General features: G+C 49.0%; 99 protein-coding genes and 1 riboswitch (1 of these 100 cut by a window edge). Of the genes, 6 read left to right on the plus strand and 93 right to left on the minus strand.

Going from position 1 to position 115,343, the window contains the following annotated elements; all coding sequences use genetic code 11:
• Together PaeBR_RS21975 and PaeBR_RS21980 are read right to left on the minus strand one after the other, a co-directional pair.
• Positions 1-803: the 5' portion of an ABC transporter permease gene (locus PaeBR_RS21975; protein WP_410512568.1), read on the minus strand. It extends 367 nt beyond the left edge of the window; the window shows 803 of its 1,170 coding nt (coding positions 1-803); its start codon is at positions 801-803; its stop codon lies off the left edge, out of view.
• Between the two features lie 19 nt (positions 804-822).
• Positions 823-1,758 carry an ABC transporter ATP-binding protein gene (locus PaeBR_RS21980; RefSeq protein ID WP_410512569.1) on the minus strand — a complete coding sequence of 312 codons (936 nt, stop codon included), beginning with the start codon at positions 1,756-1,758 and terminating at the stop codon, positions 823-825.
• Between the two features lie 132 nt (positions 1,759-1,890).
• On the opposite strand from PaeBR_RS21980, the gene PaeBR_RS21985 reads away from it, so the two are divergent.
• A complete protein-coding gene (locus PaeBR_RS21985) occupies positions 1,891-3,075 on the plus strand; it encodes a sensor histidine kinase (protein WP_410512570.1) in 1,185 nt (394 codons plus the stop codon).
• 39 nt (positions 3,076-3,114) lie between these two features.
• Positions 3,115-3,765, plus strand: coding sequence for a response regulator (locus PaeBR_RS21990; RefSeq protein ID WP_410512571.1), 651 nt, complete (start codon positions 3,115-3,117; stop codon positions 3,763-3,765).
• Between the two features lie 9 nt (positions 3,766-3,774).
• Here PaeBR_RS21990 and PaeBR_RS21995 read toward each other — a convergent pair whose 3' ends face one another.
• From PaeBR_RS21995 to ftsE, 5 genes are all read right to left on the minus strand, one after another.
• The gene (locus PaeBR_RS21995) at positions 3,775-5,088 is read right to left on the minus strand and encodes a PDZ domain-containing protein (protein WP_410515270.1); all 1,314 of its coding nucleotides are present in this window, start codon (positions 5,086-5,088) and stop codon (positions 3,775-3,777) included.
• Between the two features lie 357 nt (positions 5,089-5,445).
• The gene (locus PaeBR_RS22000; RefSeq protein WP_410512572.1) at positions 5,446-6,915 is read right to left on the minus strand and encodes a S41 family peptidase; all 1,470 of its coding nucleotides are present in this window, start codon (positions 6,913-6,915) and stop codon (positions 5,446-5,448) included.
• A 119-nt stretch (positions 6,916-7,034) separates the two neighbouring features.
• A complete protein-coding gene (locus PaeBR_RS22005) occupies positions 7,035-8,309 on the minus strand; it encodes a murein hydrolase activator EnvC family protein (protein WP_410512573.1) in 1,275 nt (424 codons plus the stop codon).
• 49 nt (positions 8,310-8,358) lie between these two features.
• Entirely contained in the window at positions 8,359-9,273 is a 915-nt protein-coding gene (gene ftsX / locus PaeBR_RS22010; protein WP_410512574.1) for a permease-like cell division protein FtsX, read from the minus strand.
• Positions 9,263-9,949, minus strand: a complete 687-nt coding sequence (gene ftsE, locus PaeBR_RS22015; protein ID WP_410512575.1) for a cell division ATP-binding protein FtsE — start codon at positions 9,947-9,949, stop codon at positions 9,263-9,265. The genes ftsX and ftsE overlap by 11 nt, the downstream gene beginning before the upstream one ends.
• 322 nt (positions 9,950-10,271) lie before the next feature.
• Here ftsE and PaeBR_RS22020 point away from each other — a divergent pair, with 322 nt between their 5' ends.
• Positions 10,272-11,699, plus strand: coding sequence for a VanW family protein (locus PaeBR_RS22020; RefSeq protein ID WP_410512576.1), 1,428 nt, complete (start codon positions 10,272-10,274; stop codon positions 11,697-11,699).
• Positions 11,700-11,850: 151 nt separating this feature from the next.
• On the plus strand, positions 11,851-12,249 hold the full coding sequence (locus PaeBR_RS22025; protein ID WP_410512577.1) for a hypothetical protein: 399 nt from the start codon (positions 11,851-11,853) through the stop codon (positions 12,247-12,249).
• A gap of 52 nt (positions 12,250-12,301) precedes the next feature.
• Here PaeBR_RS22025 and gspM read toward each other — a convergent pair whose 3' ends face one another.
• The 7 genes from gspM to PaeBR_RS22060 form a co-directional block, all read right to left on the minus strand.
• Positions 12,302-12,910: a type II secretion system protein GspM gene (gene gspM, locus PaeBR_RS22030; protein WP_410512578.1), complete on the minus strand. Its 609-nt coding sequence runs from the start codon at positions 12,908-12,910 to the stop codon at positions 12,302-12,304.
• A complete protein-coding gene (gene pilM, locus PaeBR_RS22035) occupies positions 12,894-14,534 on the minus strand; it encodes a pilus assembly protein PilM (protein WP_410512579.1) in 1,641 nt (546 codons plus the stop codon). Before pilM ends, gspM begins: the two co-directional genes overlap by 17 nt.
• A gap of 15 nt (positions 14,535-14,549) precedes the next feature.
• The gene (locus PaeBR_RS22040) at positions 14,550-15,299 is read right to left on the minus strand and encodes a prepilin peptidase (RefSeq protein ID WP_410512580.1); all 750 of its coding nucleotides are present in this window, start codon (positions 15,297-15,299) and stop codon (positions 14,550-14,552) included.
• A gap of 89 nt (positions 15,300-15,388) precedes the next feature.
• Positions 15,389-15,871, minus strand: coding sequence for a type II secretion system protein (locus PaeBR_RS22045; RefSeq protein WP_410512581.1), 483 nt, complete (start codon positions 15,869-15,871; stop codon positions 15,389-15,391).
• Between the two features lie 245 nt (positions 15,872-16,116).
• Positions 16,117-17,322: a type II secretion system F family protein gene (locus tag PaeBR_RS22050; RefSeq protein WP_410512582.1), complete on the minus strand. Its 1,206-nt coding sequence runs from the start codon at positions 17,320-17,322 to the stop codon at positions 16,117-16,119.
• On the minus strand, positions 17,322-18,371 hold the full coding sequence (locus tag PaeBR_RS22055) for a type IV pilus twitching motility protein PilT (RefSeq protein WP_410512583.1): 1,050 nt from the start codon (positions 18,369-18,371) through the stop codon (positions 17,322-17,324). Before PaeBR_RS22055 ends, PaeBR_RS22050 begins: the two co-directional genes overlap by 1 nt.
• A 45-nt stretch (positions 18,372-18,416) precedes the next feature.
• Positions 18,417-20,081: a GspE/PulE family protein gene (locus PaeBR_RS22060; RefSeq protein WP_410515271.1), complete on the minus strand. Its 1,665-nt coding sequence runs from the start codon at positions 20,079-20,081 to the stop codon at positions 18,417-18,419.
• 371 nt (positions 20,082-20,452) lie between these two features.
• On the opposite strand from PaeBR_RS22060, the gene PaeBR_RS22065 reads away from it, so the two are divergent.
• The gene (locus tag PaeBR_RS22065) at positions 20,453-25,129 is read left to right on the plus strand and encodes a DUF5057 domain-containing protein (RefSeq protein ID WP_410512584.1); all 4,677 of its coding nucleotides are present in this window, start codon (positions 20,453-20,455) and stop codon (positions 25,127-25,129) included.
• A 64-nt stretch (positions 25,130-25,193) separates the two neighbouring features.
• On the opposite strand, the gene PaeBR_RS22070 is transcribed toward PaeBR_RS22065, so the two are convergent.
• From PaeBR_RS22070 to PaeBR_RS22080, 3 genes are read right to left on the minus strand one after another with little or no spacing between them, the layout of a single operon-like run.
• Positions 25,194-26,945 (minus strand): hypothetical protein, encoded by a 1,752-nt coding sequence (locus tag PaeBR_RS22070; RefSeq protein ID WP_410512585.1) that lies wholly within the window; start codon positions 26,943-26,945, stop codon positions 25,194-25,196.
• Positions 26,946-26,959: 14 nt separating this feature from the next.
• Positions 26,960-27,508 (minus strand): prepilin-type N-terminal cleavage/methylation domain-containing protein, encoded by a 549-nt coding sequence (locus tag PaeBR_RS22075; protein ID WP_410512586.1) that lies wholly within the window; start codon positions 27,506-27,508, stop codon positions 26,960-26,962.
• Positions 27,492-28,064, minus strand: coding sequence for a prepilin-type N-terminal cleavage/methylation domain-containing protein (locus PaeBR_RS22080; RefSeq protein ID WP_410512587.1), 573 nt, complete (start codon positions 28,062-28,064; stop codon positions 27,492-27,494). Before PaeBR_RS22080 ends, PaeBR_RS22075 begins: the two co-directional genes overlap by 17 nt.
• A 153-nt stretch (positions 28,065-28,217) precedes the next feature.
• On the opposite strand from PaeBR_RS22080, the gene PaeBR_RS22085 reads away from it, so the two are divergent.
• Positions 28,218-29,012 (plus strand): alpha/beta hydrolase, encoded by a 795-nt coding sequence (locus PaeBR_RS22085; protein WP_410512588.1) that lies wholly within the window; start codon positions 28,218-28,220, stop codon positions 29,010-29,012.
• A gap of 88 nt (positions 29,013-29,100) precedes the next feature.
• On the opposite strand, the gene argH is transcribed toward PaeBR_RS22085, so the two are convergent.
• From argH to PaeBR_RS22465, 76 genes are all read right to left on the minus strand, one after another.
• Positions 29,101-30,516 carry an argininosuccinate lyase gene (argH, locus tag PaeBR_RS22090; protein WP_410512589.1) on the minus strand — a complete coding sequence of 472 codons (1,416 nt, stop codon included), beginning with the start codon at positions 30,514-30,516 and terminating at the stop codon, positions 29,101-29,103.
• Positions 30,517-30,879: 363 nt separating this feature from the next.
• Positions 30,880-32,115: an argininosuccinate synthase gene (locus PaeBR_RS22095; RefSeq protein ID WP_410512590.1), complete on the minus strand. Its 1,236-nt coding sequence runs from the start codon at positions 32,113-32,115 to the stop codon at positions 30,880-30,882.
• Between the two features lie 703 nt (positions 32,116-32,818).
• Positions 32,819-33,787, minus strand: a complete 969-nt coding sequence (gene argF, locus PaeBR_RS22100; RefSeq protein ID WP_410512591.1) for an ornithine carbamoyltransferase — start codon at positions 33,785-33,787, stop codon at positions 32,819-32,821.
• Positions 33,784-35,079, minus strand: a complete 1,296-nt coding sequence (locus tag PaeBR_RS22105; RefSeq protein WP_410512592.1) for an aspartate aminotransferase family protein — start codon at positions 35,077-35,079, stop codon at positions 33,784-33,786. The genes argF and PaeBR_RS22105 overlap by 4 nt, the downstream gene beginning before the upstream one ends.
• Positions 35,080-35,121: 42 nt before the next feature.
• A complete protein-coding gene (gene argB, locus PaeBR_RS22110; protein ID WP_410512593.1) occupies positions 35,122-35,961 on the minus strand; it encodes an acetylglutamate kinase in 840 nt (279 codons plus the stop codon).
• A 39-nt stretch (positions 35,962-36,000) separates the two neighbouring features.
• A complete protein-coding gene (gene argJ, locus PaeBR_RS22115; protein ID WP_410512594.1) occupies positions 36,001-37,227 on the minus strand; it encodes a bifunctional ornithine acetyltransferase/N-acetylglutamate synthase in 1,227 nt (408 codons plus the stop codon).
• A 21-nt stretch (positions 37,228-37,248) separates the two neighbouring features.
• Positions 37,249-38,298 carry an N-acetyl-gamma-glutamyl-phosphate reductase gene (gene argC, locus PaeBR_RS22120; RefSeq protein ID WP_410512595.1) on the minus strand — a complete coding sequence of 350 codons (1,050 nt, stop codon included), beginning with the start codon at positions 38,296-38,298 and terminating at the stop codon, positions 37,249-37,251.
• A gap of 161 nt (positions 38,299-38,459) precedes the next feature.
• The gene (locus tag PaeBR_RS22125) at positions 38,460-39,164 is read right to left on the minus strand and encodes a hypothetical protein (protein WP_410512596.1); all 705 of its coding nucleotides are present in this window, start codon (positions 39,162-39,164) and stop codon (positions 38,460-38,462) included.
• The gene (locus tag PaeBR_RS22130; RefSeq protein ID WP_410512597.1) at positions 39,154-40,353 is read right to left on the minus strand and encodes an AAA family ATPase; all 1,200 of its coding nucleotides are present in this window, start codon (positions 40,351-40,353) and stop codon (positions 39,154-39,156) included. Before PaeBR_RS22130 ends, PaeBR_RS22125 begins: the two co-directional genes overlap by 11 nt.
• Positions 40,354-40,481: 128 nt before the next feature.
• Complete coding sequence (locus PaeBR_RS22135; protein WP_410512598.1) at positions 40,482-41,366, minus strand: YitT family protein; 885 nt, start codon at positions 41,364-41,366, stop codon at positions 40,482-40,484.
• Positions 41,367-41,440: 74 nt separating this feature from the next.
• A protein-coding gene (gene prfB, locus PaeBR_RS22140) for a peptide chain release factor 2 (RefSeq protein ID WP_410515272.1) occupies positions 41,441-42,554 on the minus strand; the annotation gives its coding sequence in 2 pieces (ribosomal slippage) (positions 41,441-42,481 and positions 42,483-42,554; 1,113 coding nt in all).
• A 330-nt stretch (positions 42,555-42,884) separates the two neighbouring features.
• Positions 42,885-45,392 (minus strand): preprotein translocase subunit SecA, encoded by a 2,508-nt coding sequence (gene secA / locus PaeBR_RS22145; RefSeq protein ID WP_410512599.1) that lies wholly within the window; start codon positions 45,390-45,392, stop codon positions 42,885-42,887.
• Between the two features lie 250 nt (positions 45,393-45,642).
• The gene (hpf, locus tag PaeBR_RS22150; RefSeq protein WP_410512600.1) at positions 45,643-46,194 is read right to left on the minus strand and encodes a ribosome hibernation-promoting factor, HPF/YfiA family; all 552 of its coding nucleotides are present in this window, start codon (positions 46,192-46,194) and stop codon (positions 45,643-45,645) included.
• Positions 46,195-46,405: 211 nt separating this feature from the next.
• On the minus strand, positions 46,406-47,353 hold the full coding sequence (locus PaeBR_RS22155; protein WP_410515273.1) for an Rpn family recombination-promoting nuclease/putative transposase: 948 nt from the start codon (positions 47,351-47,353) through the stop codon (positions 46,406-46,408).
• A 143-nt stretch (positions 47,354-47,496) separates the two neighbouring features.
• Positions 47,497-47,694 carry a cold shock domain-containing protein gene (locus PaeBR_RS22160; protein WP_036652637.1) on the minus strand — a complete coding sequence of 66 codons (198 nt, stop codon included), beginning with the start codon at positions 47,692-47,694 and terminating at the stop codon, positions 47,497-47,499.
• 230 nt (positions 47,695-47,924) lie between these two features.
• A complete protein-coding gene (locus PaeBR_RS22165; protein ID WP_410512601.1) occupies positions 47,925-48,260 on the minus strand; it encodes a flagellar protein FliT in 336 nt (111 codons plus the stop codon).
• Positions 48,253-48,642: a flagellar export chaperone FliS gene (gene fliS, locus PaeBR_RS22170; RefSeq protein ID WP_410512602.1), complete on the minus strand. Its 390-nt coding sequence runs from the start codon at positions 48,640-48,642 to the stop codon at positions 48,253-48,255. Before fliS ends, PaeBR_RS22165 begins: the two co-directional genes overlap by 8 nt.
• A gap of 24 nt (positions 48,643-48,666) precedes the next feature.
• Complete coding sequence (fliD, locus tag PaeBR_RS22175) at positions 48,667-50,196, minus strand: flagellar filament capping protein FliD (RefSeq protein ID WP_410512603.1); 1,530 nt, start codon at positions 50,194-50,196, stop codon at positions 48,667-48,669.
• Positions 50,197-50,214: 18 nt separating this feature from the next.
• Entirely contained in the window at positions 50,215-50,604 is a 390-nt protein-coding gene (locus PaeBR_RS22180; protein ID WP_410512604.1) for a flagellar protein FlaG, read from the minus strand.
• 20 nt (positions 50,605-50,624) lie between these two features.
• Positions 50,625-50,960, minus strand: a complete 336-nt coding sequence (locus PaeBR_RS22185) for a hypothetical protein (RefSeq protein WP_410512605.1) — start codon at positions 50,958-50,960, stop codon at positions 50,625-50,627.
• 532 nt (positions 50,961-51,492) lie between these two features.
• Positions 51,493-52,719 (minus strand): flagellin, encoded by a 1,227-nt coding sequence (locus PaeBR_RS22190; RefSeq protein WP_410512606.1) that lies wholly within the window; start codon positions 52,717-52,719, stop codon positions 51,493-51,495.
• A 144-nt stretch (positions 52,720-52,863) separates the two neighbouring features.
• Entirely contained in the window at positions 52,864-53,097 is a 234-nt protein-coding gene (csrA, locus tag PaeBR_RS22195) for a carbon storage regulator CsrA (protein ID WP_410512607.1), read from the minus strand.
• 1 nt (position 53,098) lies between these two features.
• Complete coding sequence (gene fliW, locus PaeBR_RS22200; RefSeq protein WP_410512608.1) at positions 53,099-53,545, minus strand: flagellar assembly protein FliW; 447 nt, start codon at positions 53,543-53,545, stop codon at positions 53,099-53,101.
• Between the two features lie 87 nt (positions 53,546-53,632).
• Complete coding sequence (locus tag PaeBR_RS22205; RefSeq protein ID WP_410512609.1) at positions 53,633-54,196, minus strand: DUF6470 family protein; 564 nt, start codon at positions 54,194-54,196, stop codon at positions 53,633-53,635.
• Positions 54,197-54,211: 15 nt separating this feature from the next.
• Positions 54,212-55,132, minus strand: a complete 921-nt coding sequence (gene flgL, locus PaeBR_RS22210; protein WP_410512610.1) for a flagellar hook-associated protein FlgL — start codon at positions 55,130-55,132, stop codon at positions 54,212-54,214.
• Positions 55,133-55,156: 24 nt separating this feature from the next.
• Positions 55,157-56,767, minus strand: coding sequence for a flagellar hook-associated protein FlgK (flgK, locus tag PaeBR_RS22215; RefSeq protein ID WP_410512611.1), 1,611 nt, complete (start codon positions 56,765-56,767; stop codon positions 55,157-55,159).
• Between the two features lie 59 nt (positions 56,768-56,826).
• Positions 56,827-57,327 carry a flagellar protein FlgN gene (locus PaeBR_RS22220; RefSeq protein WP_410512612.1) on the minus strand — a complete coding sequence of 167 codons (501 nt, stop codon included), beginning with the start codon at positions 57,325-57,327 and terminating at the stop codon, positions 56,827-56,829.
• A gap of 12 nt (positions 57,328-57,339) precedes the next feature.
• A complete protein-coding gene (gene flgM, locus PaeBR_RS22225) occupies positions 57,340-57,627 on the minus strand; it encodes a flagellar biosynthesis anti-sigma factor FlgM (RefSeq protein WP_410512613.1) in 288 nt (95 codons plus the stop codon).
• A gap of 105 nt (positions 57,628-57,732) precedes the next feature.
• The gene (locus PaeBR_RS22230; protein ID WP_410512614.1) at positions 57,733-58,140 is read right to left on the minus strand and encodes a TIGR03826 family flagellar region protein; all 408 of its coding nucleotides are present in this window, start codon (positions 58,138-58,140) and stop codon (positions 57,733-57,735) included.
• Positions 58,141-58,245: 105 nt separating this feature from the next.
• The gene (locus tag PaeBR_RS22235; protein ID WP_410512615.1) at positions 58,246-58,830 is read right to left on the minus strand and encodes a ComF family protein; all 585 of its coding nucleotides are present in this window, start codon (positions 58,828-58,830) and stop codon (positions 58,246-58,248) included.
• Positions 58,831-59,087: 257 nt separating this feature from the next.
• Positions 59,088-61,190 (minus strand): helicase-related protein, encoded by a 2,103-nt coding sequence (locus PaeBR_RS22240; protein ID WP_410512616.1) that lies wholly within the window; start codon positions 61,188-61,190, stop codon positions 59,088-59,090.
• 700 nt (positions 61,191-61,890) lie between these two features.
• On the minus strand, positions 61,891-62,349 hold the full coding sequence (locus PaeBR_RS22245; protein ID WP_410512617.1) for a hypothetical protein: 459 nt from the start codon (positions 62,347-62,349) through the stop codon (positions 61,891-61,893).
• A gap of 183 nt (positions 62,350-62,532) precedes the next feature.
• On the minus strand, positions 62,533-63,255 hold the full coding sequence (locus tag PaeBR_RS22250) for a response regulator (protein ID WP_410512618.1): 723 nt from the start codon (positions 63,253-63,255) through the stop codon (positions 62,533-62,535).
• 4 nt (positions 63,256-63,259) lie between these two features.
• Complete coding sequence (locus tag PaeBR_RS22255) at positions 63,260-64,420, minus strand: sensor histidine kinase (protein WP_410515274.1); 1,161 nt, start codon at positions 64,418-64,420, stop codon at positions 63,260-63,262.
• Positions 64,421-64,478: 58 nt separating this feature from the next.
• Positions 64,479-67,181 (minus strand): stalk domain-containing protein, encoded by a 2,703-nt coding sequence (locus PaeBR_RS22260; protein WP_410512619.1) that lies wholly within the window; start codon positions 67,179-67,181, stop codon positions 64,479-64,481.
• 729 nt (positions 67,182-67,910) lie between these two features.
• Positions 67,911-71,939 (minus strand): Ig-like domain-containing protein, encoded by a 4,029-nt coding sequence (locus tag PaeBR_RS22265; protein WP_410512620.1) that lies wholly within the window; start codon positions 71,937-71,939, stop codon positions 67,911-67,913.
• Positions 71,940-72,092: 153 nt separating this feature from the next.
• Positions 72,093-73,295, minus strand: coding sequence for a methionine adenosyltransferase (gene metK / locus PaeBR_RS22270; RefSeq protein ID WP_410512621.1), 1,203 nt, complete (start codon positions 73,293-73,295; stop codon positions 72,093-72,095).
• A 156-nt stretch (positions 73,296-73,451) separates the two neighbouring features.
• Positions 73,452-73,727 carry a small, acid-soluble spore protein, alpha/beta type gene (locus PaeBR_RS22275; RefSeq protein WP_410512622.1) on the minus strand — a complete coding sequence of 92 codons (276 nt, stop codon included), beginning with the start codon at positions 73,725-73,727 and terminating at the stop codon, positions 73,452-73,454.
• Positions 73,728-73,876: 149 nt separating this feature from the next.
• Positions 73,877-74,398, minus strand: a complete 522-nt coding sequence (locus tag PaeBR_RS22280) for a hypothetical protein (RefSeq protein WP_410512623.1) — start codon at positions 74,396-74,398, stop codon at positions 73,877-73,879.
• 119 nt (positions 74,399-74,517) lie between these two features.
• Complete coding sequence (locus PaeBR_RS22285; RefSeq protein WP_410512624.1) at positions 74,518-77,268, minus strand: S-layer homology domain-containing protein; 2,751 nt, start codon at positions 77,266-77,268, stop codon at positions 74,518-74,520.
• Positions 77,269-77,746: 478 nt separating this feature from the next.
• Positions 77,747-78,088, minus strand: a complete 342-nt coding sequence (locus PaeBR_RS22290; RefSeq protein ID WP_410512625.1) for a hypothetical protein — start codon at positions 78,086-78,088, stop codon at positions 77,747-77,749.
• A gap of 153 nt (positions 78,089-78,241) precedes the next feature.
• Positions 78,242-82,165, minus strand: coding sequence for an S-layer homology domain-containing protein (locus tag PaeBR_RS22295; protein WP_410512626.1), 3,924 nt, complete (start codon positions 82,163-82,165; stop codon positions 78,242-78,244).
• A gap of 158 nt (positions 82,166-82,323) precedes the next feature.
• Entirely contained in the window at positions 82,324-83,451 is a 1,128-nt protein-coding gene (locus PaeBR_RS22300; protein WP_410512627.1) for a glycosyltransferase family 4 protein, read from the minus strand.
• Positions 83,452-83,566: 115 nt separating this feature from the next.
• Positions 83,567-84,313, minus strand: coding sequence for a WecB/TagA/CpsF family glycosyltransferase (locus PaeBR_RS22305; protein ID WP_410515275.1), 747 nt, complete (start codon positions 84,311-84,313; stop codon positions 83,567-83,569).
• Between the two features lie 15 nt (positions 84,314-84,328).
• Positions 84,329-85,450 carry a polysaccharide pyruvyl transferase CsaB gene (gene csaB, locus PaeBR_RS22310; RefSeq protein ID WP_410515276.1) on the minus strand — a complete coding sequence of 374 codons (1,122 nt, stop codon included), beginning with the start codon at positions 85,448-85,450 and terminating at the stop codon, positions 84,329-84,331.
• Positions 85,426-87,498 carry a DUF5693 family protein gene (locus tag PaeBR_RS22315; RefSeq protein ID WP_410512628.1) on the minus strand — a complete coding sequence of 691 codons (2,073 nt, stop codon included), beginning with the start codon at positions 87,496-87,498 and terminating at the stop codon, positions 85,426-85,428. Before PaeBR_RS22315 ends, csaB begins: the two co-directional genes overlap by 25 nt.
• Positions 87,499-87,633: 135 nt before the next feature.
• Positions 87,634-89,352, minus strand: coding sequence for a phospho-sugar mutase (locus tag PaeBR_RS22320; protein ID WP_410512629.1), 1,719 nt, complete (start codon positions 89,350-89,352; stop codon positions 87,634-87,636).
• A gap of 38 nt (positions 89,353-89,390) precedes the next feature.
• Positions 89,391-89,813, minus strand: a complete 423-nt coding sequence (fabZ, locus tag PaeBR_RS22325) for a 3-hydroxyacyl-ACP dehydratase FabZ (protein WP_410512630.1) — start codon at positions 89,811-89,813, stop codon at positions 89,391-89,393.
• A 271-nt stretch (positions 89,814-90,084) separates the two neighbouring features.
• Entirely contained in the window at positions 90,085-90,237 is a 153-nt protein-coding gene (locus PaeBR_RS22330) for a DNA-directed RNA polymerase subunit beta (RefSeq protein WP_410515277.1), read from the minus strand.
• Positions 90,238-90,317: 80 nt separating this feature from the next.
• Positions 90,318-91,139 (minus strand): flagellar hook-basal body protein, encoded by an 822-nt coding sequence (locus tag PaeBR_RS22335; protein WP_410512631.1) that lies wholly within the window; start codon positions 91,137-91,139, stop codon positions 90,318-90,320.
• Positions 91,140-91,165: 26 nt separating this feature from the next.
• Complete coding sequence (locus tag PaeBR_RS22340) at positions 91,166-92,041, minus strand: flagellar hook-basal body protein (RefSeq protein ID WP_410512632.1); 876 nt, start codon at positions 92,039-92,041, stop codon at positions 91,166-91,168.
• Between the two features lie 45 nt (positions 92,042-92,086).
• Positions 92,087-93,085, minus strand: coding sequence for a rod shape-determining protein (locus PaeBR_RS22345; RefSeq protein ID WP_410512633.1), 999 nt, complete (start codon positions 93,083-93,085; stop codon positions 92,087-92,089).
• Between the two features lie 129 nt (positions 93,086-93,214).
• Positions 93,215-93,502 carry a sporulation transcriptional regulator SpoIIID gene (gene spoIIID, locus PaeBR_RS22350; protein ID WP_410512634.1) on the minus strand — a complete coding sequence of 96 codons (288 nt, stop codon included), beginning with the start codon at positions 93,500-93,502 and terminating at the stop codon, positions 93,215-93,217.
• A gap of 199 nt (positions 93,503-93,701) precedes the next feature.
• Positions 93,702-94,448 (minus strand): peptidoglycan DD-metalloendopeptidase family protein, encoded by a 747-nt coding sequence (locus tag PaeBR_RS22355; RefSeq protein ID WP_410512635.1) that lies wholly within the window; start codon positions 94,446-94,448, stop codon positions 93,702-93,704.
• Positions 94,449-94,508: 60 nt separating this feature from the next.
• The gene (gene spoIID, locus PaeBR_RS22360) at positions 94,509-95,684 is read right to left on the minus strand and encodes a stage II sporulation protein D (protein ID WP_410512636.1); all 1,176 of its coding nucleotides are present in this window, start codon (positions 95,682-95,684) and stop codon (positions 94,509-94,511) included.
• Positions 95,685-96,310: 626 nt separating this feature from the next.
• Complete coding sequence (gene murA / locus PaeBR_RS22365; RefSeq protein WP_410512637.1) at positions 96,311-97,687, minus strand: UDP-N-acetylglucosamine 1-carboxyvinyltransferase; 1,377 nt, start codon at positions 97,685-97,687, stop codon at positions 96,311-96,313.
• Positions 97,688-97,881: 194 nt separating this feature from the next.
• The gene (locus PaeBR_RS22370; RefSeq protein ID WP_410512638.1) at positions 97,882-98,139 is read right to left on the minus strand and encodes a DUF1146 family protein; all 258 of its coding nucleotides are present in this window, start codon (positions 98,137-98,139) and stop codon (positions 97,882-97,884) included.
• Between the two features lie 258 nt (positions 98,140-98,397).
• Positions 98,398-98,814, minus strand: coding sequence for a F0F1 ATP synthase subunit epsilon (locus PaeBR_RS22375; RefSeq protein WP_410512639.1), 417 nt, complete (start codon positions 98,812-98,814; stop codon positions 98,398-98,400).
• A 104-nt stretch (positions 98,815-98,918) separates the two neighbouring features.
• On the minus strand, positions 98,919-100,319 hold the full coding sequence (gene atpD, locus PaeBR_RS22380; RefSeq protein ID WP_410512640.1) for a F0F1 ATP synthase subunit beta: 1,401 nt from the start codon (positions 100,317-100,319) through the stop codon (positions 98,919-98,921).
• A gap of 164 nt (positions 100,320-100,483) precedes the next feature.
• Entirely contained in the window at positions 100,484-101,353 is an 870-nt protein-coding gene (atpG, locus tag PaeBR_RS22385) for an ATP synthase F1 subunit gamma (protein WP_410512641.1), read from the minus strand.
• Between the two features lie 140 nt (positions 101,354-101,493).
• Positions 101,494-103,005 (minus strand): F0F1 ATP synthase subunit alpha, encoded by a 1,512-nt coding sequence (gene atpA, locus PaeBR_RS22390; RefSeq protein ID WP_410512642.1) that lies wholly within the window; start codon positions 103,003-103,005, stop codon positions 101,494-101,496.
• 11 nt (positions 103,006-103,016) lie between these two features.
• Positions 103,017-103,568, minus strand: coding sequence for a F0F1 ATP synthase subunit delta (locus PaeBR_RS22395; protein ID WP_410512643.1), 552 nt, complete (start codon positions 103,566-103,568; stop codon positions 103,017-103,019).
• Positions 103,565-104,053 (minus strand): F0F1 ATP synthase subunit B, encoded by a 489-nt coding sequence (gene atpF / locus PaeBR_RS22400; RefSeq protein ID WP_410512644.1) that lies wholly within the window; start codon positions 104,051-104,053, stop codon positions 103,565-103,567. The genes PaeBR_RS22395 and atpF overlap by 4 nt, the downstream gene beginning before the upstream one ends.
• 98 nt (positions 104,054-104,151) lie before the next feature.
• Positions 104,152-104,364, minus strand: coding sequence for a F0F1 ATP synthase subunit C (gene atpE, locus PaeBR_RS22405; protein WP_307585331.1), 213 nt, complete (start codon positions 104,362-104,364; stop codon positions 104,152-104,154).
• Between the two features lie 104 nt (positions 104,365-104,468).
• Positions 104,469-105,233, minus strand: coding sequence for a F0F1 ATP synthase subunit A (atpB, locus tag PaeBR_RS22410; RefSeq protein ID WP_410512645.1), 765 nt, complete (start codon positions 105,231-105,233; stop codon positions 104,469-104,471).
• Between the two features lie 32 nt (positions 105,234-105,265).
• Entirely contained in the window at positions 105,266-105,643 is a 378-nt protein-coding gene (locus PaeBR_RS22415) for an ATP synthase subunit I (RefSeq protein ID WP_410512646.1), read from the minus strand.
• The gene (locus tag PaeBR_RS22420; RefSeq protein WP_410512647.1) at positions 105,636-105,869 is read right to left on the minus strand and encodes an AtpZ/AtpI family protein; all 234 of its coding nucleotides are present in this window, start codon (positions 105,867-105,869) and stop codon (positions 105,636-105,638) included. The genes PaeBR_RS22415 and PaeBR_RS22420 overlap by 8 nt, the downstream gene beginning before the upstream one ends.
• Positions 105,870-106,038: 169 nt before the next feature.
• The gene (wecB, locus tag PaeBR_RS22425; protein WP_410512648.1) at positions 106,039-107,208 is read right to left on the minus strand and encodes a non-hydrolyzing UDP-N-acetylglucosamine 2-epimerase; all 1,170 of its coding nucleotides are present in this window, start codon (positions 107,206-107,208) and stop codon (positions 106,039-106,041) included.
• Between the two features lie 39 nt (positions 107,209-107,247).
• Positions 107,248-107,877 (minus strand): uracil phosphoribosyltransferase, encoded by a 630-nt coding sequence (gene upp, locus PaeBR_RS22430; RefSeq protein WP_410512649.1) that lies wholly within the window; start codon positions 107,875-107,877, stop codon positions 107,248-107,250.
• Between the two features lie 387 nt (positions 107,878-108,264).
• Positions 108,265-109,515, minus strand: a complete 1,251-nt coding sequence (gene glyA, locus PaeBR_RS22435) for a serine hydroxymethyltransferase (RefSeq protein WP_410515278.1) — start codon at positions 109,513-109,515, stop codon at positions 108,265-108,267.
• 43 nt (positions 109,516-109,558) lie between these two features.
• Positions 109,559-110,188, minus strand: coding sequence for a TIGR01440 family protein (locus PaeBR_RS22440; RefSeq protein ID WP_410515279.1), 630 nt, complete (start codon positions 110,186-110,188; stop codon positions 109,559-109,561).
• Between the two features lie 130 nt (positions 110,189-110,318).
• A riboswitch (ZMP/ZTP riboswitch) is annotated at positions 110,319-110,401 on the minus strand.
• A 118-nt stretch (positions 110,402-110,519) separates the two neighbouring features.
• Positions 110,520-111,104 (minus strand): low molecular weight protein arginine phosphatase, encoded by a 585-nt coding sequence (locus PaeBR_RS22445; RefSeq protein WP_410512650.1) that lies wholly within the window; start codon positions 111,102-111,104, stop codon positions 110,520-110,522.
• A gap of 44 nt (positions 111,105-111,148) precedes the next feature.
• Positions 111,149-111,718 (minus strand): manganese efflux pump MntP family protein, encoded by a 570-nt coding sequence (locus tag PaeBR_RS22450; protein WP_410515280.1) that lies wholly within the window; start codon positions 111,716-111,718, stop codon positions 111,149-111,151.
• Between the two features lie 174 nt (positions 111,719-111,892).
• Positions 111,893-113,065, minus strand: a complete 1,173-nt coding sequence (locus PaeBR_RS22455) for an L-threonylcarbamoyladenylate synthase (RefSeq protein WP_410515281.1) — start codon at positions 113,063-113,065, stop codon at positions 111,893-111,895.
• Between the two features lie 184 nt (positions 113,066-113,249).
• The gene (spoIIR, locus tag PaeBR_RS22460; protein ID WP_410512651.1) at positions 113,250-113,990 is read right to left on the minus strand and encodes a stage II sporulation protein R; all 741 of its coding nucleotides are present in this window, start codon (positions 113,988-113,990) and stop codon (positions 113,250-113,252) included.
• Positions 113,991-114,067: 77 nt separating this feature from the next.
• Positions 114,068-115,198, minus strand: a complete 1,131-nt coding sequence (locus tag PaeBR_RS22465) for an FtsW/RodA/SpoVE family cell cycle protein (RefSeq protein WP_410512652.1) — start codon at positions 115,196-115,198, stop codon at positions 114,068-114,070.
• Positions 115,199-115,343 lie beyond the last annotated feature (145 nt).

Genomic DNA, 115,343 nt, shown 5'->3' on the forward strand with positions numbered 1-115,343 from the left:
CCGTACAACCAGTCCGTCAACAATACAACCATGGAGCTTTGCAGAATAGTCACCAGCCCAATGCCAAGAATTTTACCAATAAACAGCTGAGAGCCTTTCACCGGCATGGAATTGATCCGGAACAGGGTATGATTGTCTTTTTCATTAAAAAGAGAAGTGCATACGGTCATCCCGGAATAGAGCATAAACATCAGCAGCATGGAGGCTGCATAAAATTGGGAAGCAGAATAGGTACTGCCTTCCTCATTCAGCTTTCCTAATGTAACGGAAGGTTGATTGTCCACTACTGGAGCGGAGACCGCCATTACCTCGGGTCCAAGGGTTAGAGCTGCGGCTTGCTTATAGTTAATATCGCTTAAAAATTGATCAAATACCGTTCCCGCCACCAGATTTTCTGTGCTGTCCTTACCCAGGATAAATTCCAGCTGCGCTTCTCCGCCGCCCAGTACGTTATTATCAAAACCGGGAGGAACGATGACCGCATAACCGTATTTACCGGTACGAAGTCCGCTTTCGGCTGCTTGCCGCCCTTCGGCTGCCAGAGGAATGATGATATCCTTCAGTTCCGGGGTATTTAGAAAGCCTACTATTATTTTGGAGCTCTCCGATCCGCTGCCGGAAAGATTCACAACCCCCACACGGACTGGCTCAATTCTGGAGATCTCTTCCAAGCCAACTACGCCGGACAGCGCGGAGCCCAGCAGAAAGATCAGTACCATCGGCAGCAGAAACATATTAAGCAGCATGGAGCGGGAACGTAACAGACGTCTCAGCTCATAAATCATTATTGTCCATATGTTCATGTCTCTTTGTCTTCCTCCTTTAGTCGCGCAAGGTCCGGCCGGTCAGGCTTAGAAACAGAGTCTCCAGATCAGGCTCCTCAATGTGCAGGGAACCAATGACACCCTCATGCTTGGCGAAAATAAACAAAATATCCTGCAGCTCGGCTTGTGAAGAGGGCAGATACAGCTCCACCAAGTCCCCGTTCACTTCCACACGGCTGATCCGCGGATGAAGACCCAGCTCACGAGTCAACCCGGGACTGATATTAGACGCTTTTATGACGATTTTTTCTTCATGGGCGACCCGCTCGCGCAGCTCTTTCTCCGTGCCGCAGGCAATAATATGACCCTTATCCATAATTGCAACCCGGTCACAAATGGCTGCTACCTCTTCCATATAGTGACTGGTGTAGATTACCGTTGAGCCGAGCTTATTGAGCGCCTTGACCGATTCCAGAATATGATTGCGCGACTGTGGATCGATGCCGACGGTCGGTTCATCCATAATAATGAGCTTCGGCCGGTGCATAATGGCACATGCGATATTCAGCCTTCTTTTCATCCCTCCGGAAAAGGTAGCGGGTTTCTCCCTGGCGCGGTCACCGAGACCGGTAAACTCCAGAGCCTCCCCAACCCGCTCCTTCAGCAGCTTGCCGCGCAGACCGTATAATCTTCCGAAAAAGGTTACATTCTCCTCCGCAGTCATCGTGTCATAGAGCGCCAGTTCCTGGGGAACAAGGCCAATTCTCTTTTTAACCTCCAGCGGGTTTGCAGATACTGAAATTCCGTCGATGACAATGTCTCCCCCATCTATTTTGAGCAAACCGCAAATCATGCTGATGGTAGTACTCTTTCCCGCACCGTTTGGACCGAGCAAACCAAATATTTCTCCCTTTCGAATGCTGACATTTACATGATCCACCGTTAATTTGCCGTCATACCTTTTCACTACATCGCTCAATACCGCAAGTGTCATTCTGCCCTCACTCCTGTCTCCTGATCTATTAGAACTAATTGTAACTCAACTCTCCTTCCGGCGAAGGTACACAAGGTCATCTTCCAGAGGTGACGAAAGTCATCTCCTGCTGCCCCGGGGAAATATGCTAAGATGAAAATAAATGAAAAGGATGACGCGGCAGTGTCCCGAGAACTCAAATGGTTACGGTATGGACTTATCCTTGTGCCTTCATTCATTACAATGTACATCCAGGAATATGCCGATTATGGAACGTTCACCCTGCACTTTCTGATGTTATTGCTGCTGGTGACGCTGGGCTTCAGGCTTTCAGGATCATCTATGACGCTTTTGAGCTGTCTTGAGATGCTCTTCACAGCCTGGCTATGTTTCCAGTATGGCAGCTTAATGGTGTTCACCGCGATTTCTGCACTGCTGTTTTACTCCCGGCTGCTGCCGCGGTACATACCGGCTCTTTTTACCTGTATTCATCTGATCGTGTTAAATATGGCATTTATGGTGGCCGAACCTCTCACGCGGATTTACGTCAACCTTACCTTCCTGATGGCATTGCTTCTTTCATCACAGCTAAACCGGGCAGCCCGCGGCCGTGAAGAAACGCTACTCCTGTACGATGAACTGCGCAAGAGACACTTCGAATTGGACGAGACCCGGCAACGGCTGCTGCAACATGCCGCCCAGGTGGAGAATGCAGCCCAATCGGAAGAAAGGGTACGCATATCCCGACAGCTGCATGATGATATCGGACACCGGCTGATCCGCGTGAAAATGATGATGGAGGCCGCTATTCACACCCTTCCTACCTCACCCGGCACCGGAATGGCGATGATAGAACAGATCCGTGATCAGGTGTCGGCCAGTATGGACGACATGCGTGCGGCGGTAAAGCGCATAAACCATGCTCCGCAATTGGAGGGCGCCTATGCATTGGATCGGCTGCTTGAGGAGACCGGCCGGGATACCGGTACCGTCACCTCTTACCTTGTGGAAGGTGTGCCCTTTCAGCTCTATCCCAGCCTGCAGGTTGTCCTGTACAAAAATGCCCGTGAAGCCCTTACAAATGCTTTGCGGCATGGGGAAGCAACCGAGGTCTGGATTAAAGTTGTCTATAGCGAAGCCGAGATTACGATGGAGGTTAGCAATAACGGAGCGATTCCCAAAGAACTACCGGGCAAGCTGCAAAGCGGGGGCGGTATGGGGCTGAAGGGCATGACGGAAAGGACCCGGCTGGTTAGCGGGGCCCTTGAACTGCGGCTGGAGCCGCATTTTACAGTAATAACAAGACTGCCTGTGATCAGGCAGAGCGAGATCAGGTGAGCTGTTGAACCCGCGCAGAGAGGAGATGGCTGTCCGTTTATGATTAAGGTAGTACTGGTAGATGATGATTCTTTCATCCGTGAAAGTTTAAGGGTATTAATCGGCTTGGACCCTTTAATTACGGTTACGGGTGCCGCTTGTAATGGTATCGAGGCTTTAGATTTACTAAAAAGCGGTGTCGAAGCAGATGTTGTGCTCATGGACATCCGCATGCCCGTTTGCGGCGGTGTCGAGGGAACCCGATTCATTAAAGAGGCCTTTCCGCATGTATTTGTACTTATGCTGACGACTTTTGACGACGACGAATACATCATAGAAGCGCTGCGGAACGGAGCCAGCGGCTATCTGCTCAAGAATATTCCGCCGGACCGTATTATACAAGGCATCAAAACCATATATGAAGGCAATATGCTTATTCACCCCGATATTGCCCGGAAGCTGGCTACGTTTCTGCAGCCACCCCTCCGGCCTGAAGCGGAGCAGCCCCCGTCGCTGGAATCTTACGGTCTGACGAAGGCTGAGCAGGCCGTAATAGCATCCATAGCCAGCGGGCATTCCAATAAGGAAATTGCGGGAGAGCTTTTCCTGAGTGAAGGCACCGTCAAAAATTATATCACCGATATATTGAGCAAGCTCGGTCTGCGTGACCGTACGCAGCTTGCGATATTTTATTTGAAGCACCAGCGGTGACGGAAACCCTCATGATCCTTCTGCATTGGTATTGCGTGCCGGGAATGCGGATGCGGAAGCCTCTTGTGACTGGCGCTGCTTGCTTCGGGCGCCGGTCTTCATACCAACGATTCCATAGATACTGGCCGGGCAGGCCTGTATAGTCAGATCTTCATCCGTCTCCGGCGCCAGAATGATGCCCAGCTGATGGTGGTCTCCGTCATAAATGGCCCGCTGCATATACTTGCTCTCTCCCTCGGCGTTCTGCACCTCCAGCTTGCAGAACGCCGGGTTCATGCGCAGCGCCTCATGCAGCTGCGCCTTGCGGGTCAACAGGGTTCCGTTGACCTTCAGCAGCACCTCTCCGGGCAGGATGCCCAGCTCCTGCGCGGGACTTCCGGGCAGCACGGCCAGTACCTTCAGGCCGTGCTGCGGATGCACGAAGAAGGGGCTGCTGGTGCGCTCCTCCAGAGCGCTGTACCATGCCAGCCCTTCGTGCAGGGTTACCGCTGCGAGCGCGGCTAGCAGCGTCAGCGGGCTCCACCACGCCGCGAGCAGGCTTAGGGCCAGCAGGACGATGCTGTAGAGCAGCAATCGTCCGGAGGTGCGGGCCGCCTTGCGCCGCGGCAGCATGCTCTGCGTCATCTCGCCAAAGCCGATGATGACGGGCAAGGATACCAGGCCAAGGCCGCCGCCCAGCAGCGGGTGCCATGGCAGGTCTCCGATTCCCGCCCCCGCGGGAATCAGCAGGAAAAGCGGCAGCGGCCAGAACGCCTGCAGCTGGTAACCGCCTACAACCTTTCCGCGCTTCCCTTCCAGGAACAGCGGGGAAGCCAGCTTGGCACCCTGCAAGCGCACCAGCAGCGCCTCAGCAAGATGAAGCAGAGCAGCGAGTGCCAGCAGTGCCGGCATATCCAACTCCCTCACGGCCCTGATAACTTCTCCTGCGCCCCCACTCTCCCATGCTCCAGGAACAAATGAAATCATAAATTGAATGATTCCAAGCAAGCCAATAGAGTATGCGAAGCATAAATAGCGCACCCGTACCAGCAGAAGTAAAAGACTCACTATCCATAGGATAACTACTGCTGTACCCGACAGAGACACTCCCAGTAATATTGCTGCAAGCGATACCAGAAGTCCCATGACAAGACCAGTCCATATTGTACGCCACGTTTCCTTGCCCCAGCTGTGCAGCTTTACATGCACCAGCTTGCGTTCGAGCGCCACTTGCCATCGGTAATACAGTGCGATAAATAGAAGCGATATATAATAATACGGCTGTGTCAGCAGGTGTAAGACGGCATTGCCCAGGCTTCCGAGCAGTTCTGGAATCACATTCAAGGCTTTGGTCACGCTCCCTCTATTTGTTAGTGCTTGATGATTGAACATTTATAAAGCTATAGACCAGCTATCTCGCCGTCCGTTTAAGTGTATTGGGTACAACTAAATTCATCTAGTTTACTTGGACGGATTGTTTAATTGTACTTTGTGCAGGTATATATTCAGTTTAGGGCTGTAATCCTTGTTCAGCTGCTTTTTAGTTGTACCCAGTGCAATTAAAGTCCAGCACAAGCGGTTTTGGCGCCAAATAAGTGTACAAAGTGCAAGTATGTCCACACCCATTCAGCAAAGGAAGAGTACGGCATTACTGTTCCTAGAAAAAAAGAAGGCTGACCTGCAGCCTTCTTTTAAGCTTCTCTATTTTTTCGACGCTACCGCCTTAATTTCCTTCCGGACTTCTTCAATTCCCTTGTTCCGCTGATTGTCATTGGCAGAGTCCTGGATGACCTTGATCAGCGCCAATTCCAACGCTTCCGCCGTCTTGGCATTAATAACGCCTGTAGCCTGCAGTTTGGATGCGGCCTGGAATTTCTTCACCGCATTTTTCGTGCCGGTATCGAAATATCCATCCTTCCGGCCGGGTTTATAGCCCAAACCGTCCAGCATAATCTGCGCGCTCTTCACGTCAGTACTGTTCATGTTGTATTGCAAGGTCACGCTTTTATTAATCGGCGCTACTGAAAAATACTCCGGCTGAGCCACGGCGATATCCGGTTTAATCCCTTTACCGTGAATCCATGTTCCGTTCGGCGTCAACCATTTCGCAATGGTGATCTTCAGCAGGCTTCCATCGCCAAGCTGCTTTTCAAAGCTCGTCTGCACCGTTCCCTTACCGAACGAATTCTGGCCGATCAGCTTGGCTCCGGCAGATTGCTGCAAAGCGCCCGCCAGAATTTCCGAGGCGCTGGCACTGCCCTTGTTCATGAGGACAACTACCGGATAAGCCTTGCTCGATCCTTTGGAGGTGCTGACTTCGCGCTGCTTGTCTTTATCCTCTACCTGTACGATAGCCTTGCCTGCCGGCACAAATTGCTCCGCCATTTCAATTACAACTGGAAGCACACCGCCCGGATCATTACGGACATCAATGACAAGCCCTTTTAACCCCTGCTTCTCCAGCTTGCCCAGCTCTTCCTTAAAGCGGTCTCCTGTATTCAAGGAAAACTGGGTCACTTCAATAACGCCTACCCCATCCTTCTCCATGGTTGCGTAGACTGTCTCCAGCTTCACATCATCCCGGGTGATAACAAGCTCTATCGGTTCTGTGGAGCCGGAACGCTGGATTTTCAACGTTGCCTTGCTGCCTTTGGGACCCCGGATTTTGGCAACAGCTGCGTTCAGCTCCAAGCCATCCAGTGATTCTCCATTCACCGATAGAATAATATCCTTCGGCTGGACACCGGCCTTCTCAGCCGGCGATCCCTTGATTGGCGATACTACAACAACCTTGCCGTTATCGGAGGAAACCTCAGCTCCAATTCCTGTGAATGAGCCTTCAATACTCTCCTCAAACTGCTTCGCCGTCTCTTTACCCATATAGTTGGAATAAGGATCACCCAGTGCTTCCATCATGCCGTTAACTGCACCGTCTATAAGCTTTTCCCTGTCTACAGTCTGATAGTAATTGCTTTCAATCAGATCCAGCGCAGTTCCAAGCTTCTGGGATTCCTTCTGCTGAAGTCCACTGTTTGTTATGGCGGATATCAGGCCTTCACCTGCTGCCTGTCCAGAAAAAAGGCTGAAATTACCAGTAAATCCCAGCGTTAGCAAACTACCGCATAGCAGGGCGGCGATAACCATAAACGCCGCTGTGCTTTTTTTAAACATGGTGTCCTCACCTTCCCTTCTTGTCCATCTAGTAAAGCACAACCCAAATCCATCCGGTCAGGAAGGGTATCTCTTCCAGTATATGCCGTAGGCTCCATTAATATTTATAAGACCTCAAATTACAGGTAAGGCATTGGGTCTACTGTTTTACCGTCTATCCGGACTTCAAAATGAAGGTGAGGACCTGTGGAGCGGCCCGTTGAACCTGCCTCGGCAATAACGTCGCCCTTTTCTACCTTATCTCCAACCTTAACCTTAATTCCGCCTTCGCGAATATGCCCGTAAAGTGTCCACATACCGCCGCCATGATCGATAATGACACAATTGCCGTACCCGCCATACCATTCGGCGACGAGTACGGTACCGGAATCAGCCGCATGGATGCTTGTCCCCTGGGGAACCGCAAAGTCAACACCGGTGTGTACCTTGCCCTTTTCCCCCGTAACAGGATGAGTCCGTGGACCGAAAGGGGACGAAATTCTCGCCGATCCTACGGGAAGCAGCATAGGTCCATCCCCTCCTGTATAAGAGCTGGCTACGCTGGAAGAGGAAGATGAGGACTTTCGGGCAGCCGCTCTGCGTGCTGCCTCCGCTTTGGCCGCTGCAGCTTTGCGGGCGGCTTCCTCGGCCTCCAGCTTATCCTTTTGCTGTACCAGCGAAGAACGGTCGCTTGCCAGCTGAACCAGCTTGGCGTCCTGCTCCTCGCTGAGTTCATCTGTCTCATATATTTCCTTATCATAAAAAGCAATCAGTTCCTGCTTTTCGCTTTCCTTCTCTTTCAGCAGACTGCGCTGCGACTCCAGATCCGTATACAGCTGTTTTGCCTGAGCATATTGGCCTTCCAGCTCCTGCTTCTTGCCGATAACCGTCAGTTTGTCCTGTTTATGCTGAACCAGCAGATCCTGATCCTGATCAACGATACTCTTCAGCGAGTCGGCACGATTCAGAAAATCCGTAAAGCTTGTCGAAGATAACAACACGTCAAGGTAAGATACCCCGCCATCCGTATACATCAACCGGACCCGTGATTCCAGCAGCTTCTCCCGTGAAGCTACACGCTGCTCCGCAGACTCGAGCTCGGCGGCAGTCACCTTCAAAGATTCTTCCGTGGAGGCTATTTTGCCGGATATCTTCGTCATTTCACCCTTCACAAGCGTAATCTGACCCAGCACATACTGCAGATTAAGCGTGGTCTTATTCTTGTAGTGTTGGGCTTCCTGATTACGTGAATCAGCTTTCTCCTGCTGTGCCTTGGCCGCTTGCACTTCTTTCTGCAGCTGTTTGAGCTGCTTGTCGATTTCAGCGACACTGGTCTTCTTGGCATATCCGTCCGAGGGCTGGTATATAGTGACAGCCAGCAACATTACAGCTAATCCGGCAGCAATCTTTTTCAACTCGCGCTCCCCATCCTTTACTCTATAAATGAATGAATGATTTCTCTTGCTATACCTTCAAGAACTTCCTAATGGAAACCGTGCTTCCCCATACGCCGATCAATACACCCAGGCCCACCAGCAATCCGCACAGGAACAACCATATATCACCAAAAGATATCAGTTGAAGTCCCAGCATAGGATCTCCCTGCACCGACGCCACCAGACTGCTGTATCCAACATACAAAGCCCCGACAGTGACCAGCGAGCCGATCAGGCCGATCAGCGCCCCTTCTATAAAGAACGGCCAGCGAATAAAATAATTGGTCGCCCCCACCAGCTTCATGATACCGATCTCCTTGCGACGGGCGAGAATCGTTACCCGAATCGTATTGGAAATCAGGAACATGGACATCAGTGCCAAACCCGCTACAAAAATAAAACCGATGTTGCGCACCGCACGGGTGATTTTGAACAAGGTCTCAATTGAACCCTTGCCATACTTCACCTTGTAGATCGGTTTCTCGGCATGTGTCTCGTTGAGCGCCAGAATCTTCTCTGCCACAAACGGAACCGTGGTCGGCTGGACGACCTCTACCCGGAGTGTATCCGGTAGCGGGTTATTGTCTTTATCAAACCCATCTAATAGCTCAGCGGCGTCCTCGCCCAGACTGTCGCGGAACTCCTTCAGACCTTGATCCTTGGAGATAAAATCAATTTTGCTGACCTCCGGCATATTGCCGATTTCATTCTGCAAGGTCTCACGCAGCTTCTGTTCAGTATTCAGAGTCAAATGCACATTAATCTGCACCTGGCTGTCCGCTTTGTCCGCTACTGCATTCACATTCAGAACGAGCAGTATAAATACACCTAGCACGAAAAGAGAGACGACAATGGACGTGATGGAAGCCACCGACATCCAGCCGTTGCGGAATACGTTCTTGAAGCCTTCCCGCACATGTCGCAAGAAGGTTTTAAAATTCATATCCGTATTCCCCTCTCGCCTGGTCTCTGACAATATTTCCGTTCTCTATAGCAAGCACGCGTTTACGCATTTTGTTCACAATGTCCTTGTTATGTGTGGCCATTACAATCGTTGTGCCGCGAAAATTAATCTCATCCAGCAGCTGCATAATCCCCCACGAAGTCTCCGGGTCCAGGTTGCCGGTAGGCTCGTCCGCAATAATAACGGAAGGGTTGTTCACAATAGCGCGGGCTATGGCTATCCTCTGCTGTTCTCCGCCGGAGAGCTGGGAAGGCTCCCGGTTAGCCTTGCTCCGCAGACCGACGAGATCGAGAACCTCGTTCACACGCTTCTTGATGACTTTCTTCGGCGCTTCAATAACCTCCATCGCAAAAGCGACGTTCTCAAAGGCCGTCAATCTCGGCAAAAGACGAAAATCCTGGAACACGACCCCGATATTACGGCGGACGTAAGGGATTTTGCGCGGCTTCAGCTTGCCTATATTAAAGCCTCCTACAGAAATCTGGCCCTTCGTCGGCAATTCTTCTCTATAGATTAATTTCATGAAAGTAGATTTACCCGCCCCGGACGGACCAACGATGTATACGAATTCGTTACGGTCTATTTTTACCGAGACGCCCTGCAATGCATGGGTTCCGTTAGGATAGGTCTTCCACACATCCTGCATTTCAATCATGTTCTCACTTCCTAGGTTATGACATTTTCCGCTTGGGCTTTCGACAACGTACAGCGCAAGCTTCCATAAACTGCAATATTACCGCAACGTATCTATTGTAACAAATCTGTAACTGCTTGAGTACCCGAAAGTTTTGCCTGGTTCTGACATATACATCAAAATAGAGCTCCATAAGCAAGTTTGACTGCCCTAACCCCACAATAGCCGGACCTTTCAGCCTCTTACTAGCCGGGAGCAGCGAAAGTCCTGGTGGCAATGGATTTATCCGCATACCTTTTTATCGGCAACAAATAGAAAATCAGAACCCCGGAGGAGATTTTTGATGAAAAAAATCCACATTGCCCTCATCGCAGCCACGGCCTTGCTCCTGGTAATTTCGCTCGTGTTGGGGGCTCTTCATCTATATATCGGGCAGAGGACGCTGCCCAAAGGTACCACTCTGGCCGGCTGGGAGGTCGGGGGAATGGACAGGGATGGGGTTCGTTCAGAGCTTGCGGAGCAGGTTAAGGCGCTGCATTCACTGCCTCTAGTCCTGACGACAGAGGGGAACACAGAGCTTAAGTTAACGCTGAAGGAAGCAGGCATAACCTATGACGCGGAGCCGTTTCTGCAAGGATTGCAGGAACTTACAGAAGGTGGACTCCTGGAACGTGTTAAGGCCCGCAGAAATTTCCCGCAAGACTGGAGCCTGAGTGTCCACCTGGACATCAAGGATCTGCAACTCAGCCTCAGTCCGGCCTGGGAAAAGGAAACCTTCGGCGTTCCTGTCGATGCCACCCGGCGAATAACAGAGGATGACCGCGTATTGTATACGCCGGAGACATCCTCCCGAAAGGTCGACTGGACGGCTCTGGAGAAGTCACTTCAGGCCATTGTTCCTAAGGATTTCAAGCAGCTGAAGCTGCTGCAGGATAAGGGGATCACTGCCAAGGTGCCGCTGACGGTACTGAAGCCTGCAGTGACGGTAAAGGCCTTGAAGGAAGAAGGAATTGAACGCAAAATCGCGGAATTCAGCACCTCTTTGGGAGCAAGCGGTCCCGGAAGGATCTATAACGTGGACGCTGCTGCTAAAGCCGTTAACGGAACGGTTCTGCCGCCCGGGGGCATCTTTGATTATGGTAAAGCCATAGAAAAAGCGAAGAAGCTGTACGGCTTCCGGGAAGCCCCCGTTATTGTGAACGGAAAGCTTCAGCCAGGTACAGGTGGAGGGATTTGCCAGGTATCCAGCACTCTATACAACGCAGCGCTCCATTCAGGACTGGAGATTGTGGAGCGGCGCAACCATTCCCTCCCTGTCAGCTATTTGCCGAAAGGCCAAGATGCTACGTTCGCTGAAGGTTATATCAACTTCCGGTTTCGCAACAATACCGGCAAATATCTCGTTGTTAAAGCAGCCGTACAGAACCGGAACCTAACCGTGAAAATGTTCGGTACTTTGCCGCGTGACGTAAGTTACGTCATAGAATCAGAGATCGTACAGACCCTATCCCCTGCAGATAAAATTGTGAATGACTCCTCTCTTCCTCCCGGCAGCTTGCGGGTTATTGAGAGCGGCAAAACCGGGTATGTAGTAGAGACCTATATTACCCGTCTTGTTGACGGTAAGCCCATAGAGAAGAAAAAACTGTCGCGTGATGTCTATCGGGCACAGAAGCGCCTGGTAGCTGTTAACAATGCCGGTACGGGCAAAACAACAACCCCGGAGGAAACGCAAAGACCTCTTCTGGAGGATGGTGTAAGCAGCGAATAAGTTCGGAACAGAAAGAAACGGCCAAATCCCGGGGGATTGGCCGTTTTCTTTGTGGAGCTTTTTTTACCTATGGTTTACCTTAAAAATCAATGAAATTTACGATTCAAGGGTAAAGTAGAACCTTAACCTATTCTGAAAGGATGAACATCAAATGACAACAGACTTTGTAAATGAACTAGCCGGGATTGTCCGCAGCGCCCCTGTTGTTTTTGCCTCCCGCAATTGCCGCGAAACACTGCGTGTAATGTTCCAGCATCCGGAATCGAAATGCATCGTCGTGTGCAATGCGGAGAACGAGCCGCTTGGACTTCTGATGAGTGAACGTTTCTTTTTAAAAGCCACCGGCCGCCATGGTGTGGACATGTTCTACAGAGAGCCTGTCGTGAATTTTATGAACCCCAAGCCTTTAATGGCTGACATCGCAACTCCCCTGGAATTTCTCCGGACCGAAGCCGCGACCCGCCCCGATCCTCTCAAGAACGATTGTCTCATTGTGACCCGAAACGGCAAATTTGCCGGTGTGGTTTATACCTCGGATTTGCTCCGTTAATCCCTCTAACCTCTAAAAGTAAATTCCCTCGACATACCGCTTCCCCGGAGCGCTATTCCTTGGCAGCTTCAGCTTCTTTTAATACTTCATAATAAGCTGTAAAAGTAACGTTGGCCGTTAGAATACTGCCAGGGGTTTTTTCGGATCGCTGCTCGTAGGGAAGCTGGAAGCTGAAAGAGTCAATCTGAATCAGGCGGGGAAGAGCGTTCAGCTCCTGCAGCCAATCGTGAATTTGCTGGTAATTCCCCTCCACGACGCCGGTCATTTTGATTTCTTTGACTGTCGGATACTGAGGCTCCTCGGTCCCGTTAATGGCTCCAATCCCGTTTGTATCACTGAGTGTAAACCCTACATCCTTCAGCTTCGCCTTGGTTTTGATTCCAATGGACTGGAAATCGCGAATGAGCTGCTCGCTGCTGTCACCCCTCGGCAGAGCGGCAAGAGCAGCGGCCTGCTCCGAATCCATATCGCTGTTTTGTAGTTCATTCATTTTGTTTTGAATCAATGCATTTTGCTCTTCAAGCTGTGCAATCTCATTCTTTTGTGCTGCAATTTCATGATTGGTAGGCTGAACGCCTAACATGAAAAAGGCAAATAGAATGAGAAACAGCGCCAGTACACCAAGTACAATAGACGAGCGGTACTTATTGATCTGTTCCAACGCTAACCGCCCCCTCTACTGTTCCCGACGTTCCATCCCCCTGCCCCTGTACCAGCTCTTCTGGAGCAATCAGGCTTACCTTGTAAACTGCCGTGTACCTCGTAAGGGATGCTGCAACCGCAGCCGATAAAGACGAAGTGCCAGCAATCGGGCTATCGGTCAACTTTTCTATGGAAGCTTCCACTGCAAAGGACATCCCCCGCAGTTGCTCCAGATATTCAGCGGCTTGATCCATACGCTGTACATTAACCGTCAGTGCCACGGCTTGCTGGTGAATATAATTTATATCTCTAAGCACGGAGCTCTGCGGCAATTTTGCTGTCAGCTCATCAAGGATGGCGGCAGCGTCCGGGCGGTTGCCGATAACCTCGGTTATGACCTCCGTCCGGTCTACCTCGGCTCCTCCGGCACTATTGATCTTGCCGAGTTCCAGCTGCAGCACGGCACTTTGGTCCCGCAGGCCTTCAAGCCTTTCTCCCTGATTCGATATCTGGCCCTTATTGGATGCAAAATATATGCCCGTACCAATCGTCCCCAAAAGCCAGACTCCGACAAGAACGGTCGCCACATACGGAAACAGCAAGGCTTCACGGTCTTCACGGGGCAGCAGATTAATATGGCGTTTAGTGCTGCCGAGCGCTGCTCCTGCCGCGACCCGGTAATTGTTGAGCTCCGGGTTCTTGGCAGCACCCTCGCCAAGCTGGTCCAGGCTGATTGGGGTAATCTCTATCTCCGCCAGCGATTGCCGAAGCTCCTCATGAAGCTGCCGCCGAAGCCCTGTAGAACCGGTAATCAGTACACTGCTGATTCTGGTGGTTCCATCATGCAAGCTGTATTGGTAGAAATTCAACATCCGTGAAATCTCCGCCGTAATTTCTACCATTTGTTCCGGCGACAAGCGCTCCCCTACCTCTTCTACAGTAGCTGCCGCTTCCGTAGCATATTCGGTATTAAGCGGAAAGGCACCGAATGCCGGCTTCTCCTGATGCAGATCATGCAAGCTAATCGTACGGATAAACACGGGATTCCCGCTGCGGAACATGTAGATATCCATCATGGACTGTTCCAGATGGATCAGCATGGTCTCGGCAAAGCTTTTCCCGAGCCCCAGTGCAATACTTCGCGCCAGTGCAGTAGCCGATATTTCAACGCTGCCAATCTGCAAGCCTGCCTTTTCCAGGATACCAATATAATCCTGAATCGGCTTGCGCGGTGCGGCGAATACAAGCAAATGGCTCTCATTCTCGTCCGTTCCTGTGATCACATAATCGTATACCGGATTATCGAACGGCAGATGCAGACCCGTCTCAACCTCGAGCTTCACAAGCTGTTCCAAGTGCTTGTCATTTGTACTGGGAATACTCATTTTGCGGATAATAATCTGTGCCGGAGGTATGGTTAATGAGACCTTTCTACCGCGTAAACCTTGCTTTTTCACCCAAGGCTTGATTATTTCCAGCATCGCTTCGCCATCCGCAACCTGATTTTCAACGATCATGCCTGGCAGCAGGGGGAGAGTCCTTTTTTTGCGGACCTCCCATGACTTATTTTTCTTTAAGCTGATATAGCGAATTCCGGATTCCTCAATGGAAAGACCGACCGCCTTGTGACCCATTCCAAGCATGCTATGGATATCCTCCTAACCGATGAGCGAGAGATACGTGCTGATAATAAATGAACCATAACCGTAGGCGATTAGCGTGCCGGCCGCAAGCCAGGGGCCAAACGGAATCGGCTGTTTTCGTTTTACTACACCAAACAAGATGAACAAACCACCAACGACGCTCCCCAGTAGGCAAGCAAGCAGAAAAGCCAAAATAACATTCGGAAAGCCAATAACCCCACCCAGCAGTGCGAACAGCTTGGCATCCCCCATTCCCATTCCACCCAGCAGAGCAAACGGCAATATGAGGCAGCCACCCAGCACCGCTCCCAACAAGTTATGCCCTAGCGGCCCTTTTGCAAATAGCGGAACCAGGACAACGAACAACGGCAGGAAGAACAACAGGACCTTGTTAGGGATCAGCATATACTTCAAATCGGCCACCGTCACGATAACGGATAGACTAACGAGTAAAAAACCGAGCAGTCCTTTTCCTGTAAAGCCAAATTGCAGGTACACCCACAGGAATAGCAGCCCTGTTGCCGCTTCTCCAAGCGGATACAATGACGACACACTGGTCCCGCAGTATGGGCACTTGCCTCTGGACAGAAGATAGCTGAACACCGGGAATAAATCGCGATGTTTGAGCTGTGTATTACAGTTAGGGCAATGTGACGGTGGATGCAGCAGCGATTCCTTCGCAGGCACCCGTAGCCCCACTACGTTATAAAAAGAGCCCAGAATCAGTCCGAGCAGGGTGATATAGGTTGCGATAAATATCGTCATGGCGGTTAGGTTCGCTTTCTGGAATTTTAAAAAAGGAATCGGAATGGTCCGATTCCTTTGGGAGTTAAAATCATTATTGAATATAAAATTTATCTAGTTGTAGATGGTTTGCCACTCATTACTTCATCAGCAGTAAATGGTGTAGGATCTGTAGTTGCAGTAGTAGTTATTGTTACTTGATTTAATGAACCGTCTGTGTTAAATGTTACGCTACCTCCATCAATTTCATCTTTAGTACTAGGCAAATAAAGAGGATCTTCCAGATAGCCTTTACCTTGTAGAGAACTAGCAGTTGCCTTGGGTCCTATTGTTATTGTTAAACCTGTAGTTGAAGTTGATGTAAATTTGCCCTCTAATTCAGACGTTACATATAACCGAGCAGCATCATAGACTTGTCTAGCAGTAGCCACATCCGCATCTTTTCTGGATTTGCTGATTATATTTGTAATCATAGGCACCGCAATCACCGAAATAATCCCTAAAATAACAATAACAGCCAGCAACTCAATGAGCGTAAAGCCCTTCTGATTTTCTTCTTTGCTTAATCTTTTCTTTAATGCTTGTGCCAACATATCAAATCCCCCTAAAAAGTTTAGTATTAGAATCATCCCTTACAGCGCCGAAACTAGTTCAATCAGCCCCATAAGCCAAGAGTGTGGTTCCGATAGAAGCGGTATCCTACCTTAATGTCATTCCCTGTTGTCTTACCTGAATAGAAATAGCTCGTCCTATCATCCAGCACTTGCGAAAGCCTGAATCGCTCCCGCTCCGCCTTCTCGGCGTCACCCCTCTCAATATATACAAGGAACCACAAGGTTTACATATTCCCATAAAGACTAAACATTGGCAGCATAATGGAGGCGACAATCACACCCACCACACCCGCCAGAAAAGCAATGAGCAGCGGCTCCAGCAGCGACTTTAGGCGGTCAACAGTGTTCTCTACGTCCATTTCGTAGAAATCGGCTACTTTGGAGAGCATGGTGTCCAGCGCTCCGGTTTCTTCACCGATGGCAATCATCTGGGTGACGAGAGGCGGGAATACCCATGCCTTTTTTAAAGGCTCCGAAAGTGGATTGCCCTGCCTGAGAGAATCACCTGCACTGCGTATATAGCGCCCGATCACCTTATTTCCGGCTACTTCCTCCACAATCGTTAAGGATTGCAGAATAGGTACCGAACTGGCATAAAGGGAAGAAAAGGTGCGTGTAAACTGGGCTATGGAGCCTTTTTGGTTCAGCTTCCCGAACACCGGGATTTTCAGCTTGGCGTAATCAAGGGCATAAGCCCCCTTCTCCGTCCGTTTGATAATCTGATAAGCAATCATCAGCGCCAGAATAGCCAGCAGCCAGAAGTACCACTGGCCTTGGATGCTTTTGCTAAGTGCCAGTACCATCTTCGTTATGGCCGGAAGCTCCGCATTCATCGATTCGAACATCGACACAAACTGGGGTACAATCGCCCACAGCAGATACACAACTGCACCAACAGCCATAACTCCGACTGTAATGGGATAAGTTAATGCTGATTTGATTTTCTCGGTAGTACTGTGCTGCTTCTCAAAAAATATCGCCAGCCGGTCCAGCGTACCTTCCATATCACCGGATTCCTCACCGGCACGAATCATGCTGACGAACAGCGGCGGAAAAATCTTTTTGTGATCCTGAACAGCCTGAGAAAATGCTATTCCCCGCAGCAGGTTGGAGTTTACATCCTGCAGCGCTTTACGCAAGGGCTTGCTCTCTGTCTGTTCTGCCAAAATACGAGTTGCATCGACAATGGACACCCCGGCACGGATCAGCGTGGCAAACTGTCGGCAATAAATGATGAAATGGATTGTTTTGACCGGGTTGCCGATATAAATATCCATCGATAGAATGGACGTCTTTCGCTCTGCCAATGAAAAAACGGTAAGGCCCCGCTTCCGCAGTTCATCCATAGCCGTGGGCTTATTGGTTGCGGTCAGCGTTCCTTTAATCGCCTTGCCGGCAGATGTTCTGACCTGATATTCAAAAAGAGGCATCAGCTAGTCACCTCCGCCAAGTACGCTTTAGCCGCTTCCGGTTGGATAAGCCCCAGCGACAAATATTCACGGATGGTCATCTCCAGCGTATGCATACCGAGCGAGCGCCCCGTTTGCATTACATTCTTAATCTGATGGGTCTTTTCTGTGCGGATAAGATTGGCGACTGCAGGTGTATTCACCAGAATTTCCGTTGCGCATAACCGCCCCCGGCCTCCTGCTCTTGGAAACAGCCGCTGACTTACAACTGCCAATAACACGGAAGCCAGCTGCGAGCGAATCTGCCCCTGCTGATGTCCCGGAAAAGTGTCGATAATCCGGTCAATCGTCTGCGGCGCATCCGTCGTATGCAAGGTAGCCATAACGAGATGTCCGGTCTCAGCAGCGGTAACTGCAGCGGTGATGGTCTCCAGGTCGCGCATCTCTCCGACAAGAATAACGTCCGGATCTTGGCGCAACGCCGCCCTCAGTCCGTTGGCGAAGCTGGCCGTATCACTGCCGACTTCACGCTGATCAATCAGGCAGGTGCCGTGGCTGTGCAGAAATTCGATTGGGTCTTCCAGCGTTACAATATGCTTGCGTTCTGTTTTGTTAATATAATTGATCATTGCTGCCAGCGTAGAGGATTTGCCGCTGCCCGTTGGTCCCGTCACCAAAATCAGCCCTTGCGGCTTCTTCGAAAGCGAGGATAACACCGGCGGAAGCGACAGCTGCTCCAGACTTGGAATTTCGGCCGGAATCGCCCGGGCGGCAATGCTTATTCCGCCCCGCTGACGGTAGACATTCACACGAAATCGTACGCCGTTATCGATTGGATAAGAGAAATCCATCTCTCCCGCGTTATGGAAGGCTTCACTGCGTTCACTGCCCAGCAGAACTTGAGCCATCTGTATCGCTTCATCCGGGGTGACCGGGCCACCTTCCAGCGTACTCAGACTGCCGTCGATACGTATAACCGGAGGAGAGCCGACGGATATGTGCAGATCGGAAGCTTTGGAGGAATAAGTCATGTGCAGCAGCTGTGTAATATCTCTTATGGGTGATGGCATTGTCTGCTTCCCTCCTGAAAAGTTGTGCTCAGAATATAACCTAATTTAATGCGAGACTGTCTCCCGCATAACCTCCTGCAGGGTCGTTACCCCCTGACTGACCTTCAGAAATCCATCGTCCATCAGTTGAACAAACCCACTCCTCTTCGCAGCAGTCCTGAGTTCTTCAACCGAAGCCGAATTCGTAATTAACTGGCGCAAATGATCATCAATGGTCAGTACTTCATGAATGGCAACCCGACCACGGTAGCCCGTAGTGTTGCAACTGCCGCAACCACGGCCACGATGCAGCATATCTGCCGGAAGGCCGTTAGTGCGGAGCATAATCGACTCCTGCTCGGAGGGCTTATACGTTTCTTTGCAATCGGAGCATATTTTACGGACCAGGCGCTGGGCCACAATCCCGATCAGTGATGAGGCAATAAGATAAGGCTCCACACCCATATCCCGCAGCCGCGAGATGGTGCTTATCGCATCATTCGTATGCAGCGTGGACAATACAAGATGACCCGTTAAAGAGGCGCGGACCGCAATTTCCGCCGTTTCTGTATCCCGTATCTCCCCCACCATCACGATGTTCGGATCCTGACGCAGAATCGACCGGAGTCCAGCCGCAAAGGTCAGCCCGATCGCCGGGTTAACATGAACCTGATTGACGCCTTCCAGCTGATACTCCACCGGATCTTCAACCGTGATAATATTGGCGCTCTCCACATTAAGCTGATTAAGCGCAGAGTATAATGTTGTGGTCTTCCCGCTTCCCGTTGGTCCTGTGATGAGCAGGATTCCGTACGGGCGGGCGATCATTTCCTTAAAAGCCTCTGCGTTGCTATCACTAAAGCCCAGAGAATCTACAGATTTCACCCCGGTGCTTAAATCAAGCAGACGCAAAACGATTTTCTCACCGTGCATGGTCGGCAGCGAGGATACACGGATATCGATCATTTTGTAATCCAGCTGCATCTTAATCCGCCCGTCCTGCGGCAGTCGCCGTTCAGCAATGTTCAAGCGGGCCATAATCTTCAGCCGGGCTGTGATAAAACCCTGCATCTGCTTGGGAATCATCCGCTCCGTCCGTAATGAACCATCGATCCGGTAGCGGATGGAGAGGTTATTTTCACCCGGATCCACATGAATATCAGACGCCCGCAGCGCTACCGCCTGCTGGATCATCTGGTTCACCAGACGCACAATAGGAGAATCCTCGTCCGTTATCTCCGTCTCTTCTATTTCTTCTTGCGTCGGCAATTCCACCATCATCTGGCTCATGGAATCACGCATGCCATAGTGACGGGCTATTGCCCGCTGCAGCTCATCCCTTGTGGATATAGCGGGTTCAATCTTGAAGCCCGTACTCATCCGCAAATCTTCTATCGCAAAATAATCAAGAGGGTCCGCCATCGCTACCATCAGCTTGCCGCCCTCTTTCAGGAACGGAAGCACCTGATAACGCTTGGCCATACTCTCGGGAATAATCTGAGTGATAGCCGGGTCAATCTGATATTTAAACAGGCTAACGTGCGGAATACCCAGTTGAAATTCCAGCACTTCAATTAACTGCTGCTCTGTAATATAGCCTTGTGAGATAAGCAGATCCCCGAGCTTGCGCTTCGTTTTGCGTTGTTCTCCAAGAGCTTCAAGCAGTTGCTCCTGCGAAATGATGCCATTCTCTACCAGCAGGTCTCCCAGTCTCTTCTTCACAATAGCCAAATCACTCAACTCCATGCTGTGTAGGTTATAATTTCATATCGGCTGCATTAATTGATATTTTTAGGAAAAAACAAAGAAAATCCAACTTCATTTTTGCTGAAAATTGTCCGATAAACCTATTATGTATCCTATGTATTTTTCATGTGTGACGGATTTGATAATCTTCCAAAATTCCGGGTCCATAGTCCCGTATTTTTGGGTATTTTTACATATAAAATCATTGCCTATCATTGGTCTATGTCCTAGAATGATATATAGCATAGAATGGATAATTTTACAACGACATGTCGCTCCATAACTGTCGGAGCAAATCATAAATTGAACTTGCGTGGCGAAAATTGTCATTACATTACCATCGGGGAGAGATTGCAATGAAGCTTGTCCGCAATAAAGCACTGTACCTTTTTTCAGGCCTCACGCTGCTCATTCTGTTGCTTATTATACCGATTAGACACTTTATCTTGAACGTAGAGGCCACCGGGGAGACATACAAGATCCGGATGCTGGAGATTACGGACAGTGGAACTACTGAATTAGGCACGCTGAGTCCCACCAGATCTCATATAACCGTTGACACCATGAGCATGAAGAGCTTCGTCGCGCTGCGCGATGATCTGGATGGCAAGTACGATGCTGTCTACATCGGCAGCGGAACCTACAGCACTAGCGGTGTACAGGGCAGAACCCACAACACCAAATCCGTAATGAACGATATCACGGAGCTGAAGGCCGATGAAATCACCGATTATTTTATTAATAAGGGCCTGTACGTTTTTATCCATGAAGGTCCGTTTGTGAACCAGACAGCAGCCCAGCGCGGCATTCTGTATAACACCTTTAATACCTACCGGTCCGCCACTCCTAGATCCAATGTTGTTTTCCTTGACAGCACCAAGCTGGGCACGATGATCACGGACCTCAATAACGGGGATTCCACCTACCTCTCAGGCTTGCAGCGGCGGCCGCGTCTGGAGATTACCAATGAAAACGCGATTATCGACTACACAGATAACCCTGATCATATGTATCAGGCCGGCAATGTGCTTAACTTCAACTTCAATATTTCCAACGTGACCAGTCTTGAGAACCGTCCGATTCTGGCCAAGCTGTACATGGGGGTCGACAAAGCCGTCAAAATGACCGATGAACAGCTCGTTGCTACCACCACGCTTACACAGGGTGTTAGCGGTGAAATCTCCTATAGACTGCCAAAGACGTATTCAGGCCTGCTCTATTGGAAGCTTGAGATCGTGGATCAACTGAATCCATACGAATTAAAAGACTTTGATACAGGTACCATCCGTTTTCGAGGGAAGAAGACTGTAGTGAATATTTTGCAGGTCATGCCTAACTCAAGTAACGCAAGCAGTTTGCTTAGCAGTGCAAACATGAATCAAAGCTTCCTGAACACAGACGACTATGAACTCAAGATCACCCCCAAATCCATGGATGAGTTCAATGCTCACGTTGCTGCTAATGTGAACAGCACACCGCGTTACGGCTTAAACGGCACTTATGATATGATCATTTTCGGATTCCGGGATGTCTATAACGATAATGCTCCGATTAGTGATACGGCTGCCGATGCGGTAACGAATTTCATTCAAACCACCAAGCAGAGCGTCATGTTCACACACGATACGGTGTACAGAAACTCAAATAGAGACTCAAATACCTGGGTGACCCGTTTTAAGACGATTACCGGCCAGATTGAACCGGAGACAAATTTGGGGTTAAATGCCCCGAATAAATCCACCCGGGTGAAGCCTGTGAATGACGGGCTTTTATCGCAGTATCCTTTTGACTTAAGTAAGCTTTATCCCACAGATGGGACCAATAACCTTGCACTCAATAAAGTTGCCATAACGCATGATCAGTACTTTACGCTGGATTTAACCGATCCGGAGGTCATTCCCTGGTTTAACATTGAAAGTGAGTCGAGCAGCAATGACAGACGGGATGTTGACGACAGCTGGAACCATTACTACACCTATTCCAAAGGGAACGTCACCTACTCCGGCTCTGGGCACTTTTTCTCTGCGGAATCAAATGTTCAATTTCCGGTCTGGGAACAGCGATTGTTCGTAAATACGATGTACCGTGCTTTTACGGGTGCGAACCATGCTCCGGATATTACCGTTCACGCTCCTCTGGATAACAGCGTAAAGCCTTCTTACCAGGATACTCTTGAGGTTAGCTATACTCTTGATGACTGGGATTTCAAAGATAAGAACCTGTTAACAAGCATTAAGTTCAAGCAAGGCAATAACTACCTGCAGAATTTCAAAATGGATGAAACGACCGTCGTTTCGGGACAAACAGTTACGAAGACCTTCAATAACCCGCTTCCCGCCGGCGGAAGCTTTCAGATTGAGATTACAGCCAAGGATAGGCAAGGAGCCGTTTCTACCAGTACTATCCATGTAAATGTAGAAAGGGTAACGTCCAATCTTACAATTAACCGTACACTTTCATCTGACACAGTGGAACGGGGAACACCAGTAGCGATAAATTATACAATTTCACCGAATGTGATTCCGTATGACGTAGTTCCTCCCGGAGAGCAGGGAATGGAGTCTCTTGTCATCTCCAATCTTCAGTATACGGAGACTTTCCCGCCAAAGCTTGAGATCTCCGAGCCACTGCCCTCAGGAACTGTTAAGAGCGGAACGCTCGATACGGGCTACACTTTAACGAGAAATCTTAGCAATATAACTTACCAGTTGTCCGAGACAAATGGCGTTAAGACCTATGTGCCGGATGCGAATCAATCTGTTAGATTCAGCCTGGAGGTTATCCCGCAGGAGAAAAATGTATATATATTGGACAATTCCCGGCTGGTTTTTGAAGATATTCACTCGGTGACCGCGCCCTCCCCGGCTATTGATCCCGCAGCGCCATTCGGGATAGCCGGTGGTTATAACGTATTTATTCTCGACAATGCAGTCCAGAGCGCCAATGTCGAGGGAACTATGGCCGTAGGCGGAAATCTGACATTTAGCGGCAATCACCTGTATAAAGATAATAGCAGCGATACCAACGATAACAATAGCAACAATGACAATGACAATGACAATGACAATGACAATGACAATGACAATGACAATGACAATGACAATGACAATGACAATGACAATGACAATGACAATGACAATGACAATGACAATGACAATGACAATGACAATGACAATGACAATGACAATGACAATGACAACTATACAGAAGATGTAGTGGTTGTCGGCGGAAATTTAACCCTTTCTGCCGGATCTATTAACGGAAATGCTGTTGTAGGCGGTACAGCTAATGTTATTGAAAAGGGCAACGGGAATGGCAACGGAAATAGCAAAAAGGGCATTCAGGGTACCGTTAAAAAGGGAACCCCTATTAATTTTACTGCAGCCAAGCAGTACTTGCTCAACCAATCCGATGCATTAGCCGCAATGCCTGCTAACGGCAATACCACTGGAGATTCAAGGATTACGTTTACAGGTACTGATAGGACACTTAATGTATTCAGGGTTACGGGAAGACAAATCAATAATGCCAATTCTATTCAAGTGAATGCTCCTACGTCATCAACGGTAATCATCAATATTACGGGAACCGACAATGTAGAAATATCTAACGGAACTTCATTATCCGGCCTGGCCCGCTCTAATGTCCTCTTTAACTTTAATCAGGTAAGAAATCTTACTATGTCTGGCTCCAAGGGCTCTGTTCTGGCTCCAAGAGCGGCTATCCATCTCTCGAACAATTCTGTATTCGGAAACTTGGTTGGCGCTTCCCTGGACAGCTCCAGTGCCTTCAAATGGGTGCCTTTTGAAGGCACTGTGCGGCCTGCTGCGACAGAACAAACGACTTCTGTACCTGCACAGCGCACGCGAGTGGTTATGAAATTTTCGGATGTTCTGTTCCGTGCCGTTGTTAAAGTAACCAGCGTGAGTCTTGTCGAAACCACCACGATCCGTGTAGGAGGTACGCAGACGCTCATTCCAACTATCACTCCGGATGAGGCGGACGAGAAATCGCTTATCTGGACATCGGACCATCCAGATATCGTCACAGTGGATGATAACGGAACCATAGTCGGTATAACAGAAGGTGTAGCAGTCATTTCTGCAACGACTACAGACGGCAGCAATAAAACAGCTAGGGCAACCATTAATGTAGTTTCACCTACCTTGACCATACTTGGTCCGAATGATGCTATTGTCGGTAACAATGTTTCATTGGAAGCTTTATATCTAACTGCGGGAGAATCCATCACCGGTTATTCGTGGTCAATCAAGTCCGGCAGTAATTCGGCTGACGCCACAATCACGAAAGACGCAGAACCGGCTATAGGCAGCAAGGCGACCCTGACAGCCAATCAATCCGGCACAGTGACGATTATTGCAAAGGTGTTAACGGACCAGAGTCCTAATGGAGCCTTCACCCGTGAGCATACGATTACCATCAACAATCCACCACGTATGATCGTCATCAACGGCCCGGCTTCTATTGATGAAGGCAGAACAGAACAGTACATCGTGAGAGTTATCAGCCCATCCAATGCTGATGCTGCCAGCTTCACCTGGACGATTAGGGACAGCGATACAGCTTTTGTAACCAAAACTCAGGGAACTGACAGCACCGTCATCTCACTGCTCGGCAAAAAGCCGACTGAACTCGGGCAACCCATCATCCTGACCGTAACGACCAGCGGACCTAACGGAGACATTATAGCTACAAAGGAAATCACTGTGGGACTGCAATTGCTGTCTCTTTCCCTTTCAGGAGTTGACCCTCTTAAAGTAGGGAACAGCCATGACTTAATCAGTGGAAGAAACCTGACAGCTACATCTGTAACCGGATTTGGAATCTCCTTGGATAAGTTAAACGGAAAGCTTACATGGAGCAGCGACAATCCAGGCATAGCCTCCATCTCTTCCGGTGGAGTAATAACCGGTAAAAGCAAAGGAAAAACCAAGATAACTGTATCCTATATAGATAACCCTGCCATTAAAGCATCAATTAATGTGACTGTCGATAATGGCGACCGCTATTAGCCAAAAAGAATAATACAGAAATCCCCCGAACCGCAGCCGGTTCGGGGGATTCTTTTACCTAATACTATTCCAGCTCCAAATCTCCTACCCGGATGTTGATCGCTTTAACACGTGGTAGGCCAGCGTTCTGGGCGGAGAAAACGGTGTTGTCATACTCTGCTTTAAACCGAACCAGGTTGGGATTCTCGGTAACATTAATCTGACCTGTCCCGGCTAACGCCTCCCCCCTCACGGCATAGATGGTCAAATTCTCTTTGGCAAAAAATCCACCTCTCAGTGAAAAGATAGAGCCGACACCGTACAGCTCGGCACTCGAATCCGTATAGAAAAAAGCGGCAATGGGTGTAACCGATCCCTTAAAAGCTGTAAGGCGGTTGAACAAAATCGGACCTTGGGAGAGCAATACAAGCTGTCTGCCGCCAAGCCCGGTAATATCGGCATCCTCGACGGTTGTTGAGTAGTTCGAGCTGTCCGAGTCCTCCTCCAACACATACACGGTGCTGTCAAACTCAGCCACGCCCCTGATTGTCACTTTTCCGGTAACCAGCATATTGGCTTTGATCTTGGCGGGAATATTCGAATTGAAGCTTTCAATGTTCAGGTCTCCGTCGACTATAAACCAGTGTTTCCCTGAAGAGTCTTCTTTGCTCTCATATATGATTTTGGATACATCCTGATCATTCAGCGTTAGATTCCCATCATAGATTACGGACTCCCGAAGGGATCCCAGACTGTCCAGCAGACCCAGATAGTTTGTCTTGTCTACCTCATACTTGGCCTTCCCCGCTTCCGTATTGTCCGTAAGCACTGGCCTGATCAGGTTACTTTCAGTCAGCTCCTTAAAATCCTTATTCTTCAGGTAAGCGGCCAATCCACCGTTGTCCAGAGCAGCACGTATCAACTGACGGTCAGGCCGGGCGTTTGAATCCTCCATCGCTTCTACAACTTTATCAATAAAGGATTCCTTGACGTTGACCTGCACGAATTTGCGCTGGCTGCGGATCTTCACCTGATTTTGCGGGATAGTTCCGGTCACACCCTCAGCTTGCCCGGCGGTTAGAGGCTTACGGTCATCCGTATAATAGTAAACTACATTATTCAGTGACTGAACATGAGCCTCACCGTTCAGAACGGCGTAGGATTGTGAAGTATACGTATTAGGAACCCCTCCATACATATACTTAACCTGTTTATCAAATATCAGCTGCCCGCCCGCATAGATATTACCGTTAATCTCAGGAGAGCCATTAATCGTAAGATCGCCTTCTGACCCTAGCGTATAATTAAGAAAGTCAGGAAAGGTATCTACATAGATTACTTGCTTCAGATTCCTCTGGACTCCGTTCAAATCCGCTTGGGAAGTCAGTGTTATTTGGTATTGATTGGGCTTAGCCGGGTCTGGAATCTCCCATTCCGCATCCATAATTCTGCTGCTTCCGCCCTCAAGAGTTGTTGTCGTCATTAACCCGCTCTTTTTATCATTCAAAGTATCCAAAAAAACCTGTATGCTATCCTCCAGCTGATCTTTGCTCATATCTGCGCTTCGGTCGACCAGACCGTTCAGGTTTGCCGTAATATAAGCGACCCCTTCGTCCAATGTTTTCTCCGCCAGATGCAAGCTTTGCACATCATTCTCACGGGTTTCCGTCCGCTGGGCGCCGCCAACGGCTGCACTCAGTACACTGAGTCCGAGGATGGTCAGGAGCAGAATTACGAACATGACCAATATTAGGGACGAGCCCTGTTCGGCCCGCAGACGCTGCAGGCTAGCTTGCCAGATTTGGGTATGCATAGACCGCTGAGACTGTTGTGACATCCCGTAAAGACCCCCTAAAACCCAAATTTACTGTCTAAAACCATTTCATACGGCTTGCCGTCATAAATCTGTGTAAGCACCAGATGAATATCAATCAGCCCGGTCTGGCAGGGTTCATTGATCCGGCACAGTCTGCCGTCGGGTAGGCTCGAAACCAGGGTAGAACCCGTTAGCTCTGAATTCACAGCCGTAACACGCTGAGTTGAGGCATCACTCAGGATAAGCTGAGTCTTACCGTCTTGACCCTGATCGGGGTCTGCCGCTTCCTCTACGAGCTGTATCCATTTCTCTTCACTGCTGCCCTTGGTCAACTTGATTCCGTTGCCGGTGTTCTCCACCTTTTCGGGACCAAAGGTATACATCTCTGTGATAATGGAGGACATCAGGATATCCGCTTCATCCCGGAGAGAGTTCTCTATAGTGATTTTATGATAGCTGCGGAATCCGAACATGGTCACCATGGTGATGATCCCGACAATCATGGAGAACAATGTCATGGCCGCGATCATTTCAACCAAAGAGAATCCCTGCTCTGATTTCAGGCGGTTAGCGAATTTTCTCATCCGTAATATATCCCTCCACCACTGTAGTGTACATTCGGGCGTCGGGCCCTCTCGGGCCTGTTACCTCAACTTTAACCGGGCGCAGAAAAGGAGCCATCTCCTGCTTCATTGCTCCCGTCCCATCGCCGAGAGTGGTATCTGTCCCACTGAGCATTTTATCGTACAGATCCTTTTGAAAAGTTACATTAACCTCGTACTGGATTCCGTTCACCTCAGGATTTAACACAACCGCCAGCGCTTCCGCATTGCTCGAATCCGCCCCATCCCCGAAATAACTGATATAGCTGCAGCTTAGCTCAGGTCTGCATTCGGATGCCGATATTGTCGTATCATTGTCGAATAGGGCCTTCATCTTCTCAAAATCCTGCTTCTCCATATAAAAAAGCGCATTCCGCGCCAGATTGACCATGATCGTCTTATTCTGGTTCGTCTTCGAGTACGACAGCGCATTGGTGAAATAGGACGTAAGCACCAGCGAGACAATCGACAAAATAACGACAGCCGCAAGGACTTCGACTAAGGTAAACCCCTGTTCCTGCTTCCGGCCCGGGTGCATTCTGCTTCCGCCTCTCTATTAATCTACCATTCCATTATATTCCGTGATTACTAACACCAGCAATGCTCCGCGACATAATAATCTGGAGATTCATACAATTTATATCGGTTTTAGGCTGTGCTATCATTTGGGCGGAGAGGGGGATTATTGAAAATGGCTTTGATAGAATGTCGTTTTTACTCAGAAGTACTTGGACTCAGTACCTCCATGACGGTTATTTTGCCGCAAAAGACTACCACACAAATCGGAATGAGCAATGTATCGCGGGGTGAGCTTCATCCTACATTGTACTTACTGCATGGCTTGTCTGACGATGATTCCATCTGGCTTCGCAGAACTTCCATTGAACGGTATGTGGCTGAAATGGGAATTGCAGTCGTGATGCCTCAGGTACATCGCAGCTTTTATACGGATATGGCTTCAGGAGGCAAGTATTGGACCTTTATCAGTGAGGAGCTGCCTGCGCTTGCGCGTTCATTCTTCCCGCTGTCGCCTAAACGTGAGGATAACTTTGTAGCCGGGTTGTCGATGGGCGGTTACGGAGCGTTCAAGTTGGGTCTGCGTAAGCCGGATACGTTCGCCGCGGCAGCAAGTTTATCGGGAGCACTGGATATGGCCCACCATTTCATGAACTGGGATGACTCTACAGCGAGAACCAGAGAGTATGAGCTGATCTTTGGTACAGGGGATATCGCCGGTACAGATGATGATCTATTGTGGCTGCTGCAGCAGCATGATGCTTCGGAAGGCCCCAAAACGGCACTGTATCAATGCTGCGGCACGGAGGATTTCCTGTATAAGGATAACCTCGTATTCCGCGATGCCTGCCGCCAGACCTCGTTATCCCTCACCTATGAGGAAGGTCCCGGCGAACATGAGTGGGGCTATTGGGACACCAAAATCCGCGATGTTCTGGCTTGGCTGCCTTTGAAAGGCAGTAATTTATAAAAAGGTTTTAGCAAAAAAAACGACTGTCTCCCACCGCTCTCTCTCGAAGAGCCTTCGGGCTGACAGCCGTTTTTATTGTTTTTACACCTTAAATCGCTGCGTTGCTATGCTTCACTACCCACTCGTTTGCTTCGAGCAAGGCCTGCTCAGCGCGCTCTATGGCAGCCTTCACTTGGACAGTAGCCGTACCGCCGTAGACGTTGCGTGCGTTAACCACTGCTTCCGGCTGCAGCACGGCATAGATATTCTCGTCAAAGAGAGGCGAGAACTGCTTAAATTCCTCCAGCTTCAAATCCAGCAGGAACTTGCCTTCATTGATGCAGTAGAGCACCGTTTTGCCGATAACTTCGTGCGCTTGGCGGAAGGGAAGTCCTTTGCCAACCAGGAAGTCTGCGATGTCTGTCGCATTGGAGAAATCCGTGTTGACGGCTTCGCGCATCCGACTCTTGTTCACCTTCATGGTGGCGATCATCGGCGCGAACAGCTGAAGAGCTCCTGTCAGCGTAGTTACGGTATCGAACATGCCTTCCTTGTCTTCCTGCATATCCTTGTTGTACGCCAGCGGCAGCGACTTCAAAACGGTCAGCAGACCGATCAGGTTGCCATAGACACGGCCTGTTTTGCCCCGAACCAGCTCCGGTACATCAGGGTTCTTCTTCTGCGGCATAATGCTGCTGCCCGTGCAGAAGGCATCATCCAGTTCGACAAAGCTGAATTCAGTGCTGCTCCACAGCACCAATTCTTCGCTGAGACGGGACAGATGCGTCATTACAAGAGCGGCATTTGCCAGGAACTCCACGATAAAGTCACGGTCACTTACCGCATCCAGGCTGTTCTCATATACGCTGTCGAAGCCAAGCTGTTCGGCCACAAAATGACGATCAATCGGAAAAGTAGTTCCCGCAAGCGCTCCGGCTCCCAGCGGCAACACGTTGATACGCTTGTAGCTGTCCTTCAGGCGCTCCGCATCACGGCGGAACATGGACACATAGGCCAGCAGGTGATGTGCGAACAGAATCGGCTGAGCCCGCTGCAAATGCGTGTAGCCGGGGATGATCGTTTCGACGTTATCTTTTGCCTGCTCGATCAGTGCTTCCTGCAGCGCATGCAGCAGACCTGTCAGTTCAACCACATGATGACGCAGATATAGGTGCATGTCGGTAGCGACCTGATCGTTGCGGCTCCGTCCCGTATGCAGCTTGCCGCCGACAGGACCGATCTCCTCAATAAGATGCTTCTCGATGTTCATATGAATATCCTCGTCAGATACGGAGAAAACAACCTCTCCCGCACGGACCTTTTCAAGGACCTTGTTTAGTCCACTCTTGATTGTCTCTACATCCTCTTGCGGTAAAATCCCGCATTTGCCCAGCATCGTAACATGCGCCAGACTGCCCTGTACATCCTCTTCCGCCAGAGCTTTATCAAATCCGATAGAAGCCGTGTACTCCTCCACCAGCTTGTTGGTTCCTTTGGTAAAACGTCCGCCCCATAGCTTGCTCACCTGCTGCTCCTCCTTCTTGGACGCCAGAGGGCCGCTCCTGTCCTGGCGGGAGGAACGGCCTTCGTGGTATCCGATTTGAAATTTTGTTAAGGTACCAAATGAACGGATGACTTGTTTATAGGGATATCCGTAACTGCGGTGAATGTTTGGACTTCCGATCGCTGTTAACCTCTGATTTCTTGAATTGAACCGCTGCTCGGTTGAAATCTGAGGTTAAAGGCGAACGCTGCCGCTTCTCCAGTTCCAAAATTCCCCTTCGTTACTTCCATCCTTCTTCCATGGTTATAGTTCATTTAGTATGAGCCAAAACTTCCTCGATGTTTTAGCTTTTATCAGATCCTATTTCAGTGGCTCAGACCACACTTATTTCGCAGACTCCGCCACACCCGCAGATACCTTAAGACGCAGTGCATTCAAACGGATAAAGCCTGTCGCATCCCCTTGGTCGTACGCTTGCGTTGGATCAGCTTCCATTGTCGCGATATCCGGGTTGTAAAGACTGACCGGACTCTTCACGCCAGCGCCGATGATATTGCCTTTGTATAGCTTGAGACGCACGGTACCTGTTACGTTTTGCTGGCTCTCCGTTACAAGTGCCTGCATCGCCAGACGCTCAGGAGCGAACCAGAAGCCATTGTAGACCAATGTACTATAACGGGTAATCAGGCTGTCGCGCAGGTTCATCACTTCGCGGTCCATCGTAATGGATTCCATTTTGCGATGAGCGGTGAACAGGATCGTACCACCCGGAGTTTCATATACGCCGCGGCTCTTCATGCCGACGAAGCGGTTCTCAACCATATCGACGCGTCCAATACCGTGCTTGCCGCCCAGCTCGTTTAGTTTCTCCATGACCTGCAGTGGGGACAAGGACTCGCCGTTCAGCGCAACGCAATCTCCCTTCAGGAATTCCAGCTCCAAATATTCCGCTTGATCCGGAGCATCCTCAGGGGAATTGCTCAGCAGGAACATTTCTTTGTTCTCCGGTGCACTCGGATCGAACCAAGGGTCTTCCAACACGCCGCTCTCATAGCTGATGTGCAGCAGGTTGCGGTCCATGGAATACGGCTTCGCCGCCGAAGCCTGAACCGGAATACCATTTGCTTCCGCATAGGCGATCATTTCCGCGCGGCCCGGGAACTGGCTGCGGAACTCCTCCAGCCGCCAAGGTGCGATAACCTTGATACCGGGTGCCAACGCCGCTGCACCAAGCTCAAAGCGCACCTGGTCGTTGCCTTTTCCTGTTGCGCCATGCGCAATAGCCGTTGCACCTTCTGCAATGGCGATATCGACCATCCGCTTCGCAATCAGCGGACGCGCGATACTTGTGCCAAGCAGGTATTGGCCTTCATAAAGTGCACCCGATTGGAACATCGGGTAGATAAAGTCATTTGCGAACTCGTCGCGAAGGTCATCGATATATACCTTCGATGCGCCGGTAGCGAGTGCTTTTTCCTCCAGTCCATCCAGCTCTTCCTTCTGGCCGATATCGGCGGTGAAGGCAATAATCTCCGCATCATAGGTTTCTTTCAGCCATTTCAGAATGACCGAGGTATCCAGCCCGCCGGAATAGGCGAGCACAATTTTTTCTTTAGCCATGAAGAAGCAACTTCCTTTCATTGGACGAGTTCTTTTGTTTATTAGCAGCTTTATTTCAACTTTATTTGTGATAAATTAACTTAGGGCTGAAATGTTGCACATCGTGCAGCAATCTGACCTCAATTGCTAGCTCAGGAGCTGAAATGTTGCATATCGTGCAGCAATCGGGCCTCACTTGCTACCTTAGAAGCCGAGATGTTGCATACCGTGCAGGCCTGTTGATTAACCAACAATTGGTATCTTGTTGTCGATACAATAACATTACCCATTCCGCTTTCAAGAGCTGTAACAGAAGCAGACGAGCAAAAGCGGCAAAGGACATGTGAATATAACGACTTTGACGGTCTGTAGTGTGCTTACGTTACACACTTAATTGCATTCTGTGCAACTATATGGGAGAAAACGGAGTACATCTTACTTACAATTGCATTTCGTGCAACTAAAATAGAGAAAATATCCGTTTTCCCGCCATTCTCCGCTAAATAGTTGCAGCATGTACAACTAAGTTGCTTCATGTTGACTTACGGCGAGTAATAATTGCACCAAGTGCAACTATAGGCGGATGAGGTCCGCCAGAATCTGGTCTGCCGGAATCAGGTAACCGTAGGCGGCCTTTTGTATCCATTTTTTGTATAATCAACAGACCTGCATATCGTGCAGCAATCAGCCCTCACTTCCCTGCCTCAAGTGCTGAGCCACACTCTTATCCCATCAAAGCAGCCATCAGCGCCTTCTGCGCATGCAGCCGGTTCTCGGCTTGATCAAAAATAACCGAATTCGGGCCGTCGAGAACGCCCGTGCTGACCTCTTCCTCCCGGTGGGCAGGCAGACAGTGCAGGAACAGGTAATCACTCTTCGCGCCTTTTACAAGCTCCTCGTTCACCTGATAATCCTTAAACGCCGCTTCACGCGCCAACTGCTCCGCTTCGAAGCCCATGCTCGCCCACACATCTGTGTAGATCACATCGGCATCCTTTACGGCATCCTGCGGACTGCGGGTAATTACGATCTCAGCCCCGGTCCCCTCGGCAATCTGGCGGGCTTCGGCTACAACAGCAGCATCCGGCTCGTAGCCTTCCGGCCCCGCAACAGACACATGCACACCCAGCTTGGCGCCGCCAATCATCAGTGAATGGGCCATATTGTTGCCATCGCCGATGTACGCAAGCTTCAGGCCTTTCAGCTGCCCCTTGTGCTCATACACCGTCTGATAATCCGCCAGCACCTGACACGGATGCGCCAGATCGCTGAGGCCGTTGATTACGGGAATGGAAGCATACCGCGCCAGGTCCTCCACTTTGTCATGCCCGAAGGTGCGGATCATGATACCGTCGAGATAACGGGACATGACCTGCGCCGTATCTCCCACCGTTTCGCCGCGTCCCAGCTGAATATCATTTTTGCTCAGGAAGAGCGCATGCCCGCCGAGCTGGTACATTCCGACTTCGAACGAAACGCGTGTGCGCGTGGAGGACTTTTCAAAAATAAGACCGATCGTCTTGCCCTTCAGCGGCTGGTACACCTCGCCGTTCTTTTGCTTACGCTTCAGCTCTATCGCAAGCTCAATCAGATACGTGATTTCTTCTGCGCTGTAATCATTCAGCTCCAGTAAATCGCGGCCCTTCAGCTTTTGTGCGATTTCCTGTGTATCACCCTGCACACCCTGACTCATGAACTGGCTTCCCCGCTTTCTTTTTTAGCATAAGTATGAATGAGTTCCGAAAGGATGTCCACCGCCTGGTCGACCTCCTCCTTGCTTACATAAAGGTTCGGCAGCAGACGAATGACATTCGGTCCGGCCGTTACGAACAGCAGCCCCTGCTTTTGTCCAGCCAGCACAATATCGCCTACCGGACCCTGACATTCAATTCCGATCAGCAGCCCCTTGCCACGAATATCTACGACAAAAGGAGTATCCGCCAGCTTCTCTTTCAGCAGGCCTGTCAAATATTCGCCCATTTTAGCCGCACGCTCCGGCAGCTCATCTTCAAGCATCGTCTCGATCGTCGCTGCCATCACGGCTGTCGCAAGCGGAGTCCCCCCGAAGGTGGAAGCATGACTGCCTGCTGTGAACGCTTCACGAAGATAACCCTTCGCCAGCATCACGCCTGCCGGGAAGCCGCTGGCAACACCTTTTGCCAGTGTGAAAATATCCGGCTCCACATCGTAGTGCTGGTGCGCAAACAGCTTGCCCGTACGGCCCATGCCAGTCTGCACTTCGTCGACAATCAGAAGCAGGCCGTGTTTCTTGCATAGCTGGCTTACAGCATTCAGGAACTCCGGCTGTACTTCGAGCACTCCGCCTTCCGCCAGCACCATTTCCAGCATAATGGCTGCTGTATTCTCACCGATGGCCTCTTCCAGCGCAGGAAGATCATGCAACGGCACGGTTTTGAAGCCTGCCGGGAGCGGCAGGAAGCCTTCCTTGACCTTTTGCTGTCCGGTAGCCGTCAGTGTTGCCAGTGTACGTCCATGGAAGGATTGTTCAAAGGTGATGACTTCGTAGCGACCTGTCCCCTTCACCTTCTGGTGAAAACGGCGGGCCAGCTTAATAGCAGCCTCATTCGCCTCTGCCCCGCTGTTGCAGAAAAACACCTGATCCGCACAGCTGTTGGCTGTAAGCAAGGAAGCCACTGTATCCTGTCCGGGAATGTGGAACAGATTCGAAACATGCCACAGCGTATCAATCTGCTCCTTCAGCTTGGCGCCGACTTTTTCCGGAGCGTGGCCCAGACTGGTGACTGCCAGTCCGCAAGTGAAATCAAGGTATTTGTTGCCCTTGTCATCCCATACCCAGCTGCCTTTGCCTTTGACCAAACTGATATCAAATCTGGCGTAAGACGGGAATACCGCACTCAGCTTATCCACTGTCGAAGTTGCGTCCGGATTACCCGATTCTGCAGACTCAGCCTGCTGTTGTATTTTATCTAAGGAATCCTTCTCGCCTTGCGTAAGCTTGCTCATTCCAAGTCACTCTCCCACCCTGCTCCGGTAGCCCGGCAGCATTTAATTTGTACGTATGATACGTGTACCGAGCTCTTCACCCTGTAGCACCCGGCTGAGCACCCTCGGCTCTTTGCCGTCAACAATTACGACCTCCGACACACTGCCCTGAATACAATCCATAGCGGCACGGACCTTTGGAATCATACCCCCGTAGATCTCTCCGCTCTCCATCAAATCCTCTATCGCCTGCACCGTCACGGACGGAAGCACAACCTTTTGGCCGTCTATCGTGCGCATAATTCCCGGAACATCCGTCACTACAATCATTTTGGATGACTGTACATGGGAGGCAACCGCACCAGCCGCCGTATCTGCATTAATATTATAGCGCTGACCCCCGGCATCTACACCAATGGGCGCAATGACCGGGATGTAACCCATGGTGAGGATACCCGTCACAATCTCCGCTTTCACCCCGGTCACTTCTCCAACAAGGCCTACCTCGGCGTTATTCGCCACAGGGCAGGCTTGGATCAGGTTGCCGTCAACACCCGACAGGCCAAGCGCCTGACCGCCGCTGCCCTGGATACGCCGCACAATAGCTTTGTTAATGCTTCCGGCGAGCGTCATCTCCACCACATCCAGCACTTCCTCCGTCGTCACCCGCAGGCCGTTCACAAAACTGCTCTCAATGCCCAGCTTGGCCAAATTTTCCGAGATCGCCGGACCCCCGCCATGTACAATAACAGGCTGAGTGCCCCCCTGCTGCAGCTCTCTAAGATCCTCAAAAAATGAATTCGGGAGCGCCGCCAGTGTACTGCCGCCACACTTCATGACGAACAAGCCTTTGAAGCCTTCTTTTTCTTGTTCTATGAGATTATGCCCTGCATTCTGTGTCATGTTATCGGTCCTTCCCGCTTAGCTTAAATGAGTCTGGAATCAGGTACGGTATGCCGCATTGATACGCACATAATCGTAGGTGAGGTCACAGCCCCAAGCCGTAGCCGTTCCGCTTCCATCCTGCAGGTCCACAGTAATCAGCACCGTGTCCCCTTGCAAATAGGCCAAAGCCTTCTCCTCATCAAAAGCAACCGGCTTCGACTGTGCCAGCACCCTGATCTCGCCAAGCGCAATATCCACCCGTTCCGGCGATACCGGAACACCCGCGCGACCAACCGCAGCAATAATCCGTCCCCAGTTCGCATCCGCTCCGAATACGGCCGATTTCACCAGACTGGAGCCGACCACCGTCTTCGCAATTGCGCGTGCGGCATGTTCATCCACCGCCCCGCTTACCTTTACCTCGATCAAATGCGCCGCACCTTCTCCATCACGGGCAATGGATTTCGCCAAACTCTGGCACACATGCGTGAATGCCGCAGCAAAAGCATCCCAATCCGGATGAAGCCTATTCAGCTTCTCGTTGCCGGCAAATCCGCTAGCCATCGTTATCAGCATATCATTAGTGCTCGTATCGCCATCCACTGTAATCATATTAAAAGTTACGTCCGTCGCTTCTCTCAGCAGACTATGAAGGTCTTCCTGATCAATAACAGCATCAGTGGTCATAAAACCCAGCATTGTCGCCATATTGGGATGAATCATCCCCGATCCCTTTGCGGCTCCGGCAACCGTAACTTCTACTCCGCCTACCAGAACCTTTACGCAGCATTCTTTTTTAACCAGATCCGTGGTCAAAATCGCTTGGCAGAACTCCTCCGCCCCTGCCGCTCCGTCATCCAGCTTTTCCGGCAATCCGGCAATACCTGTCCGAACACAGTCCATCTTCAGCAGTTCACCGATAACACCGGTGGAAGCCACCCCAACATTATCCTCTTCGATGCCCAGATGCCGGGCGGTAACGGACCGCATTTCATAAGCATCCGCTTCCCCCTGCTCACCGGTACACGCATTGGCGTTGCCGCTGTTCACCACTACCGCTTGCAGGACGCCGTTCGCAAGGCTTTCACGGGTTACTTTAAGCGGTGCAGCCTGAAATACATTTGTTGTATACACCGCTGCTGCTGTAGCGGGAACATCGCAAATAATGACCGCGAGGTCGTTGCGCTCGGTTTTTTTCAAGCCGCAGTGCAGTCCTCCTGATTTAAAGCCTTTCGGTGTAGTAACGCTTCCGCCTTCTACGACGGTGTATAAATTCTCGTTCATTATATGTTTTACCGCTGAATCCTATGGATACACAGGCGTGTAGCCAAGGCCAAGGGTTTCCTCCCATCCCATCATCAAATTGAGGTTCTGTATCGCCTGCCCTGCCGCACCCTTCACGATATTATCAATGACGGACACGATGGTTACCCGCCCTGTTCGGGCATCCGTCGCAAATCCGATATCACAGTAGTTGGAGCCGCTGACTTCCTTGGTAGCCGGAGTAATGCCAACATTCCGTATACGGACATAAGATCTTCCTGCATAATACTTACGATATAAGTCCACAAAATCCTGCTCGGTATATTTATCATTCATTCCTGCATACATAGTTGTCATGATGCCCCGTGTCATCGGCACAAGATGTGTGGTGAAGGTTATGGTTACCTTTTCCCCGACGATATCCGTTAGCGTCTGCTCAATTTCCGGGATATGCTGATGTTTATTGATTTTGTAAGCTTTGAAATTTTCATTGATTTCAGCATAGTGAACCATTAGACTGGTTCCTCGTCCTGCTCCGGACACTCCTGATTTGGCATCCACTATGATACTCTCAGGCTTGATCCAGCCCGCCTCAACCGCCGGAATAAGTCCCAGCAGCGTCGCAGTAGGATAGCAGCCCGGATTAGAAATAAAATCAGCTCCAGCCGCACGCTCCCCGTACACCTCGCATAATCCGTATACCGCCTGCTGCAAATAGACATCGTCCGGAGCCGGATGTTTATACCATTGCTCATACTCTGAGCCATCCCGGAGACGGAAGTCCCCTGACAGATCTACGACCTTCAGCCCGGCATCAAGCAGATGCGGCACCAGCTTGGCACTCACTCCAGACGGCGTAGCCGTAAAGACGACATCCGCCCGGCCCGCGATTTCTGCCGCATCTACTCCATCCAGGTTCCGTTCAATGATCCCGGTCAAATGCGGAAAGCCATTCTCTATCGGCTCACCCCTACTTGACGAGGAAATAACCGAAGTAATCTCCACTTCAGGATGACTCTGCAGCAGCCGAATCAGTTCCACGCCCCCGTACCCCGTTGATCCTACTATCGCCGCCCTCAGCTTGCCTTCCATTGTCATCCCCTCTTCCTGTCCTCTATATATTATGTCTTCACCAGACTGCAATACGCTCTTATGCAAATATGTGTATTATTATACGACTCAATTTATATAAATACAACAGAATATAGTGGAAAAAGAACCTCTTACGTCTCAGAGGTTCTCTTGTTCTCCGTTTAAATGAGTAGTTCTCTTGCCTTATTTAAGAAAGGAGGAAAACTGATCGAAGATTGTCTTTCCATTGTATCTATATTAATTTCATTGATAATTTCCACAAATGTTTCCCGGCTGCTTTTGAGTCCTATTGAATTTAAAACTGACTCCAGTTTATTTTTTGGGAAGTTGCTGTTTAAGTCATGCCTATCTCCCCAAAGGAGCTCTGGACGGGCTGGAAGCTCCACCGATTGACCAAACGCTTTGAAAAAAGCTACCGGGTCCGTTAGTAACCATGATTCGAGCATTCTCAGGGGTATGATCGGTATGCCATGAATATGCAAATTCGTAAAAGCAGATAGTGCTTCTCTATAAGCTTCGCGCGACGCAACTTGCGCCTGATGTTCATTATTTCGAGTCCCGGTTTCTTTATCTGTGTCTCCATAATAAGCTACAATGTCGTAGTCCAAATGATTCATATTTGCGTATAAAATAAGCTTTTGTATGATCTTAGCGTGACCTTCGAATCTAAAGTCCCCCTTTTTCTTTAAGGTTTTGACTCTGGTAATGTCACTCTTATGCGGCGGATGAATAAAATCCAAAGTTATTAGTGGATTAATCTTCTCAAGCAAATGTACAATGCACCCTTTGGGCCAATTGCCAAACAAATCAACTACACCAACGTCAGTAGGTCCTTCTCCGTAAATTAGAACCTTCTTAATCGACATTGTTTGATCCGTCTGGCCGCAAGGTTTTATTCAAAGCTTCCTCAATTTCTGTCTGGTCAAAATTAAGCCATACTTCTCCAGGATTCATATACTCCAGCTGCCTGGACAACTCAGGACTTCGGAACATCTGTTGTGATCGAACAATCCCATTAGCCTTTCTCCATAGGAAAAGGATGCTATCAGGATCAAAATAATTTAACATAACCGGACTATGCGTAGTAACTACGATTTGTTTTTGAAATTCTTCTCCAATTTCAGTTAAATAGTTAACTAGCTCCGCTGCCAAATTAGGATTAATTCCATCCTCAATTTCGTCCAGCAGCAGTACTTTATGCTCTTTATCAAGAGCGGCCAAAGAAACAATAGCAATAATTCTCAGGAGACCATCACTTACATAATTAGAATTTACTGAATACGAATCTGCTGAATCAAATTTTTCATTAATATTCAAGTGAACATAACCGTATTGTTTTTTTTGTGTAAAAATTTTATCCAAATAGGGATAGTAATCTTTCAGCTTCATGTTAATGAGCTCTTTTTTCTCCAAGGATAAATTATGCAGGAATGACCCCAGTCTTTCACCGCCGATCCCTATATCGTTCGTATCATAGCGGCTCGTTTTACGCATAAAATCCGGGGAGAGTAATTCAAAGGACTTGATTCCCATAATAAATGTCTTCAAGGCAGTTAAGTGAGGGAATCGATCCAAATCATTCAGTGGATCAATTAACGAGAGCATGGAACCGGAGAGTTGAATTTCAGGAAACTTTTCATATATACCTTTTTCAAAATTTAACCATTCAAAATTTTTGCTATCCCTGTTTAAAATAGTTTTGTTGTCAGGGAGTGACGTTATCTTCTCCCTTGTACAGGTTAGCTCATCCTTTTTTGATACTAGTGTAAATTCCCAATTTAAAGTATAATCCCCAATTTGAAAACTAGCTGTAAAGTTCATATTCCGTTTGGATGCGTGATACAATTTCGATCTTAATTCTGATGCCTTCCAATTATGCTTCACGAGGTACTCATTGACTTTACCTATACCGAAATAAGAAAGTAAGTCTATCGCTTGTAAAACTGTGCTTTTACCTACGGAGTTTGTACCAATCAGTACTGTCAACCTATTTGGAAAATTAATCCTGAAGTTCTGTAATGATTTGAAGTTATCAATATAGAGACTGGTTAACATGGAAGCCCCCCTTTCCAGTAATTGTATGTACATAAAATTATATATTAGTATACTACTAGATATTATACCTCAATGGAGTTATGTTTAGACAAAAAAAAGAGAAGCCCCCGCCCCTTTAGAACCGGGAATTACGCTTCTCTTTTAAATCCTTCACCCAGCACCTCATGAGCATCCGTAATGATAACAAAAGCGCCTGGGTCTACAGAGCGGACGAGTGCCTTGAGCCTTGTAATCTCATTCTGCCCAACAACAGCCATCAGCACCGTTCGATTATCGCCGGTATAGCCCCCTTGAGCATTGAGCTTCGTCAGCCCGCGGTCCAAGTCATGCAAAATGGCCTGAGAGATCTCTTCAATTCTATCCGAAATAATATATGCAACCTTCGTGCTGCTGAAGCCTACCTCCAGCGAATTAATTACCCGGCCCGTGACGAACAATCCAATAAGGGCATAGAGAGCCTGCTCCATACCGAGTACAAAGGCGGCCAACGTAATCACCGTACCATCCAGCAGAACTACGGACATGGAAAAGCTCAGTCCAGTTACCTTTTGAATAACCTGGGCCAAAATAGTCAGCCCTCCCGTTGATCCCCGCCCCCGAAACACCAGCCCGAGCCCCAAACCTACGCCGATTCCACCATATATGGAGGCCAGTAAGGGATTCGTTGTCGGTACGGGTCCGTCTTTGGTGATAAAAATAAACAGCGGCAGCACAAAGCTGCCCAGCAGAGAGCGGACTCCATACTGCCTGCCCAGAACCAGCACTCCCAGAACAAACAACGGAATGTTAAGCGCCCATTGGGTAAAAGCAGGCTCGGCGCCCAGCCACGACTGTGCCAGCACGGATAATCCCGACACTCCCCCAGAGGCAATCCGGTTCGGCAGCATAAAAAGGTTAAAAGCAAGTGCAGTAATGAGGGAGCCGATCACAATAAGTGTAATATCGACTGCATGGCGCACAGGTCCGTTAAGCGGAATCAGCGGGGGCTTATTGCGTGAGTTCATTTTTTGCATGAAGAAGCTCCTTAGGGTGTAAAAGAGTTTTAAAAATCCCGCGTATCCAAGGATACGCAGGAAATATACGAGAATTATTCAGCCTCAGTCTTAATTTGACTCCGTAAATATCCATCGATAAAAGCATCCAGATCGCCGTCCATTACCGCTCCTGTATTGCCTGTTTCCACGGAAGTCCGGTGATCCTTAACCATGCTGTACGGATGAAACACGTAGGAACGGATCTGACTGCCCCAGGCAATATCCGATTGCTCGCCGCGAATCTCATCCAATTGCTGCTGCTGCTCTTGCAGTTTACGCTCATAGAGCTTGGAACGCAGCATGGTCATCGCCTGCTCCCGGTTTTTGATCTGGGAGCGTTCGTTCTGGCAGGTAACCACAACACCGGATGGCAAATGGGTAATACGTACGGCCGAGTCGGTCGTATTAATATGCTGACCGCCGGCTCCAGTGGCCCGGTACGTATCAATTTTCAAATCCTCTGTGCGGATTTCGATTTCAATGTCATCCTGTATTTCCGGTACAACATCACAGGATACGAATGAAGTATGGCGCCGTCCCGAGGAATCAAACGGAGAGATACGCACTAACCGGTGCACGCCTTTTTCGGCTTTCAAGTATCCATAGGCATTGAAGCCTTTAATGAGAAGCGTCACACTCTTGATCCCGGCCTCGTCGCCCGGGAGATAATCAAGAACCTCGACCTTGAAGCCGCGCTTCTCTGCCCAACGGGTATACATGCGCAGCAGCATTTGGCCCCAGTCCTGGGACTCCGTCCCGCCGGCTCCAGGATGCAGCTCAAGAATCGCATTCAGCTTATCATAAGGCTGATTGAGCAGCAGCTGCAGCTCGAATTCATCCACTTTATTCGTCAAAGTGCGGATCGATGCACCGGTTTCTGCCGCCAGCTCCTCATCGCCTTCCTCATCAGCGAGCTCGGTCATCATACTGGCATCGTCATATTCCAGCTGGAGCTTCTCATATTGATCCACAGAGGATTTCACAGCATTCATTTCGGCAATTACGCCCTGCGCCTTGTCACTATCATCCCAAAAACCGGGTGCAGCCATCTTCTCTTCGTAGTTGGCAATCATCTCAAGCTTCAGGTCTAAGTCAAAGTGACCCCCTAAGGTTGGTTAGTTTCTTGCCTATTTCACGCAGGTCCTGTTTCACACTAGGATCGATCATATGGTTCACTTCACCTTTCAAAATAAAGTTTGCATGCTGCACGCTAATTGGAATATTGGAGAAACGGTGATATATGCCGCTCCGCTGACAGATTGTTCTTCCGATCGCTGTTATCCCCAGATTCCTTTAATTATACCGCTCTGCGGTTGGAATCCGGGGATAAAGGCGAACGCTGACGCTTCTCCAGAACAATTCCGTCTGCTCCGCTACAATATCACTGGAAGGCCAAATATCCAAAAAAGCGGCCGGGCCGCAAACGTGGGAATCCCCGGGCCCAGCCGCTCCTGATTTTCATTGATGCTGCACTGTCTATCTAATAGCCTTGTTCCGTTATGCGTTCTGTCCGTGGCAATTCTTATACTTCTTGCCGCTGCCGCAAGGGCAAGGATCATTACGGCCGACCGTCGACTGGACATGTACCGGACGCTTCTCAGCAGGCTCGGCGTTCGTAGAGATTTTATCCTCTTCCACAACGGATTGGCGCTCCTGGTTCGTCTCGATGTGCGCCTTCATGATATAAGTCGCAACTTCCTCCTGAATGCTCGCCGTCATCTCGTTAAACATTTGGAAGCCCTCAAATTGATACTCGCGCAGCGGGTCCGTACCACCGTAGGCGCGAAGATGAATTCCTTGGCGAAGCTGGTCCATCGCATCGATATGATCCATCCACTTGCTATCTACGGAACGAAGTACGATAACCTTTTCGAATTCACGCACCAGTTCGGAGCCAAGACGCTCTTCACGGGCAGCATACTTATCCAGTACACGGGCAAAGATGAATTCGACGATTCCATCGACCTCCTTACCCCATAGATCGTCACGAGTCAGTGAACCTTCATCCAGCAGCTTGCTATTCACATAGTCCGCTACTTCCTGCAGTTCCCAGTTCTCAGGAATATCATCGCTGCAATGGGCTGTAATAATACGGTCAATTACAGGTTTGATCATTTCAAGGACGGTATCTTTGATGTTATCAGACTCCAGAATTTCACGGCGCTGTTTATAAATGATCTCACGCTGCTGGTTCATAACGTCATCATACTGCAATACAACCTTACGAATATCAAAGTTGTTGCCTTCCACCCGCTTCTGGGCAGATTCGACAGCACGGGTAATCATCCGGCTCTCAATCGGCTGATCTTCCTCAAAGCCAAGCCGATCCATCATATTCAGCACATTGTCTGCACCAAAACGTTTCATGAGCTCGTCACCCAGAGAAAGATAAAACTGAGTGGAACCCGGGTCACCCTGGCGTCCCGCACGTCCCCGCAGCTGGTTATCAATACGCCGTGATTCGTGGCGTTCTGTACCAATGATATGCAGACCTCCGAGATCAGCTACACCCTCACCCAGGATAATGTCCGTTCCTCGTCCAGCCATATTGGTTGCAATCGTGACCGTACCCGGTTGTCCTGCGTGCGAAATAATTTCAGCTTCAGCCTGGTGATGCTTGGCATTCAGAACCTGGTGTCTGACACCTTTACGCTTCAGCATTTCAGATACGCGCTCGGAATTCTCAATTGACACAGTACCTACCAGTACCGGCTGGTTCTTTTTGTGGCGCTCAACGATTTCCTCTACAACAGCATTGAACTTGCCCGTCTCGCTCTTATAGACTACATCCGGCGCATCTGCACGCTGATTGACCTTATTGGTAGGCACTTGAAGGACTTCAAGTCCATAAATCTTCTTGAATTCCTCTTCTTCCGTCTTCGCTGTACCGGTCATGCCACCCAGCTTGCGATACATCCGGAAGTAGTTCTGGAAGGTAATTGTGGCGAGCGTCATGCTCTGATTCTGTACCTCAATCTCTTCCTTCGCTTCAATGGCCTGATGCAATCCATCACTGTAACGACGACCGGCCATCAAACGGCCTGTAAATTCGTCAACGATAATAACCTCATCTTCTGTAACCACGTAGTCTACGTCACGGCGCATAATAACATTGGCTTTAAGAGCCTGAACAATATGATGATTCAAGGTTACATGACTTTGGTCATACAGATTCTCGATCCCAAAGGCCCGTTCGGCTTTAGCTACACCTTTTTCAGTTAGAGCTACGGATTTCACCTTGATATCCACCGTGTAGTCTTCTTCAGCTGTCAGCCTCTTCACGAAACGGTCGGCAGCATAGTATAGCTCTGTTGATTTCTCAGCTTGTCCGGAAATAATAAGCGGCGTCCGCGCTTCATCAATAAGAATGGAGTCGACTTCATCAATAATACAGAAATAAAGCGGGCGCTGTACCATTTGCTCCTTGTAGAGCACCATGTTGTCACGCAAATAATCAAAGCCAAACTCATTGTTCGTGCCGTACGTAATATCGCAGGCATAAGCGTCCTGTTTATCAGCATGGTCCATGCCTGACAGGTTAACCCCGACAGTCATGCCCAGAAAGTTATAGATTTGTCCCATTTGGGCACTGTCGCGTTGAGCCAGATAATCGTTGACTGTAACCACATGTACGCCTTTGCCGAGGAGTGCATTCAAGTAAACCGGCAGCGTACCCACCAGTGTCTTGCCCTCACCGGTCTTCATCTCGGAGATTCTGCCTTCATGCAGAGCCATACCACCGACCAATTGCACATCAAAATGGCGCATGCCAAGTGTCCGTACAGATGCTTCACGTACGGTAGCAAATGCTTCAGGAAGAAGTTCCTCCAGAGTCTCGCCCTTTTCAATCCGGGCACGGAATTCATCAGTCTTGGCTTTCAGTTCTTCGTCCGAAAGCGCCTTGAATGTGGGCTCCAATCCATTAATTACATCGACCGTCTTCATCAGTCGTTTGACATCACGTTCATTGATATCGCCAAATATTTTTTTAACAAGTCCTAGCATGGTTAACCCCTTTCATGCAACACAGATGGTGGAATCGAGCCCATCCTTACAAAATTGAAAGGGCCGCATGTAACAATCGATTCCGCTGCTTCATAAATTGTAACAGTTTGTAAGAGAAGCCGCAATACAAGCAGCTACAACCCACTTTTCTAACAACAATATATAATATACGCACAAGAGCCCTATTCGCTTCACAGCGAATAGGGGCTCATTAGATTAGTTTTCATTTGGGATAAGCTATAAGGCCTGGTTAGTCCTGTTCAATCAATCCATATTTGCCATCATTGCGTTTGTAAACAACACTCACTTCAGAAGTATCAATATTGGAGAATACAAAGAAATTATGTCCCACCATGTTCATCTGCAAGATCGCTTCTTCCACATCCATCGGCTTGAGCGTGAACCTCTTGTTCCGCACGACCTCCAATTCGTCAATGTCCTGTTCCTCAACAGCAACAGCGCCGCCGGCTCCTTCCACGAATAGTGTCTTCAGGCTTCCTTCCTGACGGAACTTACGATTGAGTTTGGTTTTGTGTTTACGAATTTGACGTTCCAGCTTGTCCACTACGGCGTCGGTGGATGCATACATGTCATCGCTGCGATCTTCCGCACGAAGGGTTACACCAGAGAGCGGAATGGTCACTTCCACCGTGTGAAGGCCTCGAACAACGCTAAGCGTCACATATCCTTCAGAGGTAGGGGGTGCATCGAAATACTTTTCAAGTCTGTTGAGCTTCTTATCAACATAGTCTTTCAAAGCCTCGGTCACTTCAATTTGTTGACCTCGAATGCTGAATTGCATGGGCACTCCTCCTTTGCCCCTTCATTATACCAAATTGTCAGCGCTAAGTAAAAAGCATTTCGTTACACATTTACATCTCAATCACAAACAAGGCCAGCTTGTATGAAAATGCTTTCACACTTTGATAAACATCAAAAAGAAACGGCTGCTATCTTTTTACAAAGGCGGCACCGTTTCTTGTAACAGTATAAGGATAATCTTATTCCAATGGTTAAGTATTTCCCATTCTCTTTGACTGCAGTTTCTTAATCTCTTCCAGCGGAATTTCAGTCGCTTCGGCAACAGCCTCCGTTGAAAACCCATAGATCAGCAATTTACGGATAACTTCGGCTTGTCCCTCTTCCTTGCCTTCTTCCTTACCCTCTTCATAGCCCCAACGTTTCCAAGCTGGCATTAATTCCATCATTGCTTCACCTTCCTCCGGGTATTGTTCCAGCAGTTCCTTCAGTATCTCCTCATCCTGCTCAGGATCGGGCTTGAAGTACAAATCTGCCACCGACATAATAAGCGCAAGCCGCGCAGTGTCCAGACGTGTTCTTAATTGCATAAACATCCGCAGGAACTCTCCCCGCACTTCTCTTGCTTCACGTTTAGTATAACCCATTTTCGCCAGCAACGCAGCAGCGACCGGATTATTTGAATCAATAAATTTCCGCCAATTCTGCTTTCGCAACTCTACCTTCAGGAACTGAAAACGCAAGATATCGTGTTCCGGAATTTCCATATGCAAGGTGTCCGGCTCATCTCTGATCTCGTCAGCAGTAAATATCGCAATGGGTATAATGAGCTTGTGCTCCTTCCGGTAACGTTCAAATAGACGACTGAAGTAGATGAACATCCGCTCGTGAAAATGGGTATCTCTATAAGACTGAGGCTCCAGGTGAATCAGAATAAAGCTGTCCAGTTCCTTGTATCGAATCTCCAGGAGCAAATCCAGTTCACGCGCTTCTTCGCCAACAATATCCACCAGCAGCTCCTGCATCAGAAACCGGGTATTGCTGTAATCCAACAAAGAATCCAGTTCAGGGAAAAACAGCTCAATAAATCCCTTAAAGAATGTCTCCAACAATTTCTTAAATGCTTCATTATGCGGAATAGACGATTCCTTCTCCCCATTCGTATCTTTTTTATTTGTAATTATATTCCTTTCGGAATGTATTTGTCTATATAAATAGGAACATTAGTTCCTTTTTTTATTGAGTTGCATTAAAAAAAGACCCTGGAATAGTTCCCAGAGTCTTGTGCTATTCGTCTCAACTTGCTAACCATCTACCGTATATGTAGGTCGGCTTAGCCGGATGATTATAACTTGATTACGTTAGCTGCTTGCGGTCCGCGTGCGCCTTCAACGATGTCGAACTCAACAGATTGACCTTCATCCAAAGTTTTGAAACCGTCTGTTTGGATTGCGGAGAAGTGTACGAATACATCGCCACCTTCTGAAGTCTCGATAAAGCCATAACCTTTTTCTGCGTTAAACCATTTCACTTTACCTTCCATTGTTCAAACATTCCCTTCGTCATCAAATGAATGTGAGTCTTGCTCACAATTCTGACTATAACACCGCTGCTTCTTCATTGTCAATTGGAATAGCAAATGTTTTCTTTCAAGTATTTACCATGCATACATTAATCAATTTTACAAGCTTTTTACAGTGTTACAAAACAAGAATAGGGGCAGACGAGTATTTATACCCGCCTGCCCCTATTCTTGAAACACTATATTAAAAATTATTTTTTACGGTCCATTAAAATGCTGTCAGGTGTATAGCCAGACTCGTACGCACTGCGCTGTGCCTTGGCTTGATTGCGTTTCTGCAGCCAATCCTGAGCTTCCAGGCGAAGGGCATTCATTCGAGCGAGAATGGCTGAATCGTGTTCCAGGATTCGACGGATTTCTTGTTTCTGACCCTCTGTCGGACGACAAATTGTGACTGCCTCGCCAATCGAGTCGACAAGCCCCTGCCTGGTTTCGACATAGGCCTCAAGCTCTTCGTAAGGGGCCTCTTGGAGCCGGGGCATCAAATCAACCGTAAGCTGCTCAAGCTCCCCGATAAGATTATCCATGCTGAAGGTCTTGCCCAGTGGTCATTTTGGCGGCCTGAGCAAAGGTTTGACGAAGCTCTAGTAGGTATCCCATGGCTTCTTCAGCCGGTTCTTTTGATTTCTTAATATTGGATACGATGAACAGGTGGTTAATGTATTCGTAGAGAGCAGCAAGAGACTGAGAGACTTCGTAAGTGTTGTCTAGTGTGGTAATAAGCTCATTAACGATCGTCTGTGCTTTACCAAGATTCGTACTGACCTTCTCAAAATCCGCAGCATCCATACCTTCCAGTGCCACCTTGACAAAACGGATAGCTCCGTCATATAACATAAGCAGCAATTGGGCAGGACTTGATGTCTTAACCGAAGACTGCCTGTATTTATCATAAGGAGATGTAATCATACCACTTCACCTTTCATGGAGAGATTAGGACAAGGAACTTGTTAAATTGCTGGACTGGCTATTGTATTTATTAATTGCCGTTTCCATGGCGGTGAACTGTTTGTAATAGTTGGATTCCATGTCATTCAATCTATTCTGGAACACGCTGATGCGGGTGTTATAATCGGTTAACCTTTTCCCGATTATACTTTCCGATTTATAGGTGCTGTTAAGATCCGTTGAATATTTGGAGGTTCCCGCTTTGGTTGAAATTTTATCAAGAGCCGTATTTATGCCGTCCGACAATCGGTCAAACACGCCATCGGTGCTGGTCGATCCTTGGAGAATTGTTGTAACATTTTGCGGATTATTCTGTAAGGCAGCCTTTAGTTTCACTTCATCAATATAAAGCTTACCATTTTCGAAATATTTGCCTGTTGTTATCCCAATCGAACTCAGATCGCCCAGTTGATTTGTAATAATTGACCGCATGGAGGAAATTGTCGATTTCAGGATTTCATCATTTTTCAACATGCCGCTCTTGGCTTTTATTTCCCACTGTTCAATGTCGTTATCCTTCATCTCTTTCTTCTGTTCATCGGTCAGCGGGGTAAAATCACGGTACTTTTCCTCGGTAATTTTGCTATTCAACGTATTAAGCAAGTCATTATAGTCCTGAATAAAGTTTTTAATTGTTTCCAACGCCTTGGCAGGATCCGACTGGGTGTTAATCGTAACAGGGGTTCCACTGCTTGGGTCAGGGAGTGCAGGCGGAGTAACGGGAGCCGTTGTTGTAGATAGCAAGTTGATTTGCACACCATTAATTGAAAAATTGTTGCTGCTAAAAGTAAGCTTGTTCGCAGGAGCAGTCCCGTTAATATATACCTCTGAAGATTGGTATGGAGTAAAATCAGTAGCACCAGCCGATCCGAACAAAGTCAACAAACTGTTATCCGCACCTAAGGTTACTGTCCCACCAGAACTGAAAATGTTAGACGAAATTGTCAGCTTTCCAGTAAGTTCATCGAATTTTGCTGTAACCTTCGCGGCACTCGTCATGTTAATTTTCGATACTACTTCGGCAATGCTAATATTTTCAGAAAATTTTATTTCAGTTCCATTTAACGTTAGTTTGTATTCTCCTGCTGTAGGAGTACCTCCATTAAGCGCCTGCAATTCCGTTAGTTTCGAGTTGGAAGTAAGCCTGTTCCCACTCCCGTCTACCATGCCCATGCCTTTTGTTGCATGGGAAGCCGGTTTCGCAAGCTGAGTAACGCTAATAGTCATTGGAATACCATTAGCGGTGGATGTAGCTTCCGCGGTTAAGGCCGTAGTATTTCCACTCACAACCGCTTTCTGAGTATTCAATTGAGCAGATGTGTTATATTTCAACAGTTTATTATTCCTGAAATCAACAAGCTTACTATTCATTTCCCGGTAGTTGTCACGCTGCCACTGCAACGTTTGCTTTTGTTGATTTAATTTATCGAGCGGTATTCGCTTGGCAGTCATCATTTCTTTTACAATGCTATCCACATCAATACCGGAAGCCAACCCGCTTACTCGCAATGTCATGACTTCATCCTCCTCCTATTACACTCTCTCATCAATGATTATCCCGGCTATTTCCATCATGTTCGCTACAAGATCAAGTGTTTTTTCATGGGGTATTTCCCGAATCAATTCACCAGTCTCTTTATTAAGTACTTTTACCATAATTGTGTTCGTCTCCTTATGAACACTAACCTCAAAAGATGTTGTTGGTCCTTCCAATGCTTTTAAAGTCCGGTCAAGTGCTTTAACGACTTGTTCCTCTCCTAAAGAAATTCCGATGCCTTGTCTCTCCATCCGCTTCAACTCATTATTGCTGTGAAGTTTTACAATCTCCGAACTGTCAGTACCTGCCTCTTTGGATACAGGTATCGGTACGCTATCGAATAGCTTGCTATTGTAACTACTTGTACCTGCAAAACGGATATCCATCCCGGGACCCCCGATAACTATTAATGTATAATATATCTATCGGTTAATTTACTTTTCACATTAATACAATAAGAGAAATATTCCATGTACTTGACCAAAAAAAGAAAGACTTTGAGAAATCCAGAGTCCTTCTTTTTTTTGGAAACTAATAAGTTGATAAATATTAACGAAGCAATACGCTGAAGGGTGCTGTGAGTTTCATTCAAAGCGCCTTCTGCGGATTGAACCATGGAAATACCATCTTGTGCGTTCCGGGAAGCTTGATCCAGTTCTCGGATTTGACCACGTATCTTTCCAGAAATTGCCAACCCTGCAGCATCGTCGCCTGCAGGGTTTATGCGAAGACCGGAAGACATTCTCGATGGACTTGCTTTGTGCTGCAGTGTTGCTAAGACAACTGACGAAAAACTACGACGCAAATCCTAATTTTTCCTAGTCGGAAACTCATATGCCGCAAGAAATCTGCTGAGGATGTTACTGAACCATTTGTGAATCCAAAAATGGAATGGAAACAACGTGTCGAGAAACGAGACTGGGAACACGTTAGCGGATAAATTTTCCGTTATTTCATCTATACTTTTCAGTCACTAGACACGTGCGCATCTTTCTTGGCCATGTCAATCAATTTGCGGACACTTACCTCATCCTTCTCTACCGTAACCTTACCAACCTTAAATTCATCCTCATTGTTACACTCAACACACTTTAAGGTAGAGGGCGTATCAAATCCGCTATCGACCGTCATGCTGTTACAGCGACCACAAAATACAATCCCGAATTTCATATGATTTTCACTCCTTCCGTCCCTTAGTATGACCATTATCAAAGGTCCTTTAATGCAAATAAAGAGACCCTAGGATACTAGGGCCTCTCGTTGATCGGTAAAGATTAACGGAGCAATTGCAGTACGCCTTGCGGCTGTTGGTTCGCTTGAGCCAGCATCGCTTGAGCGGCTTGGGACAGGATGGAGTTTTTGGTTTGCTCCATCATTTCCTTTGCCATGTCTACGTCGCGAACACGAGATTCTGCGGCAGTCAGGTTCTCGGAGGAAGTGTTCAAGTTGTTTATGGTGTGATCCAAACGGTTTTGGTAAGCACCAAGTTTGGAACGTTCAGCGGAAACTTTCTGAATAGCAGTATCTATAACTTTAATAGCTACATTTGCTTGGGATTGAGTCGAAACTTGCAAACCTTTAATACCAAGTGCGGAAGTTCCCATATCGTTGATGTCAAGTTGTAACGTTTGATCTGTATTAGCACCAATGGCGAAAGTGGCTCTACCATCTGTTTGCACATTCGCAGCTGCTGTTGTTTCAGTAAAGGAAGAAAGTGCATTAGTAGCTGCCGTTTTAATATTTCCACTTGCATCTTTAACAGTATAAGTCAAGCCGTTTATTGCCCCAGTATAACCTGCTGTTGCTGCTGTCCCTGTTACAGTTCCTGCCGTAACAGCAGCTGTGAAATTAGCATCATCTAAATCTGCAATAGTTAGAGCACCAGCAGTTATATTTGTAGATACTGTTGAACCATCTTTTACATAAGACATAGTAATAACATCAGTTGCCGTGATTCCTAAGCTATTACTATTACTATCTTGTAAGGAAACAAGAGTAGTAAGTGCCGTAACTGCAGCACCGCCGGATTTTAAAGCGCTGTTACTGTTGATGTTCGCTACAGCAGTATTTACAGCACCATCCATAGAACCATTTATTAAAGTCTTTGAGTTGAACTGAGTTGTATCGCGAATCCGATCAACTTCTGTAGTTAATTGGTTCATTTCATCTTGGATATTTGTACGGTCTTGTGCAGTATTCGTGTCATTCGAAGATTGGACAGAAAGTTCACGCATACGTTGGAGAATACTATGGGTTTCATTCAATGCACCCTCGGCGGTCTGAATCAAAGAAATGCCGTCTTGGGCATTACGGGAAGCTTGGTCCAAACCGCGGATCTGGCCACGCATTTTCTCGGAAATCGCGAGACCTGCAGCATCGTCGCCTGCACGGTTAATGCGGAGACCGGAAGACAGCTTCTCGATGGACTTGCTTTGTGCTGCAGTGTTGCTAGACAACTGACGATAAGTGTTTAATGCTGCAATGTTGTGATTAATTCTCATTATAAAATTCCTCCCTGAAATAGGTTATCCACATCCATGTGGTAAACGCTGCCGTTAAGGTCGGCCGCCCCTCCGGACAGCGTCTAACATATATATCGTCTAGCTCGCTAATTTGTTTATAGCTTTTTATGTTTTTCACAAAATTTATTTTTGTGAACGCAAACGGTCCATTAAAGCATTAAGATTGTCAGGAGCAGTAGCCGCGGATTCCTTGTTGGCTTCTTTGATAGACAAATATACTTCCTCCCTGAAAATATCGACATGCTTCGGCGCAGAAATCCCAACCTTAACCGTATCCCCGTCCACACTTAGAATGGTAATTTCAATATTATCCTGTATGATAATGGATTCGCCTTTTTTACGTGAAAGTACGAGCATGTCATTCACCGCCCTTCTTAAATTCCCCTTTGGGAGCATTCCACAAATGATGCCTCGTTCCGTATGCAGATTTATGCAATACTGTCTGTTTACCAGTATGTTTACCCGGATTCAGTACAATTGGTGCTAGCAGATTTAAAGTCGATTGCTCGAGTTCTTCTCTGATGGTCACCATAGAAAGAACTATAACGTCGTCTTCGATCTCCAACTCTTCCTTATCACTATCCGGTAGTTCAAATTCATAGGATGGGTAGAAGACAAAAGGATCACTGAGAAGAAATGACAAACTATGGTTTTTTAAAGATTGGAGATAAGAAAACGGTCCCTCCTCCACCCTGATCACGGCAAACTCTGTCTCTTCTTCAAAACCCGGGATTCCTCTAGAAAAACGGTAAACCTGCTCTTCACTAATATCCAGCGTTCCCCATGTTAAAGTTTCTATAATCATCTCCACGAACACTCCTTCATCATTTTATTCTACGAAAAAAGCTATAGATGTTCGGTCATAAGCAACCTGATCTATAGCTTGTGATATTTACAATTGGATATCGATCCCAGGTGGTATGAAGGTCAGGGACGGACGCTGCCGCAAATAAATATCTACGCTCGCCTGAGTAAAGCTAATCTCCGGTTTATGAGCCTCGACCTGTATGTTCACTTCACCCTTACGATACTCCATTTGCACTGGAACGACTCTAACATCTATGTGCACATTATCAATAGAAGCCGGCGCTCTGGTCTCAGGATAAGAGATTGGCTGCCAATCCTCTCCGTATACCTCGGCGATACTGTTCCCCGGCTTGAAAAAGTTCGCCATACGTTCGCCTTGTTCCATCCGCTTGGCAATGCCTTGCAACCAAAGCTGCTCGATACCGGAATAGATGCGTTGACTCATTTCACTATAGGGTCCTCCAGTGTATGCGGCACGGGCTTGGGATTGATCAATTGTCATTTCCGGAGCGGATTGGTATATACTCCATTCCCCTTGGGTTGTTGTAATTTGCATATCGGCCTTAGGTTGGATTATCGACAAACTACCCGACGTTGTATCCAGACCAATTAAGGCAGGCATCTGGCGTATTTGTACAATCGGCTGCATCAGGGGCTCCTCCCTTTATCTTATAAAATCAACGAGGGATGTTTGAATGATTTTGGAACCCACGGAAAGGGATGCATTATAGATATTTTCCTGAATTTTCGAATTCATCAACAACTTGGCATAATCACCGTCCTCCGTCTTTGACTGAAGGTCAGTAAGGTTAACTTCCAAATCACTCAAACGTTTCTGCATCAGTTCAATACGATTGGTTTTTGCACCAATGTTAGCCTGCACTGCCAGCATTTTATTGGTTCTCGTATCTAAGTTAGTCAGCTCAGCAGATACTCCAGAAGTGTCTCCAGATGCTAATGCGCCAGAGATCCTATCCATAACCTTGAAGATGTTATCTGCGTCAGTTCCTCCGAAAACTTCATTTCCCGTAATATTAATAGGAAGCTGGACGCTGTCTCCGACAGCATAATTCACAAGCCCGCCATCTGTTGTGACCAGAGCAGCACCCGAGGTATCAAGAGTCCCATCCGCTCCTGTAGCAAAATCAAAGGGCTTAACATCATACTGCTGTCCGTTAAAAATATATTTCCCCTTAAATTGGCTATTGCTAATATCGATCAATTGTTCTTTGAGTTGCTTGACCTCAGCATTAATGCTGTCGAGCGCTGTTTGAGGATTGGTTCCATTCGCTCCTTGAACAGTCAATTCTCGCAATCTCTGAACAACATCCCCAGCCTGCGTCATTACCGTATCATTAAAATCCAGCCAGGAAATCGCATCATCCACATTTTTCTGATATTGCTCATTTGAAGACAGCTCTGCTCGATAACGTAGAGAGTAAGTAATACCGACCGGATCATCGGATGGCTTATTAAGCTTGCGCCCTGTTGCCAACTGCAGTTGAGTTTCGTTCATAGTACGCGCATTGCGGTTCAAGTTAAGCAGCAGCTGTGAGTTCATCATATTTGAAGTGACTCTTAACATTTCTTATTCCTCCTTCCCTCTCTTTTATCTGCCTACGGTGCCGGTTGAATTAATCAATTTGTCGAGCAGTTCGTCATAAGTCGTCATAAAACGTGCCGCAGCGCTGTATGCTTTCTGGAACACCAGCATATTGGACATCTCTTCGTCCAGGGATACCCCACTGACGGATTGACGACGCGCATCCACCTGTTCCACCAAATAATTGGAGTTGTTCGTTTGGCGTGTGGCTTCCTGTGATTGAACGCCAAGCTGTCCTACCAAGGATTTATAGAAGGTGCTGGCCGTTGCTGTAATACCCGTTGTTGGGGATTTAAAAGAACCTGACTGCTGATTGGCAAGCAGGAGCGCTAACGTATTATTTCCTTTGACTACAGATTCAGCGGCACCCGTTCCAGTAGTTCTAAGAGAGGTAGCGAGCAGATTGGTATCCGCTGCAATCTCGGTATTAAAAGTAATATTGCCTGCCGTGATTGCCGCTCCATCGCCTGTAATTGTAAACAGGGGCTTGCCGGGATTAAGCGTGCCGTCCATTGTATAGCCCAGTTGATGGAGACCATTGAGACCTTGTACTACTGTCTTCACATCGGAATTCAACGTGGCCCCTTGGGGAAACGCTGTTCCCGCTGTTATGGTAGAAATTGTCCCATCCGCATTGGTTACGGCGGCATTATTGGTTAGCTTTGTTCCTTCAGGGGGTATGGAGCCTTTGGGAAGAGTAACTTCTATATCTCCCGTAGCAATGGTATTGGCTATGTTGTCCAGTTGAGACTTGTAGTCAGCCACATATTTCTTGCTTGAGGCAATCATGCCGTACACCTCACCGGACTTCAAATCTCCGGATGTACCGTCGCCATAAGCGGAGGCCAGGAAGGCACTATCCACGGTAGCGGAGACCTCAAAACCTTGTACAAGCGGTTGGCCACCGAGCGACACATTATAGCCGCTACCCGTCTCCATTACAGAGACATTAACAATCTTGGAAAGCTTGTCTACTATGAGATCGCGCTGATCGCGCAGGTCGTTCGCTTTATCGCCCAAGCTCTCTATTTGAAAAATGGATCTATTCAGGTCCGCCATGGCAGACAGGTATGTCTGTATCTCCGTACCTTTAACAGAAATATTAGAGGCTAAATCCGAATCAAGATTATCAAGCTGTCTACTCATGTAGTTCAAAGCGTCCGTCATGGATTGTGTGGTTTGCACTACAATCTTCCGGGCGGTGCTATCTTCCGGATTCTTACTCAAATCGGACCAGGATTTCCAAAAGTTACTAAGCACGGTGCTGATTCCTGTATCTGAAGGTTCGTTAAAAATGGCCTCCAGCTTGTCCAGCGTATCCGACTGAATTGTCCAGTTGCCCAGTGCAGAGTTCTCATCGCGGAACTGCTCATCCAAAAATGTCTCCCGGATGCGCTCGATAGAGCCAAACTCTACACCCGTACCCAGCTGACCGGGTACCGTAGACTTGGTAAGTCCATACGCTTCGATGGGGCGGGAAGCAGCCATCTTGACGGTCTGCCGGCTGTATCCCTCTGTGTTGGCATTGGCGATATTGTGTCCGGTTGTATTAAGGGCAGCTGTCTGGGTGAACAGACTACGTCTCGCCGTTTCTATTGAGTGAAAAGTGGATGTCATACTCCTTGTTCCCCCTTAAAAGCTTTGCATCAAGCAAAACCTGTCTTCTAAGCGCATTTCTATCCCCGGGCGTCAAACAGTCCCGGCCGGCTCATGCTGCCGCCCTTGTCGGACGGATGGTGATAGGTTATATCCTGATTTGGTCTTCCCACCAATAAATCGAGGGAATAATCTATAAAGGTAAGCGACTGCTCAATCAGCTTCTGGTTAAGCTCGTTGGCGTCCTTCAGGCTCTGCAAAGTGCCTGAAAGCTTACGCTGAATTTGCAGCAGTCGAGATTTGTCTTCAGGGTCAAATACAAGTCTGGACAGCTCTGTCAGGTTCAGGTTGAGGTTGGAGCGAATGCCAACACCCTGCAGAAAGGCATAAGCCGCCTGCGCACGCTGTTCCTCGAGCTGTCCAGTCAGCTTCATGAGCTTGGACTCGCGGTTAAGGATATCGATCAGTCCTTCAACCTTATTGTCCATAATAGCCTGCTTCTTGGAAACGGCCAGTTCAAGCATCTGATGATGCACTTCATCCAGCCGCTCCAAAAGTTCAATCAATGTAGTCAATGCCATGGATGGTTTCACCTAATTCTCGGAGGATTGCTTGAAATAAGGGGCGAGTTTCTCTGCGAGCTTGGCTGCGTCAACTTGATAAGTACCGGAGGAAACCTGCTGCTTCAAGCTTTCAATCTTGAGCGAACGTTCAGCATCAATTTTGCCGCTGTTCTGGGCCTGAAGGAGCTTCATGGCTTCTGTAGAGATCGAAACCTCATCCTTGCGCGTACTTTTCTTCATTTGTTCCTGCCTTTGCGATTCCGCATTGCGTTGATACGGATTGATCGCGTTAATTCGTCCGGTCTCGTTAATTTTCATAACTTCCACCTTCCTTGTAATATAAAAAAGCCGATAATCATTACTAAGTTTATCGGCGTGTGTTGAAACATTCTTTATAGCTGCAAACGTTTTTTGCAGATTTTATCAGTCCCTTGACTTATCTATGGCCTTATATGCGCCCCTTTGATCTTTTTTGGACTCCTTTTCGAGAGCGCTTTCCTTGGTTACACTTGTCAAATCTTTTCTCAAACGGGTTCGGCAGCTGTCGCACATATGCCCTTCTCTAATCAGCATCCCGCACACCTCGCATGGATACATCATATTAGGTGCGTTTGCAATGGAGATCCGCCCTTCTCTAATAAAACGGGTGATTTCCTTTATGGATATTTCCGTAGCATCTGACAGCTCCTGAATGGTGATGCCTCTGTTCTCACGGAGATACTTGACGCAAGTTTCATATTGTTGCTCCAGTTCCCTAACGCAGACCTGGCAAATCCCCATGAGATTCTTAAGATACAACCGGCCGCATCTTGGACAATTGTCTAGATTCATTTTAAGCAGCCGCCCCTTCCCTTACATATTGTACCGCAATTGGATTCCTTATTCTTCTAGATTACATGATTAGAGGTTTTTCGTCTATGGTGCTGCGGGTTCTGGTTAAGAACGTGCCCACGTAAGGCTATATATCTCTGCACTATAACCACAGGCTTCGGTCATATTTCTCACCGCTTCAGCACATGCCCGAATAGTACTGCCGGTGGTATAGATGTCGTCCACAATGATAACGCGTACGGGGCGCGTGTGGTGTGAGCCTTGCAACCATTTAAAATAACTTTCCTGAACTGACGTATTGGGTGCAAAAGCATGCTTCATATCGGTCAAGCGTTCCGCACGGCTTTTAAAGCTTTGTTTGCCGGTATGATGTGTCCGGATCAGCAGGGGCAATACCGGAATTACCCTCCGCCGGGATAACTCATCCGCAAGACGCTCCGCCTGATTGAACCCTCGTTCAACCAAACGCGATTCACTGACCGGAACAGGTACGAGGATATCTGCTTGCCATGGAACTATAGATATAGAACGGCGGAAGAGTAAAGCTGGAAAATGGCCCCTTGGCCTTTTTTGAAATGCGGGTTTCCTTTCTTCAATCAGGATTTGATACGCCCTCTCCAGCATTACTCCGAGTAATGGTGCATACCGCTCGTTTCCCCGATATTTATACTGGCCGAGCCATTGGCGCATTACGCTGTTATAAGCTACCGCACTTCTGTTACATTGGATCGGGGAGGGCTCGCTGCTGCGAGTGCAGTCAGGACAACCGACATGCCTTCCGCATGTTTGACATCTGGGAGAGCTGATCCAGGGAATCAACGCCGCACAATGTACACAAAGGCTTGGAAAAAGCGCCGACGGCCGCCCCCGTTGTCCGCAGGCAAGGCACTGGGATAAGGAGGGGGACAGCAGAGAAAGAAAATGATTCAGCCTCACCGGGGAATTCATCAGGACTGCTCCTTTCTTAGGTAACCTTTGCGCTGGGCGATGCGGTTCATGGTGCGGATTTGAGAGATGGCACCGCGTTGCGAGCGGCTCCACTGCGATGAGGCAAAAATGACGATACCTGCGGGGTCCTCTTTGGAGCGCCCGGCACGGCCTGCCATTTGAACTAAAGAGGCTTCATCAAAAAGATTGCTGTCTGCGTCCATAATAAAAACATCGCTTCGAGGGACCGTAACCCCCCGCTCCAGTATGGTTGTTGTCACCAACATGGAGATTTCACGGCTGCGAAAAGCGTTCACTTTCTTACCTCTCGCGGGATCCTGTGAGGAGGTGCCTGCGATGACAACCCCGGGAAAATTGCGGCGAAGAAGGGGCAGCAGCTTTTCAATATGGGCAATCCGCGATACAAACATAAAGATTTGCGCATTCCTCGCCAGCGATTTGCGCAGCGCCTGGATTAGCGGCTTTGGTAATCCGCCACGCTTCAAGCAGACACTTATCGAGGCCATAGTCAGATGCTTCGGCTGCGGCAAGGGATGACCGTGGAATCGTACAGGGACTCGGGCGTGGGCTAGTGTGCCTTTTCTTACCTGCCGCTGCAACTCCTGCGGCGGTGTGGCGGAGAGGTAGATGAAGGTGCCGTCTTTTTTGCAGGCTTGCCCGGCAGCATGGGCCAACATGGGGTCATTATGATAGGGGAAGGCATCCAGCTCATCGATAATCACGAGGTCGAAGCCTTGATGAAAACGCAGCAGCTGGTGGGTTGTCGCCAGGATCAGCCGGCCGCTGGTCCAGCGGTCCGGGCTGCCGCCGTAGAGCACGGCGATGGTCTCCGCCGGGAAGGCTTTTGCGAGCCTAGGCGCAAGCTCAAGTACGACATCGCGGCGCGGTGTCGCTACGAGTGCGCGGCCTCCGGCGAATAGCACGGCCTCAAGGAGCGGGAAGATCATTTCGGTCTTCCCCGCTCCCGTCACCGCCCAGAGCAGGAACCGCTCCGGGCAAGGGTCGGCGGAGCGCTGGCGCGGCTCCGCCATGAAGCCCAGCGCAGCGCCGGCGGCCTCCGCCTGCGCCGCGCCAAGCCCCCACCGGCGTGCCGCCGCGGTGGGGTCAAGATCGGCCGTGCTGCGCAGCACGGCCGCGGGAAGCGCTGCGCTGCGCAGCAGCAGCGCACAAGAGCGGCTGCGCCCGAGTGCGAGGCAGGCCTCGCAATAGGCGCAGCCCGCAAGCCCGCACGCGGCGCAGGCCGTGCGGGCAGTGGCGGCGCTGCCGCAGCGCAGGCAGCGCGGGAGCGCGCGGCGGCGGGCAGCGCCGCGCCAAGGCAAGCGCCAGTGCGGCAGCAGCGCTGCCACGGCGCGAGCCAGGCCGCCAGCACCGGAACGCTGCTGGCGGGGCCCCCGATGCGCAGCCGCAGGACGCATCGGCCCCACGCTAAGGGCGGCTTCCAGCCTCAGCCGCCCCCTTAAATGCGCCAGCTGAGCCGCGCTGCGCCAATGTTCCGCCAGCTCCGGGCAGCGCTCGCTCAGGAGCGCCATAAGCTCCGGCTCCAGCAAGGAGCGTCCCGACATCAGCTCAGCCAATCCGTCCGCTGCTTGTTCCAGCGTAACCCCACGGCCCGCTAGAATATGCATTCTATCCACTCTTTCCGCTCTACCTTCCCTATCCACTCTTTCCGCTTCTTTCGCTCTTTCCAGTTTATCCGATCTACTCGATCCATCCTCTCTACCTCCCCTTTCCGCTCTCTCCTCTCCTTCCGTCCACCCATTTCTCTCGTTCATTCCCCCCATAGCCCCCATCCCCGCCTGCCCGCGTCTAGCCTCCCTCTCCTCACTCCACTCCTTTTCAAGAATACCACTAACATATTCGCCCCAAGCGTCTGTCCCCCATTGCTGCATTTCATTCCGGTATGTAAAACCATCCCGCAGCTTAACAGCCCATCCAAGCGGAATAGCTCTGGATAAGATAAACATCTTACAATTTCTTAAATGTTCGTCACTCGCCACTACCGCATTCTTCTTATTCCACCATTCCACATCCACCCGCAAATCCAACGACAGCCGCACACCCCAAACTCCCTTATCCAAAACCGCATACACAGCTACCTTCACCAACACCACTCCTTCCTCTAATCAAACTAAAAGGCCTGCTTCAGGCACAAACCCAGAAATTAAAATTCAGTTGCCTTTGAGAGATATCTACCTCTCGTTCCGCATTCCCACCCAAATACCTTATCCCACTGGTTCTGGCAGACCAGATTCAGGGCCCTCATCCACCTTTAGTTGCACTTGGTGCAATTATTACTCTCAACAAGCAAACAAATAGCATTTTAATTGCACTTGCTGCAACTATTTAACGGAGAATGGCGGGGAAACGGGTATTTTCTCTGTTTTAGTTGCACGAAATGCAATTAGAAGTGAGATGTGCTCCGTTTTCTCCCATATAGTTGCACAGAATGCAATTAAGTGCGTAACGTAAGCACACTACAGATCGTCAAAGCCGTTATATACACATGTCCTTTGCCGCTTTTGCTCGTCTGCTTCTGTTACAGTTCTTGAAAGCGGAATGGATAATGTTATTGTACCGACACAAGATACCAATTGTTGGTTAATCAACAGGCCTGCACTTCTACATCTCATCTCACCCCACACCTTCCTCCACAGAGCCTTCCAATGCTACTTTTGCAGCTGTTCATACTACGGTAACCACTCTCCCTTCTCAGATATCCCCCATCCCGCCACAACGCAAAAAAGCACACTCCTCCATGTTCAGAGAGTGTGCTTCACCCGTTACTAGCATATGGTTTTACCTTTAGCCACGCTTTGATCCGTATCCCCTACTTCCCAGAGCCAGCATAAATGGCAGCGGGACCAGCACCCCAGGCAATCGCAAATCAACAACTATTTCTTGCTCCATCCATGGGTTACCGTACCGCTGTTCACTGCTCCGTTCAACAAAATATCCAATATCCGTCTCCACATCAAGAGAGCATCCGTCCTGCTTCATTTTGGAAACCAGCAGCAGTGTGCTGTCCGTGGAGCTATCATCCGCGCATGTCACACGCAACCGCTTTCCGGTGAGGAAGGCATGCAAAGTCAGCGCACGAATGTACCACTCTATTACTGATTCCTGATTGCGGGTAATAAGAACATAATGAATCCACTTCCCGGTTCGCGGTGTCTTCCGCGTCTTCTCCAGAATATGCAGTACATGGACAATGGCCACCGCAGAAGCATACACGGCTGCAATCCATATCAGCTGGGCTACCATGAAGATACACCTCCTCTGTATACCGACAATATATGCCGGTGACAAAAGGTCGGTGACTGCCCAGTCCTTACTTACAAAAAAACTGCTTCTCAGGCACAGTTATACTTCTGCTAAAATCCGCGCTGAACCATTTTCTGATCGACACCATCCGTTAATCAGTATATGTAAAAAAAAGTTCTTGTCTTACAACGTTACCCAGCCATACTTGATCGAGTTAATTACAGCCTGCGTTCGGTCATCCACTTCCATTTTTTGCAGAATGCTGCTGACGTGGTTTTTGACTGTTTTTTCACTAATGAACAGGTATTCCCCAATCATCTTGTTGCTCTTGCCTTCGGCCATCAGCCGCAGCACTTCCGCTTCACGGCGGGTTAGTGGATTATTGTCGCCTGCTACAAATTTCACGCCTGCTTCCTTCACTGCGGTCTCGGCCATCGCACCGGTCTCGTTCAGGTAGGTCATGCGACGCAGCTGGTTAATCAGCTTGCCTGTCACCTTCGGATGAATAAAAGCATGCCCTTCACAGACGGAACGGATCGCGTTAATAAGCGACTCGGCTTCCATATCCTTCAGCAAATAACCGTTGGCACCTTTGCGGAGCGTCTCGAAAACATAACTTTCATCGTCATGAATCGATAAAATAATTACCTTAATATCCGGGAACATTTCCCGCAGCTTCTGCGTAGCTTCTACGCCGTTCTGGGTGGGCATATTGATATCCATAAGGACAATGTCCGGTTTATTCCCGTTACAGAACTCCAGAACCTGAATCCCATCGCCGCATTCTCCGATGACCTCAATATCGTCCTCCATATTCAAAATGCGTTTGAGCCCTTCGCGAAACAGCTGATGATCGTCCGCCAAAAGCACTTTAATGGACATCTTGCCAGAGTTTTGGTTCTCCATTACATTACTCCTTTCCTTTATCCACGTTTGTTGGAATGTGGATTACAACTGATGTGCCTTGATTCTCGGCCGATTCAATTTCCATTCTTCCTTCCAGCAGCTCCACGCGCTCGCGCATCCCTACCAGACCGAAGCTCTCCCGGCTGCTTTGCTCTTTTTTGATTTGCTGTACATTGAAGCCCAAACCATTATCTCTGACAACAATTTTAATCAACTGTGCTTGGAATGTAATCTCTACTAACACGTAACTGGGGTAAGCATGCTTCGCTGCATTCGTCAGCGCTTCCTGAACCAGACGGTATACTGCTGCTTCCATCGCTGAAGTGAGCCGATGCTCCTTGCCTCTTGTCTCAAAAGAGGTCCGGATCTTCGTCTTTTCCTCATAATCATGCACGTACTTGCGCAGTGTCGGAATCAGTCCCAAATCGTCGAGTGCCATCGGACGCAAATTAAAAATAACCTTACGCATTTCTTCCAGGCTGAAACGAACCTGTCCTTTCAAATCTACTATTTCGTCCTGCACCAGTCCAAATTCCTGCTTTAGCAGCATTCTTTCCACAATTTCCGTCCTAAGGACTAGATTTGCGAGCATTTGAGCGGGCCCATCGTGAATTTCCCGGGCGATTCTCTTCCGTTCCTCTTCTTGGGCCAGTATAATCTTTAGTCCAATCATCTGCCTGTTTTTCGCCGATTCGACAATACGTGTCACCTGTCCCAGCTCTCCGGACAAATACTCCAGGACTACGCTCATTTGCGATCCTATAGATTCAGCACGCTCCACCGAGTGCTCCACACTGCGAACACGCAATTGCAGTTCATCACGCCGGGTTCTGAGGTAAGTTTCCCTCTCTCTGGTCATCATAAGCTCCAGCTGAAGCTCGGTCGCTTTCTCGTAAGCAATACGGATATCCATCTCCGAATAGCGGACAAAATCACGGCTGACTTCCGTCAGCCGGATCCGGGAGCGATGATATTGCAGCTCCAGCTTGTCCACCCTTTGCAAGGTGTGTTCCGTTTCATCCATTACCCGCTGCAATTCTCTGGTAAGTGCCACAAGCTCGTCACGAGCAACCTGCAATATTTCAAAAATCTGATATTTGCTGTCCACCATCACTTCGATGGTGTTCTTAATGACGCGGTCAATCGCATCGGCCTGAAATTCCACGGACGGTTGCCCCATTTCTATCGAATCATAATTAAAGGCTTGCCTTTATATTACCATATCATGATTCGATCGTTACGGTCTTCGTTTCCTGTGCCCATTTTACGCTGAGACCCAGCTGCTCCGAGACCAGTCTAAGGGGTACTAAAGTCCTGCCATTCAGGGATAAAGGGGCTACTTCGGCGCTTTGACGTTTTCCGTTCAAGAGGAATTCTTTGTTTCCTAACGTCAGATCCAGCACCTTGGAACCACGTAGCACCATTATTCTCTTGGCTGCTGCATCCCAACCCGCACTTCCGCCGAAGGCGTCAAGCACATAGCGGATCGGTACGTACGTGCTGCCGTTTTTTATAAGAGGCGTGACATCAATGGCCTTTTTAGTGCCGTTCACCGTCATTGATTTTTGTCCCATAGTCATCGTAACCGTTGCGTCAGGGAGTCCTGCGTCACTGGACAAGGAAGGCATGGTAAAGGACAGGTTGTCAAAAGCTACCGTACCCGTCTTGGCCCGTTCATCCTGTCCTTCTTCCACATTCACTACATAAAGACGTTTCAGTGAAGCCGGGAATTTAATGCCGGAGCCCGTCAAATCAATGTTTATCTTCCTCCAGCCATTCCAGTCGATGATTTTCGCCAAATCTACATATACAGTCGCGCCGCTGTTGTCCACCAGCTCCGCACGCAGCCAGTTCAGACTCATGTCGCCCATCAAATCAACCGACATGGAGGTGGCTGCTGCCGGGATGGTTTTCCCCGTGGTCCCGTTTAGCTGGGCATAGGCATACATTTTTCCGCTGCCCGCCGTCATATCATAACTCAGGCTAAGCACCTTGGAACCAGCGCGGTCGCCGCTGCCTTCGGTTACAGCCGCAGTGCCCTTGACTGCAGGGACGTTGGTCGTAAAGGCAATCGGATAGGTTACATTCTCGAAATTCTCCCATATGCTGGCTGTCGCTGTGGATAGAACCACTGCGGTGCTGAACCCGTCATAGCGGGCAATAGCATATCCTGTTGTCGCCCCTGGATTTACAGAGTCTACGGTCAGCTTGCCGTCGTTCACACTACCCTTAAAGCCGATAAATTCCCATTTCAGGGCGGAATTCAGCACAGCTATCGTGGCTCCGCTCCTTGTAAGGGCTGTTACCGGAACAGAAACCGAGCTTCCGGCTGTCAGCGAAGCTGTTGCGGTGCCCACGGTCAGGCTGCTCAGATTATCGCCGCCAAGCACAGTAACTTTGGTGGAAGCACTCGCGGAGCCGCTGACAGCCTTCAGAGTTACCGTACCGGGCTTCACTGCAGTTGCTTGCCCAGCGCTTACCGTTACGCTGCCCCCGCTCGACGTCCAGGCCGGATTGCCGGAAGCTACATCTATCGGATTATAGTAAGTATCATAGCCTTTTAATGAATAGGCAGCCTGCTGCCCGATCAGAAGCACCGAGCTGCCGCTGATTTTGATTCCTTTCACTTCACCCTGGGGAGCTGTCGTATACACACCCAATCCATTCACGATACTGCGCTGCTCGGTTCCATACTCGGTATTAAAAGTAAGGCTGGTGGAGGTTTCGGCGAGCGGCCGGTCTACCATTGTAGTGGAACCCCCGCCATCGAGGTTGAGGCCTTTCCAGACACCGATACGGGTCATGAAAGACTGCAGCTCCGACAACGACAAGCCTGCGCTGTTGTCATTCTTCTCCCCTGCTATCACATAGACGTAACGACCGTCCTGCGAATAACCGAGAGCCGTCCGGGCGCGATAGCCGCCAATGCTGCTTACAGAGCGTGAGAACGCCGCTGCTTTGCCGTTATCGACCAGGATGGTATGCCCCCCGATCATCATTTGTAGACTGGCAGGATCTAATGTCTGCTGCGTTGTTTGTGAAATCAGGGAGTAGGTGCTGTCCACTGTCTGTCCAACTGCCGTATGGGCAATAACATATTTTGAAGCCAGACCGTGCGCCCGAAGAATATACGCTCCCTGCGGAACCGCCATCGGCAGCGCCGCATTTTCTGAAATCTGCGTAATTACGCCGTTCTCAACAAGCACCTCCGTAGGTGTGGTCGAGCTGTTTTTGGGACGCTCCAGCGCCGTCCAAGCATCCGTATAAATATACAGAGCGTTGGCATGGCTGTATGTAGAGCTGCCGTCTTCAGGAGTGTATGCGCTCTTGTTCATCCCGGAAAGAGGGAACTGGGCACTGTCCTCCGCCGTTACCATACCCTCAAAGGAAAACTCGTCAATCACCGGCTTTCTGTCCTTCGTCACGGCAAACGCATACATCCCGTCCAGCTGCGATGGCGTTGATACCATTACTCCGGACGAGATCTGGCCGCCCATTGGCGCCCCTTCCGCGGAGGTGTTGAAAAAATCACCATTCACTGCCGCCACCGCTCCGGTCTCTTTAGCCATGCCGCCCGTACTCTGGCGGGTAGTCAGTTTACCGTCTTTGCCTGTCATCACATCGAGGGAAACATAAGGATTGTTTAAATCAACACGGATAACATCCGCCAGCCCGGTGACATTCTTGCCAGAGCGTGCAGCGGTATACTTATATTTCATCATTATTGCGCCGGAAGTAATCACTTCTTCGCCAAGTTTGGTCACATTAAAAGCAGATTCTGCCGCCTGAGCAACCGATGCGGAGCCATGTCCTAATTGCAATATTCCTTCACTGCCGATCACCGGCATAATCCATAGCACACCCGCAAGCGAAGCAGCAACCCACTTCATGGTGCTCGATGATTTTTTCGTGGAAATCTTATTCATTTAAGCGTAACTCTCCCATCTCTTAACTTTCTCTGCAGGTCTATTCAGAGTCTGGAAATTTAGAGTCTATTTTCCCAGTACACTTTTAATAGACTGAATTATAGAGGAAAAGTTGCGAATTGGTAGATTAATAGCTGAACTGTGAGCAGATAGACCTGGCGGCTGGCTATTCCCGGAACTACGATGAATGTTTGGACTTCCGATCGCTGTTATTCCTGGATTCCCTGATTGAACCGCTCCCCGCGGTAGGAATCCAGGAATAGCGTATGCTTTCGAAGCGAGCTTTCCTACGGAAAGCTTTCGGGCGAACGCTCCGCTTCTCCAGTTCCAAAATTCCTCTCCGTTCCTCCTATAACCGGCTGGTAGACAATAGTGAAAAGCTCAGCTATTCACTAGAGGGAGAGGGCAAAAAGAAAACCCGGACTCATATAATAGAGTCCGGGTTAGTTTTTTTTAGCAAAAGAGATCAAAGACTAAACGCTAACACCCAAAACCAAACTGCGTTCAACGATTCTCGTGTACTTAATTGTATTTCATACAATTATTACAGGCTTATTTGCTGCATGACTGACTATAGCTGCACTCTGTACAATTAAAAACCAGGAAAAGGGTCTTTAATGGCCCATCTTCTGTGAATAGCTGCACGGAATGCAATTATTGAGCGCTTGGCCGGAAATATGGAGTTTTAGTTGTACGTTGTGCAACTACCTAATATTTACTCCGACGTGCTTACAAGTAATCCGCCTTGTTCAGCATCCGCTGCAGCATTACAGCGGCTTGACCCCGGCTGGCGTTGCCTTGCGGCTGAAATACGCCGGGGGAGACGCCGAGGATAATGCCGGACTGAATGGCTTTGGCGACGAACTCGTCGCTTTGGATTTTGGACTTGTCCTTGTAGGATGACAGAACCGATACCGTTGTACCCTTTAGCGTAATGGGATGATCGGTGTACTCCATGGCGCGAATCATCATGATAGCCATCTGCTCACGTGTAATAAAAGCATTCGGACGGAAGGTTGCATCGGGATAGCCGGTAATAATGCCGGCTTTGGTTGCTGCACCGATATAGTCGCCCGTTTGCGTGGAAGGCTGCACATCGCGGAAGCGCTGAGCCATTTCACGGCTGCCCTGCAGTCCTAATCCCCGGCTAAGGATGACTGCGAACTCGGCACGGGTTATTTTTTGCTCGGGCTTGAAGTTTTTGCCGTAGCTGCTGTCGATGATATTCTTGGTCGCAAGCTCCGAGACGGCAGCATGGCTCCAGTGTTTCCCCATATCGTTGAACGAGCGCAGCGACAGATAAGCCCCCATCACTTGATTGCCTTCCGTCTTGGCACGAAGGACTGTATAGCTCCCTACTTTGCTGAAGGTTGTAGGAAGGTAAGCTGCATCGCCGTAAGTTGTCTCCAACCTGGCTAACGAGACCTGCGGCTCATTCAGCATCGCTGTTGTCCGCACGCTGTATTCTCCAGCCACGCTTATATCCAAGGGATTGGAGTAATTCTCGTTAGCTACCGCCATCAGCCGATAGTCCAAAAGACTTGTGATATTTTGCAGCCCGCTATTCTGCAGTTTCTGCTCTAATGTACTATACGTGCCTGATGGAACCTTTTCCAACCGAAGGACAATGGAGATGCTGCTGCTGTTCGCATTTAAGCTGCGTACAAGGCCGGACATATCTATTTTGTCCAAGGAAATATTGTACATATGCTCGCCGTAGCGGATGGCAAACTCCGCATTTTTATTGCGGTTCACTGCCTCCAGCAGCGGGGTCAACGGCACGCTTACATAAGCGGCCCGTTCGGTCACAGGTACTTCAAAAGCAAGGGAAGCACTCCCCAGCTTGGATAAATACTCGTAGCTTTCCTTCAAGCGTTCTGCGGTAAGGCTGTATCTTTTAATTGATTGATTGTACTTGGAAACATCGTCTGCAGCTTTGGCGGAGTCGCTTTTCAACAGTGGATAGGCTTCTCCGAACTCATTACTGGTGAGAGTAGTCAGGTAGGAAGGCCCGCTTCCGGCAGTCGTTCCACTCAAATTTTGCACACTGAGCGTAGTGAATGAAGCTAACGCAGTACCGCTTAGATCTTTAATTGACCCCGTTCCGGCCATATAGGACAAATCGATGACTTGTCCGCTTTTCACCAATGAGGTCAGTGTGAGTGTGAGAGTGTTCCCTGATACATAAGCAGACTGCACTCCCAGATTACTTCCATCCGCTCTAACCGCGAACTGGCTCCCGGACAACCCTGAGGCGGCAACCATGCTTTTATTAAAAGTTACACTCAGCTTATCACCTGAAATGGTCGCCCAGCTAATCTCGGGTACTGCACCTGCCCCCGACACCGACACATTCTGCAGATTAATAAACCCCGCGCGGTTACCATTGAAGTCGCTAAGACCTGCCGTTCCCGGTACATACGAAACAGTAGCAGTCTGACCCACTGTTAGGGCCGTCTGCAATGTTAGAGTCGCCTGGTTCCCGCTTACCGCAACGTCTGTAACATACACCGGTGTACTCCCCGTAAGTACCGAATACTGGCTGATCATGGGTAAGCTGGTCGCTAAGAGACCTTCGTTGTAGGTAAGAACAATTTTATTACCGCTGCCGGAAGCACTCTGGAGCAGAGGAGCCGTTGTATCGTTGCTGTTACGGACAAAAAAATTGGAGAAAGCCGCTATATTCTGCCCGAGCAGATCCTGCAACGGATAGGAGCCTCCATAGTAAGATACCCGTACAACTCCCCCATTAGAAGGCGCATTGCTCAAGGTCAAATACACAATGCTTCCGCTTGAACTCACCGAACTGATGCCAAGTGAAGAACCGTCAGAAGTTACAGAGAACTGGCCATAGGCATAAGGGGATACCGTTTTGAGCGAATCATTGAAATTCAAGGTCAGCGATTGACCGGATACTACGCCGTCTTTCGGCACTGGCAACGCCGATTCAATGTTGTTGGTTACCAGCTGCAGTCCAAAGGTAGAAGCCGTATTTCCGGCTGTATCCTTAATGGTCCGTATGCCTCCGGAATACCCGATCTTTACCACCTGGCCTACAGCAACGCCTGTACTAAGAGTTACATAGACACTGTCTCCCGATATATAAGCGTTATCTATCCTGCGGTACTCATCGTTAACCGTAACAGGGAAGCTTGTTGACAGCAGGGCTATGGAAGAGTCCAGAGCTTCATTATACTTGAGCCGTATGGTCTTGTTGTTATCCAGGACTGCAGTTGCCAGCAGGGGAGCTGTCCGGTCCAGGGCGATGGTTGTGAAGCTCCAAAAGTTTTTGCCGCTTAGGCCGCCATATACAGAGAGGGAATCAGCAGCATCTGTGAATACACCACTCGCAATATCAAAGTAATAAGTAGCGGCATTATCGAGCACCGTGGAGGCTCCTAAATTAATAATAAAATCTCTGGCTGTAGACCCAGGTGTCACTGTAATGGGTACCTTGCCTGCATTATTTTTATATAAAGCTATCCCATCCACTATCGTACTGTTATAGGTTACATCCCGATTGAATGTAATTCCGAAGGTTCTATTGATTGCTACGGAATCACTCCTGTCAACTGGGGATAGCAATACAGGGGCAAGTGGCTGTAAGGAGGACGCTGTTGTATAGTTCCATGTATATGGAGCTGACTCCGGAAACAAATGACCATCCTGATCGTAAAAAGCGCCTTGCGGTATAGTAACGGTATATCCAATACTGCTAAGGAGCGGAGTTGCGCTTGTAGCATGGGCTACGGTTATCGTCCGGCTTCCACCGCCCGTCACCGCTGTGGAGGTCACGTTGACTTTTCTGGCTCTGGCATCACCAGTACCCCCCGGGGATACAGTAATCTCACCACCTGCAGGCCACATGGGCCGATCAAAAGCAAGCTGCAAGGTTCCCGTTGGAGATATGTTTACTGCTGAATTTGCAGGAGTGACCGTCACCGGAATGGACGCTGTCCCTTTCGTGCTGAAGCTCCATGTGGTTCCGCTGGAAATTCCGGCGAAGGTCGTAAAGTCCGTATCTCTAAAAGCATACGAATCCATCAGCACATAATAACTTGCGCCTGCCGACAGAGTCACCCCCGTTAAGTCAAGCCTAACCGTAGTAGTGGCTGGATCGCTTAAATCCACCTGTACTCTTGAATCCGTACTCACCTTAAACTCCCGGACAACCGAATTGTTCGCTGAAGAAATCAGCTGAATAGAACCGCTGCCTTTGCTCAAATTCTTATTTAACTTAAAGCTCAGCTCGCCAAGCAAACTAGCATCCACTCTTGCATTATTAAGAGGCACGAAGCTCCCCGCCGTAATGGCCGGATTAACCTCCGGTGCCGTGGTGAACGACCAACTTGCAGCAAGGGAACTGGTTCCTGAGCTATCCTTAAAAGCCCCCGCAGGTATATTCACGGTATAGATCTTATTGGGGTCGAACTTGAGACTCGCAGCCCATTTAATATCATAGACCGTGGAACTGCCTATAAGCCCAGAGTCGAGAGGGATAGATACAAAAATAACACCCGTACCTTGCTCAGTTATTGTTATATTTCCGTTTTGCGGAATTACCGTCCGGTCAAAATTCAATCTAAGAGAAGATGATGTGCTTACGTTCACTGCTCCCGATGAAGGCGAGGTGGTCATACCAAAATCAGCCGCTGCATATACCACCGGAGTACCCATATCTATAAAAGGAATTCCATTTCCCAATAGCAGGCTTCCGGCAAGAAAGAGCGCCGTCCATGTTGATTTTTTTCTTTTCATGCGGTAAAAGACTCCTCTCAAGCTCGTCAGTATGTATAGAATATATTTCGGCTCAAGAGCTTCCAAAGTTTAGCATATAAAAAAGACCCGTGAGGCCGATCACTTCACTCGAGTGATCAGCCTCACAGGTCACCTTATAATAATTGCGTGTAACTACAATTGCGCTTGTGATTTCAGCAAATCTGCCTTATCGACACGCTCCCAAGGAAGGTCAATGTCTGTACGTCCAAAATGGCCATAAGCAGCAGTATGCTTATAAATCGGTTTACGCAGATCGAGCATGGAAATAATTCCTGCCGGACGCAGGTCGAAGTTTTTGCTGATTAGCTCTACCAGCTTCTCTTCACTCACCTTGCCTGTCCCATAAGTGTCCACGTTGATCGATACTGGATTCGCTACACCGATAGCGTAAGCCAGTTGAATTTCACATTTATCAGCAAGACCTGCAGCCACAAGATTCTTGGCTACATAACGCGCAGCATAAGCTGCGGAACGGTCTACTTTTGTAGGATCTTTACCGGAGAAGGCTCCCCCGCCATGACGAGCATATCCACCGTATGTATCTACAATAATTTTGCGGCCGGTCAGACCTGCATCGCCTTGAGGCCCGCCAATAACGAATCGTCCTGTTGGATTAATAAAGTATTTGGTTTCACCATCCAGCAATTCAGCAGGCACAACGGGCAAAATAACATGCTCTTTAATGTCAGCCTGAATTTGCTCCAAGGTAATCTCTTCCGCATGCTGCGTGGATACTACAATCGTATCTACCCGAACAGGCTTCTCATCCTGATATTCAATGGTTACTTGTGTCTTGCCGTCCGGACGCAAATAGTCCAAAGTGCCATCCTTGCGGACTTCAGCCAGTCGGCGGGCAATTCGGTGGGACAAAGCAATCGGCAGCGGCATCAGTTCAGGAGTTTCATTGGTGGCAAAACCGAACATAAGCCCCTGGTCACCTGCTCCGATATTCGCGGTTTCTTCCGCTACTTGTGCAGGATCCCGACCTTCCAGAGCTGCGTTTACTCCTTGTGCGATATCCGCAGATTGCTCATTCAGCGATGTCAGCACTGCACACGTATTATAATCAAAGCCATATTTAGCCCTTGTATACCCGATTTCCTTAATCGTATTTCGTACAATCGCAGGAATATCAACATACTCGGACTTGGTGCTGATCTCCCCTATAACCAGAACTAGACCCGTAGCTACGGCTACCTCACAGGCCACACGCGCATTTGGATCATTGGCCAGAAATGCATCCAGCACTGCATCCGAAATCTGATCACAGATTTTATCCGGATGTCCTTCCGTAACGGACTCTGAAGTAAACAGATGGCGTCCTTTAATCGACATGAATTCAACCTCCCATATAAATAGTTAAAAAAAAATGAACCTTCTCCATATGGAAAAGGTTGTTGGTTTTCCTCAAAAGTCATATTAACGCATTTGAGATAGGGTGTCAATTGAAGTCTGCACGTTCTGTTACAGCCCGTAGACTGTTCTATATTTTTATCGGAAAAGCGATTGTTCGGCTTGCTTCACAAGTCTTTTGGTAATTTCCCCGCCTACCGAACCATTTTCACGGGAAGTGAGTTGTCCCAAATAAGGGGTGCGAGAGCTACCCTGAGCGGAGCCGCCCAATGACCCTAATTCAGAAGCAAACTCTGTGTCTGCTCCTCCACCATAACTAGCCCCATACAACCCGAATTCAGAAGCAATTTCATATTGCATTTGTTTCAGCATTGCCCGGCTTTCCGGTACGATCTTGCGATTAGTACGTGCCATGTGCTGCACCTCCTGATTAGTTAAGATTACAAGAGTATTGTGTGCGCAACATGCAATATTCAATCGCATTAATGTTTGGAAACGGAGGAAATGAAATCATTACGTATGATCCATAAATAAAAAGGGCATCCTTTATTATAGAAAATTAATTATTGCAGTGTATAACCGCCGCGAACCATAACAACGAGTCCGGAGGTCAGTCCATTCTGTACGGCAATTCCCCGGCCATCACGCGGATAAGACAGCAAATGATTTGTGGGAACAGCTTGTCCATTGGATAAATCCTTACCGTCTGTCAGATCTGCCACACCATTACTATCTGTCGAGTAAATAATGGCCTTGCCAGTGCGAACGATAAATTCTGCACCTGCGGAAGCGATTAGTGTTTGACCTGGTTTAACATCGACAATTACGACTGCGTCCGAATCAGAGGAACCTGTTCCTGGGGTCTGAGGTGCAGGAGCAGCAGTTGCGGATGGTGTAGTGACAGACCCGCCCAATGCTTTCTGAATTTGCTGGTCTACATAGCTTTTTGTAACCACTGGATCATCAGCTGTTCCTGGCTGAGTACCTACGCTGGCACCGTCGGCCGTAACATTTAGAATTGATCCTGCCCAGATACCGATCGACAAGAGAAGGGATACTGCAGTGATTTTATATATGGGTTTCATTTTTTTCCTCCTTATATCCTTAAATTCACTCCGTTCAAAGCTGAATATAGAAAAGACTCTGCGAAGCTTAAGCTTCGCAGAGTCTTTCGCAAAAATTGAATCTACTTCGTGTGAGTAAATTATTTAGCTGTTACAGTCACAGCAGTTTTGAGTGTGTTGTTTTGAGCATCTTTACCTACAGTAGTAGCAGCAGTTGTTACTGTTACACCGGAGATAAATGCAGAACTGCTGTAAGTGAAGGTGGCAGTAATATCACCATCAGCTACTTTGATATCAGAACCGTCTAACGATCCATTATTGTCTAGATCGATATAAGTTACAGTTCCATTATATTTCACCAGACCCTTAAGATTAAGAACGACTTTACCTGCGTCTGAACCAGTACCATCTGTAATATTAACAGCAGTCAATCCAGTCACAGCATTACCATTGATTTTTACAACGAAATCTTGATAAACAGCAGTTCCAACTGTGAGTGTTTCGCCGAATCCAAGAACCAATTTGTTGTCAGATGTAAGAGCCGCAGTAGTAAGAACCGGCTTCGTATTATCCACAACAGCAACTGTACCAGTGTAAGTGTTCAATGTAGCACCATTAGTAGCTGCTACGTTTGCCACTGTAAGTACGGAAGTTGGATCAGTAGCTGAGATCGTTCCAGAAGGAAGCGTAATTGTAGCAATCTTTTGGTCACCGTCAAGGTAGATAGTTGTGCCAGCTGGAAGTGGCTTGCCAGCCAATGTGTAGTTTGCAACGTCAGTTGCAGAATTCGCTACAGCTCCACCTTTTACAGCAGTACCAAAGTTAACTGTGATTACGTTAGCAGAAGCAGCAGCAGATGTCAGACTGAAAGTTGTAGAACCTCCACCGAAATCAACTGTGTAGTTAAATACATCAGATGTATTAGCAGCTTCCGACAGGTCAGTTACCAAACTGGATGGGAATGAGAATGCAAAGCTACCAGTTTGTGCAGCAGCAGTAACTACAGAGTAAGTTACTTGTTTGTCGCCTGCAACGATTGGATCTGCAGTGAAACCACCCAGCAATGAGCCAGTTACAATAACGCCATTCATGTTAACGATGACAGGCAACGCAGGAGTAGCGTTTGCTTTCAATGCTTCACTGAAAGTAATTACTACATCGGTTACTTTACCGTCGGAATTTTTAACTACTTTGAAGCCTGTTGCTACTGGTTTAACAGTATCTTTGGACAAAGTTACTGATTGGGAACCAGCAACATAAGCGTTACCGAGATCATCCTTAACAGTTCCACCAATTACAACGGAAAGTGTACGGGATGCTTTTGATGCAAAGAGTGCAGTATCTACAGTCAACAAGTATTTTTTGTTGTCAATTTTGGAATAAGTATAAGGCACTGGTGCAAGCAACTCATCTTTAACAGCACTTAATGTAAGAGCGCCAGCCACAGTAGCTTCTTCCATATCTTTGCTGAATGTAACCAAGATTGCTCTGTCACTGTAAGCGCTCAATGTTGCTGTTGGAGCAACAGTATCAACAGTTACGGAGAAAGCTTGGGAAGCAGTTACTGTAACATTTCCACTCTTATCAGTAAGGTTTACCAATTCCAGTGTGTGGTTAGCAGTTGAAGACAGGTTCAATCCAGTGATTGTACCAGTGTTAGTACCACCAAATGCTACTGGATAGTAAGTACCATCTACTTTTGCAGTAGCACTTTGGATTGGCTCAGAAACTGTTACTGTAAGTTTTGTTGCAGCTGTTGTATTAGTCTTAGCTGATACAGAAGAAATTACAGGTTTTACAGTATCTTCATAAGTCAGAACAGATGTAAATTTAGCTGTTTTCTTGTCAGCATTGTCAGCCAAAGTAATCGGCTCAACAACAGCAACAGCATTAGTTACTTCAACTTCTGCAGCAGTTGCAAATGTCAATGTAGCAGTATTTCCACTCAATGAAATGGAAGTAGGAATAGCAGTACCAATTTTGTAGTTAGCAAAAGTCTTAGCAGCTGTTTCGTCAACTGATCTGTTGAACTTAACTTCTACTTGAGTAGCGTTAACTGGAGTGAAAGAAAGTACCTTAGCGGAAGACAATGTTACTTTAACTGCGTAGTCAAAGCCATTGTTCTTGAAAGCTACTGTAGTTTCAACACCTTCTACCAAAGCAGAAGCAGGAGTTACAGTTGCTGTAGTCTTGTCAGCGAAAGTTACCAACACACTAGTTGGGCTCAATGCTTCTGCAGAAACTACTACTGGAGCGGATTTAAGAATGTCAACTTGGTAAGCTGCGCCTACTACCAATGCGCGAGTAGCGTTACCTTGGAAGTTAGTGCCTGCTGCTACCAGTCCTTTGTTGATTGCCGCTTGAACATATCCTTTAGCCCAAGCTGATGCTGTGTTGTCTGCAGTTGCAGGCACTTCCAGCTTCAATGCACGTACCAGTACAGTTGCAACTTCTTGCACGGATACTTTACCGGATGGATCGAAAGTAGTTGCAGTTTTACCAGTCATCAGTCCAGCTGCATTAACTGCTTCGATGTAACCGCGTGCCCAGTGGTTAGCGTTGTAGTTCTTGTCTTTGAAAGACAAAGTGGTTTTTACTTCTTTCAGGTCTAACAATTTAGCAATGATCTTAGCGAACTCAGCGCGAGTCAAGTCTTTCTCAAGGCGAGCTTGACCGTCCGGATATCCAGTAAGGATACCTTTCGCTGCCAGTGCGTTGAATTGTGCTTCTGGAGTTGTTGCAGTTTCACCAAACGCCACAGAGGCAAACATCGAGAATGCCATTGCTGTAGATAATGCTACGGATAAAATTTTCTTCATAACCTTTTTTTCTCCTCCTTGGACAATCGTGAACTTGGTATTTTCTTTAGTTGGGTAGCTCATGTCACTCATTAGCCGATGCACCCCCTTTCCCGAGTTGAGCATATTAAGTATAAATAATGTCTGTGACGGGTATCACAGAAACTGGTAAACAAATTCAGACATGACAATACTAGATTCCTAATTCTACCTTAGCATTATACAATGTGCCTCGAGTCACGTAAAGCTAATTCTTTCCATTTGGTTAGAAGGGCTTGTGTAATGACTCTACATCTTAAACGCAGATGTTTTGTAAAAGTTGCGCTGACTGCAAAAAAAATTTCAATATTGTTACTAACTTTGTTTTCGTTCCACCCCAAAGTATAATTCACTTGTATGTAATGCAAACTTTTTCTAGTATTGGGCGGCTACGGAAATCAGTATAGCATGACTGAACCGGCGCGTCATTATACAATATTTGTTAAGTTAATAAACATATTTATCCTGTTCTAAACGTACATACCCATGAAAAAAAGCGCCGGCAGCGGCGCTTTCTTCTATAACATATATACTAGCGAATCTTCATGGACAGCAGGATAAGTTCCTGGCGTTTCTCCGGACTTGTATTCACATTGTTGTACAGGGCATCTATATTCTCACGATTATCACGATAGCTCTTCTCATGCTTGATGGTGGCATGGGACCAATCAATCAATGCGTTCTCGGCAACAATCAGATCATTGTATGCATCATGGAAGCCGGTAGCCTGTACAAGGCCTTCCATCACTTCCTGCGAGATTTCCTGGAGCGCCCGTTTGGCCGTAATCTCCTTCTCCAGTTCCTTCGCTCTATTCTCAAACTTATTTTTTGCTTTCATGTAGTCCAGCTGTGCTTTGGATAAAATCGGTTTCATCGATGGCTTTCACCTTTCAGAACATAATATTGTCTTAGTTATTGTAACGTATCCCTCAACAGATTACAAAGTTTAATCTTTCTGTTAAGAACAGTATATTACAAAAATGCCGGTCCGCGTACCCTTCCCGCAGACCGGCTGTTATATGATCCCTTAGTTAAAATTTTTCGGGAAGATGGTTGTACTCTTCTGCAAGAGTGCTACAGCGATTTTACCAGCCTCTGCTCTTGTCAGTTTACCCTTCGGATTGAAGTTATATACGGGCTTCTTCTGACCCGTGACGATAATTGGACTGCCCTCCATAATCTTGGCCTTGGATACAGCATCGATGGAAGGACGGGAATAGAATTCCATACTTCCTGTATCCACGAAGGATTTGCTCAGGCCGGTTAATAGCTTGTCGTTATTCAGGGACAACTTCAGCTTAAGCGCCCGGGCAATCATAACAGCAGCCTGCTCACGAGTCAGGGCAATTGTAGCACCGAAGAATCCATCGCTAAGCCCGGTAACAATACCGGCTCTGGCCGCAGTCTCGATATGTGCATAATCCCAAGTAGCAGCACTGGACTCCGGTACGATATCAAAGAAGGTCTGCTGCTTTGTATCATAATCCAAAGGAATGTTGAGACCATTTACAAGCAGTGTAGCAAACTCGCCCCGTGTCGTTGTATCATCGGCACCGAATTGATCCGCACGCAAGTTCTCCATGATTCCTTTGGAATACAGACCATTTAAAATGTTTCTTGCCCAAGGATGGTTCGTAATATCGTTATAGCCACGGCGCAGCTTCATGACGGTGTAATATCCGAATTCGTCAAATGGAACAGTGACCGTATGACTCTTCGTATTAACTTCACCGCCTATGTTCTCCCAGACTCCTTTATCCGTATATTTAAACACGGTAACCGTCGACCCCACTTCATCAACAATGTTGGAGCCGAAGGAAAGTGTCAAATCTCCACGCTGGGAAGGAACGATTTTGCGCTCATAATCATATCTGGTGAAATATCCTTCTGTAGAATAAGGAGCTATCCCATTTGTCGCGGCAATAAATCCGGTAACGCCCTTGGTTCCTTTCTCACCCAGACCGCCGCTAATCCAGTAAATGTCAGATACACGCGAAAAGTTAATCGTTGCAGCATTGGACGTAAAGTATTGAGTCAACTCGTCCGGGATATCAATCCCTGTCGCTCCGAGAGGCGTTCTGGCATCAAGGTCTACGTTGATAGTGTTGCCGTAATCATTCTTCCGTTCTACAACGCCATCCTTCGGATCGGCAATCCCGAATAGCAGTTTCGTGTCCGGATAATATTTAGCCGCACCCGAGGTCGTATAGCCCTTCAATAAGGTTCCCTTCGGGAAGCTGAGCTCCAGCCCCTTATTGAATACACTGTATTTGGCTGCCACTTTCTCCGCCATATACTGCGTGTCGACCTGGACAGCACTAGCGTAATAGACATTGACCGTAGCGTTCAGTGTAGAATCCGCACGGACAATCTGAATTTTGATGACTGTTGCCTTGTCCGGCTTCAACCCCACAAAGTCATATACAAATCTGTCGGGAATATCCGCACGTTCGATGGCTTCATACTTGTCGATCATTACCTTCGTTGCCCCTTCGGCTTCGATATCAAACCGGACGAAGTTTTTGTTGACTACGATTTGATCTCCTACAGTTGAAACTGGAGACAGAATCCGGTATGGCGTTACTTCACGCAGCACCTCAAGCCGTTGTGTCGTACGTGCCCCAGTGCTGTTAATCAGCTCCAGGTTGTATACATGGCTGCCCGGCGCATCGAACTTAAAGCCGCTGAGCCGCAGAATGAAGTCTGAACTATTCCCCGCGTAGGCATAAGTATAGTTCTTGGTATTGTAAATAAAGTTTCCCGAAGGTATCAATTCTTTGATCCCGGTAAGCATGGAGTTACTGCCTGACGTTGTGGTGGAAAACAGCAGCTGGGAGCCATCGTAAACATTAAGGATCGAGGCTCCTCCCCCTCGAAGGATGAGGTCATATTCCTGCTGGTTGGTCACATATTTCTCATCCTTATACAGAAAATCCGTAGTCAGGTTAAGAATTTTCCCTAACGAATCCGCCGTATACGTGGTGAGGTCTTTAGATGTGAGTGCAGGCCCATTCTTAAGTACAGGATGGAATGTCTTCAGCGTCGATCCATTGGTATCAATCACATAGATGCGCAGTTCCTTGCGGATTTCCCGCCGGTTGCCCAATGAATCCTTCGATACGCCAATGAGAACAATGGTGTTCTCGCCGTATACCAGCGGGCCAGATTGTGTAATAGGCAGTGTATTGCTGAAGGTGGTTAGTGAAGTTGTCACTCCAAGTGCCATCGTCCCAGGGTCCGATATTCCATTTACAAACAGCTGTGCGCTTTCGATATTCTCGAATCCGATGTATTGCCCCGAAATCTTCATTGTCGGATTGGAGTCGGAGCTGAATGTGTAGGTCTGTCCATCATACAAGCTGTCTACGTAGATATAACTCTTGGTTACATAAGTAATGTTTACATCCGTTTTCGATGCTGATCCTTTAAATTGAAACCTTACAGATTGCTGACCCGTAGAGAAAGCGGTAATTTTATATACTTGTTCATTGGCAGTGATACCGGTGGCACCCGATACCAGACTCATTAAGACTACATTAGGACTGATTGGCAGATAAGTACCCGTCAATTCCTTGAGAGGAGATGCAAGATTGCTATTCCCCTTAACCAGAATATAGAAATCCCCAGTGTCTACCTGTGCCTTGTCCAATGCCAGTTTGGAGGCGGCAGTTATGCTGCCTGTTCCAGAGTAACCTTTAAGATAATAAAGACTCGAAATTACCGTTTCTCCCGGCAAATAGTTATAAGTGCCGACTTTGGATGTTTGAAAATTGCCTGCTGCGTATTTGACACCCACAATAACTTGGGTAGAAGTCGGAGCGATAACAAAAGACGTCTTGAATGATACGAGACGGTAAGCGGGCGTTACTCCGTCAGAGCTTGGAATAATGATCTCATCATTCTCATTGCCAGGCGTCTCCACCCATTGATTGGAGGCATTATATCCATAGGATTTCAATATTTGAAATGTTGCAGGAGTTGCACTGTTATTAATCGTGAGGACCGCATTGTCTTCAAATGAGGTACTAGTGTAAGGAACCAGAACCTGGCCCACCAAATGCGTGGTTCCATCTTCTGTCTGGGTCAGTGTCGGAATATTACCCATGAGGCTGTTTACAACAGTTCCATAACTTCCGCTTGATGTCCCCTGAACGATTTGCAAATCTGTAAAAGGCTTGGCGGCATCGAAATAATACAGCGACCGCTTGATCGTTATGGAATCTGAAGCATTCTGTACCACAATGACCAAATTATTGATTCCCGAAGTCAACGAGAGTGCTGGTGTAAAAAATGTTCCGTCTTCCAGCAATGTTGTCTGGAGCGCGGTACCGCCATTCAAGGCAACTGTTACTCTGGTGGAATTCGCAACAACGCCCTTCAAGGTTATGGAAGGATTGGGAACAACGACCTGGGTTCCTTCATTCAGGTTGATCGCACTGCTGCCGCCGCCGATAACCTGCAGGCTCTGAATATACGGAATTTGGTCATACAGGACATAAAAGGACTCTGAACGCTCCAGAAGGCCCTGCATCCCGGAGAAAGTGATTTTATTATAACCTGAGAACAGGCTGAGCCCGCTTGTTGTGAAGCGGTTGCCCAGGCCATTGCTGGAATCCACATTCACAGCGCCTAGAATTACATGCGCAGAATCGGTTACCCATGTGCCGCCGCTCTGGCTCAGCTGTTCCACCTTTACTTTCATTGTAGAGGCTGTTACCTGAGAGAATGAACCTGCAATAGTCATGGTACTATTGCTTGTTTTATATACATCATTACGATTGAGTGTGTTCTGGTTAAGTGAAATTGTGTTTCTAAGTTCATTATCATCCGGACTGAAGTATTGTGTTGATGTTATTGCCGCCGAAACGGGCTTGGTGAGCCCCGCCGGAATAAGCGAGACGACCATAGCTGCCAGAAGCAGCCACAAGAAAGGTCTCTTGATGCGTTGCATGTGTATATCTCTCCTTTAGATTCATATTCTCGTTACCCTTATAGTTTTCTATCGGCTTTAACAACCCGTATATTTAGGAATACAAACAAAAAACCCATCCAATTTCGGATGAGTTTTGTTAATTCAGGAATATATTACAAGAATGATACCTGTACAAATTATGATTTGGAGCTTCTTTCTGGATCGACCTTCATACGTAGTCTGAGGATGAAATCAATAACAGGGCGTTTCGTCATACCAATCAGTCCTGTAATTTCAGCACCGATCTGCAGGAAGAAGAGCATCACGCAGATGACTACAAAGGTAACCCAATTCGCTTCTTTCAGTGCGGCTGAGGATTGAATAACAGCCAGTATACCAAAGAAAGTAGCAATGCCATAAATAATAAGCACAGTCTGGCGATGAGTAAAACCAAGCTCGCGCAGGCAATGGTGCAGGTGGCCTTTGTCCGGTGCAAAAATAGGTTTCTTCTGCAGCTTCCGGCGCACGATTGCAAAGAAAGTATCCGACAGCGGTACACCAATAATCAATAACGGCGTAATAAAGGATACGACGGCGATTTGTTTGAACCCAAGCAGTGCCAGCAAAGCCAGGCTGAAGCCCAGGAACAGAGAGCCTGCATCACCCATGAAGATCTTCGCCGGGTGAAAGTTAAAGAAAAGAAATCCAACGATACTGCCCAGCAGCAGCAGACACAGAAGTGCAACCATAACGTTGCCCATCAGCAAAGCCATCACGGCAATCGTTGCAATGGCAATCCCGGAAACGCCTGCAGCCAGCCCGTCCAAACCGTCAATCAGGTTAACCGCGTTCGTGACGCCGACAATCCAGAATATCGTGAGCGGAATAGAGATCCAGCTTTCGAGCGATGAATACGTATTGTTAAAGGGAATGTTTACGAAATCTACAGTAATTCCAAAACCGAATACTACGATACAAGCTGCGGCAATCTGGCCCAGCAGCTTCACCTTGGCTGACAGCTCAAAACGGTCATCGAGACCGCCAAGCAACACAATCAGTCCGCCGCCGCTCAGCAGCGCTTTGATGAAGTTAGCCTCCCGCGAAGTAAAATCATACGGAATAAATTGCAATATGGCAAGCAGGCCTACCACAAACGCCAGAAAAATACCTAGTCCGCCAAGGCGGGGCATAATCTTCGTATGCACTTTACGGGCATTAGGCACATCCGTGGCACCAATCTTAATGGCGAATTTCTTCACCAGCGGTGTCAGGCACAGCGCGAGACCCATGCATACAATAAATCCGGCGATGTATATGATTAACATTTGATCAGCGACCCCCATTTCTCTACCGCATTGAATTATACGCTGTTATAAAAACAAATTCCAATTCTGAAAATGGGCTGTTTTTTTCATTTTTGCAGAGAATTCCGGCATATTATCAAGGTTTTGTGACTTTATCTTTGTCACGCAGCACTTTTAATGCGAATTTCGGCAGCGCAAGCATTCTGCGGTAGCGTGTCGGCTCCTTAAGCAACCGGTAAAGCCACTCGATCCGCAGTTTCTGGAACGCCTTAGGGGCCCGGCGGCTCTTGCCGGAGATGACATCGAAGCTGCCGCCGACCCCCATCATAATCGGAACAGCCAGCCGTGATTTGTATTTGGCAATCCACGGCTCCTGGCTGTCCGCTCCGCGGGCGACAAACAGAATATCCGGCTCCGTACTAACAATTGCGGATACGACTTCCTCGTCCTCCTCCGGACCAAAGTAACCATCACGGAAACCGGCGATGATAATGCCGGGATATTGCATTTGTAACCTTCTGGCCGTTTCCCGAATCACTTCCGGTGTCGACCCCAGCAGGTAGACCTTCCATTTATAGCTTTCTCCTACCCTCAGTAATTCATGTAAAAGATCGAAGCCTGCCACACGTTCTTTCACAGGATTGCCGACGCGTTCGGCAGCCCATACAACGCCTGTTCCATCCGGAACCACCAGCTCGGCAGAGGTCATAATGTCCATATAAGCAGAGCTTTCCAGGGCGCTCATCACCATAATCGGATTGGCCGTAATAATCTGGTGCGGTTGCCGGGAAGAGACCACCTTAACCAAATAAGAAACCGTCTCTTTCAGATCGAGCTTGCTAACCGGAATCCCATAGATGGGTACCGTAGGTATGCCATTCATTTCTTTCACTCCAGATCATCCTTTATGGCTTAAATATTGGGCAATATGCCGGGCCGGCGCTTCCGCCTCGTGAACCAGGGAAGAGATGAGCGGTTCCCGTTCGGCTCTCCATCCGGCTCCTTCTTGCAATAAGTGAACAATTTCCGAAGAAACCTTATCACTGTCCAGCGCTGCTGTAGATCCTACCGGCTGACAATCTATCCGGCTCAGGAAGTTATCAATCTTCGGATCATAAGAGATCCCGATTAAAGGCACACGCTGTCCTGCGGCATAAATCAGACTGTGAAGCCTCATGCCAATCAATACGTCACATCGCTCAACCTCGAGGAGCATTTCCTGTGGATGCACGGCATCCTCGCAAATGCTGATTGTCCCGCCATTCTGCTGGGCGTCCTCTCCCAGCCGCTCCATGATGTAGCGGGAAGCTTCATTGTCAGAGGGCAGGTGGAAGGGCAGGAAACGCAGATGGAGTGGCTGCCTAACACAAGCCTTGCGAAGGCCTTCAGCGATAGCGTTCAGGTCACGCCGGTCACCTTCCCAGAAGCGTACCGATATTCCGACAACGGGAAGGGATGAAGGCTTCGGTGTTCCAGCTTCTTCCGGTAAGGTCAACCCCATCACAGGGTCAGGCACAACCTCAATCTTCTCCCTCGTCAGTCCCATGGTTTGCAGGAGGTCGCGTGATTGCTCGTCCCTAACCGACACATAAGCACATTTGCGGAAGACCGATTTGATTAGGGGATGGAACAGCTTGCGGTTCACCGGACCGACTCCCTGGGCATAGATAAATGTCGGCTTGCCCAGCCATTGGGCCAGCTTGATCACACCCAGGTAGTACGGGATGCTCTTGCTGCCGGTGACATCCTGCAGAAGGCTTCCGCCTCCGCTGATTAGCCCTGAGCTCTTCGAGAGGGCTTGCCGGACTTCACCCAGCTTCATACGATGCACCGATTTCACACCATAGGTGGCGCTTGTCCATTCAGGATCAATGGACAATACAACAGGCTCAATCGCTATGCCTATTGCCTCAGACTGCTTCCTGAGAGCAATTAAGATCGATTGCAGTACAGCTTCATCTCCACTGTTTCGAAAGCCGTAGTAACCGGATATGACTATTGTTTGAGAAGCGGCGACCATCGTTTCCAACACCCTTCCGCAATTTGCCATGCGATTACGGCAATTACTCCGATAATAGCTCCCAATCCCAGACCCAGCAATCCGCGAACAAGAGAGATCAGAAACGGTGAGTGGATATGGGCGAACGTGTCCACCATCGACAATTGGCCGATGACAGCAATAATCATGATGAAGGCTGCGTTACGGTATTTAAAGGCCATAAACGCTCCCAGAATGAAGAGCGGATGCGCCAGCAGGAATTCCTTATTACGCGGACGCACATGAACCGTATTCTCCAGGAACGTACGGAAGGACATTTCCAGGGAGCTTACACTGCCGCTGTTGCCCGTACGGCTTAAATAATACAGACCGAGGACACCCAGCACTCCGGCTGCGATAACCATGGCAAGTGTAATTGGCGTGCGCAGCAGCTTGCCCGTCTTGTTGAAAGCAAATTCGCCGCGATATAAAAGAACATACAGTGCCACAAGTCCGATCGGCGCTAAATGCAGCAGGCTAACCCCCCGGAACTGTTCCAGCACAAGACTGTAGGCTGCATTGTTAAGCAGCGCTGCTACGAAAGGTACTGCACTTAGGGAAATCAATGCAGTCTTAACATAGAGGACAAGACTGTGTATTAATCGGCGCTGCGGGCTCATAATGGCATATGCGCTGCCCGGTTTACTTTTCCTTGCTACCGTGTTTGCAACCTTACCACTCCGTAAAGGCGGACCCAGGACGTTAATCTTACGAATGGCCAGTATCGTTCCAACGGTAGGCGCACTGATCGCCGCCGCAAGCGCCAAGGCTTGCTCGAACAGAACAGGCCTCAGTACAAGAAGCCCCGCACTGCCGATCAGTCCAAACACCAAAGCAGGAAGCGTCAGCCAAGGGATGAAGTAAGAAACCATGAGCGCCACCAGCGCGACGGCTCCGACCACCGCAATCAGCTTGAAATAACGCTGGAACGATGAATCCACCACCTCTAAGGCCGTTGCTGGTCCCATCGTAAAGCCATTGTCCTGTATCTTCTGCACCGCACCGCCGGGGCCGCTAAGACTGGTTATCAAGTTGTCCAGCGTGTCGGTAATTTTTGCTTTGCTTAGATCCCGTGACGGCATCGTGTTCAGGTACAGCATACGGATGTTGCGGTCTTTGGATGCCAGTGCGAAACGGTCGGCAATGACCGCCGGATCGAGTGCAGAATCGGCCTCACTGAGGGAATATAGACGAGTGACATTGTAATCCAGCATATAAGCCAGCTTTTTGAAGCCTTTTTGCTGCTCCTTCAGGTTTTCGATCACCGCAATCCCCATACCACGCTCTTTCAGGAGGCTCGCGAAGGCGGTCAAGCTGTTCATTTGCTCATCGTCGCTAAAGCCTTTCACGGAATCCCCTTCAAACAGAATCCGTGTAACCCCCATACTCTTGTAATAGTCCAGCAGCTTGGCTACAGCATCCTGATTGTACGTCAAGGAGTCCACGAGCCGCGGAACAATATTAAATCCCTTGTCATGCAGCATTTCAACCGTCGATGGATCAGGCTGCATCGGCTTTAACGTAGCATCCTCCACCGGCGACTCAAGGATGAGACCCTTTTGTCCACGGAAGCTCCAATCCCTCGCGGAGATCCCGATGTCACTAAAGGTTTGCCGGATGACCGGTGCCAGAACATTATAATTATCACCGCTGGTAAAAAGCACATACGTAAAGTTCTCATTCTCCCGAATCAGGCTATCCGTCAGCGCTGCCTCTTCCTCAGAGCTAAAGATCATTACACGCCGCGCTTTGCGAAAATCCTCCAGCGTGCTCTCAAAGAGGGCCATACTCTGCACGCCGGCGCTCTTCAAGCGGTCAAGCTGCTCAGCTATATAATCCTGCGGCTTCGCCTGATAACTGGCTACATCCACCAAATCACGGTAATCGAATACAATTTCAACTGTTTTGGAGGATTTCTCCGTCTGCAGACGATCATAGACTACAGGCAGGGCTGCTATCAAGCCAACCACAACCATAATCCATAGCCACTTTCGGGAAAATGTGTTCCATTGCTGCCATTTTTGCTGCACCCCAAGTACCTCCTCTTTCCACTCGATGAACCCTATCACACAAGTAAAAGCCCGGTGTATTCAAGCATGGCTGCTTCACCATGCCACCACCACCAGACTTTTACAAAGATGGAGAAGTTCAATCTCTATTCTTAATTAGTTACCGTCTACACGGCCCATAACCTGAACCGTAAGCGCAGCAACCTTATCCTTGGCATTCTGCAGGGATTCACCCCGTACCGCAAAATAAACCTTGATCTTCGGTTCCGTTCCGGAAGGACGCAGGCAGAACCATGATCCGTCAGCCAGCAAATATTTCAGCACATTCTCCTTCGGCAGCCCGTCAATGCCGAGCGAATAATCCAGAATTCCGCTTACGGCGATGCCCCCGATTTCCTGCGGCGGGTTGCTGCGCCAGTCATTCATAATCCCCTGAATTTGCGCCACACCGTCTTTGCCCTTAAGTGTACGCGATTCAAGACTCTCCAGGAAAAAGCCGAATTGCTCGTACAGCTCCTGAAGCACATCGTACAGGGTTTTCCCTTGGGCCTTGTAATAAGCGCCAGCTTCAGCAATCAGCATGGCCGCAAGGACAGCGTCTTTATCCCGGGCATAATTGCCGGCAAGATAGCCGTAGCTTTCCTCATAGCCGAAAAGGTAGGTATATTCGCCGGAAGCTTCGAATTGCGTCATTTTTTCCCCGATATATTTGAAGCCGGTCAGCGTATTGAATACGGTAGCCCCGTAATGACTTGCTACAGCAGCACCCATTTCACTGGTTACAATGGTCTTCACTACAGCCCCGTTACTCGGTAGCTTCCCTTGCTCCTGCAAGCGGCTCAGGTAGTAATGAATCATCAACGCGCCGGATTGATTGCCCGATAGAACCACAAACTTGCCTTCATTGTCACGCACCACTGCACCCATCCGGTCAGCATCAGGGTCCGTACCGATCAGAAGATCAGCATTCAATTCTTCCCCAAGCTTTATGGCTAATGTAAAAGCTTCCCGCTCCTCCGGATTGGGCGATTTCACCGTAGAGAACTCGGAATCGGGCTGCTCCTGCTGAGGAACAACGAATACCTCTGTGAAACCGATCTTGGAGAGTACCGAACGTATCGGGAGATTCCCCGTACCATGCAGCGGCGTATAGACGATTTTGAAATTGCGGCCGAGTGAAGGTACGATCTCTTCCCGGGCAACACTGACACTGGCTACCGTATCTGTAAATGCCTCGTCTTCCTTCTCACCCAGCCAGTGCAGCAATCCCTGGCTTTCTGCCTCTTCCTGTGTAATGCGTTTGACCGCATCAAAGGAATCGACCTCCAGTATGTAGGAAATGACCTTTTCCGCTTCATCCGGGACAAGCTGGCCGCCTTCCGCGTTATACACCTTATAGCCATTGTATTCCGGAGGATTATGACTCGCTGTAATTACAACGCCGCCCGTCGCCTTCAGATGGCGAACACTGTACGAGAGCTGCGGGGTCGAGCGCAAGGAAGGAAACAAATGGGTCTCAATGCCGTTGCCCGCCAGCACAAGGGCTGCTTCCAAAGTGAATTCAGGAGAGTATCGGCGGGAATCATGAGCGATAACGACAGAAGGTCTGCCTTCTCCGGTATACTGCTCCAGAATATATTTGGCAAAGCCTTGGGTGGCTCTTCCCACCGTATAACGGTTAATCCGGTTGCTGCCTGCACCGATTACACCGCGCAGACCGCCTGTACCGAACTCCAGATCCCGATAAAAGCGTTCTTCGAGTTCCTGCGGATCGTTCTCCAGCGCACGGAGCTCTCCCTTCGTAGCTTCATCGACAGAAGGGTCCTGAAGCCAACGCTCTAATGTTTCTGCGGCTTGTAGGCTTAATTGAGTCATATGAATCTCTCCTTCTCCATATATGATTTAATTATGAATTAACTAAGCGCAAACATAATCTCCCCTGAAGCCACAACCTTGCCGTCTACCTTCGCAGTGGCTTGGCCTTTCCCGATGCTCCCCTTGAGGCGGGTGATCTCCACTTCCAGTTGCAGTGTATCCCCTGGAACGACCTGACCCCGGAACCGGAAGGCGTCCAGTCCTGCCAGGAATCCGATCTTGCCGCGGTTAGCCTCAACGCCCAGAATAGCGACCGCGCCCACCTGAGCCAGCGCTTCTGTAATCAATACACCCGGCATTACCGGGTACCCTGGAAAATGACCGGCAAAAAACGGTTCATTCACCGTAACGTTCTTGATGCCTACAGCCCGTTTGCCCATTTCGATTTCGATAATTTTGTCCACCAGCAGAAATGGAGGCCGATGGGGGATAATTTCTTGGATTTCATTAACATTCAGCATTGTGATAAGACTCCTCCCTGGAATCAGCTTTCATCATATTCTTTGCCGGGATGCATAAAATTAGGCACCTTCGGCAAAAACTATATCTATCCTTCACCCCCTGCAGAAGTGGAGGTTCAGATAAGGGGCTTTCTCCACCGTTAAGCAGCAGCTTGGCGGAGAGGGCCCTTTTTTCATCCCTGAGCCCCCCATCATTATACATTTATCTGTATAAAAAAGAAAACTCCCTGTACAACTAGGGAGTTGTGAATCAGCCCCGCAGCCCTGTGTACTACGGAGCAAAAACGAGATCATATACATGCTTCCATGTGCTCCACTGAAACACATCGGCTAATTCTTTCTTGCCAAGGATGACGTATCCGGCGATCAATCCGCCTCCGAGGGCAGCGACAAGCAGTAAAGGAATCAGAATCACCTGAATCATGCCCCAAACTGAAATCCTGCGTTTTACCTGCCCCTTGTCTTCATCTTGACCAGTCTCTACCTGACGACTCATTGGTTCACCTACCCGCGCAAGTTATTAGCCAGGCCTTGCATCTGGTCGCTGGAGGTCAGCGCCCGGGCTGCCAGCTGATATGTGCGCTGAATTTGCATCATTTCCGTCATTTCCTTGCTTAAGTCGACGTTCGATTGCTCCAGCCACCCCGAGCGCACCCCAACTGCAGATGCTTCCCCTGCCGCTCTTTGGACGAATGCCTGCTGCTCCGTCACTCCATCTGCCAATACATAGAAATTGCCGTCTACCGCCTGAAGGGAAGCCCTGCTTGAGGGCTCTACAATCATTATACTTCCCGCTACTACGGCAGGATCATTTTCATTTCTCTTCATCAGCACCTGGCCCGTCTCGTCAATGGCCACACTCATACCGACAGGTACCGTTATTGGTGTTCTATCTGTATTCAGAACAGGGTTGCCGGTATTGTCTACGAGCACCATATTCTCTGGGTTGGTGGTATCCGGGGTAAAGTGGAAATTCCCTTGTCGTGTATAAGCCGTGGCTCCGTTAACCTGAACACCGAACAAACCGTTACCCTGCAGTGCCAAATCGGTGGGACTGCCTGTTTCTTTGAGCGTACCCTCTTCCCAGTTGTTGCTGATTGTAGGTACACGCACACCGAAACCCATATTGAAGCCCAGAGGCATGCTGCGTCCCGTCAGCGCGTAATCATCCGATTGCTGCTGTACGCGGGTCAATACATCCTCGAAGGAGCCTTCCTTGCTCTTATAGCCATTCGTATTTACATTGGCAATGTTATCGGCAATAATATCAAGCCGCTGCTGAAGGCTGGACATCGAGACCGCCGCACCTATCGTCGAATTGTTCATGGGTCAGTCCTCCTGAAAGCTTAAGTCTATACTCTGCCGACTTCGGTTGCAGCCTTCTGCAGGCTGGAGTCGTAAAACTGTACAACCTTCTGGTTGGCTTCATACGCCCGGTATGCAGCGTTCAAATCCACCGTCACCTGGGTCGCATCCACGTTGGAATTCTCCAAATATCCTTGCCGCACCTGCATATTATCGGTTGCATCAGCGAAACGGACCCCTGCGTCTGCGGAATCATCTGCATGAAACACACCGTTACCGTCACGCACCAACTCCATCGGCTTTGTAACAATACTAATGCCGAGTCTGGTGTTCGATCGTAGACCTGTATTATTATCTATTAAATATCCCTGCCCGTCCACCTTGAGGTTATCCTCAGAGGTGTTAAGCACCAATGGATTGCCGTTACCGCCCAGAACCTTGTAGCCACCCGAGCTAAGTACTTCTCCAGTCGGGCTTACCGAAAACTTGCCGTTGCGTGTATACAAATTATTGCCATCATTATCCTGAACGGTGAAAAATACCTGTGGCTTGTAGGTGACCTCACCTTCAGCACTTACATGCTTGCCCGAACCATCGAACAGCATAGCTTCTCCCGTAGCCGGATCGTTCACCTGCAAATCAGCGGATAAAGCAAAATCAACAGTCTTGCCGCTTTCAATCAAATCGCCCTGCAAAAATTGGGAAATTGATTGTTCCGCGAACACACCTGTGTTCAAACGGCCGATCGTCTTGGTGACGCCACCCTGCATTGCAGAGATCAGCACATCCGGAAAGGCATGGCTGACACTGTCAACCTGCTTGTACCCCGTTGTATTTAAATTGGCGATATTCTGCGTGGCTGTGTCATGTCTACGCTGCTGTGTAACCATCCCGGCAGCGGCCGTATATAAACCTCTTATCATGAAGGCAGTCTCCTTCCCGAGCTTCTAACCTATATTATCGGCTGTTTAGAACTTTTTCTTAACGACCTTGTCCAAATGATCCAGCATAATGCCCGTGCCCTTAACCACACAGTGCATCGGATCCTCCGCTACCCAGACAGGAACATGCAGTTGCTCGGACAGCAACTCGTCCAACCCGTTCAGAAGAGCACCCCCTCCGGTGAGCACAACCCCACGGTCGATGATATCAGCCGACAGCTCCGGTGGTGTACGCTCCAGTACAGATTTGGCGGCAGCCACAATGGAAGAAACCGGGTCCCACAGCGCTTCCTGAACCTCGCCGGCGGATATGGTGAGGGTCTGGGGCAGCCCGGTTACCATATTTCTTCCGCGAATGTCCATCTCGGCGTTCATACCGCTAGGGCGAACCGTACCGATGGACAGCTTGATGTCCTCTGCGGTGCGTTCCCCGATCAATAATTTGTATTTTTGCTTGATATATTTTAAAATGGCTTCGTCGAACTTGTCCCCTGCGACTTTAATCGAAGAGGCGGTAACGACGTCGCCCATGGACAGTACGGCTACATCCGTCGTTCCGCCGCCGATATCGACGACCATATTTCCGCTTGGTTGATAAATATCCATACCTGCTCCGATGGCTGCGGCCTTGGGCTCTTCCTCCATGAATACTTCCTTCGCCCCGCTGCGCTCCGCGGCTTCACGGATAGATTTCTGTTCCACCGACGTAATGTTCGTGGGAGCGCAGATCAGAATACGGGGACGTGAATACCAGGTCCGGCCGCCAACACGGTCGATGAAATATTTCAGCATCATTTCGGTAATTTCAAAATCAGCGATAACGCCGTCCCGGAGCGGACGGATTGTTACGATATTGCCGGGTGTGCGTCCAACCATGCGACGTGCCTGCTCTCCTACCGCAAGGACTCTCTTCGTATCACTTTCGAGCGTGACCACGGAAGGTTCATTCAGAACGACTCCCCTCCCCTTGACATGAATAAGCACATTGGCCGTGCCAAGATCGATTCCGATATCCTTGCTAAGCATAATAAAAGAGCCCCCAAAGTGTTATTTTAGTTGAATAAAAGGCAGTTAGTACTAAATTTAAAAATACCATACTTTAGGGGATGGGCACAACGTATTATAACTGAAAAAACCCTTAAAATTCCGAAAATGTTATGTCTTCGACGCTACGGCAACTTCACGCTTTTTTCCTGTGCTTTTTTTATATTTGATCTTTGTTGCTTCTCCCCCCCGAAGATGGCGAATCGATTTGTGATATTCGAGAATGTGCTTCACCTGATCGGCTAAATCAGGATTTATCTCCGGCAGACGCTCGGTCAAGTCTTTATGCACCGTGCTTTTTGAAACGCCAAATTCCTTGGCTATGGTCCGGACCGTGTGCCTGGTTTCCACGATGCAGCGTCCGATTTTGATCGTACGTTCCTTGATGTAATCGTGCACGCTCCCGCCTCCCAACTGTGGATAGTTTGGTACATTATATGAGGGGCGGGCCTATATATTCGCGCTTTAAGGAGGTGACAAGCCAGGGGAGGCTCATTTTATTTCGTGGACAACTCCCGGAAGGGGGGAAATCGTCCCGGATTTACTCACTAAAGCTAAGAAAGACAGGGGACGGAGTCCCCTGCCTAAAGTAATACTCTTATCGCTGTGGAAGTAAATCCGAAGGATTGACTACAGCGCCATCCTCATGCACTTCAAAGTGTACATGATTGCCAAGATTTTTCTCAAGCTCATTGCGGCCCGCTGTGGCCAGTGTATCCCCCTGCTTCACCTCGTCGCCTTGCTTCACTTTGGTGTCGCCTACACTTTGATACACAGTCTTCAAATTGCCCGGATGGGTAATTTCAATGACCGTACCGATGACAGGAACATCTTCAACCCGTGTAACCTCACCGCTAAGCGCCGCTTTGACATCAAAGGCCTTGTTGTCTTCACGGGCAATATCGATTCCGGCATTCGGCACGAAGGTGTCATTGTACTCCACCATGGCCTCTACATGATTCTCCACGGTTCCATTCTCGTCATAAAACGGCTTAACGACTTCCACCTCAGCCGGATTACCTACCGGCCAGACAATGCTTTCGGCTGTAGCTACCACTTCCAAAGCTTCAGGGTCAGTACCAGCAGTACCGTTTACGTCCGTTGATACTCCAGCTTCCTGTTGTGATACAACGGCGGCGGTGTCCCCAGTCAGCGGCTTTTGGCCTGCATCCTGATAGACCCACACCAAGGTTAGTATAATTGCCGCTGCCGCTGTGTAGACTGCCGGAAATACCCACCGTTTAGATAACAGTCTGTTCCATGAAGAAGGCTGTGCGCCCGATTCTCCCTGCATTTTTTTGAGAGACTCTTCATGGTTTGGTTTGTTTTTGTTTTGTTCATTCATATGCGATCACCTCAGTAACCAGTGTTACCGGGCTATTGTCTTTTATACGTATCTTGCAATTTATTTTTTCAGAAGAGTTGAGACTTGGGTAAAGGATATACCACTATAATAGTATTTGAGAATTTGAGTCGCGGTTTTCCCTTCTTTAGCCATCCCGTTCGCGCCCCACTGGCTCATGCCGACTCCATGACCGTTGCCGTAAGTGGTAATCATGATTCTACTGCCGCGAATAGTCCAGGTAAACTGACTGGAGCGAAGCTGCAGCTTCTCCCTTACCTCCCGTCCGGTAAAAACTACGCCTCCGATGGAAATCTCTTTAATATGATGTCCGCTGGTGCGGGAAAGAACTTTCATAAATGGAGCACTCCCGGAGGTTGCTGAGAGATTGCGCGTCTTATCTGCTATAGCAGAATCACTCATTGCCGACTCTCTTAATGCAGGTACGGATTCCTTGCTGCTGCTCGAAGACGCTGTAGTGATCCCCAGCTTGGACAGCAGTTCAGCCGTGCTGAAGGTAGTGGTCACTGTATAGTAGGGGGCGATCTCCTTCTCCCATGGGCTGGCAACGCTGCGCAAGTAAGGGACGGAAGCGCTCCAATAGTCCTCCGAATTCTCCGTAAAGCCTCCACTGGAGGCGAAAAAGGAAGCCGTAATCGGCTGACCCTTATATGTCATCACTACCCCGCGCGTTTCCAATACGGCCCGGCGCAGCTTTGCCAGCGCGGCGCTCTTGCCGCCGCGCTCCCACGCCTGTTCCAGCGCAGCCTTCGATACGTAAGCCTGATGGCTGACCGTATCGGTAACATCCGCGCCCGGAACGGGCACGCCGCTGGCATCGCCGGTCAGAAGGCGGCGCATGATGAAGGTGCGGGCCGCGACGGCCTGGGCTTTGAGCGCTTCGAGCTCAAAGTCCGCCGGCATTTCGGCCGCAAGGACGCCGGTGACGTAGTCATCCAGCGGCAGGCTCTCGATTTGTCCGCTGCGCGACAAATAGACCGAGATCTTCGGCTGCGGGGCGGCAGCAGCCGGCTGGGCCGTGGCCTCCGGCCCAGCCGGCGGCGGGGGCGTCTGCCCGCGCTGCAGCGGGATGACGGCCAGCGGCAGCAGCAGCGCCGCCAGCAGCGGCGCGGCGAGCCAGGCGGCGGGCGCAAGCCGACGCAGCCGGGGGTTACCGCGCCGCGGGGGGGCCCACCGCGGTGTCTTTTTGCGCCGCCGCCAATCACGGAAATCTTTCATCTCTGTGGCTCCTTCCATTGTCACTCCAGATTCTTATAGATATGAATTTGGGACAACTGCTAGAACGACAATGAGAGAAAGGAGAGTTGCCCGGAGACAATTTCAAGGCTGATGGTATGGTACAACCCGCTATAACTAAACGAAAGGAACAGTAGGGATGGAGATGAAACGGCTCACAAGCAAGGAGAAGAAAAAAGTTGGGAGAATGCAGGTAATAAGGGGGGCATCCAAAATTTCCACAACATTTACAGCGGTGATTTGCGTCAGTCGCTGAAATGTTGTACGAAGTGCAGGAGTTAGCACATTCCAGGAGCACCATGCGACAAATTGTTGCACAGATTGCAGGAATTAGCACGTTCCAGGAGTACCATACGCCAGAATGTTGCACGGAGTGCAGGAATTAGATCGTTCCAGGAGCACCATACGCCAAAATGTTGTACGGAGTGCAGGAATAGCACGATTAAATCGCTATAAGAAGAAACGGCTTTGCCGTCCTTAAAGGGACGGCACCCGTTTCTCGTAAAAATATAAGGAAAAAGTATGGAGTGAAACTTATTTTCTTATATTTCAAAAAAAGAGACCTCCCTGCAAATAAATTGCAGTTCGGTCTCACTATATGGCCTCAGTTACACCCAGGTTGGTTGAACCTGAAACCGCTGCTTAACCTCTTCGTTTTTGTGCGATTCGGTCTTGATCGGCTCCGGCTTTAGTGTTTCTTCCTTCACCGGCTGTACTGCCGGCTCATCCATGGTAATGCGCCAAATGTCAGCACCCAGGCCTGACAGCTTCTCTGCCAAATGAACATAGCCGCGGTCAATATGATGGGTTCCGCCAACTTCCGTAGTACCCTCGGCAACAAGTCCCGCCAGGATAAGCGCTGCGCCAGCACGAAGATCGGTAGCACAAACCTTAGCTCCCACTAATCGAGCATTTCCTGTGACAATTGCCGAACGCCCTTCGATCTTGATCTCAGCGTTCATGTTATGGAACTCATCCACATGCATAAAGCGGTTCTCAAATACCGTTTCCGTCACGACACTGGTACCTTCGGAGCGCAGCAGCAATGCCATCATCTGCGATTGCATATCCGTCGGGAAGCCCGGGTACGGCAAGGTCTTCAAATCAACAGCCTTAAGCGGTTTATCGCTGATGACACGCACGCCGTTCTCGTCAGGAATAATGGTAACGCCCATTTCTTCCATTTTGGCAATAACCGGTCCGAGGTGATCCGCAATTGCGCCTTCCACATACACATCTCCGCCTGTAATTGCAGCAGCAGCCATGTAGGTGCCTGCCTCGATACGGTCAGGAATGACATGATGTCTTACCCCGTGGAGACGCTCAACGCCTTCAATCCGGATGACTCCTGTTCCCGCTCCGCGCACAATACCGCCCATGCCGTTGAGGTAATTCGCCAAATCGACAATTTCCGGCTCTTTTGCCGCATTTTCGATAACGGTCACGCCTTCTGCCAGAGCAGCCGCCATCATTATATTTTCGGTCGCGCCTACGCTGGCTACATCCAAGTAAACCTTGGCTCCACGCAATCGACCGTTGCTTTTCGCTTCAATGTAACCTTGGCCGAGACTGATTTCCGCACCAAGCGCTTCAAAACCTTTCAAATGCTGATCAATGGGACGTGTTCCAATGGCACAACCGCCCGGCAATGAGATCCGAGTACGGCCTAATCTGGATAAAAGAGGACCCATCACTAAAAAGGATGCCCGCATCTTGCGTACCCACTCATAAGGTGCTTCACAAGAGGATAAGTTTCTGGCGTCCACCTGAATGATATCGTTCTCGTATGTAACCCCTGCACCCAGAGATTCCAACACCTTGCTGATTGTCATTACATCGTCAAGCGGAGGTGCGTCCACAATAACGCTTACTCCTTCTTCTGCCAATAGAGAGGCGGCTATGATCGGTAGTACGGAATTTTTTGCGCCGCTGACTTTCACGCTCCCGGTCAATCTGTTGCCACCGCGGACGATAAATTTACTCATTTCGGTTCCCTCCGCGCACATTATTTCTTGATTAAAATGAATTAAAAAGTCGAATGCTACAAGTTCACATCGTGTGACAATGCGTCCCGTTTGCCGGGAAGATTCCTTAAATTTCAGTGTTGACATAATAAATTGTTATTATTCGGCGGCTTTTCGCGAACGACCTATGACATTTATAACCATAGCGCCAGCCATTAAAACATGTAGCGAATTTGGCCACTCCAGCTAAGATAATCGATCAGGAATCCTGCCACAAAATGACCCAGAACGATCGCTAACAGCAAATGCAGCAATCGCCCTTGAGGGCTCTTGGGATATCTTATGACCAAATCAAGCTTAAGGTTCTGCAATGCCCACCAAGATAACACGACACAGAGCAAAGATACAATCATTGACACTAATCCGCTGGTCCCGACTGTACTGGATACCGCAGTGGGCAACATTTCATCCATCTTAAACCTCCGTATGTAGGTTACTCGGAAATCGACTCTTATATCATACTTGTCAAGGGCAAAAGAATCCAGTACTTTTTAAAATTTATAGTTTCTTATCTTCCCACCGTACATGTGTTCCCTAAAAGGACAGATTTTCACTCATACAGGCATGAGAAAATCGTTTACTCATACAATATCAGAAGGAAAACTCAAGAAGAACATACTTTCTGCTATTGAAAAAAAGCAGCCAAGCCTGAGGCTTGACTGCTTCACACACTACTGTTGTCCTTTTCCAGTGGACACTTTAATCCGTGTAACGGCGCGTTGCAGCGCCAGCTCCGCACGTCGGTGATCAATGTCTTCCTGTTTGTTCCGGGTCTGAAGACGTCGCTCGGCACGTTCTTTAGCTGCTTCAGCGCGCTCAATATCGATATCTACAGGCATTTCGGCACTTTCAGCCAGCACTGTCACCTTATCTTTACGCACTTCTACGAAACCGCCATGAACGGCAATAATATTCGTAACACCGTCCGATTTTACGGTCATCGGAGCAACCTGAAGTGGAGTTACAAGCGGAATGTGTCCCGGCAAAATGCCCAATTCGCCCTCGACTCCCCGTACTGTCAAGCTATTAACCTGCTTGGAGTAGACGAGACGCTCCGGCGTGACAATTTCCAACAAAAAGGTATTCACTGCCATTCCTCCTAAAAGCTTTACGCAGTAAAGCTCGCCTCGAAAGCATCATCCAAAGCTTTACGAAGTAAAGCTCGCATCGAAAGCAATATCTTAGCTCGGGCTTACATCGATTTCGCTTTTTCAACCGCTTCTTCAATCGTACCAACAAACAGGAAAGCTACTTCCGGAAGATCGTCATGCTTGCCATCCAGAATTTCCTTGAAGCTGCGCACGGTTTCTTTGATCGGCACATACTTGCCTTTGAAGCCGGTGAACTGCTCAGCCACGTGGAAAGGCTGTGACAAGAACCGTTCAACCTTACGGGCACGGGCTACAATAACCTTATCTTCCTCACTCAGCTCATCCATACCAAGAATGGCGATGATGTCCTGAAGCTCGGTATAACGCTGCAGCAGCTGCTTAACGCCTTGCGCCACGTTGTAATGCTCTTCGCCCACAATTTCCGGAGCGAGCAAGCGTGAACTTGATGCAAGCGGATCCACGGCTGGGAAGATACCCTTTTCGGAGATTTTACGTTCAAGGTTAGTTGTTGCATCCAAGTGGGCAAACGCCGTAGCCGGAGCGGGGTCAGTGTAGTCATCCGCTGGTACATAGATCGCTTGAATGGAAGTAACAGAACCCTTTTTGGTGGAAGTAATACGCTCCTGCAACTGACCCATTTCAGTAGCCAGCGTTGGTTGATAACCTACCGCAGAAGGCATACGTCCGAGCAACGCAGATACTTCAGAACCCGCTTGGGTAAAGCGGAAGATGTTATCGATAAAGAGCAGCGTATCGCGGCCTTCCACATCACGGAAATATTCCGCCATGGTCAGACCCGTCAGAGCTACACGCAAGCGCGCGCCCGGCGGCTCATTCATTTGTCCGAACACCATCGCCGTTTTCTTGATAACGCCGGAGTCGGTCATTTCATGGTACAAGTCATTACCTTCACGAGTCCGTTCACCAACACCTGCGAATACGGAGATCCCCCCGTGCTCTTGGGCGATGTTATTGATCAGCTCTTGAATGGTGACTGTTTTACCTACGCCAGCACCGCCAAACAGGCCGACTTTACCGCCCTTAGCGTAAGGTGCCAGCAGATCGATAACTTTAATTCCCGTTTCCAGTATCTCCGCTTGTGTCGACAGTTCATCAAATGTCGGAGCTAGACGGTGAATTGGGTTTCTCTCAGTGGCAAGAACTTCGCCAGCGTTATCAATCGGATTACCAAGTACGTTAAATACCCGACCGAGTGTCGCTTCCCCTACAGGAACTGAAATAGGCCCTCCCAAGTCAGTCGCGTCCAGTCCACGAACCAATCCATCGGTGGTAGACATGGCGATACAACGTACCAGGTTATCTCCCAGATGGTTGGAAACCTCAAGTGTCAGATCTATCTTGCGGCCATTTTCCAAGCTGGTTTCAATTTTGATAGCGTTGAAAATCTCGGGCAACTGACCGCGTTCAAATTCAATATCAACAATCGCGCCCATAATGCTTACAACGCGTCCTTTGTTCATCTTTGTTTCCCTCCTCGAAAGCTGTTACATAAGAAGAAACTCCAGTGCCGTCCTTTAGGAGCATATGCTCCCGAGGCGAGCGATACTGCGTATCGCTTGTACGGCACCCGTTATTCGTAAAATATAAAGCAAAGTTAAGCGCTCCGCTTAACCCTTTTTATATTTTAAGACTGCGCATTTGCTCCGGCCACGATCTCGGTAATTTCCTGCGTAATTGCCGCCTGACGGGCACGGTTATACGTAAGTGTAAGTTCTCCGATCATTTTCGATGCGTTCTTCGTGGCACTGCCCATTGCTGTCATCTTTGCACCCAGCTCACTGGCTTTGCCATCCAGAATTGCGCTAAAAATCAATGTTTCAGCGTATTTCGGAAGCAAAACTTCCAATACGCCTTCCGGTGAAGGCTCGTATTCGTAGCTCGCTGTTACTTCTTGATGCTCCGGGGCGGCTACTTGATCCATCGGAAGCAGCCGATCTACGGAAGGCACCTGGGTGATCGCGTTAACGAACCGGTTGTAGCAAATGTACAACTCGTCGAATGCGCCCGCTTCAAACTGTTGTACCGCCGAGTATGCAATCGACTTGATGTCAGCAAACTTCGGTGTATCCGATAGCTCGGTTAATTCCTCCACAATCGGATATTCACGGCGGCGTAAAAAGTCACGGCCCTTCCGGCCGATAACGAACAAATCGTACTCGTCTTTGGATTTGTGCCGTTCCGCGATGAGCATAGTCACTTTACGCAGAATATTGGCGTTATATCCTCCTGCGAGCCCTCTATCAGAGGTGACAATTAGATAACCTGTTCTTTTCACAGGGCGGCTGACCAGCATGGGATGCTGGATGCCTTGTGTACCGGCAGCAATGCTGGATACAACCTCTTTCAGCTTCTCTGAGTAAGGACGGGCGGCCTCCGCTTTCTCCTGCGCTTTTCTAAGCTTGGAGGCGGCTACCATCTCCATTGCTTTTGTAATCTGCTTGGTGTTTTGAACGCTCTTGATTTGACGTTTAATATCACGCATGCTTCTTGCCATGATTTCACCACCTTAAAGCTTTGACGAAGTCAAAGCTGACTTCGTAAGCATCATCTTAGCTTTGACGAAGTCAAAGCTGACTTCGTAAGCATTCTCTTAAGCTTTGACGAAGTCAAAACTCACTTCGTACGTTATCTATATTAGCTAGTAGCAAAGCCTCTTTTGAACTTCTCAATCGCTGCTTTCAGTGCAGTTTCGTTATCCGCAGTCAAATCCTTCGTATCCGTGATGGATTGAAGAATTTCGGACTCACTGCTGTTCACAAACGCCAGGAATTCCTTCTCAAAGCGTCTAACGTCTTTAACCGGAATATCATCCAGATGACCTTTTACAGCAGTGTACAAGCTAAGTACTTGATGCTCAACAGACAGTGGCTGGTTTACACCCTGCTTCAGGATTTCCATCATACGGGCACCGCGGTTCAGACGGGCTTGAGTAGATTTATCAAGATCGGAACCGAATTGGGAGAACGCCTGAAGTTCACGGTATTGGGCAAGATCCAGACGGAGTGAGCCGGCAACCTTCTTCATTGCTTTAATCTGGGCCGAGCCACCTACACGCGATACAGAGATACCTACGTTGATCGCAGGACGTTGACCGGAGTAGAACAGGTCCGATTCAAGGAAGATTTGACCGTCTGTAATCGAGATTACGTTCGTTGGAATGTAAGCCGATACGTCGGATGCTTGTGTTTCGATAAATGGCAATGCGGTTAATGAACCACCACCAAGCTCATCGCTAAGTTTCGCTGCACGCTCCAAAAGACGGGAGTGCAAGAAGAACACATCACCCGGGAACGCTTCACGGCCCGGTGGACGACGAAGCAGCAAGGACAATTCGCGGTAAGCAGAAGCTTGCTTCGAAAGGTCATCATAAATGATCAGGACGTGCTCGCCTTTGTACATGAAGTATTCGCCCATTGCACAGCCTGCGTATGGTGCTAAAAACAACAGTGGAGACGGCTCGGAAGCTGATGCAGTTACAACAATTGTATATTCCAACGCGCCATGACGACGAAGGGTTTCTACAACCTGTGCTACTGTGGATTGTTTTTGTCCAATCGCAACGTAAATACATTTCATGCCGTTGCCTTTTTGGTTGATGATTGCATCGATAGCAATCGCTGTTTTACCGGTTTGACGGTCACCGATAATTAATTCGCGCTGTCCGCGTCCGATTGGAACCATGGCGTCGATCGCTTTGAGTCCTGTTTGCATAGGCTCATGAACCGATTTACGGTCGATAACACCCGGTGCACTGCTCTCTACCGGACGGAATTCAGTCGTTTCGATTGGACCTTTGCCATCAAGCGGCTCTCCCAATGCGTTAACGACACGACCCAGCAGGGCCTCACCAACTGGAACCTGCATAATCTTGCCTGTGCGCTTCACTTGATCGCCTTCACGAATTTCAGTGTACTCACCCAGAATAACAACACCGACGTTGCTTTCTTCCAGATTGAGTGCCATACCCACTACACCATTGGAGAACTCCAGCAGCTCGCCGGACATTGCGTTTTCCAATCCGTAGACACGGGCGATACCGTCGCCGACTTGAATGACGGTGCCGATTTCGGCAACTTCGATATCGGTTTTATATTGCTCAATTTGACTTTTGATCAAAGTGCTGATCTCTTCAGGTCTGATGCCCAATACCCTCACCCCTATCTTCTATGCTTATCATTAAAAGATTTCTCGAGACGCGTAAGTTTACCGGACAGACTGCCGTCATACAGCGTATCGCCGATAACGACCTTCAGTCCGCCCAGCAGGCTTGTATCAACCACGTTCGTAATGCGAATTGTCCGCTTTACCAGCTGGCCGAATTCCGCAGCTACTTTCGCTTGCTCCTCTTCACTTAACACATAAGTGGAGTAAACAGTAGCATCGCCGATGCCGAGAGCGTCTCCTTCAATTTTGATGTACGTATCCAGCAGATCTGCAAAAATATCGGTTCTGCCCCGCTCTACCAGCAGTTCTACAGTGTTCATAACCGTTGGAGAGAGCTTATCTTGAAGCGCTGTGCGCAGCACGTTCAGCTTGTCGGACTGCGAGATGCGCGGAGCAAGAATAAACCGCTTCACCTCTTGGTCGAAATGAAGCACTTCGACAACTGCCTTGAGCTGTTCTTCTACTTCAAGTGTAATCCCCTTCTCCACCGCTGCACTGTACAATGCTTTGGCGTAGCGCTTGGCAACTACCGTATCGCGGCTCATGATCGGCCTCCTACCTCTTTGAGGTATTGATCAACGAGCTGCTCTTGCTCACCGCTCATATGAACTTCCTTTTGAAGGAGCTTGGATGCGATACGTACAGATGCTGTGCCGATTTCGCTGCGCAGCTCTTCGACGGCTTTTTTCTTCTCGTTCTCGATATCCCGGACCGCTTCGTCTTTGACGCGAGTAGCATCCGCTTTGGCCTGCTCCAGAATCCGGTCTACCTGCTGGCTGCTGGTAATCTGGGATTGCTGAATGATGACCTGTGCTTCTTGACGCGCATTGTTCAGGGCCTGTTTCTGCTCCTCCACATATGCGACTGCCTGCTCTCTGGTCTTCGCGGCTTCGTCCATTTGCTGCATCACTAACTCGCGACGTTTCTCCATTACTGCAAATAGTTTACTGAACGCATACTTGCTGAGCAAGAAATAGAGAATCGCAAATGCTGCAATTGAGAAAATGATATTTGTCCAAACAATTTCCATTGAAGTCACTCCCTTCCGTTACCGCGACATGCGGACCTATACAAAAGTAAGGCGCGGATGGCACCCTGCCGTCCCCGCCAAACCGCAAAAACGGATGATTAAGAAAACATGATCAGGAAAGCGATAACTGTTGCCGCCAAAGGAATAACCTCGACGATACCTACACCGATAAACATTGTTGTTTGCAGTTGGTTACGCGCTTCCGGTTGACGAGCAATTGATTCTACCGTTCTACTAACGATCATACCGTTACCAAGACCTGCACCCAGTGCACCCAAACCAACCGCGATTGCTGCTGCTAATAAATCCATTTTTAAATATCCTCCTTTAATTTCGGTTCATATTGTGTTTAATGATATAAGATATCTCCTGCGAATGGAAATCGGCATATTGCCGTCTTGTTCACAGCAGTTCATTAATGTGCTTCTTCATGCGTTGTCATCTGCGCGATATATACCATCGTCAGAATTGTGAAGATAAACGCCTGGAGTGCCCCGACGAATATACTGAAGCCTTGCCATATCGCCAAAAACGGAATACTCGCCACACCCAGCTTCAGAATGACAGTAATCAGCACTTCACCCGCAAAAATATTGGCGAATAGACGAATAGCCAACGCTACCGGTTTTGCCAAATTCTCAATAATGTTCAGTGGCAGAAAGATCGGAAACGGCTCGACATAGTGCTTAAAGTAGTGTTTGCCGTTTAGCTTGATGCCCAGATAATTCATTAACACGAACACGATAATGGCCAGCCCCGCGGTAATGTTAATATCAGCTGTTGGCGACTTGTACCACAAAATCTCAACATGCTCTCCTTGGGCCAGGTTTCTTGTTGCTTCAATAACATGACCGAACACGGTAACCGGTTCCTCCGCCTCAGTGACTACAGAAAACGGTAAGCCGAGCAGGTTTGAGATAAAAATGAACAAAATCAAAGTCAGACCCAAAGATATGTAAGGTTTCCCTTTCTTCAAATCCATGGCACTGCCTATGACGCCTTGTACAAATTCCACAACCCATTCCATAAAATTCTGCAACTTGGAAGGATTCTCGACCGAAAGCTTGCGGACCGACATCATCACCAGAACGAATACAACTAACGAACTGATAAGGAGCATCAGCACAGCAGACAAATCAATCGGTACTCCTCCAAGATAAATTAACGGCATTGCATGCATAGTATCATTTCCCCCCTTTCTCTTTAATCTGATTAAAGCTTGTTTTTCTTACTCAGAAATATCCCCGTAGGAATAGCGAGAAGCTGGGGAATGAACAGTCCGGCAATAGTCGCTTCCAACGAGAATTGCCCTAACTTGACCGCGAACATCACGACCAAAATCGCGAAGCAAACCCGTGTGACAAAACCGAGGCTGTAATTCTTGCCTTTATGGATCACAACGGCCTCCGTCACCCGCCGAATCTTAACGGCCAAATAACGGAAGCTGGCCAATCCCGCCGCCAGACCCAGAGTCATGCCCAGTGTAATGGGCCGTGATTCTTGATGGAGCGCCCAGCCCATAAGCAACCCCGCCATAAGAATAAGGGTTACTCTGGTGACGGTATTGATTATGGGAGTCATATTATCCATTCTGCTCCCCCAAAAATTTTTTGATTAACAGGATGACGTTTACGATCCCCAGAATCATTCCCGTTATGGTACCGATAGCCAGCCAATAACTTGGTCCTTCCAACAGATCCCTAAGCCATCTCGCTACAAAAAAACCTATAATAATGTAAGCGGCGAGCAAAGTACCTGCACTGCCAATAACAAGTCCTGTGCGTACAAGACTGTCTTTCTCTTTCGGTTCATTCATAGGCTACAATCCCAACTAATTTTACTGAATTTCTCGACTCTTTGTCAATTCATTGAACTTTACCCAAAAAGCCCTGAAAACATGAAAATAATCACAGCAAACTGTTCCAAAACCATATAAACCGTACAGTTTCACTGTATGTTAAATTCATCACATCAGAATATTAGTTTTAATCATTTTCGTTAGTTTGTGTGAACGTTCTGTGAAACTCTTCAGGACGTTGTTCCTTTATACCGAAATGGTGCAAAATCGCATTGACAATTCTCTCCGAAGCTTTACCATCTCCGTACGGGTTGGCGGCCCGGCTCATGGACTGATAGAGGTCCTGATCAGTCAGCAGAGCATGTGTCCGTTGATACACCTTCTCCTCGTCCGTTCCCACCAGCTCCAGTGTTCCGGCTTCAATCCCTTCCGGACGCTCCGTCGTATCACGCAGGACAAGCACCGGAACTCCAAAGGAGGGTGCTTCTTCCTGCAAACCGCCGGAATCAGTCAGAATCAAGTGGGTATGCGGATAAAAATTATGCAGATCCACGACATCCAACGGATCAATCAGCTTAATTCTCGGGTGTCCCCCCAATATCTCATGTGCCGGTTCCTTAACTGCCGGACTCGGGTGCACAGGATATACAATGGCAACATCCTCAAATTCATCAGCGATTCTTTTGACAGCACGGAAAATATGACGGTGCGGTTCGCCTTGGGATTCCCTGCGGTGCGCCGTCATTAATATAAGTCTTTTTCCTGAAGCAAAATCCAGTACGGGATGCCGGTAGTCCGGCTGTACGGTATATTGAAACACATCGGTTACGGTATTGCCTGTGATATAAATACTTGACTCTTTTTTATTCTCGTGTCTCAAATTGCCCGCCGACCAGTCGGTTGGAGCGAAATGCAAATCAGCCAAAACCCCTGTCAGCTGGCGGTTCATTTCTTCCGGATACGGGGAAAGCTTATTCCAGGTCCGGAGGCCCGCTTCCACATGTCCGACCTGTATTTGCTGCAGGAAGGAGGCGTAGCTCGCCAGGAACGTGGTTAGTGTATCCCCATGCACAAGAACTAAATCAGGCTTCACTTCCCGAAGCACAGGCTCAAGCCCTTCCAGCACACGAATGGTGATCTCGTTCAGAGTTTGGCGATCCTTCATAACGTCCAGATCATAATCGGGCGTGATTTTAAATACCTCTAAGACCTGATCAAGAAGCTCCCTGTGCTGGGCTGTTACGCATACGATAGACTCAATATGCTCTGGATGCCTGTTCAGCTCAAGGACCAGCGGTGCCATTTTGATCGCCTCGGGGCGCACGCCGAAAATCGTCATTACTTTAATTTTGGTCATAACCCCTGTCCTCTCTTTATAGCCTTCTCTACTTCTGTATTACTTTGTACCATATAAACGGTCTCCGGCATCGCCCAGTCCCGGAACGATATAACCGTGTTCATTCAGGTGATCATCAAGAGCCGCTACGTAAATATCCACATCCGGATGAGCTTCCTGTACGGCAGCGACTCCCTCCGGAGCAGCAATCAGGTTCATCATTTTGATTTGGGTACAGCCGCGGTTCTTCAATGAAGTAATAGCTGCAATAGCGGAGCCGCCGGTAGCCAGCATTGGATCGATAACGATCAATTCGCGTTCCTGTACATCCGTAGGCAGCTTTATGTAGTATTCCACCGGTTGAAGTGTATCTGGATCACGAAACAATCCTACATGACCTACTTTTGCTGCAGGAAGCAGCTTGAGAACGCCTTCGAGCATGCCGAGCCCAGCGCGCAGGATTGGAATAAGACCTAACATTCTGCCTGAAATAACCTTGCTTTCCGTCTCAGCGACCGGTGTTTGAACCGTAATCGTTTCGAGCGGGATATCCCGAGTAATCTCATAAGCCATTAATGTAGCAACTTCATCGACATGCTCCCTGAATTCCTTCGTGTTGGTCCGCACATCGCGAATAAATGTAAGTTTGTGCTGAATCAAAGGATGATCGCAAATCACCAATTTTCCCATTAACTTGTCCCTCCGGTAATTATAAGTCTTGTCCATACAGCAGCGAAGCAAGCGTAATTCTGCCATCTGCCGATAAATCCTGTCTATTATATCACCCCCGCCGCCGCTTTTCACCTATGGAGAAGCGGATTTACCCCCAAAGACTCAAACTGTGGCAGATTTGCTTACTCATTGGGAAATTGGAGGATCATGTCACCTGAAAAATAAAGTTTAATTTGTGCAGGTTTGCTTATTTTCATACTTTTCACAATTACTTCATGATTTTCCTTGAAATTTTCATGAACTTTCATGATTGATTTCAACGTTTTTTTGAAAAAGACCCCCGCAAAGCCCGGAATCCGGGCACCGCGAGGGTCTGGGAACTGAAAGATTTAAATCCTTCAATGCTTAATATTGCAGGTCAGAATAGAGCGGGTATTGCTCGGTAATCTTAGCCACACCACGATCAGCTTCGGCAAGAGTCGCCTCATCCTTGGGCTGCTTCAGGACTTTAGCAATAATCACGCCGATTTCCACCATCGCCTGCTCATCCATCCCGCGTGAGGTAACAGCAGGTGTACCGATCCGGATACCACTCGTAACGAACGGGCTTGTAGGATCGAATGGAATCGCATTTTTGTTCACTGTAATGCCGATTGAATCGAGTACCTTCTCTGCATCCTTGCCTGTAATGCCCAGATTACGGGTATCCAGCAGCATCAAATGGTTGTCCGTACCGCCGGAGACAATGTTCACGCCTTCGCTGATAAGAGTTTCAGACAGCACTTTGGCGTTCTTCACTACGTTTTCAGCGTAAGTCTTGAAGGAAGGCTGCAGGGCTTCACCCAAAGCAACGGCCTTGGAAGCAATCACATGCATAAGCGGGCCGCCTTGGGAGCCGGGGAATACCGCTTTATCGATAGCCGCTGCCCAGGCTTGTTTACATAGTATCAGACCGCCGCGGGGGCCGCGGAGTGTTTTATGAGTTGTAGTAGTAACGAAGTGCGCATGCGGAACCGGGTTCGGATGAAGGCCTGCTGCAACCAGGCCGGCAATATGCGCCATATCCACGAAAAACAGTGCTCCAACATCATTGGCAATCGACGCCATCGCTTCAAAATCAATCGTGCGCGGATAAGCACTGGCTCCGGCAACAATCATGCGGGGACGGTGTTTGAAGGCCAATTTGCGAACTTCATTATAATCAATAAGGAATGTATCTTCCTGTACTCCGTAAGCGACGAAGTTATACAGCAAACCAGAAGCATTCACTGGACTGCCGTGCGTCAAGTGACCGCCATGGGCCAGGTTCATACCCAGTACAGTATCTCCAGGATTTAGCGCCGCCAGATATACCGCCATATTCGCCTGCGCACCGGAATGCGGCTGCACGTTGGCATGGTCGGCGCCGAATAATTCCTTGGCACGGTCCCGGGCAAGATTCTCAACGATATCTACATCTTCACAGCCGCCATAATAACGTTTACCCGGATAACCTTCCGCGTATTTGTTGGTCAGTACAGAACCCATGGCTTCCATAACTGCTTCGCTAACGATATTCTCCGAGGCAATAAGCTCAATGTTGGCACGCTGACGCTTCAGCTCCAGTCCCATCGCTTCCAGTACTGCCGGGTCACTCTTACGCAATTGTTCCATGATTCTTAAATCCTCCCTGGTTGTATGTTTGATGTAAACCTATCAGTCAATCGCAAAGCTGCGAATCACTACTTTCTTGTCTGCGGTAAACGGCGCGTTCGCCGCCGATGAGCGGCGGTCTGCTCCAAGCCGCATTCACACGGGCCGACCCAATATACCGCAAGGAGGGCCTGAAGGGCACCGCCACACGGCGTAAATGCATCCCGATCAGCGTCTCACCGATATCAATCCCGGCATGGGCCTGTACCGTTTCAGCCAAAACAGGATCTTTCATAGACCCGTAAGCGGCTGCTGCCATCGAACCGCCTGCGCCAGGTATAGGCACTGCGGTTACTTCATTTAACCCGAGTGAGTTAAGCAAGGACCGCTCCATAACCAGCGCGCGGTTTAAATGCTCGCAGCATTGGTAAACCGGATGAAATCCGAATTCCTCAGATGCCAGACGCACGCCCTGGAGCAACTGCCGGGCCACTTCGAGCGCCCCGCCGGTGCCGATGCGGACGCCTGCGACTTCACTCGTACTCACGCCTACGACGACAATTGCACCAGGGCCAAGCTTCCCGGCCTTCGCCAGCTCGCTCAATACACTGCGGGTTCCCTCAGCCAAAGCCAGTTCTTCCCCTGAAGGCTGATCCGCGCTGGCCGCTAAGCTCCCTGAAGTGCGTTCATCCCGCATTTCCTGCTTCATGACTTCCTTCATCGCCCTTCCTCCTAACGGGTAAAGCTTACTTTTAAGCAAAGCGGATAAGGATGATATTTCAAAATTTTAAACAAAAAAGAGCAGTCCGCAGGTAGCTGCGGATTTGCTCTTTTGCCCAGGCGACCGGCCGTTTATTCCGATGCTCCATCGTGGTTTGATCCACAGTTGTCGCCAGTTACACCGGAACCGATATTTGTTACTATCTTAAAGCAAAGCCCACTGAAATGCAACCACCTTAACATGGAAGGGCAGGTGCCGCAGATATATAAGATGAACGTTCAGTTATGATATCCAAAAAGACCGGCTTTTAAAGACGCGGGACCTCCAGCTTATCGAGCAGCCTGTGAAGAGCCGTACGGATCTCCGCAGCGGTAATTTCATAATCGTCACGCGTGCCTCCGAACGGGTCGGAAATATCGAAGCTCGGAATCCTCTGGCGTATTTCTATGATACGCTGCAAATCGGCGGCATCCGGATCACCGCCCAGCGAGATCTCCAGTTCAGCTTGTGCATATAAGCTATCCAGCTCCTGCAAATCTTTGCCTACAGTCTCTTCGTCTTCCACAAATTCCTTAAGTGTATGTGTCTTCGATACCGAACCGGGAAAATACTGCAGCACATGCCGTTTATGCCCTCCGGTCAGGGTCAGCACCAGATCAGCCCAGGATACCAAATCCCCGCTTAGCTGGGAGGATGTTGCAACATCACTAACCCCTTCATCCTGCAATATAGCAGCGGCATGACGCGATATGGAAGTTCCGGTAATGGCGGATACACCGGCAGACCGCACTTCCAGATCGATCCCCCGCTCTTTAGCGAGCTTGCGCAGCAGACCCTCAGCCATAGGACTACGGCAGGTATTACCGGTGCAGACGAACAAAATATGCAGCATGCTTATCCACCCCCAAGATTTTTTTTGCATTTGCCGTTATTGTATCAAAAGATGAACAGCAAGCCAAACCCCAGCAGTATGGCTCCGCCGATGGCCTCCCCGTAATCCCCGAGGCCGCTGCTGACATGACGCCCCAGCAGCAGCCCGAGAATGGACATCAGCCCTCCGAAAGCCCCAAAGGTCAGCACCGTCATCAGGATATGGTTTACAAACATGCCAAGGGATACCCCTACGGAAAAAGAGTCCACACTCACGCTAAGTGAAATGATCAGCATGCCCCATAAAGTACGGTGATCGACGGCCTGCAAACCTCCTCCGTCACCGGCACGAAACGAATTAACAATCATATGCCCGCCCAGCAAAAGCAGCAGCCCTCCGGCTGCATATGTGGTTACCTGTCCAAGCAAATGTCCCACATAATCGCCCGTAAACAGACCCAGAAGAGGCATTAATACATGAAAAAAGGCAATGAGCAGGCTTAATTGCAGCACGTGCAGCAGACGGATGCCTTTCATCCCGATGCCCACGCCCAGTGAAAAGGCGTCCAGCCCCAGAGCAACCGCCATAATGGCAATCGTAATGATCTGCCCCCACCCGGCATAAACTTCCCCCATACCCATTTCCATACCCCCATGTCCCAAATATCCTGTACAACAATGGATATGCGGACAAGGGGGCGATCATGACTGGATGAGGCAGTCATAAGCGAGCCGCCGAGAGGGGTATGTCACCGGAAAAGAGGAATCCGAAGCTCCAGGGTGACAGCGATTAGTCGGCGCAAACGGCTGTTAATCCGCGTCGATCAGGTTGCCTCCGGCTGCTTTCATCAGCCGGTTCATAATGGCGGCGCCGAGGCCGGTTACCGGACAAGCCTCGGCCAGAATGTAGGTGGCTCCCGCTTCATCGAAGCGCCGCAGCGCGGCATACAGGGAGCGGGCCGCTTCCTCCGGCGAGGCCAACGAGCCGAGGGAGGCTACGCAGGCGGCGGGGACGGCGGGATACAGGGCATAATGCTCCTCGAAGAGGAGCAGGCCCGTGATTTCGCCGTCACGCTCCGCAGCCTGCAGCAGGCTCGCGGCTCTTTCCGCCACGCGAAGCGGCGAAGAGCCGCGCACAACGCCGAGCCAGCCGCGCGGCGCGTAGTGCGTGTACTTCATGCCCGGCGCGCGCGGCGCGGGGCTGCTGTCTTCGCAGCCGGCGGCATTCAAAGGCGTGAAGTCCGGGACTTCGGCGGACGCGGCGTCGACAGTGCCGGCACCGCTGACAGCGGACAGCTGCTCGGCTGTGATCCCGCCGGGGCGCAGCACGGAGACTGTGCCGTCCGGCTGCACCTGGACCACGGTGGATTCCAGGCCGACGCCTGCGGCCCCGCCGTCCAGGACGCCGCCGATATATCCGGCCAGGTCCTCCATCACATGGGAGGCCAGGGTCGGGCTGGGCCGGCCGGAGCGGTTGGCGCTGGGAGCGGCTACCGGGCATCCGGCAGCGCCAAGCAGTGCCAGCGCTGCTGGATGATCTGGTATGCGAATGCCGACCGTATCCAAACCTGCAGTCACGAGCGGGGACAGCACACCAGGCCGGAGCGGAAGCACCAGCGTCAGCGGTCCGGGCCAGTAGGCCTCCATCAGTGCCGCAGCTACCGGGTGCACCTCCGTAACAAGTCCTTCCAGTGCAGCAGAATCGGCAATATGCACGATTAGCGGGTTGTCGGAAGGCCTACCTTTTGCAGCAAATACAGCCTCCACAGCTTCCGCATTTCGTGCATCCGCTCCCAGACCGTAGACGGTTTCCGTCGGAAATGCTACGGTGCCGCCGCTTTGCAGCATAGCTGCCGCCTCTGCAATACTCTTTTGATCCTGCAGTTGAAGCTCTGGCGAAGGCTCCTCTACTCCCTTTGCGGAGCTTAACTCCCAATAGGACGTTGTTCTAATATTTCCACTCTGCCGCTGAACAGCGAACATAGAATCTCTATTATTCTCTTTCATTACTCATCACAAACTTTCTACAGGGTCGTGGTTGATTGTACATGTGCTGACAAAATCTCCAAAAAGCGGCCCCACCACGTGGAGCCGCGTCAATCCGCTTAGCAAATAGTATCATATATAGAGCCAAAACAACATGCCTTCCGCTCGTTGCAACCTTCTATTACGCCCACAAACTACTGATCCAGCTTCCGAGACTTTGCAGCATCTCCCAGACGAAGAAGCGCACCTCCGGCTCCGTGGACGTCTGCGGGGCATCAGCAGCAGCTGACCCTCCGGTTTTCACTGCCTTCCCGGCGGCCAGTTGGCCTTTCGCTCCATCCGCTGCCGAAGCCGAGACCTTTTTACCGCTGTCCGCAGCTGCATCTCCAGAGCCGGCATCGATGAAGCAAAGCGGCGGAAACAGCACGCACCACCAGTTCTGCCCCTTTCCCTCGCCAAGCGTAATTCGCAATGCTTCATATTCACCCGCTGGGTACACGGTGCCGCCATACAATTTGGTTGGAAAAGGTACGACCCCAAGCTCCACCTTGTAAGAATAATCAATGCCCCGCTTCTGCAGCTCAGCACCCACGAGTGCATTCAGCTCAGGCAAATGACTTCTAATCAGAACTCTTGCCTGCTCCAGACTTTGCGGGTCCTCCAACGCGGATACCCACTGATTCATCTGCGCTACAATGGCATCCCGCAGCTGCCGTTTAATCAGCTGGTCCTGGGCTCCGTCCGAATTGGCCAGAATGCGCAGCCGGATGGCTTCCTGCGGAATCGGATTCTCCGCTACGGCGGCATCGGTTTTTTGCCCTTCCCAGGCCATCACAACGATCATAAAAAAACAAATTAAAATGGCAGTATACTTAAATGTCACCCGCAAGGAATCCCCGGCGCTGCGCTCTTCGTAAGTCATCTGAATAGCCCCTCTCCCTCTTACTCTCATGTAAGTCAGTATGTCCGGGAGAGAGAACCTGCAAACCTATCAATCTATTAATTTTTATAAAGGTGCACACTCATTACGATACCCATACTGGCCATATTGATTAAGAGGGAGGTGCCGCCGAAGCTGATAAAAGGCAGGGTAATGCCCGTCAGCGGCATCAATCCGATAAAAGCGCCGATATTCTCAAGGATCTGATATAGCAGCATCGCCACCACCCCCACGATCAGGAAGGGTCCGCCGTGATCCTTGCAATCCAATGCAATTACAATCATGCGATGAATAAGGATGAAGAACAATAACAGCACCCCGGCAGAGCCCAGGAATCCAAATTCCTCGGCAATTTGCACAAAAATAGCATCCGAATACGTATAAGGCACCCGTTTTGCCTGTACGGAAGTGCCCTCCATATAACCCTCTCCAACCATCCCGCCTGAAGCGATCGCGAGCTTGGCATTCTTGGTATGATAACTGGCATTCTTCGACGCCAAATCCGGAACGAGCCAAGGGTCGAATCGGTTCACCAGATGGTCACGACCCAGTGTATCCTCAATAAAGGTAACCGCCTGATCATGATATTGAATGTAGCTGGTAATCCCCGCAAAAGCAGAACCGCCGATAAGAATCAGTCCGATTAAGGCATGTGTATATTTGATATTGCCGACCCATAGCAGTCCCATCAAAATAATGGCGTAGCTTAAAGCGTTGCCCAAATCATTGTGAGAGATTACAACTCCGAAGGGCAGCAAAGTAATTAAGGCAAGCGGCAGAATGTCCCGCCAAAAAGTCAGCCTTTGTTTGTTTTTCCAAACTAGTAGAGCCGCCAGAAAAAGAATCAAAATGAGCTTAAACAGCTCGGCAGGCTGCAGACTGAGACCCCCCGGAAGCTCCAGCCAACCCTTGGCGCCATTTTTACCCTCGGTAAAGCTGACCAGCACCAGCAATCCAATGCCAAACAAGTATATATAAAGAGCATTCTTTACCAGCAGCCTGTAATCCACGAACGACAATCCGATAAAAGCAATAAAGCCGAGTCCGTAGTATGCCAGCATTTTAAGATGAGATCCATCAAAGCCTGCTCTTCCATTAGTGACACTGTAAATAGATGTAATACTTACGATCATTAGCAGGACAAGGATAACCACGATGACGCCATCCATTTTTTTGATTTTTTCCAGCATGCTTTGTCTCCTTGCCTTATACTGGCTTATAGCTGTTTGACTGCACCAAGGAGAGCCGTAATTCTATTGTAAAGGAATGGAAGACGGGAATACAATAACTTTGCAGAACCCTATACTTTCTTAATATTTCAAAAAAAAACCGCCA

Origin of the sequence: Paenibacillus sp. BR2-3, from assembly GCF_046529485.1 — a bacterium.
In the GTDB taxonomy this organism is placed as follows: Bacteria; Bacillota; Bacilli; order Paenibacillales; family Paenibacillaceae; genus Paenibacillus_AQ.

Excerpts from the sequence above, each read along its gene's own strand:
- PaeBR_RS21980 (WP_410512569.1), bottom strand. The coding sequence starts at position 1,758 with ATGACACTTGCGGTATTGAGCGATGTAGTGAAAAGGTATGACGGCAAA.
- PaeBR_RS21985 (WP_410512570.1), top strand. The coding sequence starts at position 1,891 with ATGAAAATAAATGAAAAGGATGACGCGGCAGTGTCCCGAGAACTCAAA.
- PaeBR_RS21990 (WP_410512571.1), top strand. The coding sequence starts at position 3,115 with ATGATTAAGGTAGTACTGGTAGATGATGATTCTTTCATCCGTGAAAGT.
- PaeBR_RS22000 (WP_410512572.1), bottom strand. The coding sequence starts at position 6,915 with ATGTTTAAAAAAAGCACAGCGGCGTTTATGGTTATCGCCGCCCTGCTA.
- ftsX (WP_410512574.1), bottom strand. The coding sequence starts at position 9,273 with ATGAATTTTAAAACCTTCTTGCGACATGTGCGGGAAGGCTTCAAGAAC.
- ftsE (WP_410512575.1), bottom strand. The coding sequence starts at position 9,949 with ATGATTGAAATGCAGGATGTGTGGAAGACCTATCCTAACGGAACCCAT.
- PaeBR_RS22020 (WP_410512576.1), top strand. The coding sequence starts at position 10,272 with ATGAAAAAAATCCACATTGCCCTCATCGCAGCCACGGCCTTGCTCCTG.
- PaeBR_RS22025 (WP_410512577.1), top strand. The coding sequence starts at position 11,851 with ATGACAACAGACTTTGTAAATGAACTAGCCGGGATTGTCCGCAGCGCC.
- pilM (WP_410512579.1), bottom strand. The coding sequence starts at position 14,534 with ATGCTTGGAATGGGTCACAAGGCGGTCGGTCTTTCCATTGAGGAATCC.
- PaeBR_RS22040 (WP_410512580.1), bottom strand. The coding sequence starts at position 15,299 with ATGACGATATTTATCGCAACCTATATCACCCTGCTCGGACTGATTCTG.
- PaeBR_RS22045 (WP_410512581.1), bottom strand. The coding sequence starts at position 15,871 with ATGTTGGCACAAGCATTAAAGAAAAGATTAAGCAAAGAAGAAAATCAG.
- PaeBR_RS22050 (WP_410512582.1), bottom strand. The coding sequence starts at position 17,322 with ATGCCTCTTTTTGAATATCAGGTCAGAACATCTGCCGGCAAGGCGATT.
- PaeBR_RS22055 (WP_410512583.1), bottom strand. The coding sequence starts at position 18,371 with ATGCCATCACCCATAAGAGATATTACACAGCTGCTGCACATGACTTAT.
- PaeBR_RS22065 (WP_410512584.1), top strand. The coding sequence starts at position 20,453 with ATGAAGCTTGTCCGCAATAAAGCACTGTACCTTTTTTCAGGCCTCACG.
- PaeBR_RS22070 (WP_410512585.1), bottom strand. The coding sequence starts at position 26,945 with ATGTCACAACAGTCTCAGCGGTCTATGCATACCCAAATCTGGCAAGCT.
- PaeBR_RS22075 (WP_410512586.1), bottom strand. The coding sequence starts at position 27,508 with ATGAGAAAATTCGCTAACCGCCTGAAATCAGAGCAGGGATTCTCTTTG.
- PaeBR_RS22080 (WP_410512587.1), bottom strand. The coding sequence starts at position 28,064 with ATGCACCCGGGCCGGAAGCAGGAACAGGGGTTTACCTTAGTCGAAGTC.
- PaeBR_RS22085 (WP_410512588.1), top strand. The coding sequence starts at position 28,218 with ATGGCTTTGATAGAATGTCGTTTTTACTCAGAAGTACTTGGACTCAGT.
- PaeBR_RS22095 (WP_410512590.1), bottom strand. The coding sequence starts at position 32,115 with ATGGCTAAAGAAAAAATTGTGCTCGCCTATTCCGGCGGGCTGGATACC.
- argF (WP_410512591.1), bottom strand. The coding sequence starts at position 33,787 with ATGAGTCAGGGTGTGCAGGGTGATACACAGGAAATCGCACAAAAGCTG.
- PaeBR_RS22105 (WP_410512592.1), bottom strand. The coding sequence starts at position 35,079 with ATGAGCAAGCTTACGCAAGGCGAGAAGGATTCCTTAGATAAAATACAA.
- argB (WP_410512593.1), bottom strand. The coding sequence starts at position 35,961 with ATGACACAGAATGCAGGGCATAATCTCATAGAACAAGAAAAAGAAGGC.
- argJ (WP_410512594.1), bottom strand. The coding sequence starts at position 37,227 with ATGAACGAGAATTTATACACCGTCGTAGAAGGCGGAAGCGTTACTACA.
- argC (WP_410512595.1), bottom strand. The coding sequence starts at position 38,298 with ATGGAAGGCAAGCTGAGGGCGGCGATAGTAGGATCAACGGGGTACGGG.
- PaeBR_RS22125 (WP_410512596.1), bottom strand. The coding sequence starts at position 39,164 with ATGTCGATTAAGAAGGTTCTAATTTACGGAGAAGGACCTACTGACGTT.
- PaeBR_RS22130 (WP_410512597.1), bottom strand. The coding sequence starts at position 40,353 with ATGTTAACCAGTCTCTATATTGATAACTTCAAATCATTACAGAACTTC.
- PaeBR_RS22135 (WP_410512598.1), bottom strand. The coding sequence starts at position 41,366 with ATGCAAAAAATGAACTCACGCAATAAGCCCCCGCTGATTCCGCTTAAC.
- secA (WP_410512599.1), bottom strand. The coding sequence starts at position 45,392 with ATGCTAGGACTTGTTAAAAAAATATTTGGCGATATCAATGAACGTGAT.
- hpf (WP_410512600.1), bottom strand. The coding sequence starts at position 46,194 with ATGCAATTCAGCATTCGAGGTCAACAAATTGAAGTGACCGAGGCTTTG.
- PaeBR_RS22160 (WP_036652637.1), bottom strand. The coding sequence starts at position 47,694 with ATGGAAGGTAAAGTGAAATGGTTTAACGCAGAAAAAGGTTATGGCTTT.
- PaeBR_RS22165 (WP_410512601.1), bottom strand. The coding sequence starts at position 48,260 with ATGGATAATCTTATCGGGGAGCTTGAGCAGCTTACGGTTGATTTGATG.
- fliS (WP_410512602.1), bottom strand. The coding sequence starts at position 48,642 with ATGATTACATCTCCTTATGATAAATACAGGCAGTCTTCGGTTAAGACA.
- fliD (WP_410512603.1), bottom strand. The coding sequence starts at position 50,196 with ATGACATTGCGAGTAAGCGGGTTGGCTTCCGGTATTGATGTGGATAGC.
- PaeBR_RS22180 (WP_410512604.1), bottom strand. The coding sequence starts at position 50,604 with ATGGATATCCGTTTTGCAGGTACAAGTAGTTACAATAGCAAGCTATTC.
- PaeBR_RS22185 (WP_410512605.1), bottom strand. The coding sequence starts at position 50,960 with ATGTCTTCCGGTCTTCGCATAAACCCTGCAGGCGACGATGCTGCAGGG.
- PaeBR_RS22190 (WP_410512606.1), bottom strand. The coding sequence starts at position 52,719 with ATGAGAATTAATCACAACATTGCAGCATTAAACACTTATCGTCAGTTG.
- csrA (WP_410512607.1), bottom strand. The coding sequence starts at position 53,097 with ATGCTCGTACTTTCACGTAAAAAAGGCGAATCCATTATCATACAGGAT.
- fliW (WP_410512608.1), bottom strand. The coding sequence starts at position 53,545 with ATGATTATAGAAACTTTAACATGGGGAACGCTGGATATTAGTGAAGAG.
- PaeBR_RS22205 (WP_410512609.1), bottom strand. The coding sequence starts at position 54,196 with ATGCAGCCGATTGTACAAATACGCCAGATGCCTGCCTTAATTGGTCTG.
- flgL (WP_410512610.1), bottom strand. The coding sequence starts at position 55,132 with ATGTTAAGAGTCACTTCAAATATGATGAACTCACAGCTGCTGCTTAAC.
- flgK (WP_410512611.1), bottom strand. The coding sequence starts at position 56,767 with ATGACATCCACTTTTCACTCAATAGAAACGGCGAGACGTAGTCTGTTC.
- PaeBR_RS22220 (WP_410512612.1), bottom strand. The coding sequence starts at position 57,327 with ATGGCATTGACTACATTGATTGAACTTTTGGAGCGGCTGGATGAAGTG.
- flgM (WP_410512613.1), bottom strand. The coding sequence starts at position 57,627 with ATGAAAATTAACGAGACCGGACGAATTAACGCGATCAATCCGTATCAA.
- PaeBR_RS22230 (WP_410512614.1), bottom strand. The coding sequence starts at position 58,140 with ATGAATCTAGACAATTGTCCAAGATGCGGCCGGTTGTATCTTAAGAAT.
- PaeBR_RS22235 (WP_410512615.1), bottom strand. The coding sequence starts at position 58,830 with ATGCGCCAATGGCTCGGCCAGTATAAATATCGGGGAAACGAGCGGTAT.
- PaeBR_RS22245 (WP_410512617.1), bottom strand. The coding sequence starts at position 62,349 with ATGGTAGCCCAGCTGATATGGATTGCAGCCGTGTATGCTTCTGCGGTG.
- PaeBR_RS22250 (WP_410512618.1), bottom strand. The coding sequence starts at position 63,255 with ATGGAGAACCAAAACTCTGGCAAGATGTCCATTAAAGTGCTTTTGGCG.
- PaeBR_RS22260 (WP_410512619.1), bottom strand. The coding sequence starts at position 67,181 with ATGAATAAGATTTCCACGAAAAAATCATCGAGCACCATGAAGTGGGTT.
- PaeBR_RS22265 (WP_410512620.1), bottom strand. The coding sequence starts at position 71,939 with ATGAAAAGAAAAAAATCAACATGGACGGCGCTCTTTCTTGCCGGAAGC.
- metK (WP_410512621.1), bottom strand. The coding sequence starts at position 73,295 with ATGTCGATTAAAGGACGCCATCTGTTTACTTCAGAGTCCGTTACGGAA.
- PaeBR_RS22275 (WP_410512622.1), bottom strand. The coding sequence starts at position 73,727 with ATGGCACGTACTAATCGCAAGATCGTACCGGAAAGCCGGGCAATGCTG.
- PaeBR_RS22280 (WP_410512623.1), bottom strand. The coding sequence starts at position 74,398 with ATGAAACCCATATATAAAATCACTGCAGTATCCCTTCTCTTGTCGATC.
- PaeBR_RS22285 (WP_410512624.1), bottom strand. The coding sequence starts at position 77,268 with ATGAGTGACATGAGCTACCCAACTAAAGAAAATACCAAGTTCACGATT.
- PaeBR_RS22290 (WP_410512625.1), bottom strand. The coding sequence starts at position 78,088 with ATGAAACCGATTTTATCCAAAGCACAGCTGGACTACATGAAAGCAAAA.
- PaeBR_RS22295 (WP_410512626.1), bottom strand. The coding sequence starts at position 82,165 with ATGCAACGCATCAAGAGACCTTTCTTGTGGCTGCTTCTGGCAGCTATG.
- PaeBR_RS22300 (WP_410512627.1), bottom strand. The coding sequence starts at position 83,451 with ATGTTAATCATATACATCGCCGGATTTATTGTATGCATGGGTCTCGCG.
- PaeBR_RS22305 (WP_410515275.1), bottom strand. The coding sequence starts at position 84,313 with ATGAATGGCATACCTACGGTACCCATCTATGGGATTCCGGTTAGCAAG.
- csaB (WP_410515276.1), bottom strand. The coding sequence starts at position 85,450 with ATGGTCGCCGCTTCTCAAACAATAGTCATATCCGGTTACTACGGCTTT.
- PaeBR_RS22320 (WP_410512629.1), bottom strand. The coding sequence starts at position 89,352 with ATGACTCAATTAAGCCTACAAGCCGCAGAAACATTAGAGCGTTGGCTT.
- fabZ (WP_410512630.1), bottom strand. The coding sequence starts at position 89,813 with ATGCTGAATGTTAATGAAATCCAAGAAATTATCCCCCATCGGCCTCCA.
- PaeBR_RS22330 (WP_410515277.1), bottom strand. The coding sequence starts at position 90,237 with ATGATTCAGGTGATTCTGATTCCTTTACTGCTTGTCGCTGCCCTCGGA.
- PaeBR_RS22335 (WP_410512631.1), bottom strand. The coding sequence starts at position 91,139 with ATGAACAATTCGACGATAGGTGCGGCGGTCTCGATGTCCAGCCTTCAG.
- PaeBR_RS22340 (WP_410512632.1), bottom strand. The coding sequence starts at position 92,041 with ATGATAAGAGGTTTATATACGGCCGCTGCCGGGATGGTTACACAGCAG.
- PaeBR_RS22345 (WP_410512633.1), bottom strand. The coding sequence starts at position 93,085 with ATGCTTAGCAAGGATATCGGAATCGATCTTGGCACGGCCAATGTGCTT.
- PaeBR_RS22355 (WP_410512635.1), bottom strand. The coding sequence starts at position 94,448 with ATGAATGAACAAAACAAAAACAAACCAAACCATGAAGAGTCTCTCAAA.
- spoIID (WP_410512636.1), bottom strand. The coding sequence starts at position 95,684 with ATGAAAGATTTCCGTGATTGGCGGCGGCGCAAAAAGACACCGCGGTGG.
- murA (WP_410512637.1), bottom strand. The coding sequence starts at position 97,687 with ATGAGTAAATTTATCGTCCGCGGTGGCAACAGATTGACCGGGAGCGTG.
- PaeBR_RS22370 (WP_410512638.1), bottom strand. The coding sequence starts at position 98,139 with ATGGATGAAATGTTGCCCACTGCGGTATCCAGTACAGTCGGGACCAGC.
- atpD (WP_410512640.1), bottom strand. The coding sequence starts at position 100,319 with ATGAACAAAGGACGCGTTGTAAGCATTATGGGCGCGATTGTTGATATT.
- atpG (WP_410512641.1), bottom strand. The coding sequence starts at position 101,353 with ATGGCAAGAAGCATGCGTGATATTAAACGTCAAATCAAGAGCGTTCAA.
- PaeBR_RS22395 (WP_410512643.1), bottom strand. The coding sequence starts at position 103,568 with ATGAGCCGCGATACGGTAGTTGCCAAGCGCTACGCCAAAGCATTGTAC.
- atpF (WP_410512644.1), bottom strand. The coding sequence starts at position 104,053 with ATGGAAATTGTTTGGACAAATATCATTTTCTCAATTGCAGCATTTGCG.
- atpE (WP_307585331.1), bottom strand. The coding sequence starts at position 104,364 with ATGGATTTATTAGCAGCAGCAATCGCGGTTGGTTTGGGTGCACTGGGT.
- atpB (WP_410512645.1), bottom strand. The coding sequence starts at position 105,233 with ATGCATGCAATGCCGTTAATTTATCTTGGAGGAGTACCGATTGATTTG.
- PaeBR_RS22415 (WP_410512646.1), bottom strand. The coding sequence starts at position 105,643 with ATGGATAATATGACTCCCATAATCAATACCGTCACCAGAGTAACCCTT.
- PaeBR_RS22420 (WP_410512647.1), bottom strand. The coding sequence starts at position 105,869 with ATGAATGAACCGAAAGAGAAAGACAGTCTTGTACGCACAGGACTTGTT.
- wecB (WP_410512648.1), bottom strand. The coding sequence starts at position 107,208 with ATGACCAAAATTAAAGTAATGACGATTTTCGGCGTGCGCCCCGAGGCG.
- upp (WP_410512649.1), bottom strand. The coding sequence starts at position 107,877 with ATGGGAAAATTGGTGATTTGCGATCATCCTTTGATTCAGCACAAACTT.
- PaeBR_RS22440 (WP_410515279.1), bottom strand. The coding sequence starts at position 110,188 with ATGCGGGATGAACGCACTTCAGGGAGCTTAGCGGCCAGCGCGGATCAG.
- PaeBR_RS22445 (WP_410512650.1), bottom strand. The coding sequence starts at position 111,104 with ATGCTGCATATTTTGTTCGTCTGCACCGGTAATACCTGCCGTAGTCCT.
- PaeBR_RS22450 (WP_410515280.1), bottom strand. The coding sequence starts at position 111,718 with ATGGGGGAAGTTTATGCCGGGTGGGGGCAGATCATTACGATTGCCATT.
- PaeBR_RS22455 (WP_410515281.1), bottom strand. The coding sequence starts at position 113,065 with ATGTTCGCTGTTCAGCGGCAGAGTGGAAATATTAGAACAACGTCCTAT.
- spoIIR (WP_410512651.1), bottom strand. The coding sequence starts at position 113,990 with ATGACTTACGAAGAGCGCAGCGCCGGGGATTCCTTGCGGGTGACATTT.
- PaeBR_RS22465 (WP_410512652.1), bottom strand. The coding sequence starts at position 115,198 with ATGCTGGAAAAAATCAAAAAAATGGATGGCGTCATCGTGGTTATCCTT.